This is a genomic window from Granulicella sibirica (genome assembly GCF_004115155.1).
Classification (GTDB): domain Bacteria; phylum Acidobacteriota; class Terriglobia; order Terriglobales; family Acidobacteriaceae; genus Edaphobacter; species Edaphobacter sibiricus.
Map to the genome: position 1 here is coordinate 1 of NZ_RDSM01000002.1, position 115,343 is coordinate 115,343.

The 115,343-nt window shown below is 58.7% G+C and carries 96 protein-coding genes, 3 tRNA genes, 1 pseudogene and 1 riboswitch (1 of these 101 running past the window's edge); of the genes and pseudogenes, 46 read left to right on the top strand and 54 right to left on the bottom strand.

Features of this window, described 5'->3' with window-relative positions; translation table 11 throughout:
* Window positions 1-927: 927 nt before the first annotated feature.
* Complete coding sequence (locus GRAN_RS10865; protein ID WP_128913094.1) at window positions 928-1,308, top strand: response regulator; 381 nt, start codon at window positions 928-930, stop codon at window positions 1,306-1,308.
* A gap of 833 nt (window positions 1,309-2,141) precedes the next feature.
* On the opposite strand, the gene GRAN_RS10870 is transcribed toward GRAN_RS10865, so the two are convergent.
* The gene (locus GRAN_RS10870; RefSeq protein WP_128913095.1) at window positions 2,142-2,774 is read right to left on the bottom strand and encodes a TetR/AcrR family transcriptional regulator; all 633 of its coding nucleotides are present in this window, start codon (window positions 2,772-2,774) and stop codon (window positions 2,142-2,144) included.
* Between the two features lie 92 nt (window positions 2,775-2,866).
* On the opposite strand from GRAN_RS10870, the gene GRAN_RS10875 reads away from it, so the two are divergent.
* The 3 genes from GRAN_RS10875 (at window position 2,867) to GRAN_RS10885 (ending at window position 6,248) form a co-directional block, all read left to right on the top strand.
* Window positions 2,867-4,225, top strand: a complete 1,359-nt coding sequence (locus GRAN_RS10875; protein WP_128913096.1) for a carotenoid oxygenase family protein — start codon at window positions 2,867-2,869, stop codon at window positions 4,223-4,225.
* 238 nt (window positions 4,226-4,463) lie between these two features.
* A complete protein-coding gene (locus GRAN_RS10880; protein ID WP_128913097.1) occupies window positions 4,464-5,372 on the top strand; it encodes an alpha/beta hydrolase in 909 nt (302 codons plus the stop codon).
* 216 nt (window positions 5,373-5,588) lie between these two features.
* Window positions 5,589-6,248, top strand: a complete 660-nt coding sequence (locus GRAN_RS10885) for a transposase (RefSeq protein WP_161570932.1) — start codon at window positions 5,589-5,591, stop codon at window positions 6,246-6,248.
* 250 nt (window positions 6,249-6,498) lie between these two features.
* On the opposite strand, the gene GRAN_RS10890 is transcribed toward GRAN_RS10885, so the two are convergent.
* The 9 genes from GRAN_RS10890 to GRAN_RS10930 all read right to left on the bottom strand — a co-directional run bounded on the left by GRAN_RS10890 (window position 6,499) and on the right by GRAN_RS10930 (window position 17,797).
* On the bottom strand, window positions 6,499-7,767 hold the full coding sequence (locus GRAN_RS10890) for a carbohydrate porin (RefSeq protein WP_161570933.1): 1,269 nt from the start codon (window positions 7,765-7,767) through the stop codon (window positions 6,499-6,501).
* A 192-nt stretch (window positions 7,768-7,959) separates the two neighbouring features.
* A complete protein-coding gene (locus GRAN_RS10895; protein WP_128913100.1) occupies window positions 7,960-8,268 on the bottom strand; it encodes a hypothetical protein in 309 nt (102 codons plus the stop codon).
* Window positions 8,269-8,389: 121 nt separating this feature from the next.
* Window positions 8,390-9,892, bottom strand: a complete 1,503-nt coding sequence (locus GRAN_RS10900) for a GMC family oxidoreductase (protein WP_128913101.1) — start codon at window positions 9,890-9,892, stop codon at window positions 8,390-8,392.
* Window positions 9,893-10,505: 613 nt separating this feature from the next.
* Window positions 10,506-11,045 (bottom strand): cupin domain-containing protein, encoded by a 540-nt coding sequence (locus GRAN_RS10905; RefSeq protein ID WP_128913102.1) that lies wholly within the window; start codon window positions 11,043-11,045, stop codon window positions 10,506-10,508.
* 128 nt (window positions 11,046-11,173) lie between these two features.
* A complete protein-coding gene (locus tag GRAN_RS10910) occupies window positions 11,174-12,088 on the bottom strand; it encodes an alpha/beta fold hydrolase (protein ID WP_128913103.1) in 915 nt (304 codons plus the stop codon).
* Between the two features lie 11 nt (window positions 12,089-12,099).
* Window positions 12,100-12,720, bottom strand: coding sequence for an isochorismatase family protein (locus tag GRAN_RS10915; RefSeq protein ID WP_206662753.1), 621 nt, complete (start codon window positions 12,718-12,720; stop codon window positions 12,100-12,102).
* A gap of 751 nt (window positions 12,721-13,471) precedes the next feature.
* Window positions 13,472-14,083 carry a response regulator transcription factor gene (locus GRAN_RS10920; protein ID WP_241654500.1) on the bottom strand — a complete coding sequence of 204 codons (612 nt, stop codon included), beginning with the start codon at window positions 14,081-14,083 and terminating at the stop codon, window positions 13,472-13,474.
* A gap of 17 nt (window positions 14,084-14,100) precedes the next feature.
* Window positions 14,101-16,551 (bottom strand): PAS domain-containing protein, encoded by a 2,451-nt coding sequence (locus GRAN_RS10925; protein WP_128913105.1) that lies wholly within the window; start codon window positions 16,549-16,551, stop codon window positions 14,101-14,103.
* 382 nt (window positions 16,552-16,933) lie between these two features.
* The gene (locus GRAN_RS10930) at window positions 16,934-17,797 is read right to left on the bottom strand and encodes an SDR family oxidoreductase (protein WP_128913106.1); all 864 of its coding nucleotides are present in this window, start codon (window positions 17,795-17,797) and stop codon (window positions 16,934-16,936) included.
* A gap of 212 nt (window positions 17,798-18,009) precedes the next feature.
* Between GRAN_RS10930 and GRAN_RS10935 the strand changes: the two genes are divergently transcribed.
* Window positions 18,010-18,936, top strand: coding sequence for a LysR family transcriptional regulator (locus tag GRAN_RS10935; RefSeq protein ID WP_128913107.1), 927 nt, complete (start codon window positions 18,010-18,012; stop codon window positions 18,934-18,936).
* Window positions 18,937-19,243: 307 nt separating this feature from the next.
* Here the strand turns inward: GRAN_RS10935 and GRAN_RS10940 are convergent, their stop codons facing one another.
* Window positions 19,244-19,585 (bottom strand): YciI family protein, encoded by a 342-nt coding sequence (locus GRAN_RS10940; RefSeq protein WP_128913108.1) that lies wholly within the window; start codon window positions 19,583-19,585, stop codon window positions 19,244-19,246.
* Between the two features lie 2 nt (window positions 19,586-19,587).
* On the bottom strand, window positions 19,588-20,139 hold the full coding sequence (locus GRAN_RS10945; protein ID WP_128913109.1) for a MarR family winged helix-turn-helix transcriptional regulator: 552 nt from the start codon (window positions 20,137-20,139) through the stop codon (window positions 19,588-19,590).
* A gap of 145 nt (window positions 20,140-20,284) precedes the next feature.
* Between GRAN_RS10945 and GRAN_RS10950 the strand changes: the two genes are divergently transcribed.
* The gene (locus GRAN_RS10950; RefSeq protein ID WP_128913110.1) at window positions 20,285-20,926 is read left to right on the top strand and encodes an NAD(P)-dependent oxidoreductase; all 642 of its coding nucleotides are present in this window, start codon (window positions 20,285-20,287) and stop codon (window positions 20,924-20,926) included.
* A gap of 79 nt (window positions 20,927-21,005) precedes the next feature.
* Window positions 21,006-21,770 (top strand): SDR family NAD(P)-dependent oxidoreductase, encoded by a 765-nt coding sequence (locus tag GRAN_RS10955; RefSeq protein ID WP_128913111.1) that lies wholly within the window; start codon window positions 21,006-21,008, stop codon window positions 21,768-21,770.
* A gap of 246 nt (window positions 21,771-22,016) precedes the next feature.
* On the opposite strand, the gene GRAN_RS26650 is transcribed toward GRAN_RS10955, so the two are convergent.
* From GRAN_RS26650 to GRAN_RS11015, 12 genes are all read right to left on the bottom strand, one after another.
* Window positions 22,017-22,265, bottom strand: a complete 249-nt coding sequence (locus GRAN_RS26650) for a helix-turn-helix domain-containing protein (protein ID WP_277751223.1) — start codon at window positions 22,263-22,265, stop codon at window positions 22,017-22,019.
* 138 nt (window positions 22,266-22,403) lie between these two features.
* Entirely contained in the window at window positions 22,404-23,855 is a 1,452-nt protein-coding gene (locus tag GRAN_RS10965) for a DHA2 family efflux MFS transporter permease subunit (RefSeq protein WP_241654502.1), read from the bottom strand.
* Entirely contained in the window at window positions 23,839-24,183 is a 345-nt protein-coding gene (locus tag GRAN_RS10970) for a hypothetical protein (RefSeq protein ID WP_128913113.1), read from the bottom strand. Before GRAN_RS10970 ends, GRAN_RS10965 begins: the two co-directional genes overlap by 17 nt.
* A 36-nt stretch (window positions 24,184-24,219) precedes the next feature.
* On the bottom strand, window positions 24,220-24,672 hold the full coding sequence (locus GRAN_RS27020; protein WP_128913114.1) for a MarR family winged helix-turn-helix transcriptional regulator: 453 nt from the start codon (window positions 24,670-24,672) through the stop codon (window positions 24,220-24,222).
* Between the two features lie 480 nt (window positions 24,673-25,152).
* Window positions 25,153-26,088, bottom strand: coding sequence for a LysR family transcriptional regulator (locus GRAN_RS10980; RefSeq protein WP_128913115.1), 936 nt, complete (start codon window positions 26,086-26,088; stop codon window positions 25,153-25,155).
* 446 nt (window positions 26,089-26,534) lie between these two features.
* On the bottom strand, window positions 26,535-27,731 hold the full coding sequence (locus GRAN_RS10985) for a tyrosine-type recombinase/integrase (RefSeq protein ID WP_241654503.1): 1,197 nt from the start codon (window positions 27,729-27,731) through the stop codon (window positions 26,535-26,537).
* A 102-nt stretch (window positions 27,732-27,833) separates the two neighbouring features.
* Window positions 27,834-27,908 (bottom strand) — tRNA-Cys (locus GRAN_RS10990).
* 103 nt (window positions 27,909-28,011) lie between these two features.
* A tRNA-Gly gene (locus tag GRAN_RS10995) sits at window positions 28,012-28,086 on the bottom strand.
* A gap of 75 nt (window positions 28,087-28,161) precedes the next feature.
* Window positions 28,162-30,135, bottom strand: a complete 1,974-nt coding sequence (locus GRAN_RS11000; protein ID WP_128913116.1) for a hypothetical protein — start codon at window positions 30,133-30,135, stop codon at window positions 28,162-28,164.
* 57 nt (window positions 30,136-30,192) lie between these two features.
* Window positions 30,193-30,486 carry a helix-turn-helix domain-containing protein gene (locus GRAN_RS11005; RefSeq protein ID WP_128913117.1) on the bottom strand — a complete coding sequence of 98 codons (294 nt, stop codon included), beginning with the start codon at window positions 30,484-30,486 and terminating at the stop codon, window positions 30,193-30,195.
* Window positions 30,483-31,127 (bottom strand): CvpA family protein, encoded by a 645-nt coding sequence (locus tag GRAN_RS11010; protein ID WP_128913118.1) that lies wholly within the window; start codon window positions 31,125-31,127, stop codon window positions 30,483-30,485. The genes GRAN_RS11005 and GRAN_RS11010 overlap by 4 nt, the downstream gene beginning before the upstream one ends.
* Window positions 31,127-32,062 (bottom strand): phosphoribosylaminoimidazolesuccinocarboxamide synthase, encoded by a 936-nt coding sequence (locus tag GRAN_RS11015; protein WP_128913119.1) that lies wholly within the window; start codon window positions 32,060-32,062, stop codon window positions 31,127-31,129. The genes GRAN_RS11010 and GRAN_RS11015 overlap by 1 nt, the downstream gene beginning before the upstream one ends.
* 181 nt (window positions 32,063-32,243) lie before the next feature.
* Here GRAN_RS11015 and GRAN_RS11020 point away from each other — a divergent pair, with 181 nt between their 5' ends.
* Window positions 32,244-33,080 (top strand): helix-turn-helix transcriptional regulator, encoded by an 837-nt coding sequence (locus tag GRAN_RS11020; protein ID WP_128913120.1) that lies wholly within the window; start codon window positions 32,244-32,246, stop codon window positions 33,078-33,080.
* 16 nt (window positions 33,081-33,096) lie between these two features.
* Here the strand turns inward: GRAN_RS11020 and GRAN_RS11025 are convergent, their stop codons facing one another.
* Window positions 33,097-33,843, bottom strand: coding sequence for a hypothetical protein (locus tag GRAN_RS11025; protein ID WP_128913121.1), 747 nt, complete (start codon window positions 33,841-33,843; stop codon window positions 33,097-33,099).
* Between the two features lie 487 nt (window positions 33,844-34,330).
* On the opposite strand from GRAN_RS11025, the gene GRAN_RS11030 reads away from it, so the two are divergent.
* From GRAN_RS11030 to GRAN_RS11055, 6 genes are all read left to right on the top strand, one after another.
* The gene (locus GRAN_RS11030; RefSeq protein WP_338323427.1) at window positions 34,331-35,218 is read left to right on the top strand and encodes an SDR family oxidoreductase; all 888 of its coding nucleotides are present in this window, start codon (window positions 34,331-34,333) and stop codon (window positions 35,216-35,218) included.
* Window positions 35,219-35,925: 707 nt separating this feature from the next.
* Complete coding sequence (locus tag GRAN_RS11035; RefSeq protein WP_128913122.1) at window positions 35,926-36,492, top strand: hypothetical protein; 567 nt, start codon at window positions 35,926-35,928, stop codon at window positions 36,490-36,492.
* A 610-nt stretch (window positions 36,493-37,102) separates the two neighbouring features.
* Window positions 37,103-37,480 (top strand): hypothetical protein, encoded by a 378-nt coding sequence (locus GRAN_RS11040; RefSeq protein WP_128913123.1) that lies wholly within the window; start codon window positions 37,103-37,105, stop codon window positions 37,478-37,480.
* 87 nt (window positions 37,481-37,567) lie between these two features.
* Window positions 37,568-40,303: a TonB-dependent receptor gene (locus GRAN_RS11045; protein WP_128913124.1), complete on the top strand. Its 2,736-nt coding sequence runs from the start codon at window positions 37,568-37,570 to the stop codon at window positions 40,301-40,303.
* A gap of 54 nt (window positions 40,304-40,357) precedes the next feature.
* Window positions 40,358-40,603 (top strand): hypothetical protein, encoded by a 246-nt coding sequence (locus GRAN_RS11050; RefSeq protein ID WP_128913125.1) that lies wholly within the window; start codon window positions 40,358-40,360, stop codon window positions 40,601-40,603.
* A gap of 33 nt (window positions 40,604-40,636) precedes the next feature.
* Window positions 40,637-41,071 (top strand): MerC domain-containing protein, encoded by a 435-nt coding sequence (locus tag GRAN_RS11055; protein WP_241654504.1) that lies wholly within the window; start codon window positions 40,637-40,639, stop codon window positions 41,069-41,071.
* A gap of 37 nt (window positions 41,072-41,108) precedes the next feature.
* On the opposite strand, the gene GRAN_RS11060 is transcribed toward GRAN_RS11055, so the two are convergent.
* A complete protein-coding gene (locus GRAN_RS11060) occupies window positions 41,109-41,345 on the bottom strand; it encodes a hypothetical protein (RefSeq protein WP_128913127.1) in 237 nt (78 codons plus the stop codon).
* Between the two features lie 351 nt (window positions 41,346-41,696).
* Here GRAN_RS11060 and GRAN_RS11065 point away from each other — a divergent pair, with 351 nt between their 5' ends.
* Together GRAN_RS11065 and GRAN_RS26655 are read left to right on the top strand one after the other, a co-directional pair.
* Window positions 41,697-42,914 carry a sigma-54-dependent transcriptional regulator gene (locus GRAN_RS11065; protein ID WP_161570934.1) on the top strand — a complete coding sequence of 406 codons (1,218 nt, stop codon included), beginning with the start codon at window positions 41,697-41,699 and terminating at the stop codon, window positions 42,912-42,914.
* A 231-nt stretch (window positions 42,915-43,145) separates the two neighbouring features.
* A complete protein-coding gene (locus GRAN_RS26655; protein ID WP_277751210.1) occupies window positions 43,146-43,274 on the top strand; it encodes a hypothetical protein in 129 nt (42 codons plus the stop codon).
* 177 nt (window positions 43,275-43,451) lie between these two features.
* Here GRAN_RS26655 and GRAN_RS11070 read toward each other — a convergent pair whose 3' ends face one another.
* The 4 genes from GRAN_RS11070 to GRAN_RS11085 form a co-directional block, all read right to left on the bottom strand.
* A complete protein-coding gene (locus GRAN_RS11070; RefSeq protein ID WP_128913129.1) occupies window positions 43,452-45,602 on the bottom strand; it encodes an HlyD family efflux transporter periplasmic adaptor subunit in 2,151 nt (716 codons plus the stop codon).
* Window positions 45,599-46,411 (bottom strand): efflux RND transporter periplasmic adaptor subunit, encoded by an 813-nt coding sequence (locus GRAN_RS11075; protein ID WP_161570935.1) that lies wholly within the window; start codon window positions 46,409-46,411, stop codon window positions 45,599-45,601. The genes GRAN_RS11070 and GRAN_RS11075 overlap by 4 nt, the downstream gene beginning before the upstream one ends.
* A 137-nt stretch (window positions 46,412-46,548) precedes the next feature.
* Entirely contained in the window at window positions 46,549-47,898 is a 1,350-nt protein-coding gene (locus GRAN_RS11080; protein WP_161570936.1) for an efflux RND transporter periplasmic adaptor subunit, read from the bottom strand.
* Between the two features lie 37 nt (window positions 47,899-47,935).
* Window positions 47,936-48,433, bottom strand: a complete 498-nt coding sequence (locus GRAN_RS11085; protein ID WP_161570937.1) for a GAF domain-containing protein — start codon at window positions 48,431-48,433, stop codon at window positions 47,936-47,938.
* 435 nt (window positions 48,434-48,868) lie between these two features.
* On the opposite strand from GRAN_RS11085, the gene GRAN_RS11090 reads away from it, so the two are divergent.
* The gene (locus tag GRAN_RS11090) at window positions 48,869-51,193 is read left to right on the top strand and encodes a winged helix-turn-helix domain-containing protein (protein ID WP_161570938.1); all 2,325 of its coding nucleotides are present in this window, start codon (window positions 48,869-48,871) and stop codon (window positions 51,191-51,193) included.
* Between the two features lie 82 nt (window positions 51,194-51,275).
* On the opposite strand, the gene GRAN_RS11095 is transcribed toward GRAN_RS11090, so the two are convergent.
* The 5 genes from GRAN_RS11095 to mutS all read right to left on the bottom strand — a co-directional run bounded on the left by GRAN_RS11095 (window position 51,276) and on the right by mutS (window position 61,016).
* Window positions 51,276-54,170 carry a CHAT domain-containing protein gene (locus GRAN_RS11095; protein ID WP_128913134.1) on the bottom strand — a complete coding sequence of 965 codons (2,895 nt, stop codon included), beginning with the start codon at window positions 54,168-54,170 and terminating at the stop codon, window positions 51,276-51,278.
* A gap of 930 nt (window positions 54,171-55,100) precedes the next feature.
* Window positions 55,101-55,174, bottom strand: a tRNA-Gln gene (locus tag GRAN_RS11100).
* Between the two features lie 442 nt (window positions 55,175-55,616).
* Window positions 55,617-57,170 carry an ABC transporter substrate-binding protein gene (locus GRAN_RS11105; RefSeq protein WP_241654505.1) on the bottom strand — a complete coding sequence of 518 codons (1,554 nt, stop codon included), beginning with the start codon at window positions 57,168-57,170 and terminating at the stop codon, window positions 55,617-55,619.
* Window positions 57,160-58,368 carry an anhydro-N-acetylmuramic acid kinase gene (locus tag GRAN_RS11110; RefSeq protein ID WP_338323428.1) on the bottom strand — a complete coding sequence of 403 codons (1,209 nt, stop codon included), beginning with the start codon at window positions 58,366-58,368 and terminating at the stop codon, window positions 57,160-57,162. Before GRAN_RS11110 ends, GRAN_RS11105 begins: the two co-directional genes overlap by 11 nt.
* A 2-nt stretch (window positions 58,369-58,370) precedes the next feature.
* On the bottom strand, window positions 58,371-61,016 hold the full coding sequence (gene mutS / locus GRAN_RS11115) for a DNA mismatch repair protein MutS (RefSeq protein WP_128914137.1): 2,646 nt from the start codon (window positions 61,014-61,016) through the stop codon (window positions 58,371-58,373).
* 242 nt (window positions 61,017-61,258) lie between these two features.
* Here mutS and ccsA point away from each other — a divergent pair, with 242 nt between their 5' ends.
* Both ccsA and hemA read left to right on the top strand, forming a co-directional pair.
* Window positions 61,259-62,041 carry a cytochrome c biogenesis protein CcsA gene (gene ccsA, locus GRAN_RS11120; protein ID WP_338323429.1) on the top strand — a complete coding sequence of 261 codons (783 nt, stop codon included), beginning with the start codon at window positions 61,259-61,261 and terminating at the stop codon, window positions 62,039-62,041.
* On the top strand, window positions 62,038-63,303 hold the full coding sequence (gene hemA, locus GRAN_RS11125) for a glutamyl-tRNA reductase (RefSeq protein ID WP_128913136.1): 1,266 nt from the start codon (window positions 62,038-62,040) through the stop codon (window positions 63,301-63,303). The genes ccsA and hemA overlap by 4 nt, the downstream gene beginning before the upstream one ends.
* Window positions 63,304-63,305: 2 nt before the next feature.
* On the opposite strand, the gene GRAN_RS11130 is transcribed toward hemA, so the two are convergent.
* From GRAN_RS11130 to GRAN_RS11140, 3 genes are all read right to left on the bottom strand, one after another.
* Window positions 63,306-64,064 (bottom strand): carbonic anhydrase, encoded by a 759-nt coding sequence (locus GRAN_RS11130; protein ID WP_128913137.1) that lies wholly within the window; start codon window positions 64,062-64,064, stop codon window positions 63,306-63,308.
* A gap of 163 nt (window positions 64,065-64,227) precedes the next feature.
* Window positions 64,228-65,193 carry a ferritin-like domain-containing protein gene (locus GRAN_RS11135; RefSeq protein WP_128913138.1) on the bottom strand — a complete coding sequence of 322 codons (966 nt, stop codon included), beginning with the start codon at window positions 65,191-65,193 and terminating at the stop codon, window positions 64,228-64,230.
* A 13-nt stretch (window positions 65,194-65,206) separates the two neighbouring features.
* Window positions 65,207-66,124, bottom strand: coding sequence for a ferritin-like domain-containing protein (locus GRAN_RS11140; RefSeq protein WP_206662754.1), 918 nt, complete (start codon window positions 66,122-66,124; stop codon window positions 65,207-65,209).
* A gap of 344 nt (window positions 66,125-66,468) precedes the next feature.
* On the opposite strand from GRAN_RS11140, the gene hemC reads away from it, so the two are divergent.
* Entirely contained in the window at window positions 66,469-67,413 is a 945-nt protein-coding gene (hemC, locus tag GRAN_RS11145; RefSeq protein ID WP_128913140.1) for a hydroxymethylbilane synthase, read from the top strand.
* An 8-nt stretch (window positions 67,414-67,421) separates the two neighbouring features.
* On the opposite strand, the gene GRAN_RS11150 is transcribed toward hemC, so the two are convergent.
* Entirely contained in the window at window positions 67,422-67,982 is a 561-nt protein-coding gene (locus tag GRAN_RS11150; RefSeq protein WP_338323430.1) for a DUF4188 domain-containing protein, read from the bottom strand.
* A complete protein-coding gene (locus tag GRAN_RS11155) occupies window positions 67,937-68,476 on the bottom strand; it encodes a molybdopterin-binding protein (RefSeq protein ID WP_161570939.1) in 540 nt (179 codons plus the stop codon). Before GRAN_RS11155 ends, GRAN_RS11150 begins: the two co-directional genes overlap by 46 nt.
* A 46-nt stretch (window positions 68,477-68,522) precedes the next feature.
* On the opposite strand from GRAN_RS11155, the gene nuoI reads away from it, so the two are divergent.
* From nuoI to GRAN_RS11170, 3 genes are all read left to right on the top strand, one after another.
* Window positions 68,523-69,029, top strand: a complete 507-nt coding sequence (gene nuoI, locus GRAN_RS11160; protein WP_128913143.1) for an NADH-quinone oxidoreductase subunit NuoI — start codon at window positions 68,523-68,525, stop codon at window positions 69,027-69,029.
* Window positions 69,030-69,169: 140 nt separating this feature from the next.
* Entirely contained in the window at window positions 69,170-69,658 is a 489-nt protein-coding gene (locus GRAN_RS11165) for an HD domain-containing protein (RefSeq protein WP_241654765.1), read from the top strand.
* Between the two features lie 206 nt (window positions 69,659-69,864).
* Window positions 69,865-70,254 (top strand): hypothetical protein, encoded by a 390-nt coding sequence (locus tag GRAN_RS11170; protein WP_128913144.1) that lies wholly within the window; start codon window positions 69,865-69,867, stop codon window positions 70,252-70,254.
* A gap of 16 nt (window positions 70,255-70,270) precedes the next feature.
* Here the strand turns inward: GRAN_RS11170 and GRAN_RS26660 are convergent, their stop codons facing one another.
* The gene (locus GRAN_RS26660; RefSeq protein ID WP_277751211.1) at window positions 70,271-70,402 is read right to left on the bottom strand and encodes a hypothetical protein; all 132 of its coding nucleotides are present in this window, start codon (window positions 70,400-70,402) and stop codon (window positions 70,271-70,273) included.
* Window positions 70,403-70,480: 78 nt separating this feature from the next.
* Between GRAN_RS26660 and GRAN_RS11175 the strand changes: the two genes are divergently transcribed.
* From GRAN_RS11175 to GRAN_RS11190, 4 genes are all read left to right on the top strand, one after another.
* Window positions 70,481-70,942, top strand: a complete 462-nt coding sequence (locus GRAN_RS11175; protein ID WP_128913145.1) for a DUF5872 domain-containing protein — start codon at window positions 70,481-70,483, stop codon at window positions 70,940-70,942.
* 121 nt (window positions 70,943-71,063) lie between these two features.
* Window positions 71,064-71,167, top strand: a riboswitch (SAM riboswitch).
* A 105-nt stretch (window positions 71,168-71,272) separates the two neighbouring features.
* Window positions 71,273-72,568, top strand: a complete 1,296-nt coding sequence (gene thrC / locus GRAN_RS11180) for a threonine synthase (RefSeq protein ID WP_128913146.1) — start codon at window positions 71,273-71,275, stop codon at window positions 72,566-72,568.
* Window positions 72,558-72,836: a MoaD/ThiS family protein gene (locus tag GRAN_RS11185; protein ID WP_128913147.1), complete on the top strand. Its 279-nt coding sequence runs from the start codon at window positions 72,558-72,560 to the stop codon at window positions 72,834-72,836. Before thrC ends, GRAN_RS11185 begins: the two co-directional genes overlap by 11 nt.
* A 127-nt stretch (window positions 72,837-72,963) precedes the next feature.
* On the top strand, window positions 72,964-73,113 hold the full coding sequence (locus GRAN_RS11190; RefSeq protein WP_128913148.1) for a lmo0937 family membrane protein: 150 nt from the start codon (window positions 72,964-72,966) through the stop codon (window positions 73,111-73,113).
* 72 nt (window positions 73,114-73,185) lie between these two features.
* On the opposite strand, the gene lon is transcribed toward GRAN_RS11190, so the two are convergent.
* The 7 genes and pseudogenes from lon to msrB form a co-directional block, all read right to left on the bottom strand.
* Entirely contained in the window at window positions 73,186-75,609 is a 2,424-nt protein-coding gene (gene lon / locus GRAN_RS11195; protein WP_128913149.1) for an endopeptidase La, read from the bottom strand.
* Between the two features lie 207 nt (window positions 75,610-75,816).
* Complete coding sequence (gene clpX, locus GRAN_RS11200; protein WP_128913150.1) at window positions 75,817-77,103, bottom strand: ATP-dependent Clp protease ATP-binding subunit ClpX; 1,287 nt, start codon at window positions 77,101-77,103, stop codon at window positions 75,817-75,819.
* A 165-nt stretch (window positions 77,104-77,268) separates the two neighbouring features.
* Window positions 77,269-77,862 (bottom strand): annotated as a pseudogene (gene clpP, locus GRAN_RS11205) (ATP-dependent Clp endopeptidase proteolytic subunit ClpP); the annotation flags it as partial.
* A 61-nt stretch (window positions 77,863-77,923) separates the two neighbouring features.
* A complete protein-coding gene (gene tig / locus GRAN_RS11210; protein WP_241654507.1) occupies window positions 77,924-79,396 on the bottom strand; it encodes a trigger factor in 1,473 nt (490 codons plus the stop codon).
* Between the two features lie 222 nt (window positions 79,397-79,618).
* Window positions 79,619-80,911: an aldose epimerase family protein gene (locus GRAN_RS11215; protein WP_128913152.1), complete on the bottom strand. Its 1,293-nt coding sequence runs from the start codon at window positions 80,909-80,911 to the stop codon at window positions 79,619-79,621.
* A 199-nt stretch (window positions 80,912-81,110) separates the two neighbouring features.
* Window positions 81,111-82,193 (bottom strand): Rieske 2Fe-2S domain-containing protein, encoded by a 1,083-nt coding sequence (locus GRAN_RS11220; protein WP_128913153.1) that lies wholly within the window; start codon window positions 82,191-82,193, stop codon window positions 81,111-81,113.
* A gap of 45 nt (window positions 82,194-82,238) precedes the next feature.
* Entirely contained in the window at window positions 82,239-82,856 is a 618-nt protein-coding gene (msrB, locus tag GRAN_RS11225) for a peptide-methionine (R)-S-oxide reductase MsrB (RefSeq protein ID WP_128913154.1), read from the bottom strand.
* 168 nt (window positions 82,857-83,024) lie between these two features.
* On the opposite strand from msrB, the gene dgt reads away from it, so the two are divergent.
* Window positions 83,025-84,131 (top strand): dGTP triphosphohydrolase, encoded by a 1,107-nt coding sequence (gene dgt / locus GRAN_RS11230; protein WP_241654508.1) that lies wholly within the window; start codon window positions 83,025-83,027, stop codon window positions 84,129-84,131.
* 128 nt (window positions 84,132-84,259) lie between these two features.
* Entirely contained in the window at window positions 84,260-85,219 is a 960-nt protein-coding gene (locus tag GRAN_RS11235; protein WP_128913156.1) for a VWA domain-containing protein, read from the top strand.
* Between the two features lie 401 nt (window positions 85,220-85,620).
* On the opposite strand, the gene GRAN_RS11240 is transcribed toward GRAN_RS11235, so the two are convergent.
* On the bottom strand, window positions 85,621-86,475 hold the full coding sequence (locus GRAN_RS11240; protein ID WP_241654509.1) for a cupin domain-containing protein: 855 nt from the start codon (window positions 86,473-86,475) through the stop codon (window positions 85,621-85,623).
* Between the two features lie 145 nt (window positions 86,476-86,620).
* Between GRAN_RS11240 and GRAN_RS11245 the strand changes: the two genes are divergently transcribed.
* The 3 genes from GRAN_RS11245 (at window position 86,621) to GRAN_RS11255 (ending at window position 90,201) form a co-directional block, all read left to right on the top strand.
* A complete protein-coding gene (locus GRAN_RS11245; protein WP_128913157.1) occupies window positions 86,621-87,874 on the top strand; it encodes a dipeptidase in 1,254 nt (417 codons plus the stop codon).
* Window positions 87,875-87,947: 73 nt separating this feature from the next.
* Window positions 87,948-89,717 carry a hypothetical protein gene (locus tag GRAN_RS11250; RefSeq protein WP_128913158.1) on the top strand — a complete coding sequence of 590 codons (1,770 nt, stop codon included), beginning with the start codon at window positions 87,948-87,950 and terminating at the stop codon, window positions 89,715-89,717.
* A gap of 1 nt (window position 89,718) precedes the next feature.
* The gene (locus tag GRAN_RS11255) at window positions 89,719-90,201 is read left to right on the top strand and encodes a protein-disulfide reductase DsbD domain-containing protein (RefSeq protein ID WP_128913159.1); all 483 of its coding nucleotides are present in this window, start codon (window positions 89,719-89,721) and stop codon (window positions 90,199-90,201) included.
* Here the strand turns inward: GRAN_RS11255 and GRAN_RS11260 are convergent.
* The 3 genes from GRAN_RS11260 to GRAN_RS11270 all read right to left on the bottom strand — a co-directional run bounded on the left by GRAN_RS11260 (window position 90,198) and on the right by GRAN_RS11270 (window position 92,794).
* Complete coding sequence (locus GRAN_RS11260; RefSeq protein WP_128913160.1) at window positions 90,198-90,437, bottom strand: hypothetical protein; 240 nt, start codon at window positions 90,435-90,437, stop codon at window positions 90,198-90,200. The genes GRAN_RS11255 and GRAN_RS11260 overlap by 4 nt on opposite strands.
* A 101-nt stretch (window positions 90,438-90,538) precedes the next feature.
* Window positions 90,539-91,303, bottom strand: a complete 765-nt coding sequence (locus GRAN_RS11265; RefSeq protein ID WP_128913161.1) for an ABC transporter ATP-binding protein — start codon at window positions 91,301-91,303, stop codon at window positions 90,539-90,541.
* A 102-nt stretch (window positions 91,304-91,405) separates the two neighbouring features.
* Window positions 91,406-92,794 (bottom strand): efflux RND transporter periplasmic adaptor subunit, encoded by a 1,389-nt coding sequence (locus GRAN_RS11270; RefSeq protein WP_128913162.1) that lies wholly within the window; start codon window positions 92,792-92,794, stop codon window positions 91,406-91,408.
* Between the two features lie 293 nt (window positions 92,795-93,087).
* On the opposite strand from GRAN_RS11270, the gene GRAN_RS11275 reads away from it, so the two are divergent.
* The gene (locus GRAN_RS11275) at window positions 93,088-94,842 is read left to right on the top strand and encodes a GWxTD domain-containing protein (protein ID WP_128913163.1); all 1,755 of its coding nucleotides are present in this window, start codon (window positions 93,088-93,090) and stop codon (window positions 94,840-94,842) included.
* A gap of 208 nt (window positions 94,843-95,050) precedes the next feature.
* On the top strand, window positions 95,051-96,718 hold the full coding sequence (locus GRAN_RS11280; protein ID WP_161570940.1) for a carboxypeptidase-like regulatory domain-containing protein: 1,668 nt from the start codon (window positions 95,051-95,053) through the stop codon (window positions 96,716-96,718).
* Between the two features lie 461 nt (window positions 96,719-97,179).
* Here the strand turns inward: GRAN_RS11280 and GRAN_RS11285 are convergent, their stop codons facing one another.
* Window positions 97,180-98,322 carry a lactonase family protein gene (locus GRAN_RS11285; RefSeq protein WP_128913165.1) on the bottom strand — a complete coding sequence of 381 codons (1,143 nt, stop codon included), beginning with the start codon at window positions 98,320-98,322 and terminating at the stop codon, window positions 97,180-97,182.
* A gap of 264 nt (window positions 98,323-98,586) precedes the next feature.
* Window positions 98,587-99,744, bottom strand: a complete 1,158-nt coding sequence (locus GRAN_RS11290) for a lactonase family protein (protein WP_128913166.1) — start codon at window positions 99,742-99,744, stop codon at window positions 98,587-98,589.
* Between the two features lie 187 nt (window positions 99,745-99,931).
* Between GRAN_RS11290 and GRAN_RS11295 the strand changes: the two genes are divergently transcribed.
* The 12 genes from GRAN_RS11295 to GRAN_RS11350 all read left to right on the top strand — a co-directional run.
* Window positions 99,932-100,972 carry a S1/P1 nuclease gene (locus GRAN_RS11295; protein WP_128913167.1) on the top strand — a complete coding sequence of 347 codons (1,041 nt, stop codon included), beginning with the start codon at window positions 99,932-99,934 and terminating at the stop codon, window positions 100,970-100,972.
* Window positions 100,973-101,025: 53 nt separating this feature from the next.
* The gene (locus GRAN_RS11300; protein WP_128913168.1) at window positions 101,026-101,919 is read left to right on the top strand and encodes a magnesium transporter CorA family protein; all 894 of its coding nucleotides are present in this window, start codon (window positions 101,026-101,028) and stop codon (window positions 101,917-101,919) included.
* Window positions 101,920-102,075: 156 nt separating this feature from the next.
* Complete coding sequence (locus tag GRAN_RS11305; RefSeq protein ID WP_128913169.1) at window positions 102,076-103,374, top strand: MFS transporter; 1,299 nt, start codon at window positions 102,076-102,078, stop codon at window positions 103,372-103,374.
* Between the two features lie 50 nt (window positions 103,375-103,424).
* Window positions 103,425-104,690 carry an ATP-binding protein gene (locus GRAN_RS11310; protein WP_241654510.1) on the top strand — a complete coding sequence of 422 codons (1,266 nt, stop codon included), beginning with the start codon at window positions 103,425-103,427 and terminating at the stop codon, window positions 104,688-104,690.
* 67 nt (window positions 104,691-104,757) lie between these two features.
* The gene (locus GRAN_RS11315; protein WP_128913170.1) at window positions 104,758-105,381 is read left to right on the top strand and encodes a response regulator; all 624 of its coding nucleotides are present in this window, start codon (window positions 104,758-104,760) and stop codon (window positions 105,379-105,381) included.
* A 216-nt stretch (window positions 105,382-105,597) separates the two neighbouring features.
* Entirely contained in the window at window positions 105,598-108,879 is a 3,282-nt protein-coding gene (locus GRAN_RS11320) for a TonB-dependent receptor (protein ID WP_128913171.1), read from the top strand.
* Between the two features lie 108 nt (window positions 108,880-108,987).
* Window positions 108,988-109,770 carry an RraA family protein gene (locus GRAN_RS11325; RefSeq protein ID WP_206662755.1) on the top strand — a complete coding sequence of 261 codons (783 nt, stop codon included), beginning with the start codon at window positions 108,988-108,990 and terminating at the stop codon, window positions 109,768-109,770.
* A gap of 173 nt (window positions 109,771-109,943) precedes the next feature.
* Entirely contained in the window at window positions 109,944-111,239 is a 1,296-nt protein-coding gene (locus GRAN_RS11330) for a selenocysteine synthase (RefSeq protein WP_128913172.1), read from the top strand.
* Between the two features lie 23 nt (window positions 111,240-111,262).
* The gene (locus tag GRAN_RS11335) at window positions 111,263-111,775 is read left to right on the top strand and encodes a RidA family protein (protein ID WP_128913173.1); all 513 of its coding nucleotides are present in this window, start codon (window positions 111,263-111,265) and stop codon (window positions 111,773-111,775) included.
* 69 nt (window positions 111,776-111,844) lie between these two features.
* Entirely contained in the window at window positions 111,845-113,455 is a 1,611-nt protein-coding gene (locus GRAN_RS11340) for a PLP-dependent transferase (RefSeq protein WP_128913174.1), read from the top strand.
* A 172-nt stretch (window positions 113,456-113,627) separates the two neighbouring features.
* Window positions 113,628-114,947 carry an amidohydrolase/deacetylase family metallohydrolase gene (locus GRAN_RS11345; RefSeq protein ID WP_241654511.1) on the top strand — a complete coding sequence of 440 codons (1,320 nt, stop codon included), beginning with the start codon at window positions 113,628-113,630 and terminating at the stop codon, window positions 114,945-114,947.
* A gap of 119 nt (window positions 114,948-115,066) precedes the next feature.
* Window positions 115,067-115,343, top strand: partial view of a DUF3299 domain-containing protein gene (locus GRAN_RS11350; protein WP_128913176.1) — the 5' portion only. It continues 161 nt past the right edge of the window; 277 of the gene's 438 nt are visible here — the first part of the coding sequence; it begins with the start codon at window positions 115,067-115,069; its stop codon lies beyond the right edge, outside the window.

Here is a 115,343-nt window from a genome sequence, read left to right on the forward strand (position 1 = left end):
CTTGAATGCCGCTGTGTGGTTCCGACGGGGACGTCTGCTCATTCCATCTCCTCTTTCAGGCCATCTTAGGCCACTTCAGACGAGATCCTCCACCTAAGCCCTTGTTCAGTTTCCCCGAGCCACCTCTTATCACACACTCTGGCTATCATCTTGAGGTTGAACGGGTTTGCCGCGGAGTCATTTCATTTTGCTAGCGCGGCTTTGGACGCATCGATCTCACCACCGCCCGACCTGTTGGTTTTCGACGTTTTGATGCCAGGGATGACTGGAGTTGAGTGGGCTATCAAGGTGAAGACTTTGCTTCCTCCTTGCAAGGTGCTCCTGTTCTCGGCGGAGGCTCGCACAGAAACGTTGATGAGTCGCGAACAGCAGGAAGAACGCAGTTTGTTCTGTTTGCAAAACCGATACATCCTCTGCAACTTCTTGGCGCCATCCGCGACTTGTGTCCCGAACCGCTTGATCTCTCAGATGATCATCTTCGCGGGGTCGTGGGTCGTCCCTAGACTTAGGAGTGGAGATAAGCCCGCTCCAATGATCCGTCCTCAACGTTTAGAATTCCGGCTTGACAAAAGCCTGCTCTGCGGATCTTCGCCGGCATGTAGGGTGATATGCCATACACGCGATTCGAACGTTTTTGGGTTAACCATGATCCCGACGGCCTGGACAAAATCGATACGGGGTTCTGCGGTGGGTACCCAAACGCGGGAGACAAAGTTTTGAAATACCTAGGGTTCGTCTCGAATGGAGACGAACACCAGAGAAGTGATCAGTCAGGCGGTCATGGCTGCCCTTTAGGAAATGTACTGCATTGCAGATACGGTGTGCACCCGCACTGTGACGCGCTCCATTGGAAGATGGGACCGTCAGATTGAGCTTTTAACGAGACGATTCACTTAGCCCAGTTTAGGGCTTAAGCTTGAGAGGCTGATGAACGTGAGAGCGCAGCGAGAGGTACAGGTCGCAATCGTCGATGATGATTCTCGCATTAGGGAGTCCCTTAGTAATCTTGTGGAAGCTGCTGGATATATTTGCGCCGTGTTTCAGTCCGCTGAGGCTTTCTTACTATCGCCGGCTTTGGTCAGAGCCAGATGTTTAATTACCGATGTTCGTATGCCGAATATGGATGGCATCGAGTTGCAACGCCGGCTCAAAAAGCAACGACTTGATCTCCCTGTCATTTTCATAACTGCGCACGAGGATGACATCGCAGAGAAGCGGGCTCTGGCCGAAGGCGCGGTATGCTTTTTGCACAAGCCCTTTAGTTCTTCAGAACTGCTGAAATGCATCGGACGTGTCTTAGTGAACTAGCTTCCGCGAGAACCAGTTCAGGATTTAACGAATCAGGTCGGCAACCATTGTCAGTGCGAAATGTGAGGGGCAGCTTCGACATGCATACAGCGTTTTTCGATGACCAGAAGAATCCTAGCCGATTTCAGCTCAGCACAGCATAAGAAAACTCGATGGAAACGTTGAGCAGCACAACCGAAGTTTGTGTCGGGAGAGTGTTCCCGCGCACGGATAGATCGATTGCGACTGCTTGGAGTTTCCAGAACGCAGACCGCCGCAAGCCGTCTGTTTATTAATTTCGCCGTGGTTGATGCCCGCCATCTCAACAACACCAACGATAACTCAAGCGAAGGATGCTTGCATGTGGCTCGGGTTGCTCCTCATTTCCTCTCTAGACGACTCATCTGCCTACGAGTACGGGCGTCTGACCCCATCTCACCACCGTCAAGAGAGCCTCAGTCCAATATAAATCGAACAAAGTGCGGAGGCTCTTGCAGACAAGACCTCCCGCTGACCGCGTGGAACGGCCCTCTCAGTCAGCCATCGACGAGTGCAAACAACGTGGGAAGGCTGCATCACATTTCCTGTGCCGATGTCATCACGAGAGAAGGTGCCCGGCACATTTCCCCCTTGAGAGATCGACGGGCTCCATGACCTAACACCGCGGAGCAGGGCCGATGCGCTTACAATCGCAACGTGTTTCGAGCATGTGACGCCTTTGCGCGCATTGAGCTACGAATGGCGGGACAGGAACATGGAGAGTAGTCGAGGTCAGTTTGCCTAGCGGAACTTTGCCGAACCAGAAGTCTCGTAGACGTGAAGGATCTTGCTCGATAAAGCTAATCGAGTGTCATTCACTTCCGCATCATTGATTTCAACATATGACGAATGACCTGTCCTGACGTGAGATGGCCGGCGAGCGGACCAGACGTGATCTGTTCGGCATCAAGCATCGCCAACCCATGCAGCGTAGACCATATCCAGACGGCGTTGACTTGTGCACCCTCCGCTCCTATGCAACGACGAACTCGATGAAGCAATAAGCTGAATGCGTCGTTCCCCACCTTGCTAAGTTCAGTTCCCGCCGAATCCCTCGAAAGGCGCGATGCGAACATCAGGCGGTATAGACCGCGATTTCTTTGAGCGAAGCTTAAGTATTCGTCACAGGCCTTCGTAAAGTCCCGGCGTGCGCTTATCCCCGAGGCAGGTGCAAGTTCGGCGCAAAACTCCTGAAATCCCTGCGTCGCCACAGCCCTCAGCAGATCTTCTCGATCGGCAAAGTGCCGATAAGGTGCAGGCTGAGACACACCCAGGTGAGACGCTAACCCCTTCAGGGATATGTCTTCATGCGCAGTCGTTTCTAGCGCTTCACGGGCGGCAGCGATGAGGGAAGCACGTAGGTCACCATGGTGATAGGCCCTCGTGGCGCCCTTCGCTCCTGCAGCGCGAGCAGTTTTGCCCAGTATTTGCGGTGACTCGCGGTTCATGATTGGTATTTTCCTGCCTCGGCGCACAGCGCGTTTATGTAATGTAGCATTACATATGTGATTGAAAATCACATACTCGAAAGGCGCAATCAATGCCGGAACTCGACCTTGCAAGCATTCATCTTCCGCACACCAATCCTTATCTCATGGGAAACTTCGCCCCGGTCCTGACGGAAACCACTGCCTTCGACTTGCCTGTAGAGGGTGAGATTCCACGCGAACTGGAGGGTCGACTTCTTCGGATCGGGCCGAATCCTACGGGAACGCCAGACGAACAGACGCACCACTGGTTTATGGGCTCAGGGATGGCACACGGACTTCGTCTGCGTGGAGGGAAGGCGGAGTGGTATCGCAACCGCTTTGTGGTGGACGACATCACCGCATCGTCCCTCGGACGGCCTCCCCTGCCAGGCCCACGAAACGGCAGATACAAGAATGTCGTAAACACAAATATCTTGGACATTGCTGGGCGCACCTACGCCACCGTTGAAGCGGGCGGCCTACCGGTCGAACTTACGTACACTCTCGAGAGTGCCGCCCGATCTGATTTCCGCGGTAGTCTCCAGCATGGCTTCGTAGCTCATCCGAAGCTGGATCCCAAGACTGGAGAGCTTCACGCGATCACTTATGAGCCCGGGCTTAGCAACCTGAGCTATATTGTCGTGGGTAAGGATGGCCTCAGTCGTTCGGTCGCCGAGATTGCCGTGCCAAACAACCCAATGGTTCACGATATGGGTTTCACTGCGACCAAGGTGATTGTGTTGGATCTCCCCGTAACCTTCAACAAGGCAGAGGTCGGCCGCAGTTTTCCTTATACATGGAACGCCCAGTCGCCAGCACGAGTGGGCATACTGCCGCGAAGCGGGAATGTTGCCGAGCTGCGCTGGTTCGAGGCTCCCGCATGCTTCGTCTTCCACATCATGAATGCCTTTGATCGAGACAACACGGTCGTCTTGGACGTGGTACGCCACTCCCACACGTTCGATCAGGACCGGCGCGGCCCCAGTGAGGCTGTACCGCGCCTTGCGCGCTGGACGATTGATCTCGCCACCGGTTCTCTTCAGGAGTCAATACTTGAAGAGCGTGGTTGTGAGTTCCCTCGCTTTAACGACGCATACGCTGGCCAGGCTTACAAGTACGGTTACACCGCTTCGATGGAGGGATTACGCTTCGGTCCGGCCTACAAACATGATGTGAGCACCGGTCGCACGGAAGTGCATGACTATGGCCCAAGTTGTGTAACGCTTGAGCCGGTTTTTGTTCCAAAGCAAGCAGCATCCGCGGAGGACGACGGCTGGATCATATCCTTCGTGTACGATGCTGCGCGCGACGCATCCGATGTCGTCATCGTGGATGCGCAAGCATTCTCCGAGGCACCAGTCGCTAGGATCCGCTTGCCGGTGCGTGTCCCGTTTGGGTTTCATGGGAATTGGGTCCCTGATCCCGTCTAGCTATCGCCGGTAGCTATCTGCGGCTCGGTGTGGAGAACGTCGAATCGTATCGGCTGAGTTTGCGTCGCGCCTCATGCCGGAAGCGGCCAGCGACAGTGATCTGCGAAAGGCGGCCCGAGGAGTTCCAACCATTGCCTTCGCGAAGCCACCATCTAGTTTAAGGCATCACATTTCTTGATTGACATAGTGTCTTCAGAATCCCCAATGCGAACGGTATCCGAGATTCAAGGGACAAATAATGAAAAAGACGATCGAATTTCCGACTTTTGACGGTCTGTACATCCTTCGCGGAACGGCTTATCTCCCAGACGGCGCGACAGGACCTGTTCCAGCAATCATCGCTTCAAGCGGGTTGGGCGACAGTGCAGAACGCCTTGAACCGGTCGCCGAGGCCTTCGCTCAACAAGGATTTGGTGTTCTGACATATGACCACCGCAATTGCGGAATCAGTGACGGAATGCCCCGGCTGGAGATCGATCCGATAGCCCAGGCCCGTGACATGAAGATGGCCATCACTTTCGCCCAATCATTCGAGCATTTTGAATCGAAGCGTCTGGGACTTTGGGGAACCAGCTTTAGCGGTAGTCATGTATTGGCCGTCGCGGCCTATGACAAACGAATCAAGGCAGTCGTCTCCCAAGTCCCATGGATCTCGGGCGTCGAGGTGGTGCTTCGCACTGGCGGGCTTCCGCTCATGGAAGCCTTTCAACAGGTCATTGATAGCGAATGGAGCAAGGTCTTGGCTGGGGAACCGTCGCCAACAGTAGTCCTCGGCCGCACTAAGGACGACCCTTCGACCGAATTTTCGCTCTTCCGAGATGATGATGCAATGAACTACTTCGCCAACGGGCCAATGGGCACGCCTGCCAGTTGGGTTAACGGACTCACGCTTCGTTCGCTCGCTTATTTTCTCGATCACGACATCCTTGCTCATGCTAAGCGAATTAGCCCGACGCCACTGATGATGATCCTGGCTTCGGAGGACAAAACAATGCCCGTTGAGCCGGCCTACGACTTTTTTCAAGCGGCGCTTGAGCCCAAGGAAGTCGTAGCCATACCCGGTGGGCATTACGACATTTACATGCCAGACCGTACCTTCACCCAGGCTACGGAAGCCGCTGTTAGGTGGTTCAAGAGCCATCTCTAGTACAGGCTAGTATGTCGGACTGATCGGAAGAAATCCTAGCTCGGTGTCCGGACAGACTCGTGCTTCTTTCATCAGTTGTCTGAACTCGACGTAGCAGTCCAGTATTGTTAGGCGACCCGGCGATACTCGCCCACGAGATAAGCACCTTCTTGCTCGTTCGCAGCCTGTTATTGGCATATCACTGACCACTATGCAATTTGCTTCTGATCTCATAACATGCCGCAGGCGCTTTGGGGCACGCGGGTGTCGGCCTCGACGGTGACCGATCTGAACCAGAAGATCTACAAGCAGATCGAGCAGTGGTGCCAGCAACCGCTGGTGGGCGATTTCCCCTATGTTTTTCCTGGATGGTCTGTGGCTGAAGCGCAGCTGGGGCGGCGAGGTGAAAAACGCCTCGGTGCTGATGGCGATTGGCGTTGCGCAGAGCGGCTATCAGCAGATCCTGGCGGTGAGCGAAGGCGCAAGGAAGACGAGGCGAGTTGGACGGAATTCCTGCGCGGCTTGAAGGGCCGCGGGCTGAAGGGCGTCGAGCTCTTGGTGTCGGACAAGTGCCTCGGGCTGGTCGAGAACGTCGTCGACTTCTATCCCGAGGCGAAGTGGCAACGCTGCGTGATCCACTTCTACCGCAACGTCTGGACGGCGGTGCCAACCGGCAAGGTCAAGCAAGTGGCGACGATGCTGAAGGCCATCCATGCCCAGGAAGATGCCGAAGCGGCGAAGCAGAGGGCTTGCCTGGTCGTTGAAAAGCTGCGGGCGATGAAGTTGGCCAGGGCGGCCGAGATCGTCGAGAACGGCATCGCCGAGACGCTGAGTTACTATTCCATGCCGCCGAACACTGGCGCTGTCTGCGAACCAACAACCCGTTGGAACGGCTGATACGCGAGAACCGGCGATGAACTCGAGTCGTCGGAGCCTTTCCCGACGGCAACTCCGCGCTCATGCTGGGCGCCGCTCAACTCCGGCATGTGGCCTCGACTCGATGGGGAAACAAACGCTATCTTGAAATGGACCGGCTCGCCGAGGCCGTCGCCATCGCCAGATCGTTTGCTCTTGTCCCCCATGGGGGACAAGAGCGAGTTGTTCGGGCGCTCTTGATTACTCACCTAGTACGAAGCGTTTTATAGCTTTAGTGATCGAACACCACTCTCAGACCAAGGACGGGAGCATCAGAAACGCGGCGATCTCCACTGGGTTTCCAGACATATTGAAAGTCGGGCCATAGGCTGAACCATCGCGAAAAGACGATCTTGTAAGAAACCTCGAGATTCGTCTGTGACGCTCTACCAGGTAGATGTTGCGCCTGCAGATCACGGTTCCAGTCGCGGCTGAAATGCGCATAGACGATGCCGATAGCAGCAATATCTGAGGGTCTACGCGGCGTGAGCCCGACGAATCGAAACCCATCAGCCGTTTCAAAGTCGCTCCTGTTTAACACTCGAGGAGCCGCGGCTAGACTTACTTGGGCGTCAACGCCACGATGGCTATATGAGCTATCTGGCTTTCGGGCTCGCCACAGCGCATAGCCCGCGTTTGCAAATAGGGCATCGTTCCCATGCGTCAAAGCATGAGAGCCGAAACGCTGAAAATAACCAAAGTTTGAAATCAACCCGAACTTGTAAACGCCGGGATGGGCCTTGGAAGGGTCGCTCGACTTCCAACCGATGGAGACTGCGGCGAGTGGGGCATTACGGAGGTCGAATCGTGTTCCGTTTTCGTCTCCTTCGAACATGTTGTGGGTCCCACTGAGGACGCCAACTTTGAGGAAGATGCTCTTGGTGGGATCGAGCAAGATCAGTAGGCCCGGCTTACCTGCAGGAGGTACAGGGAGATATAGCTCCGTGACGGTAGGCAAACCACTTGCGAGGGAGTTATTCACCCAGGTTTTGAACGCACTACCTTGGTCATCGAACCCGATCGCCTGGTTGCCAAATTCCGTCCCAGCTGCGATTTGGCCCCCGCGGATTGTAAGCTTTTTCTGTAAAAGAACCTGCTGCCAGTAATACTCGTTCACGCGGATGGTGTGCGTTCCGGCGATCGAGCTCGTTAGATCCCACGCCCCAATATATGTTGTCGCCAGATTTGATCCCGTTTGGAAAAGTCCGCTTGCGAACACCGAAGCGCCGGGAACTCCTGCAAGTCTCGTCAGATCTAGGCTGAGGGTCGCGGTCGTGCGACCAAATACAGTTCCCACTTGAGTCCGGCCACCTGACGGGTTTCCCTGAAAATCATACATATCTTGTAAGGAGAGCTTTATGCCATGCTTTTCAGCTCCAGCGCGCCAATGCGGCATGAACGCGCCTGGTATCTCGCTCCCATTGCCATCCTCCAGAGAAGGAGAAGAGCCGGCAGATGTTCTTCCACTTTGCGCTCGTCCGGCACAGACCACCACGCTCATGAGTATGGCTGCAATGATTGCTATCGATCGCGTGGCACTGTTTCGCAGTCGTGATGTGGTCATTGCAATTTGCCTCATCCTTGCACCTTCAGAATTTCGACGGACATCCGACGGGGAGTCACGAATCCGTCGGACTGGAATGTTGCGAGTTCGTCTCATCATGCGGTGCAGCACCAGCGATGTCTTTTCGAATCACAGGAGCGACTGGTGAACAATGACGCCTTCCCACTCCGCCGGATGGTCTAGGAGATCTTCGAGAGGTTGCCGCAACTCCTCCGCAAGCTGATATTCGAGATGCAGAGAGAGTGGCCCACCTCCTTGCGTATAACAAGGCCAGCGGCTCTTAGGTAACGCGATCGAGCTGTAATCGCCTTCTTTGAGGCTGTTGGACTTGCGCTTCACATCGCTCAGCCGAACGGGACGCTCCCGAACTGGGCAGAGTATTTGAAGTGTCCACTTAACTTCAAGGAGGAGCGTAACTCCAGCTACCCGACTCTGCATATCCAGCTCGCTCTGACCCCGTGCCTCAGCCGGGGCTGCTTTCTGAGTGAGTCTTTGACTCATCCGTGTTCGGCTCACGCATAGCTTGTCCTCCTTATCTAGTTCGCGTTCAGCGCCGTCCCTAATCAAATCGCAAACCGCTCGCAATGCGCTCCGCCAGCATAATCACTGTCAGGTTGATCGGAGGTGAGACTATCTCTGGAAACGATGAGGCGTCTGCGACAAAAATCCCAGATAGACCATGTATCTCCCCCTTAGAATCTGTAACCGACACGTTCGGATCAGCACCCATTGGTGCTGTCGAAGTGGCGTGAAAGTAGATACCGCCGCTTGCATTGATGGCGGAATCCATGTCGTCATCGCTTTGCACGAGAGCGCCGGGCGCTACCTCCTGTTCGATCCAGTCTGCGAGCGGTCTAGTCTCCGCAATTCGTCTGGCGATGCGAATGATCTCTCGCTGCCGTTCGCGGTCACTTGGGTCAGCGAGAAGGTTGTAATCAATCCATGGAGTCACCAAGGGATCAGGACTTTTCAAGCGAAGTAAGCCTGTTGATCTTGGAAGGACCACTGAAGCCCAAATGCGAAGTATGTGAATAGGGGTACCAGTGTGATCAACGTCGGGCTGAAAATAAGCAGTGAGTTGCAAGTCAAGCTCATCCCCCGTAGCATCTTTCGATTTAGTCCACAGTGCGACACTGCCGTTCGGGGGATCGACCTTCGCATCAGGTTTCAACTTGTAGCCCAACGCGAACATCGGCTGCTCCTGCAATCGCGAGCCGACTGGAAGGTCGGCCACAACCTTGATCCCCAGTGTGCTGAGGTGCTCTTTCGGGCCTACCCCCGAGCGAAGGAGAATTGCTGGCGTTCCGAAGACGCCAGCGCACAGAACGATGCAACCCGCCTTGATAGTTTCTCCCCCTACCAGCACCACCTCGGAAGCTCGATTCTTCTCAAAGAACAATCGATCTACCTGGGCCATGCCCCGAATCGTGAGGTTTGTTCGGGCGCGCACATCTTCCTTGAGATAAGTCATTCCAGCGTTGAATCGAACGTCATTCTCCATGTTCCGCGGTTCGAGACCAACACCCTCTTGATCAGAACCATTGAAATCATCGATCCATTTGTACCCGGCTTGTATCGCCGTATCGACGAATGCACGTGAGACTGGATTGACCTTGTCGAGTTGCGGCTGCCTTATCGGCCACGGACCGCTCCGTCCATGCCACATGTCATCGCCGGAGGGAGTATTCTCAAGAGTCTTGTAGGTCTGTAGAGCATTCTCCCAAGTCCACTCAGTGAGACCATGCTCCTGCCATCGGCTAAAGTCGCTCGGTCGGGCCCGTCGAGAGATTGCACCATTGATCGCGGAGCCCCCACCCAAAAGCTTGCCTGCAAGTGCTGCAATCGTGTGTGGCCGCCCGGGAGCGCTCTGGTAGCCCCAGATAAATCGCGGTTCCGAAGTGAGCCCATTCATGTTGGTGAGCGGCTCGGGATAGGTATTCGGGAAGTAAGCCTCACCTGCCTCCAGCAGCAATACGCTACGCTGGCTTTCCTCGCTCAATCGACTTGCGAGAACACAACCGGCAGAACCCCCGCCAATGACGATCACGTCAAAACTATTCATGCCATCCTCACATTTTCAAAATACAAACTTCATGCGGCCATCTCCTACCCGGTGCGTTTAGCTTTTGGGGTAGCCACGATCGCAAGTAGAAAAGCAATCACTACGAAAAAGGTGGGAGTCCAGTAGTTCCTTAGCCATGCATCGCGTGACATCTGCTAATCAGCCGGAACACCTTTCGACTTCCACCGCCCAATCTGCTGGTTAAACGGCACCTCGAAGATGACTGTGACGAGCATTACCACCAGCGAAGCGAAGCATGACCCAATCATCAGGTTCTCGCACGTTGGGCTAGCAATCGCGCGCCTGAGCCAGACGACGCGAGAATGGCCAGAAATACGAATGGCATGACCTTCCGGAACAGTTTGTCATCCATATTCTGGCGGGCTGTCCAGGCGTCACCTCCTAGCTCTTGAGCGGCACTTTGCTCCAGCGCGACTGCCAGCATCATGCCGGCCAACAACCCCCTGGAGAAGACCGCACCTCCTCCGGCGAATTTGCGCGGAAGCCGTGAGAATCATTTGTAAACCTCGAGCGTTGCTGTTCCAAAGGTGCCTTGCCGCAGCCCTTCAAGTTCCGGCCGGCAATCATCTTGCCGGCGGGAACTCGACATTGGTTAGGCTTCCTTCAAGAGTTCCGTTCGATACCTCGGAGCAAGGGTATGCGCCTTCTCGATGAACTGTTGCTGTTGTTCCTTATCAAGCTTCGGGGGAGCTGTCGTGCGAGTGGCCACGGGGACTCCAACCTGCTGGAAGAAATTCTCCTGGCCGGCCGGAGAGCAGATGCACAGGAGGCGAACGGGCTTCGAAGAAATATTATGAAATTGATGCGGGGCGTTGGAAGGAATGTTTACGGTATCTCCGGCCCTCACGATCGACTTCTTTCCGCGGAACGTCGCCTGCATTTCTCCTTCCAGAAGGATGAAGGTTTCTTCGAAGTCATGACGATGGGGACCGGGTCCACCGTCTGGAGGAATATGCATATCGATCACGCAGAAGCGGCCATTGGTTTCGTCACCGGACACGGTGATGGTGTACGTGTCACCCACAAGACCGATATGCTGAAGAGTCTGGTCGGTGTCAGGCTTTGCAATGGTGAGAGTGCGCTGTAGATCATCGGGGGGAAGCGGGGGATACTGCGATGTTGATTCGGACATGCTTGTTCTCCTTGATGGAACTTGGTTACTTTTCTGTGCAACTGAAACGCGAGGGCCGCTTGAACAAATTCCAGCACCGACAAGCGCAGCCAACCTAAGCGCAGAGCGGCGCGTGATATGTGCCATGACTACTTCACCTTCGCCGCAAACTCTTGAAAGAGCTTTACCATCTGCACAGGCTCTTCTTCCGGAACGAAGTGTCCACAAGAGGAAATTGTCTTTCCGGTAACGTCGCTGGCGACAGCTTCCACCATCTCTGCCACTTTTGTTCCAAGGCCCTTCTCTCCTCCAATAGCAAGTATCGGGATCTTTACCTTGTCCTTCTTCAGCGGCGTGGTCTGTTCGATTGTCGTGAAAGCAGCACGATAGATGCCCATAGACCCGAGCACACCTTCGGCCCCGCTGAACGTGCGGAGCGTCTCGCGAATAGACTCCTCGGTAATGGAATTTTTATCCACCGTGGCCCGTTCATAAAACCACGAAAGAAAAGCGCGCTCGTTGCCAACAATCAGACGTTCGGGCACACCCGGCGCTAGCGGCAAGAGCCACCACCACATCGATCCTTTTGCCGCAGCCTCCGGTGTATAGACGATCACCTTTGTTAGGAACTCTTCAAGCATGGTGGGAACCTCCATATAGACGAGACCGGCGACTTCTGTGGGCTGATCGGCAGCCCACAGAAGAGCGGGCAGCGCCCCCATATCGTGAGCGATCAGAAACAACTTTCGACCGTTCCCAAATTCCAGTTCTTTTGCCAGGGCACGAAACTCTTCTCCTAGGGCACGAGCGTCGTAGCCCGACGTTCCCGGCGGCTTATCGGAGTCCCCATACCCACGCATATCGGGCGCCAGCACCGCGTAACCGGCCTCTGCCAGCAACGGCATTACCTTGTACCAGCTATGCGCAGTCCCGAGAAAACCGTGCCATAGCAGAACGGGAATGCCATGAGGATTGCCACCGACCCAATAGTGCAGACGCGTTCCATTCACGATCGCGGTTTCGCGGCGAAACCCGGCTACTTTATTTACGTTTTGGTCTGTCATATTAAGGTCTCCTAGGTCATGGGCTGCATCATGGGAGCAGTGGTTACCAACAGCTTGATGAGCTCACTACCCGCGGGCGAGGCCCAATCCTGCACCAACTCCGCGATGGCCGTATTGGTCGTAGTGAGCACGACGCCCGCGTGCTGCATGCGTTGTCTTGCCAATTCTTCCTGCACAGGCCAGGAAGAACCCGATGCATCGAGAATGGCCTGAACACTATAACCAAGCTGCACTACGCTGATACTCGGGAAAATGAGGCAGATATCCGTTGTCACGCCACCCATGATGAGGTTCTTTCGCCCTGTCGCCTCAACCGCCGCGCTGAAGTTCGGATCTGCCCAGGCGTTTACGATACCCGCTCGCTTTACACGATTCTTGTAGGCGTCCGGTGCAGCTTTCTGCAGGGCTGGGGCGACCGGACCCTGCGTCTTGTCTTCTTGGCTTGAAGTCAGCACAATTGGCATCTTCAAGGTCGTTGCTGCATTCGCGAGCATCACGGCGTTCCTCAGCGAAACATCTGAGCTCGTGGATCGAATGAGTTGCAACGTACCGACCTGGTAGTCTACCAAGACGAGTGCGGTGTTTTCGGCCGTGAACTGGCCTCGCATTCGAAACTGTGGGTTCTTGAACATTTCATTCTCCTTTCTATGGATCGAAGAGATAGCAATGCACCTTGAATATTCGTGCTCAGTCTTTGACGACGCGTTGGTACGGTATCAAAGGGTTTAGCTCTGCAGATTCTTCCATTCAGCCGCTTCTTTCGTAGCGAACGCCTCATAGCTCGGGGGATCGTGCCTCAGAAGCTTGGTGATGCTTGCCACTTCCGTCCCGGTGGAAGCAAATCCCCTCTCGAAATAATCTTTGACTTCATGCCCATGAAGTGGTTTTGGGAATCATGTCCACACAGGGCGGCTCGATAAACGAGCCGCCCTTGGTCCTAGTCTGGCCCGACAAGATCAATCAATGAATCAAGAATCCATTTCTGTTCGTCGTAACGTGAAACACGTCGGCTTACATCGAGCGGCATCGACGGCATGAGTTCTCCTAGGGGATGGTCTGTGGCGAAATCGTCGGAGCGAAAGTGAGCTTCGATTCTTGAATTCTAGATGGGGGAAAGAGGGCTGCATATAACAGGTTTATTTACGTCCGAACCGAAGCTGGAGGCATCACCATTCGCAAAAACGTTATGCCTGTCAAGTACGAGGGGATAGTGGCCCGTGCAAGACAGTTCACTGATTGGGTAGTGGGAGCGGCGCTGCGCTCAATCCCCGACAATTGGAAGGTCAATATCTTGAGTTTGCTCTGAGAAGATCACGTTGGTCGAGCGCGAGGGAAGCGCTGCCCATGCGACGCAGGAAGAGACAATGGATGTATATCAGAGCACTAGCAATTGCGGTCTAGTGCGTGAATCCCCAGCCTATCCGCCATTCTAATTAGCTCGGCTAGTGATTGGGCACCCATCTTTCGCATCACCTGGCCGCGCTGAATCCCGATCGTGAACCCGCTGTTCCCTAATTCCGCTGCTGTATTCTTGTTCGCGAACCCTGATACCACGAAGGGAAGAACTTCGCGCTCACGCGGAGTCAACTTTGCGTACCGCTTGCGCAACTCCGATTGCTGAAATCTCGCTTCTCGCGCAGCGCGATCGCGCATGAGCGCCTCCTCTACTACCGGAAAGAGCGTGTCTTTCTTGACCGGCTTGAGGAGAAATTCAATCGCGCCGGACTTAATAGCCCTAACCGAGGTCGGAATGTCGCCATGACCTGTAATGAAGATAATGGGTGGACCATGACCTTCGCGGATTTGCTTCTGCACCGCAAGGCCGTTGATATCTGGTAATTCAAGATCAAGTATCAAACAGCTAGGACAATCGGGTTTGCTTGACTCTAGAAACTCAGTCGCTGTCGCAAAAGCAACCACACAGTAGCCGGCCGAAGTTAATAAACTGCAAAAAGCCTCACGCACCCTAAGGTCGTCGTCGACAATGAAGACCATGGGAGACTCTTGAGTTTTCATGATCGATCCCAGCGCCCTACGGGTAGAGTAAAGCGAAAAGACGCCCCCGGACTCTCACATGGCTCCATCCAAATCCGACCTCTGTGCGCTTCAATAATGGATTTGCAAATTGACAGACCCATCCCGATACCGTGATCCTTGGTAGTAAAGAAGCTTTCGAAAACGTCGTTTCCATCCTTCACCCCAATACCCTGGTCCCGGACTTCAATCAACAGCTCCTCATTGCTTTGTTGGCTCAGCCGCACGATAACTCTTCGTGGCAGCTCGTTGATTCCTTCCATGGCATCCATTGCGTTGATAAGCAAGTTGAGGATCACTTGTTGGATCTGCACTCGGTCGCCCCATACTACGGGCAGATTGCCTTGCCAGTCAGTCTGAACGGCTATCTGACGTTTTGAGAGTTCATTTTGGACTAGCCGAAGCACTTCGGAAATAATTTCGGTAAGGTTGAGCGGACTCGCCACCGGGGCCGATCTCCTGAACAGTTCTCTCACACGGGTCATGACATCACCCGCCCCATTAGCATCGCGGACAATCCTGCCGATGTCACGACGAGCATTCGGCAGGTTCAAGGTTCTTTCGTCCAACCAGTGCATCGAAGCTTCGGCGTTCGATAGGATTGCAGCGACTGGTTGACTGACTTCATGAACAATCGACGCAGCAAGCTCGCCGGCGGTCGCGACTCTCATCGCTCGTGCAAGACTCAAATGCAGTCGTTGTACCTCTTGCTCTCTGCGATGTGGTTCATTCATATCCACCAGCAATCCATACCAGCGGATGATTTTTCCCGATGAGTTTCGCAGGGGCCAACCACAACTCTGAAACCAACGATAAGCTCCATCCGGCTGCATGCGTTGAAATTCAGCTTGAAAGGGTTCTCCGGTGGCCACGGCATGATTCCATTGGTGGGTGACCTCGTCCACGAACTCCGGATGAATGCGGCTCAGCCAGCTCTGGGCCGCCAACTCACCGGCTTCATCAGCGGGACGGTAACTTAGGTAGTGTCCATTGATGGAATCGACGTACCCATCCGCCGCCGCGGACCATAGCCCAGGTATCGTCTTGACGGTAAGACGCAGCATTTCTTCGCTTTCACGGATTGCCTGTTCTCGAAGATGTTGCTCGTTGACGTCCATGGTCGTACCCACTATCTCAATAACGTCTCCCTTCGCGTTCATTACAGGGTGAGCGATCACCTGCATCTGTCTGATTTTGCCGTCCGGATCAACAATCCGAAAATACGATAAGAATTCTGCACGCACCCCGGCCGCGATTTCTTCCAACCCAACGTCTACCGATGAGAGATCTTCGGGATGGATCCTCCCAGCAATGAGTTCGAACGTGGGAGATGTAGTATCCGGGTCACACCCTAGAATTCGAAACATTTCTTTTGACCATGAAGGGAAGCAATTATTCTGTATATCCCATGTCCAGCTGCCACAGTGGGTCATGCGCTGTGCCTCATTCAAAAAGCTCTCGCTTTTCCTCGCCCGTTGTTCCTCACTTTTTAGGTCGTCGATATTTATACAGGCGCCGTACCACTTCTCAATCTCTCCTGATTCCCCTCGCAGAGGGACAGTGTATGTGCTGAACCACCGGTATTGCCCATCCCGGCCACGAAGACGCGCCTCATAATTGCCAGCCCTGCCCGCAGCTATGTCCGCTTGACTCTGTTCAGCGTTCTGAGCGGCATCTTCGGGGTGCAAGATAACCCTCCATCCATCCCCGCGAGCCTCGTCGGCGGTGAGGCCTGTATAGTCCAGCCAGTTTTGATTGTGGAAGTCTGCGACACCGTCGCAATCCCGCGTGATCACCAAAATTGGAATGGTGTTCAGGGCTGGCCGAATCCAGTCGTCGGACCGAGGAATTTTAGCATAGAGCTCGACATTGCATAGTGATTGTGCTCCTTGAGCAGCAATCAGATCGAGAACCGCCCTCCGAGCCGGTGTGAACACCTTCGCCTTGAGGTTGTGTTCGAGGAAGAGGATCCCTTCAACCTCGACATCTCGGATGAGAGGAAGACAAAGCATGCAGCGGACTGTAGAGGAACGGAGGTACTCGTCTTCTGAGAAGGGGTGGCCCTCCGCGCAGTCTCCGATGCTAACCGCCTGCTTTGTGTCGATTAACCGCCTGAACACTTGTAGAGGACCTGCTGATGGTGAGCAATCAGTCTGCAACAGACTGACTTCGACTTCACCGCAATCCAAAAGCGCGGACGCTTCAATACGCAAGTTTCCGTCGCGGAGACGCACGAGCAGGCCACGATCCGCACCTCCATGTCTGAATGCTGCCTTCATCAGCGCGCTGAGCAGATTGTCATTGACCGTCTCTGAAGAAAGCGTCCGCACAATCTCCAAGGCGGTACTTAGTTCGACGAAACTCTCTAAATCGGTGCTTGGCGCAGCGGAAGGAACATCCGAAGAAGAATCATTGAAAGAAGAAAGCATAGCCTAGACCCTCCCGATATGGATTTTCCGGACCAACTGCTGGAGCGTACGCAGACCCCTCGGCACGGTTTGCATAAGTGCGACTAAGCTGATGCCGAAGCCGACAGACCAAACGGAGTTTCGTCGGCATTGCCGGCAGTAAACGTCAGCGCGGACAAAGTCCCCCTGTCATGTAGTCATATCGACGTCAAAAGGCTCCACATCAAACTATCGAATTCGGGTCGAGTCTCCGGCCCAAACTTTAACTTCGGCTGAACCGCAAGCAACGCACGCATAGCAAGCATTGCAGCACGATCTGGCAAGTTTTCCTTATGGTGCTTGATCATCCTTCACTCCAAGTGCTTGCGTGGTCGCCAGTGCGGACTGCTGGACGGCAGGCAGATTAGGACTTCCATGCCTCAGCTGTTTCTGTGGCAAAATCTTCGTAGCTATGTGGTGTACGACCAAGCAACTTCGTCAGGCGGACGACCTCCGTTTCGGTTGAGGCGAAGCCGCGCTCGAAGTAGCCCTGAAACATCATGCGGAGGTCGTAGGCGCTCCAGCTTGGCATCCGGGCGCGCATCCCGCGCTCCCACTGATCGAAGTCGTGACCGGTGTACTTGATCTCTTTGCCCAGCAATTTGCTCCACAGGGCTGCATTGCCTGGACCGCTGATAGGAGTAGGCGCAACGATGTCGTAAGTTTGACCTTCATGTCCCTCTTCAGTCAGTGAAATCGCTGCTACTTCGGCAATGTCTCTCACATCTGCCGCAGCAATGCCGGCGGTGCCGAGCGGCATGGGATACACGCCGGCCTTCGTCAACGCATCCCTGAGGCCCAGATCGTTCTGGATGTAATAGGCCGGACGCAGGATGGTGTACGGCATTCCAAATTCATGGAGGGCACCCTCCACTGCGAGTTTGGACGCAAAGTGAGGCACATCGCGAAACTGATCAACCTTGAAAACAGACAGATAGGTGATGTGCTTCAGGCCGACCCGCTTTGCGATGCCATAAGCGATCAGCGCCTGCGTCAACTCGTCCGTAACGACGGCGTTCAGGAGAAAGAGCTTATCCACTCCGTCCATTGCCTTTTCGACGGATACTGGGTCGAGCAGGTCTCCGATGGCAACGTCTACACCAGCCTGGGCCTTGCTGGCCTCGGGCTCCTTGCGCGCAAGCACACGGACGGCCGCACCCCGCTTCAGCAGCTCTGAAACCACGTTGCCACCGACATTGCCGGTGCCTCCAATTGCCAGAATCCTCATCTTTACCCTCCCGTAGTGCCTCGTTTGCAGCGTATTAGTCGTAGACAATGAACATGCAGATTGCGAACATTGTCTTAGTAAAGGATGCCTCGACTTAGTGGAATCGATATCTACTCAACCGCAAAGCGATATTGCATGAATGCAATTTGGAGACCAGTAACTGTAAGGGGGAACTTCAAGATTAGAGGATCATTACAGACTAGAATTGCTTTATGGAAGTAGCCGATCTAAATGACATCCGCATCTTTGCTGTGGTCGGACAGGAAGGCACCTTGACTTCCGCCGCGGGGAAGCTCAAGCTGCCAACCTCGACGGTGAGCAGAGCCCTGACGCGCTTGGAGAAAAGCTTGGGCGTTTTGCTCATCCGTAGGAGCTCCCGAGGGCTTGTCCTTACCGATTTTGGCAGAGACTATCTGCAGGTATGCCGACGTGCCCTACGCACCCTGAATGAAGGCGGCGAGACTCTCGTTGCCACGCGTGAGAGGCCTGCTGGTCTATTGAAGATCGCGTGCCCAAGCACTATGGGGCGCTTTATTTTTGCTCCCTTGCTCAATGAATTTCTTGAACGGTACCCCGATCTAAGGGTTGAAATTGAGCCGTATGCTCCTGGAGGCGACCACGAATCGCGAGACGATGTTGACATTTTGTTCAAGGTGCGCGTGCCGCGTGACTCTATTCGGCGGCTACGCCCATACCCTGGAGTGAGGCGAGGACTTTTTGCGAGTGCAGGCTACATCAAGGCCTCCGGCACTCCAGCCCGACCCGAAGACCTTCTCTCGCATACGTGCATTGGGCATGGACCATGGAAGTTGAGTCGAGGTAATCAAACGATTAGTCCAAACATTCAGTTTCGAGTCGCCATTATGGACCCTATGGCGCTGATGGAACTCACCTTGAAACACTTCGGTATCGCAGTACTGCCGGTGTACATGGCAAAGTGGCCTGAAGCGGCCAACAATCTCGTTTCCGTTCTCCCACGCTGGAATTTGCCTTCACTCACGCTCTGCGCAATTTTTTCAGGTCAATCCCACTTGACTCCGAAGGTTCGGGTTATGCTTGACTTTTTGGGAGAGTACATTGGCACGGCTCGCGATCCGCGGCTGCATGGGTGTGACTCCAAAGGGATCTTCACGGATTGACAACTCGAAAAGATTACCGTTCAGCCGGAAGGCTGATGCTGTGACCTTCAGCATTAGTTGGTGGGTTTTCTTTAGCGCTAGTTGGCGGTCCAACGGGTATGTTAAGAGTCGACTGAGTTGCCGCACTAGTCGAATCTGAATCTCGACCCAGTGAGTGACACGGCCTGTTTCGCCAAATGAGAATGCATGGGCTGATTGCTTCCGGGAAGCTGACTACGAGACGCAGAATTATGCGACATCCAATGGTGTCATTGCTCATGCCGCGCCAACACTTTGACCGACCAGCCAGAGTTTCTATCGTTGCTGTTCAACCGAGCAAGGCTGACTGATTGGAGAGGTAAAGGGTGAGCGCGATCCGCCCCTCGTTGACGTTCCAGGTATGCAGCGAGTACGTCACTGCGCCGGACCGGATCAATGGATCCTGCTGGGCGAGCTCATCGGCGACCTCGCGTGAGGCGGCCTCGATGATCGTCAGACCGTTTAGTTCGCTCCCATCGGTCGGCCCCGACATGAACACGCGACCGTCCTTCTCGTTGCCGTGCATCCATTCCAAGTGCTCTGACAGGTGTTCGTGCAGCTTACCGCCGTCCTTCGTGTGCCGCAGCATGGCGTACAAGATCTTTGGGTTTTTTGTGGGCATTTCGGTCATTATCAGTCTCCTTTGGAGCGGGACAAAGTTCTTTTGCTTGAAGTGTTTGGTTGGACCCCTGGTGCTCTCGAGTCGAGATGACGGGAGAGCTTACTCTTGAGCAAGCCGTCTGGCGCGCCGTCTTGTCGCCGCCGTGAGACAAGTTCACCTTCGATGCGCTGCAACGTCGCGATCAGGTGATCGATCTTGGCCGGATCGGCCTCGATTCCTCCCAACAGCCGGTACCATTCTTCGCCGAGCCGCCGGCGGGTCTCGGTTGCAAGTGCAGTTGGATAGAGGCGTACCCGCCGAGCATCGTTCGGGTCAACCGTCCGATTTACAAAACCTCTTTCCTCAAGGCCGCGCAGCACCCTACTGAAATTGCTGGAAGTAAGAAGGGTGGCCTCAGAAGCAGCGCGCGCGGAAGTGCCGGGGTTGTGATTGATAAACCTCAAGACGCTGATCTCGATGGGCGTGCCTGTTGGGAACGTCTGATCGCCCGCAGATTGGATCAAGCGCGCGATCGCTAGGATCAGCTCCGCGAGATCAGAAAGGTGTGTAACGTCGTCGTCCACTCGAAATCCTCCCTTCTGAATATAGTTATCACATAATAGCTATCGTGTGATAGCTTTATGACTTCAGCACGGAACAAAGTGCTTCGTGAACCTGAACAACGACACCGGATTGGTATCGCAGAACGTTGCTCCAAGGAGGCAGACAATGAGGATTCTCGTCATCGGCGCGACCGGCGGCACAGGGAGAGAGATCGTTCTACAAGCGCTAGCTAATGGCTACCAAGTGAACGCATTGGCGCTCTCAGCCGCGGACGCTACGCCGCTACTCCCTGGAGCTGACATCATTCAAGGCGACGCCTTGGATGGCCAAGCCGTCGCAAAGGCACTGGCCGGGTGTGATAGCGTCATCAGCGCGTTGGGAACGAAACTTGCCCTGCTCCACAAAGAGACGCTTCTCTCGACCGCGACGCGCGTCCTGATCGGCGAGATGCACAAGAAGGCCATCAAGCGTCTGTTGTGCATCACCGGGATCGGCGCGGGGGACAGTCATGGTCATGGCGGCTTTCTGTACGACCACATCGCTCAGCCGCTGCTCCTTAGCTCAATTTACAAAGATAAAGATCGGCAAGAAGATGAGATTCGCAAGAGCGGTCTCGATTGGACAATCGTTAGACCCACCAACCTGACTGACGACCCCGCCACTGGCAACATACGCGCCCTCACGGATTTGACCGACTTCCATGGGGGCAGCATCGCGCGAGCGGATGTTGCCCACTTCCTCATCACCGAGCTTGAGGATCGACGCTGGGCTTGCCAATCGCCGGTAATTACGTCGGGAGTCGCGTGAGCGCAAGGCATCACGAACGCCCGACCACGTTTTCGAGTCGGCAGAACACGCAAGCGAATAGGTGAAGGCTAATACAGATATGAACTTTCTTAATAAAGTTGCAGTTGTGACAGGTGCGAGCCAAGGTATTGGAAAAGCCATAGCTACTCGACTCGCCAGCGATGGAGCAACGGTCGTCATCGACTATAGAGATCAGTCTGAGATGGCTGACGAATTGATCTCGGACCTGAAGGATAAAGGCTACAAAGCAAGCGCTTTTCAAGCCGACATGAGCAAAGGTGCAGACTGTGACGCACTCATCGAGCACGTGGTCAGTACCTTCGGAGTCATCGATATCTTGGTCAGCAATGCCGGAGTGGAGCATTTCGGCAAGTTGGAAGATATCACCCAGGAAGATTTCACCCGTGTGTTTTCCATTAACGTCGCCGGACAGCTTTTCGTGACTCAAGCCGCTTCCCGTCACATCCCGTCCGGCGGGCGAATAGTGCTGACTTCGTCGGTCAGTGCCCGCCGTTCCGTCTTGCACCATACGCTTTACGCCGCTAGCAAAGCTGCCGTTTCAGCAATGGTCCTTAATCTGGCGCCAGAGCTGGGCGAACGTGGAATCACCATCAACGCCGTTGCACCTGGGGGCACACAAACGAATATGGCAAAAGATGCGGGGAAGCTATATGTGCGGCCGGGACTGGAAGACCTGCCGTTTGACCGGTTGATGAAAGCCACGTCAGCGTTGCGACGTCTGGCACAGCCGGAAGAGATCGCCGCCGCTGTGGCGTTCCTCGCCTCTGATGAGGCGTCCTATATCACCGGCAGTACGCTTGCTGTCGATGGCGGAACGTATTGACACAAACAGCGGCCAGGTGAAGTCACCTGGTTTTTAAGTGGGCTTACCAGTCATCGTGTTACCTGAGGATTTTGCTCTCTGAGCTCACTCTGGAGCAAGAACGCTCGATGTTGTCTGCTGCATCGGTGTGCCTCATAAATTCTGACACACGCATCGCCTCACAATGTTCCTGGATTGGTGCCAAATCGCCAAAGTACCCACCGAGCACTGAAGCGAACGGCCGATACGCTTCAAATATTAGAAACGTCACGGTCGGGCAGAACGGAGAAGCGTCCGGTATACCGTCGGCCTAGAGATGGAGAATAACTCCGCCAAGTCGCTGATCGTGTACTGGCCAGTTCCATGCATGCGGCTCAACTCCTTCTGCTGTTTGTCTGACAGCTTAGGCTGTTTGCCCCGGAGTCTGCCTTTTGCGCGAGCGATCTGTGGACGGAGCGCCGGGTACAAGAAAAGGACATTCCTCTTTCGGGCGAGACGAAGCAGGGCGCATTCCACCTGGTTCAAGAGGGGAAGATCTCCTTCTTTGTATCTGCGTAAGAAATCCCCCCGCGGTGAAGATGCCAAACGTTAAGCCAAACCAAAGCGCTTGCGGCATCGCACTGAGAAATCCTCTGTGCCTCGCTTGCGTACCTCTCACTCAGAAACGCTCTCGAGAGCTCTCAGGGCGGTATCAGGAGCTTGCTCGTTTCTTCGCGCCGCCGAGTGGGGAAGTCTCATCGCGGCGGCGAACAAGAAGGCATGGAAAGCGCAGAGAAGAAGAAAAGCCGCTGTGAACGCTCCCTGCGCTGCGTGGCCGGTGTGGGCAGTACCTAATCTCCACCCTAGAAAGGTCGCACATACAGTCGTAAGAGTCGGGCCACCGATGCGCATGACGATGTTCAGAGTCGTCGTCGCCATTGGCAGGTCTTGCTTCTTTACCGAGGAGTACGCGGCAGAGATGGAAGGAACGCCAACACTGCTAAGACCGACGCCTCGGATGAAAAGTGCACATGCGAGAATCGCGATAGCAAGCCCGTGACACGCCATGTAGACAAAAGGCAAAGTGCCAACAAGCGCCAATAACGCCCCTCCAGCCGATACCTTACGGTTCCCGAACCGTTTCACCCATGTTCCTACAAATGGATAGCCGCACATCATGCCCAGACCAAGTGGAGCCAGCAGCAGACCAGTTGCGCTGGGAGAACGTCCCCCGACGCGGATGAGAAAGATAGGAATGAGCATCTGTCCGGCGAAAGAGGTGCCGTTCGCCATGAATTGAGTAATGGCAGCCGCCGAAAAAGCCTTGCCCTTGAACAAGCGCAGGTCAAGGAGAGCGCGATCTCCCTTTTTGGTTGCCCACTTGAGAAAACCGATGAACAAGACAATGGAGAAAGCGAGAAACAGAAAACCCGAGCGATCGAGAATGTGATCTGATCCGTAAAGAAACAGCACCAGACCAGGAGACAAAAGTGCGAGGCCGAGAAGGTCAAGATCGCGGGGCTTCGTCTCTGCACGATCGTTAGGCAGGAACAGGAAAGCAAGGAAAATCGCTAAGACGCCGATCGGAAGGTTTACCAGAAAAAGCCATCGCCAGGATGCGAATTGCAGGATCGCACCTGCGATCACTGGGCCCAGGATGGGCGCTATCAAGATGGGCATTGCCGCAAAGCCCATCACGCTAGCCATTCGTTTTCCGGCAGCGCGCGCCATCATCATTTGAGCCATCGGCGCCAACAGGCCTCCGCTCATACCCTGTAGAACGCGAAATCCAATCAACGAATTCGCGGACCAGGCAAGTCCACAGAACGCTGAAGAGATGGTGAACGCGGATAAGCACCAAAGATAAAGGGCCTTAGCTCCAAGGCGGTCAACCAGCCAGCCGCTCAGCGGCAGCATCAGCGCTAGTGCGAGAAGATAGCCGCTTGTGACCCATTGGATCGTCGAAAGGCTGCTGTGTAACGTAGCAGCAAGACTGGAAAGAGAAACGTTAACAACCGTCGCATCCAGTTGCGAGATAAAAGAACCGAGTACGGCGACCGAGCTTATCTTCCAGATCAAAGGATCAAGGAGATCCGATTCAGCAGAGTCGTCAGTGGGTGTCGGCACTGGAGTCCTCCGGAGAATTACCGCCATAGAAGTGGCCGAAATGGCGCGCGGCCTGCAAACCCATCAGGAGAAAACCGAATCCGAAGGCAGCCGCGTGGGTTGTGGAACGCAGCCTGAAGTCTCCCACGCGACAGATCAAGACATACGAAATGAGTAGATTGAGAAACCCCCACAGCATGTTTACGGTCGAAGAAGAGAGTCCCCTACCGGGCGGCTTGGCAAAGGGGCTTTGAAAGGGACGACCTGTCATTCCGCTCACGAAATGTGGAATCGTATTGCAGAGGAAGAAGCCACCAAAAAAATAAGAGATGTAATGCAACCATTCCATTGTTCAACCCGCCTTTTGTTGAGTAGATCCGCGAACTTAAAAATCGCCAACGCGGTTAAGCAATTCCACCGCGGAGGAGAGCGCTTCCTGTTCTCTGGGTGCGAGCTGTGCATGGAGGGCTCGAAGGAGCCAGTCCTCACGTGCCACGCGGCCGGTCTTGAGAGACTTCTGAAAGACGGGTGTCAGGGAGAAGATGGTTTGTCGTCCATCGGTTGGATCGGGCTCACCGCTCACAACTTTGAGCGTTTCCAAGCTGGCGACCGTTACACGCATCGATTGGTGACGAACGCTTTCGGCCTTCGCGAGGCCCGCAACCGTTGCGGGGCCATCTCGCTCCAAGCGATGAACGACTGATTTCTGAGCCGAGGTAAAGTCGCCTGGATGCGCCTGCTCCCGAAGACGTCGATTGAGTTTGCCAATCGAAACGCGGAGTTCACCCGCTAGTGCCGCTAGTCGTGATCCTTCTGAGGCTTTTGAGTCAGTAACCATAAGCACAGAATAACAGGTACACAGTATTACTGTACAGTTTTACTGTGTATTGGTTTATATTGAAGTTCTATGACGGAGGCAGAGAACAATGACTGGGTTGAAATCGATGGGTGAGGGTGGCCTATCGTATCGACGGGAAAGTGGGAACGTCTCGGATACGTCGCTCAGGCGATCGCGTTCCTGCTGCATGATGACTTCATTTCAGAGAAAACATTGATTTGCAACGGCGGGCTGCGCTTTTCGGCTTAAGCGGGTCTATGCTGCCCGCCTTGGAGGCGTGACCTTGAAAAGCAAGAATGAAGGTCCTTTATCACCCCACCTTATCCACGTCCACGTCTGCCTCAAATGCGGGCGTGCATCGCGGCGGGAAGATCCGGATGGGACGCCTGATGTTGCCGGTGTTTTTCATTGTTCACAATGTGAACATGAAGGTCCCTTGAACGAGGCGGTGATTGAAGAGACAGACGAGCGTCTCCGCCGCTAGACGGCCAATGGAAGCCTCTGCTGGTCGCCGTCGCTCTTCCGTTCGAACTTCCTCTTAGCTGATCTCACGTACTCGCTGGTCAAACGAGTTCGGTCGTCCGCGCGAGTAATGAGCGTTGTTTTCACCGTAAGGGTTGGTTCATCCAGAGGGCGCATCGTTAATCCGTTTCGTGCGACCCGCCAAGCGCCAGTGCGAGTCAAGAATGCTACTCCTTCATGCTTGACCACAAGGTGCGCTGCCTCTTCTGCTGTCGTGAAATATTGAATTTCGCGAGGCGCAATTCCGAGCTCTTTGGCCCGAGAGAGGATCGAATCATGCATCGTAGGATGGACATGTTTTCCAAATAGCACCCACACTCGATCATCAAAGTCGTCCAAATATGCGGCTCGCTTTCGCGCGATGGCGTCCTCCGCTTGCATAAGGGCGAATAAGTGATGACTTTCAAGTTCTAAGAAATTCAGCCGTGAGTTTTCTTCTCCCGCCGCGACGATGGCAATGTCTAATTCGCCCGAACTGACTTGGCGCATCAGTTCTTGCGAGAAATGACTGTGAGTATGAACACGCATGGTTGGAAAGAGTGGAAGCCGGACAGAAAGCATCGTCGAAATGATGTACGGGTCAATGTATGGAGAGCTTCCAAAGTTGACGACGACCTCCGCTCCTTTGGCCGCCGCGCGAGTCAAATGTACGGCGCGTTCCAAATGAAACACCGCGAGTTTCGCGTGTTCAATGAAGACCAGGCCAGGTTCTGTGACCTCAACTCCTTGGCTGCTTCGCACAAATACTTTGACGCCCAGTTGCGACTCCAGATCCTGTATCTGCTTGGTGAGCCCAGGTTGGGTCAGATGGAGGCGGGAAGCGGCACGAGAGAAGTTCAACTCATCGGCTAACACGATGGCGGATTGAAGGAGACGAAAATCAATCTGACTCATGGGCCCAAAACTCCGGACAAGACCTGTGGAACCCCTGCCTCCTAACTAAGATGTGACTGACTTTCTTCTGGGTTGGCCGAAGCACTATTCCGCCGAGTAATAGTTCCCGCACAACTTTTCATTGGACGGGAATCGAAAGAGTACACATGCTTAGGCATAGCGTTCGGGAGCGACGTATGAGCCTAGATTATCCGCCACGTAAACCGCCGCAGTCGGAGCGGCCGCACTCCGTTGCCCTCGAAAGGCATTACTCCGTAGGAGAGGTCTCGGAGATGTGGCATCTCAGTGAGAAAGTTATCAAAAAGATATTTGAAGGCGAAGACGGAGTGCTCTGGTGGGGACACGGTGAAACCCGTCATAAGCGACCGTATGTAACGCTCAGAATCCCCGAAAGCGTTTTGATTCGAGTCCATCATCGGAGACGTACTGCCGCCTCCTAGCGTGTTCTAAGCTCTAGTCTCGACCAGTGCTGGGCCGCTAGCCCAGGTCGCCATTACGAGATCATCCAATCGATCTTGTCTCGCCTTCACCCACTTCGCGTAATACTTCTCAGTCGTCTTGATCGACGTGTGTCCGAGTAATTTCGACACCTCTTCCAGTGGGACTCCTCTCTCAAGCAACGACACTGCGAACGTATCCCGAAGCTGGTGAGGATGGCCCTCCAGTTGTCCTGCTGCCCTGAAGATCTGCCTGAGATCGTGCTGCCAGTTGGTGACCGCCGTCTGAAGCTTTCCGGTCCCGGTGTTCCAGAAAATGTGTTTTGGATGGCGATTGAGTTTCATTGCGGAGATGACCTCGGAAGCGACCTGTGGCGGAAGTGCTACAGAGACATCAGTCCCTGTTTTCTGCCGGTCTGTTACGACCCTGTATATTCTCTTTTTTGAATCAAAGAGGAGTTCGTCCCTCTCCAGTCTCACCGTGTCCCCCACTGCGAGTCCACTGAACCGCATGAGCTGAACGAAAGCGTGAACCCTTTGAGCTTTTGGAGCGGGGAATTCATCGGGAATGACTTCAAGGAGACGACTATATTGCTCTGGAGCGAGAGGCATGGTGGGAGGTTCATCGACTTTAATCGGGGAGAGGCTAGGTACCCGGTCGATCAGACGTGCTTCGTAGCAATACCGCAGAAATCCTCGGAGTCGTTCCTGGACCTTCGCGCGGGTGGTTGATGACGGGTAGGTATCACTCCACTCGGCGCGGAACTCCGTGAGTGTATCCAAGGCAATTTCATGGGGAAAGCGTTTTGAACGCTGAGCCATAAAATTGGCGAACCGTTCCAGCTCCCGCTCGTATTTCTTGAGGACTCCGCCCCCTAGACCCTGCGATCGCTTGTCAAGGACGTATAGCTGCACGGCCCGTTCGATTGTGACCGCAGCCTTTGCCTCTACCGAGACCGACTGGATAGGCTTTGTTGGGTCTGCGGCCTCATACTGGGCCTCAATCTTCCGGCGAGCGTCCTCAGCAAGTTTCCAAATTCTGGTACGTGCTGCTTGTCGATGTTGTCGTCCAGCATAGGTCCAGCGGAGGTGCTTGTGGCACCGGCAGTTCTTATAGAACTCATCCGCTTTACGAGGGCACTCGTTCGTATGGCGGACGAAGATCGTTATGGAGGGCACGGCCGAAATTTGAACGGGTTGTGTCATCGGAGCGGGGTCTTCGGATCGAATCTCCGAAGAGGTTAGCACACGAATAGCACAAAACTAAAACTGATAAAGTCAAGCCGTTTATTTTCAATGAGATAAATTTGGAGGCGCGGGTCGGGATCGAACCGACGCATAAAGGTTTTGCAGACCTCTCCCTTACCACTTGGGTACCGCGCCTCGTATCAACGTGTCAGACTGCGTTCAACTCAGGAGCACGTCCGAGCAAGACGTCACGCCGACTCTGAATTGTATGGAGAGTGTATCGCAGATGAGGTTGATTTGGAGCGGGAGACCGGGGTCGAACCGGCGACATCTTCCTTGGCAAGGAAGCACTCTACCACTGAGCTACTCCCGCTCGCACAAGATTGAGTATACCGGGCTTCGGGGTTTTGGGTCAACGAACCGCACGCCTCTGCAGAGGATAAGCGGATCAGTCTTCGCGCGAAGACGGCGGCACATTGACCGCGATGCGAGGCCCGGCGAGATTGCTTGCACGATGCCGGACGACGTGAGGCGTGATCAGCAGAACGAGCTCGCTCGAGTCCGTGGTCACGTTCTGCTCGGTCGGAACCTGGAAGCCGGGGAGCTCCGTGAGACCAGGCAGGCCGGTGACAGCCGAGGACTCGCTCTTGCTGACGGTGCTCACCAGGAGGGCGGTTTCGCCTTCGTTGACCGTTACATCCGAGGTCAGGGTTCGGCTCGCGAGGACTGGTATGGCGTTCAACGCGCTTCCGGTGAGCGCTTCGAGCTTGAGATCAAGGTGCATGCTCACGCGGCCGGATTTCTGCACGTTCGGCGTGGCTTTCAGCGTGAGGCCGAGGTCTTCGTAGGAGACCTGGGGAATCGTCAGCGCGCTGCTTGTGCCGAGGTACTGCGACAGCAGGCTCGACGCGCTCTGGCCGTTCACGCTCACGCCGGAGAGTGCCGCGGTCGAAGGTGTGCTGTAGGTTGACGTCGTGATCGGGTAGCGCATCCCCGACCGAAACGTCGCGGTCTGACGATCGCCTACGCGCGCCTGCACATCTTCAAGAGCGCGCGAATCACTAGAATTCAGCGCAAGGTTGAACGTGAGGGTCGAGGATGAGGTGATTCCGGTGGTCGTGAACTCGTTGCTGACCGCGCCGGTCGTCGGATCGATCGTTCCACCCAGGATGCCGATCGTGCTGCTCAACAGCGTGCTCGAGACCAGTCCGGAGGCGATCAGCTTGAATGCCTGGGCAACGATGCTGTCGGTAGCACTGATGAGCCCCTGTGAGATTGCCTCGTTCACCAGCGTCTGGTTCGCCGAGACGAGCTGCTGGGCGGCGGCCGAGACGTTATAGGCACCGAACTGCGGCGGCTGGCCACCGATGTCGTGGGTGCGAGAGGTGTCGATCGAGTAGAGCTTCATCTCGACGATGACCTCGGAGCCGCCGTCGAGAAGATCGGCAAGCGTGATGTTGATCGCCTTTACCGTGTCTGTGGGCGCCCGCAGGACGAGGCTGCCCTGGGTCTGCTGCAGGGTCAGTTGCTTCACGTCGAAGAGGTTGCGGATGACGTTGCCGAGGTCATTCATCTGTTCCACGGTCTGGCCGGGGACGAAGATGGTCTCCTCGACCTGGCGTTCGAACTTCTGGTGGTTTTCCGCCGTGTCCTTGGCGATGAGGACAGTCTTTGCATCGAGCGGGACGGCAAACACGTGGCTCATGGAAAAGAGTATGGGCACGGCCTGGGAGTATGTGGTGTCGTCAAGATCGAAGCGAAGATTCTGGTGCCCGGCGGACTCGTCGAAGTCGGTCTTGATGCCGAAGGCCTGCATGACCTGACGGATCGCATCCTGCCGATCCCCCTTGATATGGAAAGACTTGGTCGTGGTGTCCGGCTTGAGGACGACGGCGTCCGTGAATCCGACGCCCGGTATGATCCTCGGCTCGATATCGAGCATGGAATGACGCGGCTCGGGTGTTCCCGGCACAGGATGCTGGGCGATGACGCTGTTCTGCGGATCGAGGATGCGAGCCTCGGCCAGGAACTTCTCCGCATCGGCATTCCTGCCACGTTCTCGTGCATCTGCGGCGTTGTGTACGAGGTCGGTGAGGTGGTGCTCGCGCGCGACGGCGAGAGAGAGGGCGTAGTCCTTGTTTGCGGGATCGAGAGCGACGGCGCGGGCGAAATGCTTCTCGGCAACTGCCGACTCGTTGTGCTCGAGGGCACGCGCCCCGGCGATGTAGGCGTCGGCGGCCGAGCGATTCTGCGGCTCCGGCAGGGGTGGAGCCGTGACGGGAGTGCCCGCGGCTGTGGCCGAAGGGGCTGCGGGTTGCTGGGCGCGGCTGTCGCCAGGAAAAAGCCCCATCGCCGCTACCGCGATGGCCAGGGAAGCGCGCCGGGCTTTGCGGGACGATCGGCGGTGGGAGGGGAGGGTCATCGCGTGCAGGTTAGACGTCGAAGGGCAGGGAAGAGCGTCAGGCGATTGCCCAATCGGCTAGAGATTCGCAACCTTCCGGGGCGCAGTTCGTTCGCTGGGCATGCCACGTTCGCTCGCCACAGGCCGCTTCATCCCATTGCGGATCTGTGTGGAATCCATATCGAGCTCGGCAAGGGTACGGCTGAGAGTATTGCGATGCATACCCAGTTCTTCCGCGGCCTTGCACTGGTTTCCCTTGTGGTGAGCGAGGACCATCAGCAGATAGCGCTTCTTGAACTGGCGGACGGCCTCGGCATAGGAGACTCCGGAGCTGTGCATTTGCGTAATGAGTCCGTCGAGTTCGCGCTTCACAAGGATCCTTCTTTGCTGTCCGAGGCTGCTATGCGTTTCGAACGTACTGGGAGTGATGACACCGGTGTTTCATTGTCGCGCTGCGAGTGTGGCTTGATCCAGCCCGGGGCATTGTGCTTGAGTTCTTCGGCGCCGTGCAGGATCTTTCGTTGAAGGTCGTTCGGTACCACGAAGGATACCGCATGTGCTCCATCTAGGAAATAGGGGGCGAGACGAGAACGTGCAATCCACTCAGAACCCGGGAGAAATGCCGCAACGGCCATCATGACGGCGACTCCGAGAAGGCATCCTCGGGCAAATCCGAAGAGCGCGCCGAGCAGACGGTCGGGCAATCCAAGGCCGATGGCCTTCGCGGTTCGACTCACCAGACGGCCGACGAGCCCGACAAAAACCATGACCGCAATCGCAATGAGAAGAAAGGAGATGATCTCGGCTGCGGCTTTGGTGGCGATCCAGTGAGAGAGGCGCACGGCGAGATCGTGATAGTACCAACCGGCGAGTACGATGCCGGCGATCAGTCCGGCGAAGGAGAAGAGAACGCGGATGATGCCGCGCAAAAATGCCATGATCGTCGACCATGCGAGCAAGGCGACGAGGAACCAGTCGAAGGCGTTGAAGGTCTGCGGATTCGGAAGCTGCATCAGGCTTCGAGCGAGGTGCGACCGGTAAGGAGATGGAAGGCCTCTAGATACTTCGCACGCGTCTTTTCAACGACTTCACTCGGCAGCGAGGGAGCGGGCGCCTGCTTGTTCCAGCGGATGGACTCGAGGTAGTCGCGGACGTATTGCTTGTCATAGGAGGGCTGCGGGCCCCCGGGCTCGTAGGTTGCCGCAGGCCAGAAGCGGCTCGAATCCGGCGTCAGAACCTCGTCGCAGAGGGCAATCTGCGGCATTCCCTGGTCGTTGGGGTCCAGGCTGGGCAGGATGCCGAACTCGAATTTCGTATCGGCGAGGATTAGACCCTTCGACGCAGCGTGTTCGCTTGCACGCTTGAAGAGGTCGAGGGTGAGGTCGCGCAGGCGCCGTGCGATTTCGGCGCCTACGGTGCGTTCTACGGCCTTGTAGCTGATGTTTTCGTCGTGGCCGCCGGTGTTGATTTTGGCGGCGGGGGTGAAGATCGGCTCGGGGAGGCGGTCGGATTCGCGCAGGCCGGGGGGGAGGGGAATCCCACAAACCCCGCCAGTTTGCTGGTAATCCTTCCATCCGGACCCGGAGAGATAGGCGCGGGCGACGCACTCGACAGGGAACATCTGGGCGCGGCGCACGACCATGCTGCGGCCCTCGATGACCTCAGAAAACGGTTGTAAACGCTGGATAGCTTCCGGGCCAATGTACGGTTGAAGGTGATTCTGGACGGTATCCGACAGGTAGTCGAACCAGAAGGCGGAGATCTGGGTGAGGATGCGGCCCTTGTCGGGGATGCCGCTGCCGAGGACGTGGTCGAAGGCCGAGATGCGGTCGGTGGCGATGAAGAGGAGGTCCGAGTCTGGCTCGGGACCGAGCGAGTAGATGTCGCGAACCTTGCCGCGTGCGATCAGGGGGAGGGGCGAGAGGTCGGTCGTCAGGAGAGCTGGCATCTACAAAACGGTATCACTTTGGCCGTTGTGCGTCAGTGCCGACCTGTCTAGTCGGTTCGTGTACCCATCACGGCGAGACTGTCGGATTTGTACTAGCGGAAGCCTCCGCACAGGGCTTAGCCTTGACCGCATATGCCATCGGCGATTTCAGCCGCGTGGCAGGAGTGCATTCTAGGAGCCTATGCTCAACGTTCAAAGCGCCTCTCCGGAATCCGCCTTGCGGCCTTTCATCCGCGCGTATGTGCAGCGCGAGGCGCGCCTTGGCGTGCAGGAGCTGGTTGAGCCTGTGGTGGCGCGGCTTGGGGTCATGCTTGAGTTTGAGTTCGCGGGCTCCTATGAGGTGCGTAACTATGGGTCGGAGACGCTGGAAGATCCAAACGAAATCTCGGTCATCGGGCCCCAGGGCTGGCGGCGTTCCCGGCTGATTATCAGGGGACACATCGAATCGCTGGTCATCATGTTCCAACCCTGCGGCTTTCACGCACTCTTCGGCGTGCCCACCGCGCCGCTTTCGAACGCTGGAACGGAAGGGCACTCGCTTCTTGGCCCTTCGGTCTCTCAGCTTCACGAACGGCTTGGGAATTTGCGCACCTTTTCAGAGCGAGTGAACGCTCTGGACGCTTACTTCTCCCGCCAGGTCGCACGGGTGAACTTCGCGGACCCGGTATACCGGGCGCTTCACCTCCTTACAGTGACTGGCAGCGGCCTGAAGGTGGCGGATGTGGCGCGGCAGATGGGTGTGAATGTTCGTCAGCTTGAGCGAAGGTCGCTTGCGTACGCTGGAGTCTCCCCGAAGGCGCTGAGCCGGATCTCGAGGTTTAGTCATGCGCTCCGTCTGAGAGCGGAGAGATCCATGAGCTGGACTCAGATCGCACATGCGGCGCAGTATCACGACCATATGCACATGATTCGCGACTTCCGGGAACTGGCTGGCGAGGCTCCAACGTCCGCGATCCAGGAGATCGCGCCGGAGCATCTCATCCACTTCGCGAGGAACCGGCTATTCGACGGCAACTGAACTCTTGCCGGGGCGATCACAACAGCCAGCGATCCACGACGGAATGCCATACAGGCGCGTGAGAAGCAAGCACAGGGAATGGCGGCATGGTGAGGATGAGAAGTGGTACACCCCATCGATATGCCGGGTGAATAGACCTTCTAGTCAGGTAGTCGTAGAGTGGCCCGGCAAAATAAAAGCACAGGGCAAGCAAGAGCGCCAGCAGACTGATGCCTTGCATCAAACGCCCGAATGCCGGGAAGAAGAAGAGCTGCGTCGCCATGAGGATGAAGCGTTTGTGGCTCTCACTATCTCGTCGCAGGCGCAAACCGAGGAACAGGAACACGCCGAACAAAGCCATCTGACCGGCAGAGACGGCGAGGGAGCTGTATACATCGGGAAAGGGAAAAGACCGTCCCAGACGCGCCTGACGCAGAGCAACAGCGGATCCCATCACGACAACACCCGAGGCGAGCAGGCCGCCGGCAAGTCCAAGACTGCGATGCAGGTTCATCCGCCCATACATGGCGAGCAGGTTCTGGAGCAGGTAGAAGAGAATCCAGCCGGTGAAGACCGCGCCGTGAACATGAACCCAGAACGGAATCGAGGGGCTATGGAAATAGCTGATCGCATAATACGTCCTGCTGAACCCAGCAAAGACGCCTGCCGCAATCGCAAATGCCATCCCTGTATAGAAGCGGTGATCCCATTTGCGCCTGTGAGCTGTCAGGCCAACGCTGCGATCCCCGCGAGCGCCCCCCAGTAGTGCCGTGCTGCTTCCCATGTCTCCCCTCCAACAAGAACGTTTGGAAAGAGAGTAGGAGCAGCCGTCCGTCTCTCGATAGTACAAACGCGACAGAGAGGGATCGTTCGGGAGGTTGCGTTACACCCTTTGTGCGTCACTGCTCCGTTACAGCGTTGAGGACGCAATGCCCGTTGGAAAGGCGGGAGATGCCATCATTGGCGGCGCATGTCCTGCTCGCCGGATTACACACCGATCTCGTCGAGGAAATGATCGCGGAACGGCTGACGATTGAGCCAATCCGGAAGGCGCAAGCGGCGCACGTGAGAGCCGCGATCGACAGTGCCCGAGACGATCGAAGATGACCTTACAGGGGCCTATGCCCCATCAACCTCGCGGAATGCCTAAGCAGGTCTCCGGACGATCGAACCGAATATGCGGACTCCCAGCATAGTTCGTCTGGCGAGTGGATGCCATCTAGGTAAGCACACGGGTCGAGTGCGGCCCCCTCACGCTGCGAAGGAGATGGATGATGAAGGTATTTTTGACGGGCGCTACAGGGTTTATCGGAACGCGGATTATTCCGGAGTTGCTGGGTGCGGGACACACCGTGCTTGGGCTGACGAGGTCGGAAGAAGGCGCGAAGAAGTTACAGGCGGCAGGCGTTGAAGTGCATCACGGCAACATCGAGGACCTGGACAGTTTGCGGAAGGGTGCTGAGAAGGCTGATGGTGTGATTCATTGCGCGATGAACCATGACTTTTCGCAATTCGTAAAGAACTGCGAGGACGATAAAAACGCCATCCTTGCTATGGGCGACGTGCTGGTTGGATCGAAGCGTCCGTTCCTGGTGACGTCGGGCACGGGTGTGGGCAGCAATGGGCCCGGTAAGCTGGCGACGGAAGATCAATTTGATACACAGCATCCCAATCCGCGGATAGGTTCAGAGCTGGCAGGCGCCGCGGCGAGTGAGAAGGGTGTGAGCGTGTCGGTGATTCGCTTGCCGCAAGTGCATGACACGGTGAAGCAGGGATTGGTGACCTACACCATCGCGATTGCGCGCGAGAAGGGCTTCACGGCTTATCTCGGCGAGGGCAAGAATCGCTGGCCCGCGGCGCATGTGAACGATGTGGCGCGGCTCTATCGTTTGGCGCTCGAGAAGAACGTGGCGGGGAGCCGGTACAACGCGGTTGCGGAGGAAGGAATCACGGCGAAAGAGATCGCGGAGGTGACTGCGAAGGGCCTGAAGCAGGAGGTCAGGAGTCTCACCCCCGAAGAGGCGAAGGACTACTTCGGATGGATGGCGATGTTCGCAGGGATGGACCTGGCTGCCTCGAGCAAGATGACTCGGGAGCAGTTGGGGTGGACCCCGACGGGGCCCGGCTTGATTGCTGACCTGGAAGCGATGAAGTACTAAACACCATACGACTGGGCGCCGGCGGCTTGAAAGCTGCTGGCGCTTCGTTGCGTCTCGTAGTTCTCGCGTAAGTGAGTATGGATCATGAACCTTGGTACGCCCCAGGGATTTACGGACGTTGTGCATGAGAGGAACCGATGTGTCTCCCACACGATTCCACGCGCACGTTATGGATGCGCACTTCGCTTGGTTCCGTACTTTATGTACTGCAATAGTCCATTTCGGACAAACTGGCTTTCCCTCCCAGGGCCAGGCGAACCGATACAAGCGGTGGCTTGCGACTTCCCACGAGAGGGTGTCAAACCATTTATCGTTGCACCATGAGCCAGAAGCGCGACGTTCGTTCATGGGCGTGGTTGCTCTGCGGATTGCTGTTCTGGCTTGCGGTGAATCCGCCTCACTGCGATCTCTGCGACAGCGTATCGATTGTTTTCGCTTCGTCTCAGCATTCGACCGTCCAGCATCCCCATCCGGTGGCGCCGGATAGCTGCAACGGCATCTGCTCCTGCTGCGGGTTCCACGGCTTACCAGGTGTCCAACTAACCCTGATTCCATCGGACACCACCATTGCGAACGTTTCGCCAGAGCCGGCTCGAACCGCAATGGCACCACGGATGACCATCTTTCGACCGCCACGCATCGCCTCCTAGCCCAAAATCCTCCGCTTCGAGCGGAATAAATCAGCACAAAAAGGACTGGAGATTCCCATGCGTACACGCGTGTTCGCGCTCGTTGGGGCGCACATACTTCTGTTCCTCTGCCTCCACGTCCACGGGCAGATGGCTCATGACCGAAAGGAACAACCACCAACCGACGCGGCGACGAACGAAGAGGACGAGATCGCCATTCTCGAAATCGGGGCTTCGACGAACTGGAACCTCAAAGGCGGTGCTGCCACGTTCGCACCAAACCTTGCCGCCGAATGCACGCCCATCGAACATTGGCTGGAGCTGGAGGCCGGTGTCTCGCCGTTCTTCACCCGAAACTCGACGGAATGGGATACCGACTTTCTGTTCAAGAAGCCCTGGACGATTTCGAAGCGGGCGGAATTCATGGCGGGCGTCGGGCCGCAGTGGGCGCACCTCAGACAAAACGGGAGGACATCCGACACCTTTTCCGGAGAACTTGCCGGAGACTTCATGTTCTGGCCGTCGGGCCGGCACCGTTTTGGCTGGTATCTGGAGCCTGCGTATGACTACAGCTTCGCCGGGGGCCACCCGCAATCCATCGGGATGTCCGGTGGACTCCTGATTGGGATCCGCAGAAGGCGTTAGACTACGCTGCGTGACCCACCACGTTCTTACGTGTGCGAAAGGTCGATGCCATTGGTTATCTTATTGAGAACACATGTGCGACAAGTCGAGATGCCGCCACTTCCTGCCGAGGCATCGGGATACAGGGCAATTCATATCGAATAGGAAGCACGCGCTCACTTGACACGCCCGCTCATTCCAAGGAAGCTTGAGAAACCAGCATGCTGACCAGAGTTCTAGAACGAGTACCACGCAAGCACATTGTCCTGTGTTTGTTGCTCCTCGTTGCGGTTCTCGGTATGAGCATCATGGCAGCGGCTCATACCGATCAGAAGGCAGACGTTCACGAAGGCCAATGTGCCGTGTGTATGTCTTGTGCTCAGATGGTTTCGGTTTGCGCCGCGGTAGCTATCGGTTTGCTGCTGCTGGCAGAAACCGAGACTGAGGCTGCCGTCTCAGAGCATGAATCGCGACGGGTAGCGATCTGGATTCCTCCCGCTCAACGCGTTCGACCTCCTCCTTTCGCTTAGTTCGACTCTACGGGCAGATATAGTTTGCCGCGCATTCTCGCGCGGCGCTTCGACCTATCTGCATTCCGGTGTCGCTCTTCTAACGCGATTGGATTTTCCCCATGCTGAAAGGTGAGTCGGCCGTAAGGCGGCCCTCACATTGTCTCTTTGCTTTCGTGCACTTGGCTGCATTGCTCATGCTGTGGATGAGCGTTGCCCAGGCGACGCACCACCACGGGTCGTGGACCGGAGGTACGGAAGCTCATGCCTCGGATCATCGGCAATTTCTTCACATAATCCAGTCGAATGATTCCGAGCTGACTTGCCCGCTCTGCATGGCCGGGCATTCAACGTTACTGGCCTTTGCAGTGTTGACCGAACGTCTGCAGGTCGATCCTGAACCTCTCTCGATCTGTCTTGAATTCACAGAGCCTGCCCTCTTCTGGAGTTTTGACCTCTTCGGTCGCCCGCCGCCTTCTCTTGAATCCCTCGCTGTGTAAGTCGCAGACCGCAAGCATCCGTGCAGGATGACGGTCTTCCCCTTCTCGTTCCCCATTGAGGGACACAGGCACAATAGGAGATTCTTCATGAAGAGGCCGAACCCATTCCGGTTCATTCTCGCAGTGCTGCTCGTTGGCATGGTGGCAGCTTTTGCCGCTGGTGCCATGTATGGGCAGAGTACCTCAGGCAACGTTGCTGGCATCGTCAAAGACCCTTCGGGGGCGACGGTCGCAGATGCATTGGTCCGCTTGGAAAACATTGTCAGCGGCTACTCGCGTGAGACAAAGACGAACGCTCAGGGTGCCTACAGCTTCCCGAACCTTCCCTTCAACCCGTATCGGGTCATCGTGCGACGCGATGGATTCAATACGGCGAGCAGGAGTGTCGAGGTTTCAAACACGGTACCGGTTGCACTCTCCTTCACCCTGGCGATTGGAACCAGTACGGTCGTGACCGTCGAAGCCGGCCCGGAACTGGTTGAGAACGATCCGACCTTCCATGCCGATATCGACCGCTCCGTCATCGACCATCTGCCGATTGAAAGTCCTTCGAGCGCACTTAGTTCGATCGTCACACTTGCTTCTCCGGGCGTTGCGGCGGATTCGAACGGCCTGATGCATGGGCTGGGAGATCACGCCGAAAACTCGTTCAACATCGACGGGCAACCGATCACGGATCAACAGAGCAAGGTCTTCTCGAACCAGGTCCCGGCAGCCGCGGTGCAGTCGCTGGAAGTGATTGACGGCGCGCCTCCGGCCGAGTTCGGAGATAAGACCTCCCTGGTCGTCAAAGTAACGACACGCTCTGGGCAAGGAGTACACCAGCCAACAGGGGATGTGCGGCTCTCTTATGGAAGCTTCGGATCAAGCTACCTCTCGTTCGATACCGCAGTTGGCGGAGAAAACTGGGGCAATTTTCTGGCGGTGGACGGATTACAAAGCGGCCGGTTTCTGGATGGTTCGGAGTTCTCGGTTTTCCACGACAAGGGCAACGAGGAGAACTTCTTCGACCGTGTGGACTACAACTTCACCCGCAAGGACTCCATTCACTTCAACGCTCAGTACACGCACTCATGGTTTCAGACGCCGAACGACTATGAGAACGTCAACGTCGTCGATGGGAACGGTAACCCCGTTGGCAACACGGATCAACGGTCGAAGATTGGCACGATTAACTTCGCTCCTACCTACACGCACGTGATCAATGACAGTGGTGTCTTTAATCTTGGCTTCTATGTGCGGCGCGACGCGTACAACTACTATCCAAGCGCTAATCCGCTTGCGGATTTTGCTGTCGATCAGCAACAGGAGTCCGTCCAGCAGTTCCGTACTCTGACCAATGCCGGTGTGCATGCTGACGTTTCGTACGTTTTCGGCATGAACAACTTCAAGCTCGGAGCCCAGTATCAACAGACCTTCCTGCGCGAGAATGACTCGATCGGTATCGTCGATCCCACCATCACACCGGCTTGCGTGGACTCCTTCGGAAATCCCGCGAGTTGCACGGCACCCGGTGCCACCGGGAACCCGAGTGTGAATCCGGTTCTATTGCCCTACGACCTGACCCAGGGAGGACAGTTCTACCTATGGCAGGGTCGCGCGGACGTGAAGCAGACCGCGCTCTACGGCGAAGATCAGATCAAAGCGGGCAACTGGTTGTTCAATCTCGGGATGCGCGGCGACTTCTACAACGGTCTTACCAAGCAGTACCAAGCCGAGCCACGTGCCGGTATCTCCTACAACATCAAGCCGAGTGGAACCGTTCTTCGTGTCTCTTATGCTCGAACCCAGGAAACTCCGTTCAACGAGAATCTGGTTCTTTCGTCCAAGGGCTGCGCGGACACCGTGCTCTACAACATCTTCGCGACCCTCTCGGATGGCTCCTGCCAAACGTCCACTCCTCAGGCAACTCCGTTCAATCCCGGCTTCCGCAATGAGTTCCACGCTGGCTTTGGACAGGCGATCGGCAAACACCTTGCCTTCAACGGAGAGTACCTCTGGAAGTACACGCACAACGCGTATGACTTCAGCGTGCTGGGTACGACCCCCATCACATTTCCTATCGAATGGCACAGCTCGAAGATCCCGGGCTACGCGATCAGTGCTACGTTGACGGATTTGCATGGCTTCAACGCACGCTTCAACGCCTCTTCCGTCGCGGCCCGCTTCTTCAATCCGCAACTTGGCGGCGTTGGCGCGACCCCGGTCAGTACGAATTCGGCTAGTGGAAATGTGCCGTTCCGTATTGACCACGACGAGAAATTCAATCAAACAACGCACCTCGAATACCATGTGCCGTTTCACAAGAGCCTTTGGGTTGGATTCAACTGGCGGTACGACTCCGGTCTGGTGGCCGGCGCGGCGCCGTGCTACAACCCAAATGGGGCGAACACGGACTGCGATCCGGCTACTGCAATCACCTTGCCCAATGGTCAGCCGGGTATCGATCTTTCCGGGCTTTCGCCAGACCAGCAGTTTCAGGCTGGACTGACGTGCGACGGTGTGAAGGCCACGCCAACCTCTGGTTTCCAGGCTTGCGATGTTGCCGGCTTGAAATCGAAGCTGCTGACGATTCCTGCGCCCAACACCGAAGATGCGGATAAGAACCCGTCCCGCATTGCCCCTCGTCATGTCTTCGATATGGCGGTTGGCGACGACAACATCGTTCGCTTCGGGGAGCAAGGCCGTTATCGCTTCGGAGCTACGCTGACGGCTATTAACCTCGCCAACAAGTATGCCCTCTACAACTTCCTCTCTACCTTCTCGGGAACCCATTACCTGACTCCGAGGACAGTAACGGGGGAGATCGCGTTTCACTTCTAATGCCTTCCGGTGGCTGCGACCTCACAGAGAGGACGCAGCCACACAGGAGCGTGTGTGGAACAGCAGAACGGCTTTCACAAGCTATTGTTTCTTCGAAAGCGCAACCGCCGTGCGCTGTTGAGACAAGTGCGCCGCGAGGCGGGGCTTGGCCGTCTGCGGCGAGATAACGCACGGCTGCAGGTCAGATTTTCTCGCACAGACCGCGTTCTGCTTATCGCGCTGACTCTGCTCATGATTCTCGCCATGGCGATTGGCGCTTATTTGGGTCACAGCTTCAAGGACGTGATCCTCGACGACTGACGAGGGATTCTTGACGAACAGAAGGAGATTATTGTGAGTAGCGGAACGAATGCATCTTTCATCACGCCGGGATCCCGCTGGCCGGATGGCATTGGACAATGTGCTTCTGCCCTGTGCGTTGTCCATTGCCTGCTGACGCCGGTATTGCTGTCGATGTCGGCGGTCGCCGCCCATTTTCTGCCGTCGGAAGAATCCACGCACCGCTGCCTGGCGGTCGGGGTCGCGGCGATTGGTGCGCTTGCACTCGCGAACGGGTATCGCGTGCATGGCAGAAAACTGACGATTCTCATGATGTGCATCGGCCTGAGCTTAGTCGCCACGGGAGCCTTTTATGGGGATCTCCTCCCAGGACATTGGGTTGAGGTGGGGGTAACTTTAACAGGCAGCCTGTTCATGATCGCGTCCCACCGCATCAATCACACTTTCTGCAAAGACTGCGTCTGTGCAACGGCGAACGAGCACCCCTAGCGAGCATCCGAAATCACAATGACTTCCGCTCGAAGGGTCACTTCAGGTTCTGAGAGCGTGTTGCCAAAGCCGCGGCAGATGCGAAGCGAAAGGAAGCGATGACCGCATCCTCGTCGTGCAGGGGGTGACGGTCGCATGCATGCTTGTCGACTGCTCGCTCGCGTTGCACGTTGCTATCAAGGGCACGCTTCATCAACAAGCTGTTCGAAGGCTTCACGATCAATGCTTGATCGACAAACACAAGGCCGGACAGTGCCAACCGGAGGTAACGCAACAGAGCCGCCAACGCCCGCTAAACCTTTATCGTTTGCGCGAGGGCCCATCCACCCGAATGGCCGCGCCCATTTCGGTGGATGTTCGTCGGTTCTGACTCGTGTAGCATTTCGTCATGCTGAGGACGTCCGGCTTGCAGGCACGAGGTTCCAGGACACGAGACTTCGTACCGGTACACGGACCGACGTCGACAGAGGCCGCGGAGCTACCCGTCGCCTGTGTCATCACGGCAAATGCAGCTCTTCGCGATGAGGTCGCAGACGAACTCGGTCCGTGGGTTCGCGTTGTCCCCGGAGAGAGTCTCCGAGGGGTTGCTGGATGGACGCAAGAGGTAGGAGCTGCGGCCGTCCTCATGGATTTGGAACTCTGCGATCTAGACCCACGGATGGGCGTTGCTGTGGTCGAGCAATTGCGGCATCTGAGTGACAGGCTGGTGCTGATTGCCATAGGCAGCTCGCGCGTGCGCGGGGTCTCCACCCAATACGCCGCGCCAGGCGTCGACGCATACTTGCCGCGACCGTTGAATGTCTCCGAACTGCGCCAGACTCTCATTGAACTGTTGCGTACTCGTGGCCACAACTGGGACCAACCCGCGCAGCGAGAGGCGGCAGAGGACGGCGGGTTCCAGGACTTCATCGGGGCGAGTGAGCCGATGCGGCTCGTCTATGAGGCGATCCGGCAGGTGGCGAACAGCAATATTACCGTTCTTATCCGGGGAGAGAGTGGCACGGGAAAGGAACTCGTGGGGCGGGCGCTTGTCGCCCTGAGCCGACGAGCGAACAAACCTTTTATTCGGATCAACTGCGCGGCATTGCCTGAGAATCTGATCGAGTCGGAACTCTTCGGCAGTGAGAAGGGTGCCTTTACCGGGGCGACCGAGTCGCGGCCCGGACAGATCGAGCTGGCGGACCAGGGCACGCTCTTCCTCGACGAAATTGCGACGCTTGCCCTACCGCTGCAGACGAAGCTGTTGCGCGTTCTGGAAGATCGCCAGGTGCAGCGGCTCGGTGGACGAACGCTGCGCAAGATTGATTTTCGTCTGGTCTGCGCGACGCACGAGCCGCTCGAAGAGCTGGTCGCGCAAGGCCGGTTTCGCGAAGACCTCTTCTATCGCATTCATGTCGTGCCCATTCATCTGCCACCGTTGCGCGAGCGGGCCGATGACATCTCACGCCTTGCCGAATTCTTCCTCCGCGTTCACTGCGAAGCGAACGGAGTGCCGGTCAAGCGTCTGGCCGAAGCTGCCAGCCAGGTCTTTCGTGAGCATCGATGGCCGGGCAATGTGCGCGAATTGGAGAATCTAATTCAGAGACTGGTGATCACGGTTCGACCGGACGAGATCGGCGCAACCCACCTGCCGCCCGGCATGATGGCAGGTGGTTTGCCCGTGCGGAGGACTGAGCTGCTGCCGGAGTCTGGAACAGACTTCGATAACGAAATAGAAAGCCTGGAAATCTCGCTGCTAACAGAAGCTCTTCACAGGGCAAAGGGAAGCAAATCCACTGCCGCCCGATTGCTGCGGTTGGATGTGCAACGTCTCAAATATCTATGTCGAAAATACTCTTTGTAAAGCGGTGGCGTTATTTTTTCACCTGTGGGTGAAATTTTTTTATCTAGGCCATCACGGTGGAATAACGCTGCTCTGTCCCCTGTGCAAGCGGTTGTTCAGAAGTAAAAGCGCTTACATAATCTCAACATTCCAGGCAAGTTATCCGGTTATGTGTCGGTTAGATGGTTTGGCGCGCCAGTTGCTTTTCCAAAGATGTAGTCGCAGTTCAATCAATCATCCGAGGGTTCCACCATGGCAATCGCGAAGAAGTCCATCGTTTCAAGCTCGAAGTCCGCCGCTGTCTCCACCACCACACCCAGCGTCAAGCTGACGCCCGCCGTTGCGATGCAGATTGCTGCTCCGCGTCCTTCCTTTTTCTAAACATCTCGCATTACAAACTGCGTCGATTGCTCTGGCGATCGACGCAGTTCCCTCCGCTATGGGCAGCCTGCTTTGCGGTCTGCCCTGAGGCTCGTTGGAGCACGATCGTTGTACGACTCTTTCGTCCCGCCATCATCCCGAAGGAGCAAGCCTACTCAGAAGCTCATATTCGGGCCTTTACCAGACGTGAGCGCAGAAGAGGTTCGACCCCACGTTCCATGCCCGAGCGAAGAGACTGCGGCGAGCCCCGAAGAGAATAACGTCGCCAGACATGCCAAGCTCCAGCCGCCCGGTCGGATCATCGAGGCGGATGCGGGCGTAGTAATACGTTGGGGCCGCGACGCCCTTCAAGCCGGTATTCGTTGCGAGACCGGGTGGTAATGCGACGGCATCGCCCTCGAGGGCAGGCAGCCTGGCATGCAGTACACCAAATTGCCCCGGCTCGATCAAGGCAACCTCGGCGTTCGGCTGGATGCGATTGAGGGCCGCGGCGGGGATGAAGATACGTGCCACGCGCGAGCCGTATTCCGCCACGGTCAAGAGCGGCTCGCCTGAACCCACACTCCGATCCGTCAAGGCTGCAGGGTCCCGCGTGAGAATGACACCATCGGCTGGTGCGCGCACGAGAAGCGAGGCCTGCGTTCTGCCGGCCAGAGCTTCGGAGCGCAACGCGGCGTCGCGCCCGGAGGCTGCCGATCCCAGGCTGCTATGCGAAAGCTGCGCGTTGAAGGTTGCAAATCGCGCCGCGTCGCTTTGGGCAGTGGCAGAGGAACGCAGGGAATCGACTGTGACGCTCCTGACCTGCAAGAGCGGTTCTCCCATGCGAACCTCCTCGCCTTCATCCACGAAGACCGCGCTGACGGTGCCTTCTTCCGGGGCATGAAGCACCGAGGAGTGCTCCGGCTCGATGACGAACAAGCCGCTTTCGCGGTCGCGCCGAATGGGCAAAAGAACCAGCGCGAGCAGGATAAGAAGGGAAGCCGTCAGGGCCGGCGTCATCCGCCCTGTGCTTACGTGTTTCGACCAGACCCGTTTGAGCACCCCGCGCAGCGCGGCGAGGCGAGAATGAAAGACCTTGTAAGCCAGCAACACAGCGGGGATGAGGGCAAACTCGCCAAGCCAGTGCGATCCTATGTTGTAGGTCAGGCGGACTACGGTCGAAAGGAGTACGTAACTGTAAAGACCGGATAGGAATGCGTAAGCAACGAAAAAGGGCACATGCCCTCGAGCAACGACTGGAAGCTCCGCGTCCAGACCAAGCAGACCGCGCTGCACCCATCCGGAGAGAAATGCTGTCGAGCGCTCTTTCAGGTCGGGAATCCCAATCCACTCTGTCATCAGGTAGTAGCCATCGAACTTGGCCAACGGATTGAGATTGAGGACAATCGCAGCGACTCCAGTCATCAGGATGACCTCGTAGCAGAAATTGTGGCCCCATTGTCCGGGTTGCGTATTCAGCCAGACGATCATGGAACTTCCGCAAAAGATGAGCTCGATCCAGATGCCGGCAATGATCGCGTAGGAACGATGGCGTCTCGAGGAACACAACCAGATCTCGGTGATATCAACGAAGAATGCCGGGGTGAGATACAGCAGCAGGAAACCCATCTTGTGGACCTGGCCGCCGAAATGCTTGCAGGTGAGGCCGTGAGCCATCTCATGGAAGAAGCCGATGACAAAAAAGAGCAGCCAGAACTGTGCGAGCTCCGCGAAGCTCTTGCTGGTGAACGTGTAGAAGAGGACCAGGTCCGGGGCGAAAAAATCCCACCTCGTCACAAAGATGAATGCTTCTACGAAGAAAAGCAGCAGGGCAAGAAGAGTGAATCCCGAACTGTAGAGGAAGCTGCCGATCTTACCGTCGAGCCAGGTGAGGAAGCCGTCCGGGTCGATGACCGAGAAGCTGATCTGGGCTAGAGCGTTCTTTGTCGGGCGTCGGGAGAGGCGATTGCGCGGAGCATTCAGCACATCGTTCAGGGCAAAGGTCCGCTCTTGCGCGGATCGATACCAGAAATCGCTCTCCTCAAGACTTTCCGCAAGCGTCCGAACCTCCTCTACTGCGACGGTCAAGGAGGTCTGCTGGCTGAAGAGGTCCGCGACCTCATCGTACGTGCGGACGCCGTCGAACAACTGCAGCAGTGTCCACTGCACGGGCGGAAACCTGAAGAAGTTGCCACGGCCCCGATGGAAGACGCCGACGACCCGTTCCCCCCCAAGCATCTCCTCGCGCACCACCAACTCCGGGTCCAGGCATGGCGGACGGCTGATACGTAGTCTTTCCGGGGAAATATCAAGCATCGCGATATTACGCGCCGCCACCAGATTCATCATGGCGCTCTCGTCTTTGCGGCAGCGGAACTCCCGAGCGTCACCTGCATGGACATGCCCGGTTTCAGCAGGACAGACGCATGCGCGATGGAGCCAATCACCTGCACGCTGTCGCTGGCCGGATCGACGACCGGACTGACGCGGAGGATGCGCGCCGCCTGATGCAGGTCCGGATATCCGGGAGTTGTGAGATCGAGCGGAGCACCCACCGAGTATGCCGCCATGGCGGATTCCGGAACGGTAAACAGGATGCGCAGCGGAGCCTCTGCGGTCACCCAGAAGAGCACATCGCCCGTCTTCACCTCCTGTGCGAGCCTGAGGGACTGTCGACCTACGACCCCATCAAACGGCGCGACGATGTGGCACTGGTCCAGTTGCAGCTCCGCGTATTTCAGGTCAGCCTCCGCAGCCAGCGCATCGGCGCGATAGCGTGCAATCTCGGCCGTCACTTCCTCGAGCCTGAACCTGACGTGCTCCCATGCCTCTTGGCTTACGATGTTCACCGCCCGTAGCTCGTCGGAGCGGCGCAGGTCCGCGGCATCCATCTTCTCTTCAGCCTGCAATTCCAGCACCCTGGCCCGCACCGACGCCAACTTGGCATTTTGCGACTCGACAGTCGCCTGCAGCACGCGACTGTCGAGCGACGCCAGCAACTGCCCGCGCCTCACGTGGTCCCCAATCTCCACCGCGATGCCGGCGACGCGGCCATCGCGCTCCGCGGCAACATCCGATTGCTGCTCGGCGACCAGCGGTCCTGTCGTTTTGAATGGCGCCGCCTCGGTCACGCCGGCCTCCGTCACAGTAGAAGGCATCGGACGCTCCGGTAATGCGGACGTGGATATTACGGCCGCCGCCGCGACGGGGTGGGACTCACATCCACTCAGCAGCGCTGGCGCCAAGAAAGCGACTGCAAGGACTAAAGAGGAACGACGAGAAAGAAACATAGGCCTCACCAACCAAACCAATTCCACAACGTTTGCCAGATCCACAACGCGGGCCGCCGCAGCAGCACGTACCCTGCGGGCCGGTATCCAACCCATACCTTTGCCTGTCCCGTCATTCCCGCGCGCAGGACAGCATCGGGATTAGGCAGCGGAACCCGTGCGGCAAAGGTGCGTTCTCCATCGCCGGCCTGCGCCTGCGCACTGACGAGCCCGACGCGGCCGCGCCATAACCTCTGCGGATAGCTGTCGAGCTTGATGACCGCTCCTTCACCGGAGCGGAGTTGCGACACATTGGCTTGGGGAATGGCGATATCAACCACTGCCGCCGAGAGGTCGAGCACCTCGGCAAAGCTATCGCCCGCAGCAAGGTGCTTGCCGGCAGCATTCTCAATGGAGGGCGTCATGACGACGCCGGTGATGGGCGAGCGAAGCTGTGCGCTCTGTATGCGGTCGCGGGCGCGATCTGCTTCCGCTCGAAGATACTCCACCTGGGCACGATCCGCTCCGGCCTGCGCCGCGCCACGGGCGAGATCCGCCTGCATGGTCAGCATCGCATTATGGAAGCGGGCTTCGGCTGCGGCGAGATCGGTGCGCCACTGGAGGTCATTCATCGACGCGATCACCTGCCCTGCTTCGACGTGCTGTCCTTCTCGCGCGAAAACAGTGGTGATGTTGCCGTCGACGGGAGCGGCCAGCGTCACGATATGCTGCGCGCCGACCGTGGCCTCACCCGTCAATCGCATCGGCAGCGGACAGCAGGCAAGGAAAAGCGCTCCCGCGATTGCTCCAGCCGCAAAGCCGGTACGCCGATTTCTGCTGGTGCGCAGGAGCGCCCGCTTTCCCCTGACCAGAAATTCGAGCAGGCCGATCATTGGCAACTCGCGATAGCTGATGGCATGGCGGAGCGCGACGGTCGCCTGCCCACCGAGGATCTGGATGATCTCGGTATGTGCGAGGCTGAAAGACTCCGGGTCGGCACTTTCGTACAAAAGCAGCCCGACGCGCCCATCGTCATCTCGGAGCGGAAAGGCAAGAAGCCCGCGGTAACCGGTCGCTGTACAGTATGCGGCCACCATATCGGGAAGGTCTCCCTCAGCACCCCTTTCGTGCTGCCGAAAATGGAGAACCTCGGCTTTGTCGGAGAGCCAGCCGATGAGTTCGGAGAGTTCTTTGACCTTTGTATCCCCATACGGAAGGCTGGTCCGTCCCGACACTGCCTTCAACCGCAGCTTGCCGCGATGGTCCAGTGAGAGCGAGCACCGCTCGAAGGGCAAAACCCTCTGCTGGCTGTTGACGATAATCTGCGACACTCGATCGAGGCGCAGCGTTGACGTCATCTGCGTACTGACCTGCATCAACTCCTCGAGAACCTCGGCTTTTCGCCCGGCGACCCTATGACCAGCACGCCCCAGGACATCGCTGACGGTCTTTGGAGAGGGTGTGGAAGAGCTCTTCCTCTTCATGCCGGAAGGGTTCCCCGGAGATCGGATTTACCGCCTCCAGGACACCGATCTCGGCGTCGTCTTGAATGAGCGGCACAAGCATTGCCGTGAAGATCGGCGGACTACCTTCCCGATGACGTCCCTGCAGCCGTGGGTCGGCTGGATCGGTAATCCGTAAGGAAACGCCAGTCTCCGCCATATCAACCACGTACCCCGTGCCCGGCGCTTGCTGCATGCCGGTGCTCACGGAGGAGTCGACGCCGGCCGATGACACCACGGTCAAAACATCGTTGTCGAAGAGCCAGACATGTACAGCCTGGCACTCCAGCGTGAGTCTCACTTTCTCGGGAATTAGCTGCAAGAGTGCGTCGAGCTCAAGCGGAACGTGCAGGGAGGCTTCGAAGTTGTAAAGTAATGTCATCCGATGCAACGCGCGGCGCAACGCCAACGTTTCTTTTTCGCGTGATGCCTGATCAGCGATGCCTGCTTGTTCTTCCGGGACTTCCGCGTAGAGGAGCGGGGTGTCCCCATTTCGGCCATTGGCCCAGGAAGTGACAGAGTTGCCCATCATGTGGCAGTGTGACCCCAGTTCGTTTCGCTTGTCGACAGACCGCCCCAACCACAGGAGGTCTCTCTGAAAACACTTGGAGCGATCCTAGAGACATCCATCCGCAATGCCACCAAAATTCGGCCTAAAATCGACATAACCGTCTAAGCCATTTATTGCCAGTTATTTACCTTCGAATATGAGACTGACGGAGCACACTTTGAACTCTGAACACCTTCCATGGCTATGACGGTTAATTTGAAAAAGGTTCGCTTCGGGTCCTTTCAATTCGACCCACGGCGACAAGAGTTGCGGAAACACGGCTACAGGATTCGAATGTCCGCGTCACAGATTCGGCTATTGAACCTGTTCATAGAGCGTCCCGGCGACTTGATCAGCCGGGAAGACATCAGCGCGCGGCTCTGGGTCGACACCCGCAACATAGACGTCGCCACAGGTATCAACACGGCGATCAATCGCCTTCGAAGCCATCTTGATGATTCGCCGGAAGCGCCCGCCTACATCGAAACCGTCATCGGCCTCGGCTATCGATTCATCGCAGTCCTCGAAGACGATGCTGCACCGGAACCTGCTCCCCACAGCGTGGCGCCAGCAGGTGGCGATCTCTTGGTAGCGGGCTCTCACACCTTATTGATGGTGGCGGAACCTTCAGGAGGTGACAGCCTCGACCTTCGAATCCCGAAGAGCGAGATCGCCGAGGCCATGAGCCAGCAGACCGAAGTTTTCTTCCCGGCAAACGCGTCTGCCAAGGCTTTGCCTCTACCAGAGTGGATCGGTTCGGCGCCTGCAGTTACAAAGGCTTTCGCTCGAAGCCGCCAATGGAAGTTGATTCTCGCCGTGGCTGGCATTCTCTTGATTGGCGTTGCAGGCTGGGTTGCTTTCACGCGATTCACCACATGGCGGCCGATGGCGCAGTCACCTAGCGCGGACATTCCCTCCAGCAGGAACGGGGCTGGGCTGAATCCGGTCACATCGCAGGGAAAAGCCGACCCGGTTTCATCCGCCGCAGTATCGCCGGACGGAACAAGAGTGGCTTACGGCAATCATGCCGGCGTCCTGGTCCACAGCTTCGGAGGCAGCGATGAGTTGCTTGCCTCCCGGCCCGCTTTCGAGGTGAGCCGCATCTCGTGGTCTCCGGATAGCAAACAACTCCTTGTAAGTGGAACCGATGGATCGACAGGTCGGCATCAGGTCTGGCGCGTGCCACTGGTTGGAAGCTATCCCCGTCTCATGATCTCCGATGCCGATCTCGCGACGTTTTCGGCGGATGGTATTTCGATCGCTTACACTCGCGAGCACGACACGGAAGTTTGGGTCGCTGCTGCGGACGGCCGGAACCCACGCAAAGTGGAAAGCGATGCCACCGGAAGTTTTCCATACCTCCTCTGGGCATTCTCGGGAGACCATCTGCTCCTCGATCACATCCATGCCGCACCGCCATCTGGTCTCGGGCTGACGTCGACGACTGCTTCGCTGCCACCTCATGGCGAAGAGTTCTATGAATCGGTCGACTCGCAATCAGGAGCCCTGTTGGACCGGGAGGCGGATACCACCTTCCGCTCTGGCTACGTTCTCCGAGATGGGAGTGTCTACTTTGCCGTCGCTGATGCGGTGAGCCCAGTCGCCGGCCAGACACGCCTGATGAGGGTTCTGACCGATCCCAAGACGGGACGCTTCTTGGAGAAGCCAAAGGTTGCGGACAGCTTTGGAGGGTACGGCAGGAGCCTCTCGGCATCTGCCGACGGTAAGAGGCTCGCACTCGTGCTGCAGCGATCGTTTGTCGACACCTTTGTTGCAGACGTGCGCCGTCCCGGCCCAACGCTTTCAGGAGTCAGGGAGCTCTCGAACAAGAACGTCGAGAGTTATCCGCATGCTTGGACTCCAGACGGGTCAGCGGTACTGATGGAAGACGCATCGCTTGGCAGATGGGCCATCTTCGCTCACCCTCTCGACGGATCACCAGCCTATCTGATTGCCAAAACGGATGACTCGGCTGTCTTGCCGCAACTGACACCAGACTCACGCTGGGTCATGTTTCTTCAGTTCAGTCCAAACGCGCCAACCGCGAATGCCATCTTACGAGCTCCTGCGATCGGTGGCGTTGCGGAAATCGTCCCGACCACAGGGAAACTGGGAGATTTCAGTTGCTCCGTGCAGCCCGGTGGAACCTGCGTGGTCCGAGAGTCGCTAGGCAACTCGGAATTGGTGTACTACGCCCTGGACCCGCTGAAAGGCATGGGACAGGAACTCGCGCGCACACCATGGCACGCGATTCTGCTTGGTGACTGGGGTGTTTCTCCGGACGGATCCACGGTCGCAGTCGTCGATCACGATACGGTCCATCCAGGCGTAAAACTTCTTCGCTTGGGTACCTCTCCTTTGCAGGCCCGCGATATTCCCCTGGCGGGATTTGGCACACCTCTTGGAGCGGGGTGGGCTGCCGATGGCCGTTCGCTGTATGTGCAATGCAGGACAGATGATGGCTTCCAATTGCTCGACTTGGACCTGCGTGGAGCAGCAAAGGTCCTGCGCAAGAGTACGGTGCCTCTCTGGGCCATCCCCTCACGCGATGGCAAAAAAATTGCTTTCCCAGGTTACTCAACGAGCGACAACGTGTGGACTCAGGAACTCTCTCCCTAGTGCTCCGTCGCGGTAAGTAATGTTCTGTGCCGCGGATGCCCCGCTGGGCGTAACTCTCCGTGGCTGGCTTGTGAAACCGTTGCTATTGCCAGTTTCCGACGAGGACGAAGGGAGCCCAGAAGAAAGGGTGGGAGAAGTCGGGGCCGCTCTTCCCGTCAAGGAGATCGATCTGGGCCTGGCGGAGAGCTTCGACCTTCTGGACCTTGCCATGGCCGGCGACCCAGCGCTGGTAGAAGTCTGCCATGAGCGTGCTGGTGCTTGTGTCTCTGACATTCCAGAGGGAAGAGATGACGGATTTGGCACCCTTCTCCTGCGCGATGGTGGCGAGGCCATCGACCTCGCGACCATCCCTGGTCTTGCCGAAGAGGCCCGTGTCGCAGGCGGACAGAGTGAGGAGTTCGGTGTCACGCAGACCGAGCTTCTGGTTGTGGAGAAACTCGAATACGGTGAGGTGGTAGCCCTCTGTGGGCTGATCTTTGCCTGCGAGCAAGAGGTAGTCTGGGAGGCCGTCTTTGCCTGCGACGAAATGACTGGCGATATGTACCACGAGATGCCTGCTTCTGAGCTGGTCCTCGAAGGCGCGCTCGGTAAAGCTGGAGTTGATGAGGAGCGTACCCGGGATGATTCCGTTAGATCCCTTAACGGACGGGTCTTTGACGATCTGATTCAGTTCGTCGACAACGCCAGGCAGTGGATCGAGCTTACTGTCGTACTTGGCTGATATCCCCATGCCACTGATGTTGATGTGGGTCATGTCGGGTTTTTCTGTCATGTGGGGGAAGTCGATGGGGAGCATGCCGACGGACTGGTAGTTTTTGATGAGGTACTGTTTCCCATCGTAGAGCGCATTCATCGGGAGATAGCGAAGCTTGCCATCCAGAACCCAAACGAGAGTCTGAGCGTGGGCCTGCGCAAGCTCTCTCTGGATGGGTCCGATGAGGATATCGTAAAGCTCTTTGCCGAGCGAATGTGGGTCTAACTCGGGCTCCTGGAGAGCGGCGCGGAAGTCATCGACCCGCTTTTCAAGGTCTGTCCGGCCGATGGGGTAGGTACGAACGACACTGATCGACGCGGTGACCAGGATGATAGTGTAGGTCGTGTCGCCGACGATGGTGTAAAGCGCAACGGTGCGCGGCATGAGGGCGAGGTTCTGGGTAAGAGAAGTGACGTCACTTTTGACCGAGCCCACGAGTTTGTTGGCATTGGCTCCTGTCCCGAAGGCGACGTAGAGGCGCTTGTAGAGGGCCTCGGTGCCTTGATCCGCCTTACTAAGTTGAGCGGCGAGACGCTGATACTCCTGCTCCTGGTCTGGCGTGCGAGAGGCAAGACCCTTTAGGGTGGCAAAGCGTTCTGCAATGGTGACAATCTGGGCGGTGGCTTGTTCGTAGTCTTTCTGCGCCTGCTCCTCCGCGACGGTGGACGGCGTGGCATTCGCTGCGGCAGTCGATGGTGGCCGACTGTGATCGACTCCAGAGCGGGTGGGTGACCGCGGAGTCGGGGGAGGAGTTGGCGTTATCTCCGGTTGGGCTGATGAGGTTGTGGGTGGAAGTGAATCGGTGTAGCTCGCAAACTCCTGTTGCTTGAGCAGACCGAGCACCTGTTGGGCTTCGGACAGGCGGTTCTGCTGCGCGAGAAGCTGGGCGAGGTTGCGATAGTAGTCGGTGATTGGCATGAGGCCCGCATCGCGCCGGTCAAGGAAGCTGTTCTTGACCTCGTCGGTCATGGTGGTGATGTTCTGGCGGACCCGCTCGATGTCGTTCACGGCCTGCTTGCCGAAGAAGATGGCTAGTGTGGGTTGGGAAGTTCGAGTGACCACGCAGAGGCGAGCGAAGATGGCGGCTTCGAGCAGAGGTTGGGCCTTGGCGAGGGGGAGTGCCTGGCCGTAATACTGGATGGCCTTGTTGTTGTCGGTCCCCTGATAGAGCATTCCGAGTCCGGCGTCGACCTGTGCCTGCGCGGTACGATTGCCGGCGTCCCGGGCGATGACGAGACCCTCCTGATAAAACGCGGCGGCCTTCTCGCGATTGCCCAATGTCATGTTGACGAAACCCTCGTTGGCGAGTGCCGTGGCAACGTAGCCCTTGCGTCCGGTTCTGCGATAGATGGCGAGAGCGGCGTCGTACTGCTGGAGGGCGAGCTTGTAGTCTCCCTGACGGCTGTTGATGGTGGCGAGGTTGTTGAGGGCATTCGCTTCGCTGAATGGATTGTTGATCGCCTGCTCGATGGTGAGGGCAGCCTGGAAGGCCTGTTTGGCCTGATCGTCCTGGCCGAGGGCGACCTGGGCCGCGCCAAGATTGATCAGCGCGGTGCCTTCGGCGGCTTGGTTTTTGAGCTCGCGCGCCATGGCGAGGGCCTGGGTGAGAAGGGTGACGCCACCCTGAAGGTCTCCCTTCTCCGTGCGGAGGACACCGAGACTTTCGGTGTCGGCGGTCTGCTCCAACTTGTTGCCTGCGGCGATCGAAAGAGCGAGGCCCTGCTTGAGACTGTCTTCTGCCTTGTCGTAGTCGTACAGGAGGCTATAGACCCGGCCCAGGTTCCGGAGGGTCTTTGCCTGATTGACCTGGGCAGGTTTGCCCGATTGCGACTGCCAGATGGTGAGGGACTGCTGGAGGTTGGCGAGGGCATCGTTCGTCTGGCTGAGGTTGATCTGGGCCGTGGCGAGGTTGTTGAGGACAGCTGCCTGGGCGGCGGGATTGCCGGCATTGAGAGCAACGAGCGGACGGAGCCAGAAGATGACAGCATTCCAGTCCGACATCTTGCCGAAGAGATCGCCAAGCTCCAAGGCATGGATCGTCATGAACTTGATGTCGTGCCTTTTCTCCTCCATGCCGAGGTCAAAGACGAGCTTCTTTTCCTGCTTCTGCAGGTCGGCGGGCCAGTCTGGGCCGGGTTGCGGGGGCCCCTGGGCTGCTGCGAACGAAGAGGCGAGGGCGAAGGACAGTGCACAGCTAAGGGCCGATGAAATCAGACGGGACATCTTGCTTGCCTCGGTCTTCCGGATCTTTGGAGGGAGACAGGATAGCAGAGGGTTTTCTACCGTCGCTGCGTTGAGTATCGGACTCTCGAAGACGCTCGAACGAGACTCGACTGCGGCTCGACTTCCCGTGATCGACTTCAGTTATCATGAACGAGTTCAGAGCACAGTCATGCAGTTATTTTGAAAGAGCGAACCCATGTCTGAAGTCATACACTACCGCTGCGATATCTGCGGCACCGAGAGTTCGAATCCCGTTCATTGGTTCATGATCCAGTGCAATAGCGACGAGCTTAAGCTACTCAGGTGGAAGACCGAATCATCTGGACCAGGAGTTCACCACTATTGCGGAGAAGCACATGCCAGCATCTATATCAGTCGTTGGTTAGAGTCCGCTTGTGCTCCGGCGAGACAAGACTTCAACCGCCCCACTGCGACGTCCTGACATCATTCCGTCCTGGTCTAAGCGTGTGACGGAATGTGATTTATCCAGGCACCTTTGTCCGTGCGCGACTCCTGCAACCCGAAGGTTTTCCGCGGCCTGTAGTCAGCGGTTTTGCGGGTTTATCCCCTATTGATTGTGATGAGGGCCCTTCAATTTCTTCGCTTGTGCGCACAGATGCGCAGGCAATGAGTTTCGAGGCAAAGCGCGTGATAGCGTCCCCGTTGTAATAGTCCATCTCCGCGAGAAGTTCGGGCAGTTCCTTAGCGTCTACACAACGAGCACAATTTCCTGTCTTAGCTACGGCCGGAATGTTCTCGGCTTGAAATCCGCAGCGGGGTTCCACGAGGCGAGGTCACGAGCGAAGGCGAATCGAAAGATCTGGTATGTCATCTCACAGCCTAGTCTCGTGTAAGTAGTTGTAACGCAACAACATCCTCGCGTGCGAGGATGTCTGGAGAGGTGCGAGGAGGGATGGATCTTAAGAGTTTTGGTTGCCCCCCAGGGATTCGAACCCCGATTGATCGGTTCAGAGCCGACTGTCCTACCATTGAACGAGGGGGCAACACGGTGCTTCTGGCGTCGCGCAACCGCTCGCTGACTGCCTCATTGAGTGTACGTTCTGGGCGACGGCAGGTCAATGGAACTACAACCTTCGTCCGCTCCGTTGGCCCTGGTTGCAAAGGCGCACCCCATTGCGCGTCTGAAGTTTTGAGCGAAGAACGCTCTGTGGTCGGCTAAGAGAAGTGGGCCGAGTCTGTCACCAAGCATTCACAAACGGTCCAACATATTTCCAGGGGTTTCCCGGAAACAGAGCTACTATCGGTGTCATGGCGGACAAAGCAGTGACGCTGGTCTGTAGCCGCTGCAGCTGTGCGGACGTGAGAGTCTCTCGTCGCCGTTGGTACGAATACGTCTTCAGTACGTTCAACTACCTCCCATTCCGCTGCATGGCCTGCCACTCCCGTTTCTTCCAGCGCATGGACGAGTCGCGCTGATTTGCGTTCTCAGCGAATCCAGGAATCTCGCAGAAAATCAAACGTGCCGGACCCTCTAGGCCTGACACCCTCGATGCGGCGCGTATGGACGACCTCATTGGTGGGGTACCAGAGCGGGATGACGGGCATATCTTCGGCCACAATCCTTTGAATCTCGACGTAGGCCGCCCTGCGCTTCGCTTCGTCGGTCTCGGCCGAGGCCTGGGCTATAAGTGCGTCGACACGCGGGTTCGAGTAGTGTCCGCGGTTACCCCCCTTTGGCGGGAAACTTGCGGTGGCGTAGGCGTAGCGGAAGATGTCCGGGTCCTCGTTGCTTCCGATCCAGCGCAACGCGTACATCTGGAAGGCTCCCTTCGTGATATCGGCGTAGAAGGTGCCAAACTCGGCCGAGCGGATCGATAAGTCGATCCCGACCTCGCGCATCTGCTGCTGCAGCACGGCAGCGAGCAGGCGAGTGGTTTCATCGGTCGAGGTCTTCAGCGTGATGTGAAGTCGCATGCCGTCTGGGCCGGCAGGGAAGCCAGCTTCGTCCAGGAGACTCTTTGCCCGTTCGGGGTCATGCGTATACATGGGGATTTCGCTGGGTCCGGCGGCGGCCCAGTGTCCCTCAGGGAGAAGCGTATTCGCCGGGCGCGCTTTGCCGCGCCATAGTGCCTGGATGATCGCGGGCTTGTCGATCGCGAGCGCAATAGCCTGACGAACACGACGGTCCTTGAGGGAAGGGTCCAGGACATTCAGCGTCGTGTAAATAGCAACGGAACTTGGCGCGGCCTCAACCTCCAGGTTCGGTGCCTGCTCGAGAGCGTGCACCATGTCGAGCGTGACGACGTTGCTTTCGATGTCGGCTGAGCCGCGCTTGAGTTCGAGAGCGGTCGTGATGGCGTCCGGAACCACGGGGAAGCGCACATGTTCGATTCTCTGGCCGCCCGCCGGAGGGTCGGGCTCGGGGTGCCAGTAGCTGGGGTTGCGCTCGAGGACGACCTCCTTATCCTGGACCTGGCTGACGAAACGGAACGGGCCAGAGCCGATGGGGTGCAGGCCAAAGTCCTTTCCTGCGCCGCTTGGGACGACGCCGAAGAGGCCGTCGCTCATGTTGAACAGGAGGCCCGAGTCAGGGCGTCTGGTCTTGACGACGACAGTCAACCGGTCGGGCGTCTCGATATGGTCGACTGTGGCGAAGCTTCCGCTCTTCGACGAGGTGACCGTGCCGTTGAGCAGGCTGCGGATCGTCCACGCAACGTCCTCGGCTTCGAGCGGGCGGCCGTCGTGAAAGCGGACGCCGTCGCGCAGGTGGAACACCCAGGTAAGCGGGTCCGGGCGATCCCAGCTTGTGGCGAGCCAGGGCTGCAGGACGAAGTGCTCATCCTTGCGGACGAGCGCGTCGAAGATGAGGCCGCCGACCCGCTCGGATTGCGCGTCGGTCCCTTGGCGGAGATCGAGGTTGTTCGGGCTCGACTCGATAATCATGGTGACGGAGCCGGGTGGCTCCTTGTGGGGGCGGCAGCCTGCAAGGAGGAAGAGCAGAAGAAGGCACACACGCGAGCGCGCCCGTTCACGCTCCATAGGTCACCTTGCCGAGAACAACGCAGCGTGATGCTCCCGTGGCCGCTGGAACGTTTCCGGCGAGGCGGTTCCAGGTGAGCCACGCCAGGAGCGCGAACGCCACGCCTTCCTTGGCCTGCGCTGGAACTCCCAACTCCTCCATATCCCGCACCGTGACGCCGAGCGGCTCGAAGCGCTCGCGCAGGAGACGCATCAGGAACGCATTTCGTGCGCCCCCACCCGCGATGCAGAGGTCGATGCCTCGGGCAAGAGGCGCGCGCTGGCCGAGATGCGCCCAGACGAAGCGGCGGTAGGCGTCGGCGATGGAATCCGCGGTCAGCGCGGTCGCCGTGGCGATGATGTCTTGTTTCTTCAGCTTCGATCCGGCAGACACCTCGCACACCGCGAGGAAGCGTCCGACATAGGCTTCGCCGAACTCTTCACGTCCGCAGGACTTTGGCGGAGTCGCCGCGAAGTACGGGTCTTTCGCAAGGGCAGCGACAACCTCACTCAAGACCCGTCCACGTTGACCGGTGGCGCCATCGCTGTCGAACCGTTTGTGGAAAAGCCGTTCCATGCAGGCGTCGATCACCATGTTGGCCGGGCCGGTGTCGAAGGCCATGACAGCATCAGCACCCGCGCCTGCGGGGATCGCGGTGAGGTTCGCGATACCGCCGAGGTTGAGGAGGATGCGGCTGCGCGTCTTATGGGAGAAGAGCGTCACGTCGAGCTTGGGGACGAGAGGTGCTGCCTGTCCACCCGCGGCCAGGTCAGCCGGGCGGAAGTCGCTGACGACCGGCACGCGAAGCCGCTCGGCGATCACGGACGGCTCGCCGAGCTGCCACGTGGCTCGGACCGGCTCGCCCAGAAACTTCGCTGGCGTGCCCTGGTGGTAGATCGTCTGTCCATGGCATCCGATGAGTGCCAGCTTCACCCCTAGTTTTTTCGCCGTGGCCTCGACTGCATCCGCGTAGATAGACCCGAGCCTCCAGTGCAGACGGCTCATATTGGCAACGCTCATCGCTTCAGCGTTCATGGCGGCCAGAACGGCGCGGCGGACCTCAGGCTTGTAAGGGTACTCGGTAAACCCGATCAGCTTGATCTTCGGTCGGCCGTCGGCTGCGGACGAGATACGGCAGACAGCGACATCCACTCCGTCGGCAGAGGTTCCGCTCATGATGCCCGCCACGATCATCGCGCCGCTCTTCGCCTGGACCACGATTATCCCTTCAACTCGCGCTGGAGGTCGGCCAGCAGGTTGAGCGCCTCGCGCGGCGTCATCTCGTCGACGTCGATTTCGCCTAGGCGGTCGACGATCCTTTGCGAGAGAGGCGTAAACATCGTCATCTGCATGGATGCGGAAGCGGCCTCGCGGACCTGCTGCGTCTCGGCCCGTTCATGAACCTTCAGAACCTCGCGGGCGCGTCCGATCACAGCTTGCGGCAGACCGGCGAGCCGCGCGACCTCGATGCCGTAGCTCTTGCTTGCCGGGCCGGATTCGACAGTGTGCAGGAAGACGATGCCCGCGGCCGTCTCCTTCACCGTGACGCGCAGGTTTCGAAGCCGGGTAAGCTTCTCCGATAGCAACGTCAGCTCATGATAGTGAGTCGCAAACAGCGTCCGCGCACCAATCCGGTCGTGGAGGTATTCGACCGTCGCCCATGCCAGCGAAAGCCCATCGTAGGTCGCCGTGCCACGTCCCATCTCATCGAGCAGGACCAGCGAGCGGGAAGTTGCCGTGTTGAGAATGGCCGCCGTCTCGGTCATCTCGACCATGAAGGTGGAGCGGCCACGCGCCACATTGTCGCTTGCTCCGATGCGTGTGTAGATGCGATCGACGAGGCCAACCCGCATGCTCTCGGCCGGAACAAAGCATCCGCACTGCGCCATGATGACAAGCAGCGCAGCTTGCCGCAGATACGTACTTTTACCACCCATGTTGGGCCCGGTGATAAGCGCAATGGATGGGCCGCCCTCGGCATCGAGATGAACGGAGTTTGGCACGAACCGCCCCATGCCGCTCTCCTCCATGCGCCGTTCGACCACGGGATGACGCGCTCCGGTGAATTCAAGCACCCCACCCTCTTCGATCGTTGGCCGAACCCACCCGCGCAGCGCCGCGAGGTGGGCAAAGCAGGCAAGCAGATCGATCTCGGCGACACACCGTGCGGTCTCGCGCATGCGCGGCGCGGCGGCGAGTAACTGGCGTCGAAGCTCACCGAAGATGCGCCGCTCGATCTCCATCGACCGATCCTGCGCGGTAAGGATCTTCGACTCGTAGTCCTTCAACTCGGGCGTGGTGAAGCGTTCCGCGTTGACGAGCGTCTGCTTCCGTTCGTAGTCGGCCGGAACCGACTTGGCGTTGGCCTTCGTGACCTCAAGGTAGTAGCCAAAGACAGAGTTGAACCGAACCTTGAGCGAGCCGATGCCCGTGCGCTGGCGCTCGCGTTCCTCAATGGCGACGAGCGCCTGCCGCCCACTGCGGCTGAGTTCGCGAAGCTCGTCGAGTTCGGCGTCAACTCCTGCGCGGATGACGTTTCCGTCGGCGAAGCTGACCGGCGCATCCTCCGCAATGACGACGGCGACCATCTCGTGAAGATCGTCGAGGATGTCGACCTGTGTGGCAAGCTCCTGCCACCGTGCGCTTTTGAACTCGCGGACGGCTGCGACGACGCCGGGTAAAGCGGCCAGGGTCGCCGCCAGCGAGAGAACTTCGCGCGGCCCAGCCGAGTCCATGGCGACACGCCCGAGCAGACGCTCAAGGTCAAGAACGTTGTCCATCGAGCGCCGCAAGGTCTCACGCTGCCGGAGCTTTCCAGCCGCCTCGCCGACGGCGTCGAGCCGTGCGCCGATCTCGGCGAGGCCGCTCGCCGGCCGCAGCAGCGTAGCACGCAGAAGCCGTTTGCCCATCGGCGTGCAGCAGGCATCGAGCGTGTAGAAAAGGGTCGTCTGGGCGGTCTCGCCGGAGAAGAGCGGCTCGACGAGTTCGAGATTGCGCACGCTAACCGCGTCGAGTTCCAGGCAGGAAGACCGCTCGTAGAAGCGCACGCCGTCGATGTGCTCGAGCGCGCCCTGCTTGGTGGCGCGGAGGTAGTGCAGCATGGCTCCGGCAGCAACGGCGGCGGTCTCGTGCCCGGCGAGCCCGACGCCATCGAGCGAGTGCAGCTTGAATTGGTTCTGCAGCAGGGGAAGGGCGTAGTCGTTGGTGAACACCCAGTCGTCGAGCGCGGTCTTGGTGCGGATCGCTTCCAGGCTGCCGGAGCCCTCGTCCTCTTTCGGTTTCGCGGCACCATCGCGGAATGCGGGAAGAATGCCGGTCGGTCCAGCGCCCGCCATGCCAAGCCCGCCGCTGGCATAGAGAAGCTCAAGGGGCTTCACCCGTCCAAGCTCATCGACGGTCGCGGCCCAGGCACCCGGTCCTGTGAACTCGGTAGCCCGGAACTCGCCCGTGGAAAGATCCATCAGCGCCAGTCCAGCAGTCGCGCCCGCTCCCGTACCCCGCAGCGCAAGGCTCGCCAGCCAGCAGCTCTCCGACGCCGCAATTCCCGGGTCGACCGCCGTCCCGGGAGTGAACACCCGGGTGACCTCGCGCCGGACGAGGGTCTTCGTCAGCTTGGGATCCTCAATCTGCTCGCACAGCGCTACCTTGTAGCCCATCCGCAGCAGCTTCTGGATGTATCCCTCGGCCGCGTGGTAAGGGACGCCGCACATCGGCTGCTTCTTCTCCCGGTCACGCGCCGTCAGCGTAAGCTGCAACAGCCGCGCGACGAGGATGGCGTCGTCGTAGAAGAGCTCGTAGAAGTCGCCGATGCGGGCGAAGACGAGGCAGTCCGGGTGTTGCTGCTTGGCGGCGAAGATCTGCCGCATGGCCGGGGTCAGCCCCGCGATATCCGTCCCGGGAAAGCCGCCGATGAGGGCCGCCTCCGCTATCACCGCCGATGTCGTCTCGTCCGCCACGTGAAAGGCCAGAATACCGCACCGGGCAGAGGAGATCCCGGGCCGTAAAGCCGCAGCGGCTATACTGGAAGTTCCGTGCCTGGAGCATCCGCGTCACGTTCCGCCATTCCGGCACACTATCTCTCATGTCTCTGATCTGGCTTCGAGTCGCGGTGATCTTGTACGGCATAGCATCGCTCGCGGTGCTACCGGCTGCGCTCTACGACCGGCCACGCTGGAGGCATGTCGCGGTTCCGGCCACCGTGGCGGCGATCCTGTTCCACTTCGTCAGCTTCGCCGAGATGCTGAACGCCGCGCACCACATGCTTCCGGTGGATACTCACGAGACCCAGGCCCTACTCGCCCTCCTCCTCGCCCTGGCGTTTCTTTTGGTGTACTGGCGATACAAGACGGTCTCTCTCGGCGTCTTTGTCTTGCCGATCGTCGTGCTTCTCACGCTGGTTCCGGCGTTTCGTCCAAGCCAGGAGACGCTTCTTCTCGCGCATTCCAATTGGATCCTCCTGCACGTCGCCTTGCTGCTCGCCGGGTATGCGGCCCTCATTCTCTCGCTTCTCGCCTCTCTGCTCTACCTGATCCAGGAACGGCGGTTGAAGTCGAAGTCCACGGCTCCGAGTTGGCTTAGGCTTCCGCCGCTCGATACCATCGATCAGATAGCCCTGAAAACGCTTCTCTTCGGTCTGCCATGCATGACGGCCGGCCTGTTGATCGGATCGTGGGTGGCTGCGGTCACGGTGGGGCCGGCGTTCTTTCTCGATTACAAAGTGCTTCTTTCCTTCGCCATGTGGATCGCCTACGTCGGCATGATCCACATCCGGCGCATGTCCGGGCTCCGCGGACGCCGCGCGGTCTATCTCTCCTCCTTCGTATTCTTCGTCGTCGTCACGGTGTGGGCGGCGAACCAGTTCTCAGCCGTACACAGGTTTACAACGCCATGAGCCAACAGAATCTTGTCCTCCTCGGCGTGAACCACAACACGGCCCCCATCGAGGTCCGCGAACGCCTCGCCATTCCCGCAGGACGACTCGCCGACGCGACACGGACCCTTCTGCATCAGCCGGGTATCCGCGAGGGCCTCATCCTTTCGACCTGCAACCGCGTCGAGCTGGTGACGCTGCAGGAGAATGAAGCCTCGCACAAGGCCGATTTGCTGCGCTTCCTTGACGAGTACTTTTCCGTCCCCGCTGCGACCATTCAGCCGCATCTCTACGAGTTTCGCGAGCGGGAAGCGGTCCGCCATCTCTTCCGCGTCGCTAGTTCGCTTGATTCCATGGTCGTCGGAGAGCCGCAGATCCTTGGGCAGGTCAAGGAGTCGTACACGGTCGCCCGCGAAGTGGGAGCCGTCTCCGGAACGCTGGATGGACTGCTGCAGCGCGCCTTCACCGTCGCAAAGCGCGTCCGCACCGAGACTCAGATTGGCTCCTCCTCCGTTTCAATCGCCTCGGTGGCCGTCGATCTCGCTCGCAAGATCTTCGGATCTTTATCCGGAAAAACAATCCTGCTCGTGGGCGCAGGGAAGATGTCCGAACTCGCCGCCCGCCACCTCATCCAGCAGGGCGCCGCTTCGATCCTGGTTTCCAACCGGACCCCGGAGCGCGCCGAAAAGATCGCCGCAACGATCGCGGCTTCCATCACGGACAGGCACTGCGATACCGAAGTCCTGCCCTTTGAGGCGCTCTACACGCAGGCCCACCGAGCCGATATCGTCATCACCTCGACCGGATCGCCAGACAAGATCTTTACGCGCGCACATGGCCGCGCCTTCCTCGACCGCCGCCGCAATCGCCCCATGTTCTTCATCGACATCGCCGTCCCCCGCGACGTGGATCCCGAGATGAACAAGGTCGAGGGCTGCTTCGTCTACGACATCGACGACCTTCAGCAGACCGCTTCGGCGAACCTCGCCGATCGCAGCCGCGAAGCTGCCGCCGCTGAAACGATCGTTTCGGGCGAAGTCGAGCGCTACCAGAAACGCCTGCTTACGCTCGACGCCGTCCCCGCGATCAAGGCATTGCAACAGAGCGCCGAGACGATCCGGCAGAATGAGATTCTCCGCGCTCAGTCGAAGCTCGCGGGACTGTCACCTGACCAGCGCGAGGCAGTGGAAGCACTCACCCGGGCGCTGACGGCGAAGCTCCTGCATCCGCAGCTTACGGCTCTTCGCCAGGGCGTACCAGGCCGCGAGCGTCCCGAGGAATAGACCTACTTCGAAACCTGCACCGTTCTGCCATTCCAGGGCTGGAGAGGGCGCGCATTGTTTGGAAAGAGCTTCGCGAACGCCTGCTCCTCCGCGACGGAGATTTTGAGCGGCGACTTCATCACGAACCATCGCACGCCTTCCGTACAGGGGGGTGTCGTGAGCGAGCCCTCAAAGGTGTAATAGCCATGCGCCACCGGCAGCAACTGAGTCGGATCGAGCGTCGCGGCCACTGGCTTCACCTCGTTCTCGCTCTTCGGCAGGCTGTCCCACAGCTTCTGGATCACCGCATTGTTGTCGCCATCCGCAAGCAGCACCGCGACGACCGCGAGATGACCGTCCGCGTCCTTGTGCACCATGTGGATCACCATGTCGAAGTGCTTGCCTGCGATGGCCTCTTCGCTCGGGTGGTGGAAGTGGAACTGCACGAGTTCATAGCGGTGTCCGCTCGAAATCATCGAGCTCCCCGGTGGCACGATTACCTGCACGGTATGCCCGTTGTCGACGATCTTCCACTCCGCCGGGTGATAGTCGAAGGTAAGCTCCGGCAACGCCACACGCTTCGCGCCACGCAGGTCGATAGGCGACTCCATGTGTCCGAGGGCGCAGGCAGAGTTCGCCGGATCAAGCTGGCTCCAGTGTTCCGGGCCGTCCGCGCCGGCGTATCCCCAGTGTGCCGGGATGGGCTGCTGTGCAAGGACGGTAGACAACGGGAGGACGAAGAGAAGGGAGCAGGAGAGCAAGAGCTTGCGGCAGGTGCGCATGATGGAGGCTCCGAAAGCGACGTTGAGCCGCCCTGCCGTGGCAAGGGGATTCGGCTAAACGCCTGTATCGGCATAACCCCTGCTTGGCTACAGGCGAAGGTGCAAAAAACATGCCCCCGAGTAAGCCTCGGAGGCATGAACCAACCAGCGTATTGCAAATGATTTAGGAGATAGTTCCATTAAGCCCGGCCGGGAAGAATGCGCCGGTGTACTTGGTCGTGCCTCCCGTCGTCACACCGCCCGCTGTCACAATCGCAAGAACCTGCGTCGTGCTTCGCGTGAAGGCGAGAGAGTGATCGGTGGAGGCGTCGGCAATAGTCAACGCGGGATATGTGGCGGATGACCCGTTCAGCGCGACCATCGCCGTCGTGACGCCGATGTCGTCCACCGTCCCACCGCTCCCGTTTGCAAGTGTGGCGCGCGCGGTAGAGATAGCCTGGGTATACCCGGTGAGAACACCCGCGCCCGCATCCAGTTCGTTGATGGAAGTGCGGACCAGTCCGGCGTGATAGGCCTCCACGGCAAGGATGCCCGCGGCCGCCGGAAGCACGACAGTCTTATCCGAGATCAGCGCTGCTGCGCCCCCGTAGGCCGACACGCCCACGTCCTCGAAGATATAAGCCCCGATGAGGAAGTTTGCGTCGCTGGCGAACGGATCGAAAGCCGAGCCGAGCCCAGCCAGCGTCGCTAGTCCGTTGAAGGAGTTATACAGATCGATGTTGGGCATCGAGACGGCATTCTTCCCAAGTGCCGATTGCAGGAAGAGAACGTGCTTCCCCTCTTCGACCGCTGTCTCAAGCGCATAGTTCTTGATCAGGGTAGACGAGAAGGGAACTGCAGCGAAGCTGGGCTTGAGCGTGACCGTTCCAGCTGTACCGCCATTGACCGCGACCGGAATCGGCGACGGGAGATTGTCGATGGTGACACCGTTCGCGGCAAGGTTATAGAACTGCGCTTCGAGGTATTCGAGGTTAAGAGCGAAGTTCAGTATGTCGTTGTCGGTGACCGCGGCCGCTGCCTGCGCCTTGGGTGCGAATGCAAGACCCGCAAGCGCCACACCACCGATGGCAAGGAGTTGACGACGGCTCGAGATGATAGCGTCCAGTTGCTTTGTTTCTGTATTTGCCATGGAATGTCTGTCCTTAGGATGCCGTGGTGGTGATGACGCCGTTCATGCCGTTGGGGAAGAATCCGCCCTTGCTGACTCCCGCGCCGCCGCCCGTGCCGTACACGATGTGCAGCACCTGGCTGGTGTTGCGCGCGTAGGCAATTGCATTGCTGTTGGCGGCAACGATGCTGGTTTGCGAAAGGACCGTTTCATTGCCGCCACCGAGCGTGCTGCGCAACGCAATGATCTGGTTAGCGTAATTGAGGTAGGTGTTATCCCCTCCGATCGACGTAGCCACAATGCGCGAGCGAAGTTCGGCGGCATGGTAAGCCTCTACGGCCATGATGCTTGCCGCTGCTGTCAGCAAAGTGTTGCTGCTGAGCAGGGGAGCGGCTCCGTTGTAAGCCGTGACGCCTACGTCCTCGAAGATGAACGCGCCGATGAGGAAGTTCGTTGGGTTGAGAAACGGGTTGAACATGGGTCCGATGCCGGCGGCCGTAGCCAGGGCGTTGAATGAGTTTGTGAAGTCGAGGTTAGGTCGTCCGACGGGCGTTCCGCTGTTGCCCGAAATTGCCGCTCGGATAAAACGAACGTGGTTCAGCTCCGCCTGTGCGATCTCGTTGGCGTACGCTGCTTGTGCCGCGGTGAAGCCTGGAACAGCAGTTCCGCCAACAACGGTGCCGGAGCCGCCATCGGCGGAGGAGATACCGCTTCCGGTCGCTGCGCGGAGATAGAACTCGGCTTCCAGGTACTCGAGGTTCAGGGCGAAGTTCAGGACGTCGTTATCCGGCAGGTCGAGCGCCGGCGGCGTGGTTGGAGTTGTCGGCGATACGGCGGTACCAGAATCGCTATTGCAGCCAGTAACGATGGCCGCTGCGCCGAGAGCACCGGCGCCAGCAAGAAAGCTGCGTCGCGATGGCCCGGAGTGGAGAAGTTGCTCGATCTTGTTCACTTGAATCGACCTCCGAAATGAAACGGTTAAACGATCTACGAACGAGAAAGAAATCTACGAACGAGAAAGAAATCTGCGAACGAGAAAGAAAGAGCTACGTGCCTTGTCGAAGCCTGGGTAAGGCTTAACTTCTATTACGGCCTGACCGTACTTCTGGATTTGTGAAAATGCGAATCGTTTGTCAGCTTTCGTAGAAGACGAGGAAGAGACGGTTCCTGCGGGGCAACACCACGTAGGATGCGCGAAAAAGGGAAAGTGTAACCAACGTGAATCGAACCGGGCGCTCACTCGTCTTATGTGCGACTTAGCGCCGGATGCCGTCCCTGCCGTATCCTGCTTAAGACATGAAGCCCACACCTATTCGCATCGGCTCCCGAGGATCTCAGCTCGCCCTCTGGCAAGCCAACCACATTTCGTATGCCCTACGCGACGCAGGCTATCAGACCGAGATCGAGATCATCCGCACCACCGGCGACCGCATGCAGCAGCCCGGCTTTGTCCCACCCCCGGGGCTCGACGGCAAAGGCATCTTCATCAAGGAGATCGAAGAAGCGCTCGAAGATGGACGCATCGACCTCGCCGTTCACTCCCTCAAGGATCTGCCCACCCAACTCGAACCTCAGTTCGAAATAGCCGCTATCCCCAAGCGCGCGGACCCACGCGATGTCCTTGTCTGCGAGCAGTTCTGGGCGCTCCACACCCTGCCCGATAACGCCACCGTCGGCACCACGAGCCCACGCCGCCGCGCCCAGCTTCTCGCTCTCCGGCCCGACCTCAATTTCGTAGACGTTCGCGGCAACATCGACACCCGTTTGAAAAAGTTCGCTGACGGCAAGTGCGACGCTCTTGTCCTCGCAGCCGCCGGACTGGACCGCCTCAATCGCGCCGAGTGGGTTCACCAGCGCTTCGATCCCACCGAGGTCTGTCCTGCTCCCGGCCAGGGAGCCCTCGCACTCGAAACACGCTCCGGCTCAACCGAACGCGACCAGTACATCCGTCAGTCGATCTCCTTCTTCAACCATCCACACACTCGCTTCTCTGTCGAAGCCGAACGGTCTGTCCTCGACGTCCTCGGCGGAGGCTGCCAGCTCCCCGTAGGCGTTCTCTGCCAGCCAACCAGCGAAGGCTACAAGATGTACTCCCAGGTCGTCGCCCCCGACGGCGACACCATGATCCAGCTCGAAGCCGAATCCACCCACTCCGCCGACCCCATCGAGTTCGGCCAGCGCGTCGCGGCCCACCTGAAAGAACGTGGAGCCCTCGACCTGCTGGCGGCAACTGCCAACTAGGTTAGGCCCTAGCTATCCTCATCGGATGGGAGACCCATCCGGTCCTTCGCTCCCTGCCGTCGCCCGGTGGCCGCCACCTGTTTGCCGGCCTTCGCCAGACCCCAGAGCGGCATATTCGCATAAACACACTCGTATCGATTCGCCGCAACTTCGTACGTCTCGTGCCAGATCCCGACACTGCCGTCCGAACCGACGCTCCGATTAAACGCCGCCCACGCCGGTAGATGGTGCGCGTTCCGATCCTGTGCATAAGTATGAAGCTGTTCGAAGCTCCGCCAGTACTGCACCATGGCCACGCCACGCCACGTAAACATCGGCTCGGCATACAGGAATCCCATCTCGGGATGGGCGACCAGCTCTCGAATCATCGGTCCCATGGCCCTCGCGACCGGCATCCACTTTCCGAAAGCAAAGAAGCGGTTGATCCGAAAGCCGATGAGAAAAATGACAAAAGGCCCCTCTATCCGAGCTGACGCGCGTCCCGCGAATATCTTTGCCACGTTGTTCCCCAGTCCCGGTAGAGCTACTCCGCCTTCACCAGCGTCAGTGCCGTCAAATTCCTCACCCACCGCTGTGGCTTGCTGTCCTCCGAGCTGACCAGCTTGAAAGCCCCATCGTCGCCCAGCGCTTGCCCGCCCAGCTTCGTCGCCACGAGGACCTGCCCGGCATGCGCCGCCCCGTCGATCTCGATCCCCGAGTACAGCACCCAGTACTTGTCCGTCCCCGCCGCCTTCACATAGCTCCGCAGCAGCGCCTTCCCCAACGAGCCGTCCCCGGCCCCAGCCTTCGCGAGCACCTCCGTCAGCAAAACCCCGGAGTACGTCTCGTCCATGCTGTTGTGCGCGTTATGGACGGTCACCGTCTTCTGCGTCATCGCCTCCAGGTCCGCCGTGGTGAAGGTAACCGTCTTTCCCTCGACCGACACCATCAGTGCCGCGGAAGGCACAGCCTTGGCGTGGGCATGCTCCGCCATCGGAGCCCCGGCCTGCGCTCCGCCGCACACGGGAAACGCACCCAGACTGAAAACAAGAGCCACAAACGGGAGCGCCACGGCACGCGACATGTTCATGCCTTCAGCCTAACCCACACGTCGTCGTATACTCAAAACCATGTCCATGATCCGCGACGCTGCCGCCATCGCCAAGGGAATGTCCATCACCTTCAAGGAGATGTTCCAGCCCACCGAAGTTGAAAACTACCCCGACGGCAAAGGCCCCATGCGCGGCGCCATCTTTCAGGAGCGTTTTCGCGGCAAGCACCAGCTCCAGCGCGACGAAGATGGCCTCGAAAAATGCGTCGCCTGCTTCCTCTGCGCCGCGGCCTGTCCTTCGAACTGCATCTACATCGAAGCCGCCGAGAACACCGAAGAGGTCCGCATCTCTTCCGCCGAGCGCTACGCCAAGGTCTACAACATCGACTACAACCGCTGCATCTTCTGCGGTTACTGTGTCGAGGCCTGCCCCACCGACGCCATCACCCACGGCCATGGCTTCGAGCTCGCCTCGCTCAACGCGACCACCCTGGTCATGCGCAAGGAAGACCTTCTCGTCGGCATCCGCCCCGCGCTTCCGCTCGAGGGCCGCAACGAGCAGGATCTCGCGAACGTGCTCAGCTAAGACTCTTTAGCCAAAGTGAACGCACCCTCCCAGCCTTGGCGGGAAGCCCTTGAGCTCTACGTCCGGGAGAACGCGAAGCCGGCGAAAAGTACGGCCACCAGCCCCGCCTCTATGCACTCACCCAGGTCATCGGGACAGAACTGACCTACGACGATGACGTCGTCTACGCCGCGGCCTGGCTGCATGATATGGGCGTCTTCGTCGGCCACCGCCCGGAGGAGCAGGAAGCCCTCGAACGTTGGGACAGCGTCGCCTACGCGGTTGATCTCGCCCCCAGGGTCCTGATCTCCAACGGCTTTCCCTCCGCGAAGCTTGAAGCCGTCGTCGAGTGCATTCGGCACCACCAGCCCTCGACCGAGCCAAAGTCCCTCGAGAGCACCATCCTCCGCGACGCCGACATCCTCGAGCAGCTCGGAGCCATCGGCATCCTTCGCACCGTAGCCAAGGTCGGCCGCGACACCCGTTTCGTCACCTTTTCGGACGCCGTCGCCTCACTCCAGAAGGCGCTCGACCATCTGCCCCCTCTTCTTCGCCTTGCCTCCGCACGCCGCCTGGCCGAGGAGCGCATTCGCATCCTCCGCGAGTTCCTGCAGGCCGCAGCCACCGAGGGAAGCGGGCGTCTGCACTAGACAACGCCATCTTCCGTTCAAGACTTGTTATGTCGCATATGTAACATTGGATTCCGACAAAAAACAAAATACAAGTTCTGCAAACCCTTTTGTAAACTCTACGGGTACCCTCCGTTTTATTCCGATTCGCGGACGGTCGGGGTCTGTTTCGGCCTCAAACCGCCGCAGGCTGGTGTGCGAAAAATGTTGTCGCAGGAGCAAGGTCTTTGGTACCGGTAACCGGCAGCTCACAACCCGAACAGAAGCAGAGAATCCTCCACATCTGCCGGCGCGAGATGCTCCGGCCTCTTCGCGACCAGATCCTCCGCATCTCCGGCTTCGAGGTCGACTCCACCCTCAGCGCCACGGACGGTCTGTCAATCTTCATGACCAAGCCCTTCGACCTCGTCCTCATCGACGTTGAGGGAGAGGACGGCATCCCTGAAGCTGAGCACCTCTGTTCCGAGGTCAAGACCGCCAGGCACGAGCAACTCGTCGCCTTCGTTTGCAACTGGCGCGTCGCCATCCTCACCGACTGCCCCGACGAGATCCTCCGCACAGAGTTCGACCCCGCCTCGTTCGTCGAAGGCGTCCGCGACATCGTCGTCCGCCACTAGACATCAGCGCCTTTCCTCAGCCCAGCTGGTTGGGTGCCCCATCTTCGCCGATGGTCTCATCGTCGGCTAAGGTGGCAGCGTAAGCGGCCAGGTCGCGGTCCTTGCCCTGGATCGCTATTCCTGTTGCCTTCGCTTCTTTGGTTGTCATTCCCGAACGGAATCTGCGTCTCCTGTTGCCGTTCCTCCTTCCATTCCCTTCGCATCTCACTCGAACGAGGTGCAGGCGATGACCGCAAAGAAGGCCGCAGCAAAGAAAACCGCAGCAAAGAAACCTCCCGCAAAGAAGACCGCCGCCAACTACACCGACCCAGCCCTCCGCGAGAAGATCAAGCAGAAGCTCATGAAGGGCGATAAGGGCGGCAAACCCAATCAATGGAGCGCCCGCAAGGCTCAGCTCGTAGCCTCCGAGTACAAGGCCGAGGGCGGCGAGTACAAGCACGAACGCAGCGAGTCTCAGCAGCACCTCAAGGACTGGGGTGACGAGAAGTGGCACACCACCGACGGAAAGCCGGCCATCCAGGAGAAATCCACCAGCCGTTACCTCCCGGACAAAGCCTGGGACAAGCTCACTCCCGCCGAACAGAAGGCCACCGACGCAAAAAAGAAACGAGCGTCGAAGACCGGCAAGCAATTCGTCCCAAATACAGAAAAAGCGAAAAAAGCCCGTAAATCGGCCACAAAGAAATAGCATCGAAAACGATCGGGCGGAAACCGCACATATGGGTGCGATACCGCCTGTGGGTGAGCTTGCACCCGCGCCCGCATTGGTGCTACAAACGATCTATTCCAGTCTGCTTCGGCAGATTTGAATTTCATGCAGAGTGGTTGAGGGACGAGCCCTGAGACGCCACGACAACCGGACAGCTACTTGGTACCGGTGTCAACTCTCTCCTGGAAACGGGGAACATGAGATTCGGAGCACGCAGTTCCGCATTCAGGACTGCATCCGTTTTCTCCCCTCCCTGAAAACAAGAGAGCGCGTCGAGAGAACGGACCCTCCCCCGCTCAGGGAGATCAAATGGAGTATTCCTGTACCGCGTACGAGTTGAAGTGCAATGAGTGCGGCAAACGCTACGGCAACCGCCCTCTCTCCGGATGCCCCGACTGCCTCGCGCCCCTCGAAATCGCCTATGACCTCGACTCCGCTCGCGGCGAATTCACCCGCGAAGCGATTGAAGCCGGACCAGCAAATATCTGGCGCTACAAGCGTCTTCTACCCATCCCCGACGGCTTCCAGCCCGACCTGCCCGTAGGCTTCACCCCGCTCGTCCGCGCGAAGCGCCTCGGCAAGCGCATTGGTGCGTCGAACCTGTACATCAAGAACGACGCCGTCTGCTTCCCGACGCTCTCCTTCAAAGATCGCGTCGTCTCTGTAGCGCTCGCGAACGCGCAGAAGTTTGGCTTCACCACTGTCGGCTGCTCCTCGACCGGCAACCTCGCCAACTCCGTCGCCGCCCAGGCCGCCCGTCTCGGCATCAAGGCCAGCATCCTCGTCCCGGCAGACCTCGAGCCCGCCAAGATTCTCAATACCCTCGTCTACGGCGCTCGCCTCATTCGCATCGACGGCAACTACGACCACGTGAACCGCCTCTGCACCCTCATCGCTGACGAGTACAACTGGGGCCTCGTGAACGTCAATCTCCGTCCCTATTACGCCGAGGGAAGCAAGACGGTAGGCTTCGAGATCGCCGAGCAACTCGGCTGGCGCCTGCCCGACAACGTCGTAGTCCCCATGGCCGGCGGCTCCCTCATCCGCAAGATTCGCAAAGCATTCAAGGAGCTCATCTACCTCGGCCTCGTCGAGGACAAGCCCGTCAAGTTCTTCGGAGCCCAGGCCACCGGCTGCTCGCCGATCGCCGTCGCTGTCCGCGAGGGAGCCGATAACTTTATTCCGCAGAAGCCCAACACCATCGCCCGCTCACTCGCCATCGGCAACCCAGCCGACGGCCCCGCAGCCGCGAAGATGATCATCGCCGACGGAGGATGGGCCGAAGACGTCTCCGACGTCGAGCTCGTCTCCGGCATCCAGGAACTCGCCGAGACCGAGGGTATCTTCACCGAGACCGCCGGCGGCGTCACCACAGCCGTCACCGCGCGCCTCTACGCCCAGGGCCGCATCCACCCTGACGAAACCACCGTCGTCTGCATCACCGGCAACGGTCTCAAGACCACCGACGCGCTCGCCGGCCGGTACGAGGTCGCCCGCGCTATCCGCCCGCGTCTCGCCGACTTCGACGCATACCTCAAGGAGCTCGATGGAGTCTCCGAACCCGAACCAGAACTAGTAGCCGCAGGAGATGTCCGTGTCCTTTAAAGTCATGCTTCCGACCGCCTTCACCCGCCACACCGAGGGTCAGAAGCAGTTCGCCTCGACCGCCCCGAACCTCACCGGTCTCCTCACCGAGATCGACTCCACTTTCCCCGCCCTCGGAACCCAGATCAAGGACGACGAGGGCAAGCTCCGCCGTTTCATCAACGTCTACGTCAACGACGAAGACATCCGCTTCCTCGGCGGCGAGGGCTACGCCTTTCAGGATGGCGACGAAGTCATGCTCATCCCGTCGATCGCCGGCGGCTGCTAACGCACAGGTTACTGAAAGTAAACCAAAGTATTTTCATCGCAGTGCAACGAAACCTCTGTCCGATCCCTCTCAGTAGGAGTACTGGCTCGCGCACCGCGCGATATATCGGACTCAAAGAGGTTTCACCATGTTCCTGATTCTTGCAGTTGTCCTCGTCATCGCGTGGCTCGGTGGTTTCGTCATGTTCAAGAGCGCCGGCCTCCTCATTCATCTCCTGCTGATCTTCGCGGTGATCTCGGTCATCATGCACTTCATCTCGGGAAACCGCACCGCATAACCCTATCGCCAAACAGAGAAAAGGCCGAACCCATCTGGGCTCGGCCTTTCTGGTTACAGTAGGGAAGTGGTTTTACTGGTGGGCCGATGGCTGCGGGGTATGGGCGACCGGAATCACCGCCCCCTCCAGAGCCTCAGGAATCTCTTCCGCCAGCTCCGGCAGCTTGCCTTCAAGCGCGATCTGCAGTACTTGGTCCATCTCCTCGACGAAGTGCAGCTTCATCGTCGTCTTGATCAACTCCGGAAGATCGGCAAAATCCCGCCGATTCTCCTCGGGAAGAATCGCCTCGAAGATCCCAACCCGATGAGCCGCGAGTAGCTTCTCCTTGAGCCCGCCGATCGGCAGAACCTTACCGCGCAGCGTTATCTCTCCGGTCATGGCGATGTCGCGGCGAACCGGGATCTTGGTCAGCGCACTCGCAAGCCCAGTCGCAAGCGTAATGCCTGCGGACGGCCCATCCTTCGGAATCGCTCCCTCCGGAACGTGCACGTGGATATCGAGATGACGATAGAAATCGCGCTCGAGCCCAAGATGCCGCGCGCGCGAGCGAATGTAGCTCAGCGCAGCCTGCGCCGACTCCTGCATCACGTCGCCAAGCTGCCCGGTGGTGGTGAGCTTGCCCTTCCCATCGAGCACCTGAACCTCGGTCTGAAGAATCGTCCCTCCAACCTCCGTCCAGGCAAGCCCGGTCACAAGACCGATCTCGCTCTTCTCATGCACGACGGTGTCGCGGAACTTCGCCACGCCCAGAATCGACTCAAGGTTCTCAGCCGTGATCGTCTCGGCATGCTCGGCGCCGTTCTTCACGACGCGCCGAGCGACCTTCCGGCAGACATTCCCAATCTCCCGTTCGAGATTGCGAACACCAGCTTCACGCGTGTATCCGCGAATGATGCCCTTCAGCGCTCCATCCTCAAACGCAATCTGAGCCTCAGTGAGCCCATTGCCCTCACGCTGCTTCTTGACCAGGTACTGCCGCGCAATCTCGAGCTTCTCGACCTCGGTATATCCATGCAGCCGCAGAATCTCCATACGATCCTGCAGTGGCCCAGGAATCGTATGCAAGACGTTCGCCGTGGCCACAAATAAAACCTGCGACAGGTCGTACTCCACATCAAGATAGTGATCCTGGAACGACGTATTCTGCTCCGGGTCCAGCACTTCCAGCAGCGCGCTCGCCGGATCGCCCCGGAAGTCCGAAGCCATCTTGTCGATCTCGTCCAGCATGAACACCGGGTTCTTCGTCCCGGCCTTCTTCATCGACTGGATCACCTGCCCCGGCAGCGCCCCGATATAAGTCCGCCGATGCCCGCGAATCTCAGCCTCATCCCGCACCCCGCCCAGCGACATCCGCACGAACCGCCGTCCAGTAGCCTTGGCGATCGACATCCCAAGCGATGTCTTTCCGACACCCGGAGGTCCGACAAAGCACAAAATCGATCCCTTGGGATTCTTCACAAGCTGCCGAACCGCCAAAAACTCCAGAATGCGATCCTTGATCTTCTCCAGCCCATAGTGATCCTCGTTCAGGATCTGCTCGGCATGCTCGATCGACCGAATCTCCTTCGACCGCTTCTTCCACGGCACCGCGAGCAGCCAGTCAAGATAGTTCCGCGATACGGTCGATTCAGCCGACATCGGAGGCATCGCCTCCAGCTTTTTCAGCTCCTGCATCGACTTCTCGAGTACATCCTTCGGCATGCCCGCCGCTTCGATCTTCTTCTTCAGCTCATCGAACTCGGACTTCTCGCCCCGCCCAAGCTCCTTCTGGATCGCCTTGATCTTCTCGTTGAGGTAGTACTCTTTCTGCGCCTTCTCCATCTGCCGCTTCACCCGCGACTGGATGGTCCGATCCATATTCAGCTTCTCGATCGCGACATCGAGCACATCGGCGACCTTCGCCAGCCGCGTCTCCGGGTCGAAGACATCGAGCAGCTTCTGCTTCTCATCGATCGAAAGCTGCAAACTCGCGGCGATCGTATCGGCCAGCTTATGCGGCTCGTCGGTGCGCGCATTCGCCGCCGTCGTCTCGTGGTTCAACGACTGCTGCAGCTTCGAATACTGCTCAAAGAGCGTGTGCACCCGCTGCACCATCGCCTCAACCTGCGGTGTCAGCTCCAGGTGCGTATTTCCGGTCCGCAGCGTCGCAACGAAGAAACCATCGGTGTCATTTAGCTCCGTCGCCCGCGCCCGTTCCACGCCTTCGACAAGCACCTTGATATTGCCGTCCGGCATCTTCACGCTCTGGACGATGTTCCCGATCGTGCCCGTCTCGTAGATATCCCCCGCGCTCGGCTCGTCCACCGAGGCGTCGTGCTGCGTCGCCAGAAAGATCTTCCGATCCCCGGTCAACGCCTCCTCAAGAGCCCGTACACTCGACTCGCGTCCGACGACAAACGGCGTCATCATATGCGGAAAGATCACCATGTCCCGAATGGGCATCATGGGAAGTTTCCGTACGTCCCCGCTCAGAATTTCTTTCGATTGAGTAGTCATAGTTCTCCTGAGATTAGACGTTGAAGTCTCGGCAACGATGCAGCCTGCCCCGGGTCTTGTCAGTGATTGTAAAGCGTCGATGACTCGAATGCGGAGCAATCGCACGAAGCAGGTCGATCATGTCAAAACGGGTTCAAACGACACCTGCCAAAGAGAAAAGGCGCAAGTCCGAAGACCCGCGCCTCATTCTGCAAAACTCGAAACCGGTCAGCCGGCTTTTTCGAGAAGCGTCGGCAGCGTCAGGTTGTGCTGCTTCACCATCTCCGCCGTGATGACCACATCCTTGACCTTCTTGTTGCCCGGAATGTAGTACATCAGGTCGAGCATCAGCTCTTCGAGAATCATCCGCAGACCGCGCGCTCCCACCTTGCGCTGCAGCGCCTCACGCGCAACCTCACGAGCTGCATCGTCCGTGAACGTGACCTTCACGCCCTCGTAGTCGAACAGCTTCATGTACTGCTTCAGAATGGCGTTCTTCGGCTTGGTCAGAATCTCGATCAGCGCAACCTCGTCCAGTTCTTCCAGAATTCCCAGAACAGGCAGACGTCCGACGAACTCCGGAATCAGCCCGTACTTCAGCAGATCCTGCGGCTCAGCCTGGCGCAGCAACTCCGAATCCCGCTGCGCCCGGATCGGCGTAACATCGACATCCTTCGCATCCGGATTCGACAGCGCCCGGAACCCAAGCGCCTTCTTGCCAACCCGCCGTGCAATCACCTTTTCAAGCCCGACGAAAGCCCCGCCGCAGATGAAAAGAATGTTCGTCGTGTCGACGACGGTGAACTCCTGGTGTGGATGTTTGCGCCCGCCCTGCGGCGGAACGTTGGCAATCGTGCCTTCCAGAAGCTTCAGCAAAGCCTGCTGAACGCCCTCGCCCGAAACATCGCGCGTGATCGAAGGGTTCTCGTCCTTGCGGCCAATCTTGTCGATCTCGTCGATGTAGATGATGCCGCTCTGCGCGCGCGTTACGTCTCCGTCGGCGGCCTGCAGCAACTTCAAAATGATGTTCTCAACGTCTTCGCCCACATACCCGGCTTCCGTCAGCGTCGTCGCATCGACGATCGCGAACGGCACATCGAGCATCTTCGCCATGGTCTGCGCCAGCAGCGTCTTACCTGAACCGGTAGGCCCAACCAGGAGGATGTTCGACTTTGCAAGCTCGACATCGTTTCCACGCACCTTGTTCATCTGAATGCGCTTGTAATGGTTGTAGACGGCAACAGCGAGCTTCTTCTTCGTCTGATCCTGGCCAATCACGTACTCGTCGAGGAACGCCTTCACTTCCTGGGGCTTCGGAAGCTGCGCCGGAGCCGCGCCCGGAGTCGCTTCCGTACGGTCATCCTCAAGAATGGAGTTGCACACCGCGACGCACTCGTCGCAGATGTAGGCGCGCGGGTAATCCGAGGGGGACGAGATGAGCTTCGCGACCGCATCCTGAGACTTATGGCAGAAAGAACAACGTAGCGACTCGTCGGAACCCCGTGAGGTCTTCATAAATTACTGCGACTCCTGTCTTCTCGCGCAAACCGTCTAGCCTTGAGTTTACACCCGATTGACAGCAGGGGATGGCGCGGCATCCCCTCGGGTACTGAGCGAAAGTGGTACATCAACACGAAAGGCCCCGCAGCGCGGAGCCTTTCATGGCAGCAAGCAAAGTGTTTAGGTGCGGGGGCGATCGATAATGTCGTCGATGATCCCGTACTCGCGCGCCTGCGGTGCGGTCATGATGAAGTCGCGCTCCACGTCCCGCTCAATCTGCGCAAGCGGCTGGCCGGTGCTCTTGCTCATCAGTGTGTTGGTGATCTCACGGATCCGGAGGATCTCGCGAGCGTGGATGTCGATGTCGGTCGCCTGCCCGCTCAACCCGCCCATCGAAGGCTGGTGGATCAGGATGCGAGAGTTAGGCAGCGCAAACCGCTTGCCCTTCTTACCGGCCATCAGGAGAAATGCGCCCATGCTTGCAGCCTGCCCGATGCAGAAGGTCATCACGTCGTTCTTGATGTACTGCATCGTGTCGTAGATCGCGAGTCCGGCCGTAATTGATCCGCCCGGCGAGTTGATGTAAAGCTGGATGTCCTTCTCTGGATCCTCACCGCTCAGAAAGAGCATCTGCGCGATGATCACGTTCGCGACATTGTCATCGATGGGCGTGCCCATGAAGATGATGTTGTCCCGCAGCAGGCGGCTGTAGATGTCGTAGCTGCGTTCACCGCGACTCGTCTGCTCCACTACAAAAGGCATGTATCCCATTGCGCTCTCTTTCTTCTCTACGGCAAAAACGGTTTCCGATTCCTAACAGATGCTTGAGCGCAAGTTAGGAAGCGAGCTTCTCGTACAGGACACTACCTGTCTTCTCCCGGCGCATCTGCTCGCGCATGCGATCGATGCCACCGTCCTTCTGCATCCGCTCCCGCAGGCTCTCGAGCGGCTCGCGTCCCTGGATCGACATGATGAGCAACTCGCGATCGAGATCCTCATCCGTCACGGTCACTCCTTCGGTCTCGGCAATCTTGTCGAGAATCAACGAAGCCTTCACCTCGTTCACGGCCTGGTCGCGCTGTGCGGCGCGCAGACGGTTGAAGTCGAGCTTGCGCATCTCGTCCGACGTCATGCCCTGCTGGGCAAGCGCCCGGAGACCGCGATCCAGCCGCGCATCCACCTGCTGCTGCACGAACGACTCGGGAACAGGGAACTCATACTTGGAGATGAGCTCTTCGAGCATCTTCTCTTTGGCCGCGTTCTCGAGCGCGTCCTTCTTGCGGTCCGCGCTACGCTCGCGCAGCTTCGCTTCGAAGTCGTTCCAGTCCTCGTAGTTGCCGAGCTGCTTCGCGAACTCCGCATCGCGCTCGGGGAAGGTCTTCTTCTTGATCGCCTTCACCTTCACGTCGTAGGCAACGGTCTGACCAGCCAGGCGAGGTTCGCCGAAGTCAGCCGGGTAGCTGACCTCGAACTCCAGCTCCTGTCCAGGCGTCGCGCCACGAAGCGCATCGTTGAACGCGCCAAGCGTGTTCTTGCCGCCAACTTCGATCAGCACATCCTCGCCCGTAATGGGCTCGGTCGTCGAAGCGTTCTCGACGCCATCCTCGCCAACCGTCTGCGCGAGATCCTTCATCTTGCCGGTAAAGCCGATCTCCGCCCAGTCGCCATCGACCAGCGGACGATCCTCATCGACCGTCTCCACCGTCGCATGCGACTCGAGCGCACGCTCCAGCTCCGCCGTGTACTCTTCGTCGGTCAGCTCGACTGTCGGACGCTCCACAGCCACGGAGTCATAGCCAGTGATATCGACCTCGGGAAGAACCTCGAACGCAGCCTTGAAGGTGAGCGGCTGCCCGTCGAACAGGTTCATCTCGAGGATCTGCGGCTGCGACACCGGGTTCAGCGTCTGCTCTTCGATCGCCTGGCGGAAGCGCTGCGTGACCAGCCCTTCAAGGATCTCCTGCCGGATCTCCTTCATGAACTTCGAGCGGATCACCGACTCCGGAACCTTGCCGACCCGGAAGCCCGGGATGCGCGCAAGCTTCTGGTAGCGCTTCGTCACGGACTTGAAGCTCTTGGAAACCTCATCCGCCGGAACCTCGACCGAAATCTCGCGAACCAGCGCGGGATTCAGCGCCGGCCCATGGTTGTGTCCGGAGTGGTCATGGCCCTCATGATCATGATCGTGGCCCGCATGGTCGTGACCCTCATGCGTGTGCTCATCGTGTACCTGTGTCTCGTCTGCCATCTCGGTGTTCGGCGTAAGCTCAGCCGATTCCTTTACGTCCGTAGTCTCTGTCGGGGTCAATGCAGTGCCTTCCAGGGAATCTCATGTTCTGCCGCATCGCATCCCTCCCCGCCCAACCTCGGAGGAGGGTCCCCTCAATCTATTAAGGAAGGATCGCTCGACGGAGGCGCGGGAGGCGCCCACGGCAGGCGTCCCACTACCACTGTACGAGTCTTGGCTACAGGGGGTCAAACCGGGCGGAGGCCCGTCCGCCCGCTCATTCCCGGCCCGGACCCTGCCCGCCTAAATCTTCGGCGAGGAGGCCGCCGCGATCGGGAACAACTCCAGTCGAATCTTCCACTCCACGCTCTGGCCGGGTGCCACTTCCGCCATGCCCGTGTCTTCATGAGCTGGCCACCGGCCGAACGGATCGTCATAGTTCATCTGCGGCGAGATCGACACATAATCCGAGTTCGCCGGAGAAAACACGTGAACCGCCTTGATCGTCGGAGTCAGCGCCGTAATCCTCAGCCCGAACCGCGCCGCCGGGTCCCGCAGCTCGATCATCGGGTGCATGTCGAGCGGTGCCTTCAGGTGCAGGAACGTGTCGTTCAGATCTAGCGTCCCCAATTCCGCCCCGTTTCGGGTGTTGAAGTCGTATTTCGTCCCCGTCACGGGCTTCAACTCACCGTTCGGCATCCCACTCGTGCTGTCCCGGATGTCCGATCGAACGTCAGCGGGAATACGGAGCGTGGCCTTTTTCCGGTCGCCGCTCGGAATCAAAAACCGCGGAGACCACCCAATCCCCACGGGAACCACGCTATCTCCCACATTCTTCACGTCAACCGTCAACTCGATCCACCGGCTGCTCAAGAGTGCCGAAACCTTGGTCTCCGTCTTCGAGGGCCATCGTCCCCCAAAGTTGTCGGTCGCGTACGTCGCCGTCACCGACCCGCCATCCGGCATGGTATTCACACCGGCGTTATTCGAGGGCACGTTCAGCAGCATGCCGCCATAGGCTACCGGTACCGCACTTTCAACCGTATTCGCCGGCAGGCTGAAGACCTGGTTCCGGAGGTTGACCGTCGCGCTCTTTCCATCCATGGACGTCAGCCCAGCCAGCCGCCCCGCCCACGGCAGAAGAAACGTCCCGCCGTCCGTCAGGTTCGCCGCCCCGGCATAATCTTCATCCACACCCGTCATGGCGTGCACCGCCCCCGCCACGTCCGTCGCCGCGAGCAGGTTAACCTCACCCTTTTCCGGCAGATATGCCGAGATCTGCAGCACATCCATACCGCGCCCCGGCAGCAGCGTCGCCGACAGGAACTCCGGAAACAACCCACCCGGAACCGGCGACCGCGAAAGAACCACGGGATCCTGTCCCCCCGGACGCGGCGGCGACGCCTCCTGCTCTTCCGGCGTCGACAGATGCTCTTCTAACTTGTGAAGATGACCCTTGCCGCTCTCGAAATAAGCAACCGACGCGCCGACCACGAGCAGGCCAACGAGAATCCCCGTCACCATGCCGGATCGCATCAGGTTCTGTTTCCCGAAGCTCCCGAGTTTCCCTTCCAGGTTGCTCAGGAAGAGCTTCAAATACATTCTGCTAAGTCTGGGATCTTCCAATAGAGCCGCCGCGATGGATTACCGTACGCCACATTCTATCGGAAAGAACCCTAAGCCCGGCTGAAGGTCGCGGGCAACCCACTCGGAGAGACAAGCCAATTCGATAGAACAAGATAAGGGCACTACGCTCAACTAAAGCTTCCGGATCTGGAAAGGGTCCGCTCACGTGCTACGAGGTATAAGTTCTTCCCAGTCCCAGCGCCGCCAATCCCTTTCGGTACGTAATGGAGCTCCGATCCGCCGGAAAGTGAGCCTCCGCATGCAGGTCGAGCGGCAGATCCTCCGGATACTGCTGCTCCACAATCGCGATGTCCTCCGCGAACACCTGGTAGTTGAAGTCCAGCGTCGCCTGCACCGGCGAGTCCTTGTCGAAGTTCCGGCAGATCGGCACAAACAGCTTCGTCTTCCGCGCCGACACCGGCGAAGCCAAGTTCAAAATATGTAGCTTCCCCCCACCCGGAAACGTCACCGTCAGCTTCGCCGTGAACGGCAGAAACACCTCGAACCTCCGGTGCCACATAAACCCCGGCGGATTCAAATGCTTGAACTCATGCGAGTAGTTGCTCACCGTGCTGATATAGTCCGCCACAAACCCGTCAGCCTTCTTCGTGACCACGTAGTCCGGCACCACCGCGTTGTCCGACTCCCCAAAGCTCTCCACATGCACGAACGCAAAGTGGCTGACATCCAGGAAGCCCTCCACCTGCCGCCCCGCCGCCGCGTTGATCGACACTGCCTCCGGCAGCACCTGGACATAGTCCTTGTCGAACCACTCCTCCAACTCCGGAAGCGGCCTCTCTCCCTCATCGACCAGCCGAACCCACACCAGCCCATATCGTTCCTGCGCCGAAAACATATGCAGCCGCAGCCGTGGCGAGATCGCCCCATTCGGATGTGCCGGGATGCAAACACATCGCCCATCCGGCGCATATCGCAGCCCATGGTACCGGCAGATAATCTCGTTGCCCTCGACGAACCCCATGCTCAGCGGAACCCCGCGATGAAAGCAGATGTCCTTCGCCGCCGTGATGGTCCCGTCCGTCAACCGGTACAGAACCACCCGCTCGTCCAGCAGCTTGGCCGCGTACGGCTTGTCCGTAATCTCATGCGAGAACGCAACCGGGTACCAGAAAGGTGCGAGCGCCCGCCAGTCCGCCTCAGGAAACGTGCACTCCCGGGGCAGCGGAACCGCGTTGAGAGCTGCCGGTGCCGTCAACTCAGAGCTCGGGACAAAGGATGTCAGGGGTTCCATGACCCATTATGGTCTGGGACGAAGAAATCCATCAACCAAAACCGCTTAGGCAAGTTTGACGAAGTGCATCGCGGCCGAGTTCATGCAGTACCGCAGCCCTGTCGGACGCGGACCATCATCGAACACATGCCCAAGATGCGCGTCGCACTCCCGGCAGGAGATCTCCGTCCGCGCCATGCCGAGGCTCCGGTCCGTCGTCTCGACGACGTTCTCCTTGGCGATCGGCTGCCAGAAGCTCGGCCATCCCGTTCCGGATTCGAACTTCGTCTCGGAACTGAACAACGCGTTATCGCAGCACACGCACCGGAAGATCCCCCGCGCATGCAGGTCCCACGTGTCACCGCTGTACGGACGCTCGGTTCCAGCATTCCGCGTCACGTCGAACGAGATCGGCGAAAGCTGCTTCTGCCAATCCGCGTCCGGCTTCACGACATGCGGAACGACGGCCTTCCCCGTAGGCTTGCCGTCTGCGCCGAAGTTGACGATCGTCACCGTCGCCGGTCCGTCGCCTCTGCGGTCATGCGCCGACGCCACTCCCGGAAGGCGCGCCGACCAGAGCGCGACCGCGCCAAGAACCCCGGCGGTCGTAAACAGGAACGCCCTTCGCGTCGAACCTGTAGTGTGGCTTCCACCATTTGCATCGAAATCGTTCCGGTTCATCATCGGGTTGCTCCTAATTCTTTTAACGCTCCACCGGATGAGACAGATTTCCTTCCCTTAGGTTACAGATCGGGAACCGTCACTGGAGGATATTTCCGCTATCCCGTACGATGGACCCTGATGACCGATGGCGATCTACGTGCATGCAAAGTCACTGAAGGTAGCGGAAACGTGCTTCTCGAGCGCGTCTACCCCGCGCCCGGGCACGCATCCCTCACCGCCTTCCAGCGTGACCGCGACCGCATCGTCCAGGCCCGGGCCTTCCGGCGCCTCGCCGGCAAGACCCAGGTCTTCACCTCCCGCGCCTCCGACCACTTCCGCTCTCGCCTCACCCACACCATCGAAGTCGCGCAGATCGCCCGCAACGTCGCCTCCGCGCTCGGTCTGAACGAAGACCTCGCCGAGACCCTCGCTCTCGTCCACGACATCGGCCATCCGCCGTTCGGCCACGCCGGCGAACGCGCCCTCGACGCCTGCCTCCAGCGCCACGGCCTCCGCTTCGACCACAACCTGCACGCCCTCCGCATCGTCGAGCACTTCGAGCAGCGCTACGCCGCGCATCGCGGCCTCAACCTCACCCTCGGCGTCCGCGAAGGCATCGTCAAGCACTCCCGAGACTACGACTCTGTCACACACCCTGAGCTCTCCTCCTACTTTCTTGACCAGAGCCCGCCCCTCGAAGCCCAGTTGATCGACCTCGCCGACGAGATCGCCTACCTCACCGCGGACCTCGACGACGGCGTCGAATCCGGCCTCCTCGAGATCAACCACATCCGCAGCCAGGTCAGCATCCTCGCCCGCTGCTACGAGGTGGTGGAGCGTGAGCACACCGGTGTCGAAGAGAAGTTCCTCTTCAATGAAGCCCTGCAGCTCATGCAGAACACCCTTATCGACGACCTCATCCGCACCACCCGCCAGGGAGCCGAGGCAATCGGGGCGAAGTCGCTCGCGGACATCCGCAACCACCCGCAGCGCCTCTCCGTCTTCTCCCCGCAAGCCGAAAGCGAGCGCCTGGAAGAAAAGCGCTACCTCTACAACACCCTCTACTCCTGCCCCGCTCTCACCCTCGAGCACGATAAGGCGGAAGAGGTCGTGACCAAGCTCTTTGACTTCTGGATGGAAAACCTGGAAGAGCTGCCGCAGGGCTACATCGACGAGGTCGAATCCGAAGGCCACGCCCGCGTCGTCGCCGACTACATCGCCGGCATGACCGACAGCTTCATCCTCCAGCAGTACGTCGGCGTCAAACGCATGGTCAAACCCGGCACCCGCCGCTAACCTTTGCCTTTGCCTTGCTTGTTGCCATTCCCGAAGGGAATCTGCGTCTGCCCATATTGACGGTCTAACGCCAAAGGCGTACGTTTAGCGGCGCGAGCCTATCTTCCGGTTAGAGGAGACACGAGCGCGTGACGAACCGTCTTTTCTTTTCTTGTCTGCTGACCCTTTCCGTAACCGGCTGGGCACAGACTGCCTCGCAGCCGCCTGCCTCGACTGACGAGCCGATCACCACGCTCAAGGTCGCGACCCGCGTCGTCGAGATCTCCGCAGTGGTCAAAAGCAAGGATGGCGAGCCTCGGGGAGGCATGACCAAGGACGACTTCGTCCTCAAGCAGGATGGCAGGGAAGAGCCCATCCACTATTTCTCGCAGGGCTCGGAGCTTCCTCTCACCCTTGCCCTCATGGTCGACACGAGCGGAAGCCAGCGCACATTCATCGGCGACGAATCCCTCGCCAGCGACGTCTTCTTCGAAACCATGCTTGGCCGCAGGGAAGACCGAGCGATGCTCGTGCAGTTCGACAACAGCATTCTCCAATTGAAGAGCCTGACGAGCTCCGCGAACGCCCTGCATCTCGCCCTCTCCGGCCTCAGCTCTCATGCCTCCGCCGTCGGCGGAACCCTGCTCAACGATGCAGTCTACATCGTCGCCAAGGAGGTCCTTGCCAGGGAGACCGGACGCAAGGCGATGGTGATTCTCACCGATGGCGGCGACAACGGAAGCCGTAAGACAGTCGAACAGGCGATCGAGCAGGCTCAGCGCGGCGACATCCAGATCTACTCCATCCTCTACAGCGCCAGGGACGTTGCCAACGGCTACGGTATCTCGCGCCCACCCGGAACTGACAACGGAAAAGCCATTCTGCAGAAGCTTTCCGAAAGCACAGGCGGTCGCGTCTTTACTGTCAGTCACTCGATAAGCCTGCGCGAGATCTTCGCTGAAATCGGCCAGGACCTGCGCTTGCAGTACGAGGTCGGCTACACCCCGCCACCAGACCTTCAGCCCAACAGCTATCACAAGCTGGAACTGCGAGCGAAGGACAAGAAACTAAGCGTCCAGGCCCGAAAAGGCTTTTTCGCCCAACCCTGAGGGCGGAGAGTTGCCGTTGCCCTTTGGTTGTCATTCCCGAAAGGGAGTCTGGGTTTTCTCTTGCCCTTGCGGTCACCGGCGAAGCCCATCTCACCCACCGATAAAAAGAAAATTCTTCAAATTCTGGGCCAAAAACGCATGTCAAGCCCCTAAACACCGTAACCCCAACAAAACAAAGCGAAAAGCCCCTGTCCTTTTAGTTACGGTTAATCTTCTACACTTAAATAAGTGGAAGCAGAGTCGTCCCCAGGGACAAAAAAGGCTCTCATCGACAGCTAAGTCTTTTCGTGTCTAATATTTAGCCGCAACTCCTTTGATATCTTATATTTGCAGGAGATGGAATCCTGTAAGTATATGACAGAAAAAGACTTACGCCCCGGCTATGGGGAGGGGGGTGGCCCTTAGGAACGTGCGAACTGCGACTCCATCGGAGCCTGGTAGCTCACCGCAAGATGCGGAGTCTCTACCCTCTGGTTCAGCCGATGCCGGGAAGTGAGACAGGCCTCCAGAACACCCGACGTCAGAAGCGTCCGCTGCACAGGATATGGCGCAGCCTTCGTAACGAACATCTGCTCGATCTTCGCCGCGAGGCACGCCGAGTACGTCTGGTTCGGATTCGGGGTCGTGAAGAACTGCGTCGAGACCGTGCCATGATCCGCGACGCGCACCGAGATGTTGAAGTCGCGAACCGCACCGTTGAGCATCAGCAGCGTCGCTCGCGTGCCGTCGTTGTACTCGATGCAGTAAGCAAAGGGATCCTTCACCAGTTGCGGCAGAATTCCCTCGACGGTCAGATCCTGCGGCCGTCCATCGAGCACGCTCAGCCCCAACGGCGTGTCACTGCGTGAAAGCGCCGAGCTGAGCAGGTCCTTCGACCAGCGGCCAGCGCTCGCCGCCGCCCAGACGTCGTCGCCTTCGAGCATCTGTGTGTTGCTGATCGGGTAGGTGCCGTGCTCGGCGACGACGACCACTCCATCGACGGCGAGCTTGCCTGTGCCTAGAGTCAGCGCGTCGGCGATCGTCGGGCAGATCTTCATGGTGGGATGGCGATCCGCGCGCTCCTGGAAGATGTCTCCCTCACCATGCTGATCGACGAAGAGTGAGACGACGTCCATCTCGGGGCGGTGATAAACGCCTTTCCATCCGTAGCCATCAAGGAGGCGGTCGACGACGTGCTGCGGATGCAGGTACTTCTTGTACGCTGTCGTGATGGCGGCGAGACGTGGCCGCTTTGGAGGTGTCCCGCTCAATGCCATGCAGAGCTCCTTCGATCTTGTATGGACTCTTTTGGACTGGATACTTCGCGGAATATAGCAAGATGCGCGTAGTGGCATACTCAGGTAAACATCGTGGCTGACTGGAGTTAGGACATATGGACTATAAGGACAAAGGGAAGATCGCATGCTGACACGACGCCGATTTCTCGGATATGCCGCACTGGCTCCAGCAGCGCTGCATCCCTCGCTGTGGGCCCAGGTTGCATCGCAGTCGACCACCGATCTTCCTGCGCCCGTGATCTCCGCGAAGGCACTGGCAATTCATAAGCGAGCGCTTGTATTTGACGGACACGTTCACGCGCTTGACCGAGAGTTCTACCACGGTGGCAGCATGGGCACACGCAGCCCCGTAGGCCAGTGGGACCTGGTTCGCGCGCGTGAGGGTGGAGTTGGCGCCTTCTTTCTCTCGGTCTTCATTCCCGAGGAGTACTACCCGAGCCGCTTCGAGACCAAGCAGGCCTTTCGGCGCGTGGACCATGCTCTGCGCCAACTGGAGATGAATCGCGACCAGGTTGAGCTTGCGCTGAATGCGGATGACATCGAACGCATTCGCGCCAAGGGGAAGCTTGCGGCGGTTCTCGATATCGAAGGAAGCTATGACCTCGATGGCGACCTGGGTGTCCTGCGCGATCTTTACCAGCTTGGCGTGCGGTCGGCCCAGCTGTCGGCGCATAACTGGGACCAGAACTATGCGGACGCGTGCTGCTCGCCACCGAAGTGGAATGGCTTGAATGAACATGGGCGCGACCTGATCCGCGAGATGAACCGGCTGGGGATGGTGATTAACGTGTCGCACTCGTCTGACCAGACGATTTCGCAGGCGATCGAGCTAAGTGATGTCCCGATCGTCTCCACGCATCATGGGCTCAGGGCCATCAATGATATTCCGCGCAACATGCCCGATAACCTGCTGAAGAAGCTGGCGGCCAAGGGTGGGGTCATGGGATTTCAGATCGGCAGCGAGTTTGCGTACCCGCGTGAGTATGCGTGGCTGACTGAGCATCGGCATAAAACGTTCTGGGATACGACGAGCATTCCGGATCGGGTGAAGGGGAAGACGATCTACGAGGTTGACGAGCTTGTTGCGCCGCAGTTTCCGATGCTTGGGGCGCAGGTTCCGGAGTCGGTTCAGATGGCGGTCGATGACTGGGTCGCGGTTGTCGACAGGGCGATTCAGCTTGTGGGCGAAGATCATATCTCGATCGGCTCAGACTTTGATGGTGGACCGACCCTTGCCAAGGGGATGCGGGATGTTCGTGACCTCCCGATGATCACCGACGCGATGCTACGACGCGGCTACTCGGAGGAGCGGATCGATAAGTTCTGGGGCGGCAACCTTCTGCGCGTTTTCAAGCAGATAACGCAAACACGCGGATGACTCGTCCGTGCGAGAGCGGAGAGCACGAATATACTGGGCGTGCCGGCTATCTCCTCCGCGACAAGGTTTTCCTATGTTCACGCGCTCTCGTTTCCGCACATCGGCCTTGCTTCTCGCTTGCGTTCTGACGATCCCTGCTCTCCGCGTTCAGGCACAGGAGGTGGGTTCCGCGCCGGTCAAGAAGCAGCTTCCTGCCGATGAGCGGGCTTACAAGGCAGCGCGATCGATCAACGATCCGGCACAGTGCCTGGCGGCCATGCGGGCGTTCGTGAAGGAGTATCCGAAGAGCAGCCGTATTGGCCGCGCACAGGATGCGATCTTTACTCTGCTCGTTGAGAACTTTCCGGAGAGGACATCCGAGATCGATGGGCAGCTCAAGTACCTGGTGAAGCACTCCGGAAAGGGAAGTGGGCATTTTCAGACGGAGACGGACCTCGCTTATCAGCTTGCGGAGGCCGGGACGTCGGGGGTTGAACTGCCGCGAGCGGAGAAGCTTGCGAAGGATGCCGTAAACCATCTGCAGGAGACGGCATTTTCACAGGAGATGCTGGCGTCTTACGTCAAGTTCAAGGTTCCGCCACCGAAGCAGCTTGAGATCCATGCCCAGTTCGCCAGGACGCGCGCTGAGGCGGTTGCTGTGCTGGCGGATGTGTATCTGCGCGAGAACAAGCAGCAGCAGGGTGCGGCACTCGTTGCCGAGGCCTATGCCTTGGATCCCATGGTCGATGATGTCAACACGGAGAGGGGGCGTCTGGCGCTGTTGAACCATGATGATGCGCTTGCGCTCGAGTCTTTCGAACGGGCGCAGCTTCTTGGGTCGATGAAGGCGCCCGACCGCGAGAAGATGATGCAGCTCTATCGGCAGGCGCATGGTGGAAACGATGCCAGTTTCACCGCCGACATGGATGCCCGCTATGCCGAGCTCTATCCGCCGGCATTTACTCCTGGCAAGGTTGCTGCTGTTCCCGGTGGACATACGGTGCTGCTTGAACTCTTTACCGGATCCGGCTGTCCGCCCTGTATTGGCGGAGATATTGCTGTCGAGGGCGTGCTTGAGGCTTATCCGCGCAGCGAGGTCGTTGCGCTTGCTTTCGATCAGCACATTCCGGAGCCCGATCCGCTGACGAATCCTGACTCGGTGGCGCGGGCGGAGGTGTATGACATCGCGCACACGCCGGAGTATGTGATCGATGGGAAGGTTCAGCCTATCTACGGAGCGAGGCGTGAGGGAAGCGAAGATCTCTATGGGAAGATCGCCAAGGCTGTGGATGCCGCGGCCCCGATCGTGACGGGAGTGGAGTTGAAGGTTTCTGCTGCGAAGGCTGATGGCGGGCTCATTCATGCGCAGGCGGTTGTCAGTGTGCCGAGCGGCAAAGAGCTTGAGAAGGTCCTTGCGGTGAAGGCTGGGCCTGAGGCGGTGAGTCCCGGGGAAAAGAAGCCGGCTGCGCCTGCTGTCGGTCCTGTCGAGCCGCGCCTTGTTGTGAACTTCGCTCTGGTTGAAGATGATGTGCGCTACAGTGGCGAGAATGGGATTCGCTTCCATCGCATGGTTGTGCGGGCTCTGGCCAAGCCTGCGGGTATGGGTTTTTCGGTTGATCCTGCGGCTACCGTTAGCCTTGACGCGTCCTTTGATCCAGCAGCCATCAGCCGTTCGCTTGTAACTTATCTTGAGGGATATGAGCAGAAGAACGACCGGTTCGGGAAGATCACCTTTCTGACGAAGGATATGACGATGCAGACTGAACATCTTGCGGTCGCCGCCTGGGTACAGGATTCGGTGACACATCGCGTTCTGCAGGCTGCGGTGATCCCGGTCAGCGCGGCACAGCAGGGAGCGCAGTGACATGAGGGCTTCGTGCGTTTTAGCGTGTGTCCTGGCTCTCGTCAGTGGATCTGCAGCCTTTGCGGCTCCGAAGGTGACGGTTCAGTGGCGCGTGAAGGCAGCTCCGACCAAGCCGGTCAAGGCGGGGGCGAAATTCACAGTGGTCATCACCGGACAGCCTGATCCCGGGTGGCATCTTTATGCGCTGGAAGAGCCGCAGGGTGGGCCTATCGCCACGGAGATTGCACTCACCGAGGGCGATCCGGCTGATCTCGTGCGCGTCGAAGAGGCGAAGCCGAAGGTCCTTCCGGATCCTAACTTCCAGCAACCCACGGGCTTTTTCGACAGCGCGGCTGACTTTACGCTGCATCTTCAGTCGGCACGGAATGCGTCGGCTGATGCGAGCGCGCTTCACATTCTTGTCCGCTATCAATCATGCACGGATCGCGTCTGCCTGCCTCCGCATACGGAGACGATGACGGTTCCGCTGACGATCGGCCGTTAACGCATACTTTCACCGCAAAGCGCGAGGCTATCTCGTTTCTGCTCCGCGTCCGCGAGCCACTTTTTCATCTCGCGAATCTCCTGCTGATAGAAGAGGGCTTCGAGTTTCTCGTGGTGAGGAGCGTTCGGACGGCTGGCGCGTATGGTTGCGGCGGCAAGGGACGCTTCTGATTCGGCGATTGCGGCACGGCAGTCTTCGATAGCCTGGTTGATTGTTTCTGGTCGTGGTGTCTTCATGTACGTGTGCTCCCTACAACAAAGAGCACAATACGCCCACGCGTATAGAACTATGGATTGCACTTTCGGGTATCAAGCTTGCCACATCCGTAGAGCCTATGTCAGGAACCTGAGACGCGGCTGGACGGGTGATCGCTGGCGACGGCTCCGTCGCGGATGGTGACGATGCGGTGGGCGAATTCGGCAATGTCGGGCTCATGGGTGACGAGGACGATGGTGTTTCCCTTGGCGTGGAGATCGTCGAAGAGGGCCATGATTTCGACAGAGGTCTTTGAGTCCAGGTTTCCAGTGGGCTCGTCGGCTAGGATGATCGACGGTGAATTGACGAGGGCGCGGGCGATGGCGACACGCTGGCGCTGACCACCGGAGAGCTCGTTCGGCTTGTGCATCATGCGGGTGCCGAGGTTGACCGACTCGAGGACAGCCTTGGCGCGGGCAGTGCGTTCAGCGGCTGGGGTGCCGTTATAGATGAGGGGAAGCTCGACGTTGTGGAGCGACGTTGCGCGAGCAAGCAGGTTGAAGGTCTGGAAGACGAAGCCGATCTCCTTGTTGCGGATACGAGCGAGCTCGTCGTCGTTGAGGCTGGAGACGTCGTGTCCGTTGAGCCAGTACTTGCCCTGCGTGGGAGAATCAAGGCAGCCGATGAGATTCATGAGGGTCGACTTGCCCGAGCCGGATGGGCCCATGATGGCGACGTACTCACTGTGGCGGATGCGGAGGTTTACGCCGCGAAGGGCGTTAACGGTCTGATCGCCCATGACGTAGGTCTTCCAGAGATTGCTGGTGACGATGACGTCTCCAGGATTTGGACCCTCGGCGTTGACGGCTGGTGCGGTGTCGGGGCTGACTGCGGTTTCGATGGCCATCCGGATCTCCGGTACTTGCTTCTGTTGCGTTGGTCGGGGAGTGATTGAGAGTTCAGTTGGGAATCGCTACCCGTTAGAGTCGTTCGGCCCGCGCTTCGGTTCCTATTGCGTGGTGACCGCTTCCGGTGTGTTGTCTCGTTTGACGACGCTGCCGCTCTTTAGAGCGCGGAGAACCTTGTAGCGGCCGGTGACGATCTCATCTCCTGGCTTGAGGCCGCTGAGGACTTCGATATCAGTGGCTCCGGTGATCCCAGTCGTGATGGGAACGAAGTTGACGCGGTTCTTACCCTTGGTTTCCTGGAGAACATAGACGCCCTGCACGAGTTTTGGCTTGGCGGTCGAAGCGCTCACGGAATTTGAGGGGGCCTTCCCGGAGTTGGCCGCGGCTGCCTTTTCGCCTTCGACATCGCGCTGGATAAGGGCCTGAATCGGGATGGTGAGAGCATCCGGCTTGTGGGCGGTGGTGATCTTGGCGGTAGTGGATAGGCCGGGACGGAGGTCGTCCTGGTTGGAGATACCGTCGAGGGTAACGACGACCTTGAAATCCTTGGCCTCTTCGGTTCCGGTGGTGGATTGGCTGGTTGCCACGCCGGTGGTGCGAAGAAGAGCCTGATCGCCGACCTGAGTGACATGTCCCTTGAAGGTGCGGCCGGGAAGGGCGTCCACTGTGACATCAGCGGTTTGGCCGAGCTCAACGTTGACGATGTCAGTTTCGTCAACCTTGACCTCAGCGGTGATGACGGACATGTCGGCGAGGGTCATGAGGGTGGAGCCCTCGGCGTTCTGGATGCCAACGACCATCGTCTCGCCTTCGCGGACGGGAACGTTCGTTACGAGGCCGTCGAAGGGCGCTCGGGAGATGGTCTTATCCAGCGCGTCGTAGTTGGCACGCTGGGAGGCGACGGCCTGATTGACGTGACCCCGGAGTGAGTCGGTCTGGGCCTTGGCCTGGGCCTCGGCCGCTTGGCGCTGCTGGAGCGTGGCTTCGGACATGTCGACGGCGGCTTTCTTGGCGTCGTAATCCTGCTTAGCGATGAGCTTATCTTCGTAGAGGGCTTTGGCGCGGTCGTAATCGAAGCGCTTCTGCTCGAGGTCGGCCTTGGCGGCGGCAGTGTTGGCCAGCGCAGTCTGCTCGGCGGCGATATTGGCGCTTACATCGGTCTGGGATGCGGCGATGGTCGCCTGCTGGGCGGAGACGGTGGCCTGAGGCTGGACACTTTCGACCGTGGCGAGAGTGGCTCCCTTGAGGACGTGGTCACCCTCCTTGACGTTGAGATGGGTAATGCGGCCGAAGGCGGTCGCGCCTATGTTGACGTAGGTCTTGGGTTTGATCTGGCCGGTGCCGCTGACGATGGAGAGAAGGTCACCGCGCGTGGCTTTGCCGGTGGCGACTTTGGTCACGTTCGCCTGATCGTGCAGAACCGTTCCAATGCCGATACCGACGAGAACCAGGACAACGACAACGAGGATAATGATCTTTTTGGCGTTCATAAGCCTTTTCTATAGCCAGACCTCCTACTTCGGCCTGACGGGTTGACCTGCTTGGCCTTTTCGATCCGGTATCAGGAGCAGGTACGCATGTGCTTTGCGAAGGGTTCCCACAGGCGCGAAATTTGTTCTTTCGCCTGCGGAGCGCTTTCTTTTCTTCGGGGAATCGGTCACACCAGCATACCGTTTTCGCCATCGTAGCAGGGTAGATTTACCGAGTCGATCACGCTTCTTGTCTTCGGGTTGTCTGCCCTCTACAATGAAAGTTGCTTTCTGGAGTTCCGCGGCCCTCACCTATGAAAATCTCTCTTCGTGACCATCTCTTCGCAATCGTTCTTCTTTCGGCAGTCGGCGTCGCAGGCAGTCCTGTGCGTGCCCAGGATGCCGCCGCGCCTCCCGCGGACGCGACGAAGACGGACGGAGGAGTGACGAAGGGTCCCGCAGTGGTGGAACATCCGGATCCGTTGAAGACACGAATCTCCGACAAGCAGCGGTTTGCACAACAGAAAAATCTGCGGAACGAGTTGAAGGGGCCCTACGCGAAGTGGGTGAACGAGGACGTTCGCTGGATCATCACGGACGAGGAGATGCAGGCGTTCAAGCATCTGAGCAACGACGAGGAACGCGACCAATTCATCGAGAATTTCTGGCTGAGGCGTAATCCGAACCCTGACTCTCCGGAGAACGAGTTTCGCGAACAGCACTATCAGCGGATCGCCTACGCGGATGAGCATTTTGCCGCGGGCAAGCCGGGCTGGCGTACGGACCGCGGGCACATCTATATTGCTTATGGAAAGGCCGACAGCATCGACTCGCACCCGAGTGGCGGCAACTACGAGCGTCCGATGGAAGAGGGCGGCGGCAATACATCCACGTTCCCATTCGAGGTTTGGCACTATCGCTACCTGGAGGGTATTGGCGACAACGTCGATATCGAGTTTGTCGACACGTGCATGTGCGGCGACTATCACATGACGATTGACCGCTCGGAGAAGGACGCGTTGAAGTACACACCGGGCGCGGGCCAGACGCTTTCCGAGCAGATGGGACAGTCGAAGAAGGCGGATCGCTTCTCGGGCGGTGGGCTCGAGCAGCTTGGCTCTGGACCGGGAACTTCGGGGAACCAGAGCAAGCAGTTTGATCGTCTCGACCGGTTTGCGAAGCTGATGGCTCCTCCGGCGATCAAGTTCAAGGATCTGGAAGCCTTTATGGGAACGGGCAAGATCCTCAATGGACCGCCGTTTCTGTTTGACGTTCGTACGGACTACGTCCGCGTGACGAACGAGACGGTGCTTGTGCCGCTGACCCTGCAGATTCAAAACCGGAACATCACGTTCAGCAACAAGGACGGCGTTGCGATGGGGACGGTGAATATCCTTGGGCGAGTTTCGAACCTGAACCACAAGGCGATCCAGACGTTCGAGGATACGGTCAATGTTCAGGTTCCGAGTGAGTTGCTGGCGCGGAAGCAGAATGACGTTTCGGTGTACTGGAAGTCGATTCCGCTTCGCCCGGGGCTATATAAGGTCGACATCGTGATCAAGGATGTTAACAACCCCGATCACATCGGAACCTGGCGCCGGAGTGTGAATGTTCCGAAGTTCGATGACGATCATCTTGCTTCATCTTCGCTGATTCTGGCTGGTTCGATGGAGAGGGTGCCTTCACGGGATATCGGTGCGGGCAACTTTGTCATTGGAGATACCAAGATCATTCCACGGGTTCCACCGGGGATCGCGCTTCCTGTGACGTTCCACCGCGCGCAGAGTCTTAACTTCTGGATGCAGGTCTATAACCTGGGGATCGATGAGAAGAGCAAGCAGAACGGCGCAACGCTCAACTATGAGATCACCGACATGGCCACGAACAAGTCGATCGTGACGAGCCAGGAGCTGACCAATAAGCTGAGCCCGAACGCCGACCAGTTGACGATCGAAAAAAGTATGCCGCTGGCGAGCCTGCAGCCGGGCAAGTATCAGGTAAGCATCAAGGTGGATGACGGGGTATCGAAGCAGGTGATTACCGAGTCGGCACCGTTTATTGTGGATTAGTATTGGTTGGGAGTATGACGAGGATACGGGAAGCTCGCGTGGATGGTAGATGCGATTGAGCACCCGCGGTATAGGAAACAGTCTCCATCGAGCAGCCCGACGCGGTCGCCGAGAGAGCTTCTGGAGAGGGCCGACGACCTGACGGGACGACCTTACGACTGTGTATAGATTCCGGGTAGAACTCGTTGTTGCGGCGCTCATGCTCGGAATGGCATCCGCAGGTTGGGCTGCGGCTCCAGATGCTACCGTTTCTGGCGTGGTGAGGGATACGCAGGGTGTGGCTCAGATGGGTGCTTTGGTGCAGATCCTGAGTGCCAATGCTGTGCTGGTGGGAACTGCGTATACGGATCTGGGTGGGCATTACCGGGTAGAGAACCTCATTCCGGGTAATTACCAGGTGAAAGCGACCGCGGCTCTGTTCTCGCCTGCGGTGCGGGCACATCTGCGGCTTCCGAGTGGTGCTCGCGCGGTTGTGGATCTGACGCTGAGTACGATGTTCCAGTCGTCTGCGTGGCTTCCAGCGGAGAGACGGCGCGCGGATGAGCCGAGCGACGACTGGCGCTGGACGCTGCGGTCGGCGGCGAATCGGCCAATTCTCCGTATGGTGGAAGACGGAGAGATGGTGGTCGTGTCGTCGAGCGCGACAGAGGCTTCGAAGCCTGTTCAGCATGCGACGGCTGCGGTGACGAGCGGAGACGGCGGGTTCGGACTGGGTGGAGTTCACCACAAGCTGTCGTTCGATACGGCATTCGAGGATGGATCGGACGTTGTCATTCGTGGGGATCTGGGAAGCGATCTGAGTTTGCCGGGACGTGCTCCGAGCGCGGACTTCGATGCTGGGTATGAGCGGAAGATCGGATTCGCGGGTGCAGCGAGAACCGTGATCAATATCCAGACTCATCCAGAGATGCAGAGCACGGGCGGAACGGCCGGAATGCAGTCGATTCGGCTGGCGAGCGCGGAGCGGACGAAGATCGGCGACCTGATCGACCTGGAGTACGGAAGCTCGCTTTCGGCGATCCAGGTTTCGGGTGTTGGTGTTGCGACGCAGCCGTTTCTGCGGGTCCTGGTTCATCCGCTTCCAGGATGGTCTGCTGGATATCGGATGGCGACAGCTCGAGAGCTGCAGTCGTATGAGGCGCTTGACTCGCTGCAGGGCGAAACTCCGGTTGCGTCGATGACTGGTGGAAAGCTGGCGATCGAGCGTGGAACTCACCAGGAGTTCACTGTCGCGCGGACCGATGGGCGAGGAATGGTTCAAGTTGCGATCTATCATGATGCGATTCAGCATGAAGGAATCGCGGGAACCGGGCTTCTCGCTCCCGATGATTTGCAGCGGCCTGGAGTTCAGGGACTTCTGATCGATACGACGACGAACAGCTTTCGCTTGTTGAGCAGCGCTTACGACGCTGGCGGCGTTCGACTTACCATTTCGGAGCCGCTGACGCAGGGTCTCGAGGCTGCGTTTACGGTGAGTACGGGAAGTGCGCTTTCGACCAGAGATTCGGGCGCTTCGACGCTGCAGCAGGCGAGCGAAGGACTTCGAGTGGAGAAGGGCGAGAGCGCGACGATCGCGCTCAAGGGACGAATTGCAAACACTGGCACGAAGGTTCGGGCAGCGTATCGCTGGCAACCTCGGAGCATGGTGACCGCGGTCGACGCCTATGCACCTTTCAGCGACCAGGCTTTTTTGAGCTTTTACCTCGCTCAGCCGCTGCGTTGCCACGGAGTGCTTCCCGCGGGGCTGAGCGCTGTGGTCGATGTGACCAACCTTCTGGAACAGGGCTATCAGCCCCTGCTTTCGAAGGATGGAAAGACGGTGTTTCTCGCGCAGTCGCCCCGGGTGATTCAGGCTGGACTTTCTTACACGTTTTAGGCGCTACCCCCCTCCCATAGCCCGCGTTCAAGTCTTTTGTTTTGCTCTATTTGCAGGTATGCTCGGCCTGTAAATATCTCATTGCAAGCAACTTACGGCTAAATATTAGTAAATAAACGACTTAGCCGGGCTCCCGATCAGTGGGATCCTTGCGGCGCTGTAGCTTTCTATTCGATTTTTTCCTCACTCCTTCTATTGTATGAGATCGACCGAAACTAAAAGGACACCGACTTTTCGCTTTGAAATGAATGAGTTAGGCCATTTGGGGGCTTGACAAGAATTTGCGGGTGCGCGGGAGGGAGCTTTATCGCGTTCTGTTCGGGCTTAGTGTGGGGACGGGCACCGCAGACGCAGATTCCCTTCGGGAATGACAACCAGCGAGACAAGGGCAACTGCGACGACAGCGGCAACGGCGGGGGGCCGGTACGACAAAACCGCACGGTAGCGACGGGGGACTTGGCCTATGCGCGGCGGAGTGGCATCGAGGCGATGCTTAGGGCCTGTTTTCCAGTCTGAATGTCGCGTATGCTTCCGCCTGTCTTCACGTCGAAGCAGAGAGTCGCGGATCGCGATACGGCGTACATCTGATCTCCGGCGAGGCTCATTTGAGTGGGCCGAGAGGTTGAGAAGATCGTTGCGTCGAGCGGCTTCAGCCTACCCGTGGCCCGGGAGAAGCGGAAGGTCGAAAGGGTGACGTGCCCGGTGCTGGTGACGACGTGGAAGCGGTCACCGCTGGGGCTGAAGGATATGGGGCCGAGCGTTTGGGATTCGATCGCCAGGTGATGGAGGGGCGTCTCCAGTTGGCCGGTCGTGGCGTCGATGGGGATGACCGTGAGGCCAGGGCGAAGGATGCTGGCGACGACCAGGAACTTGCCCGATGGGTGGATGGCGAGATGGGCGGGGCCGCTGCCGGGGTCGAAGGAGAGACGGCTGGCGATGGTGGGGATTCCTTCGCGGAAGGCGATGTGGTTGAGGCGGTCGGCTCCGAGATCGGTAGCGTAGGCAGCGCCGGATGGAGCGAAGACGGCGGAGTGGGGGCTTGCGCTGGCTTGCAGGGGATGAGGGCCCGATCCCGTCTGCTTCAGCGGATAGGGTGTTGGCTGGATGCGGCCGTCGCTTGCAAGGGAGAAGAAGTTGTAAGAGCCTCCGGAGGGCGAGGTTGCGAGAAGGGTGCATCCGTCCGGTGAGATGGCGAGGTGGGTTGGATTCGTGGCCGAGAGGGCGAGGGCCTCGTGGCTTAGCAGGGTGTGTTGGCCGTTCGCTTTGACGGCGTAGGCTGAGACGCTGCCTCGGGGGAGATTGTCGTGGATCCCGATCCCGTGGGCGACGTAGAGGATCGGCAGGGTGGGGTGGGTGATGAGGGCGCGGGGGGCTGTCGCGGGGATGGCGCGCCGCGGTGCCGGCCGCGAATTGCCGTCATCGACGACGAAGGTCTGGATGTTGTCCTGCTCGGACCCGACGAAGGTGAGGGTGGGGGCTGCTTTGGCCGGCCCTACTGGTCGCGCGACAGAGGCGGAGAGATGAGGGGCTAGTGCTGCCGCTGCGCCGGTGAGGCCGAGGTTGGATACGAAGTTACGGCGCGTCCAGGTGGGGTTCGGGCTCATGAGGCGGCTCCTCGGGGTGTTGTGGGTACGATTGTAGCTTTCGTTGCACAGATTGGAATATGGCTTATGGCCTAGGGTTCTTTGGGAACTGGCTGTTCGGCGGTTTGGGTCTCCCACCTTAGCCGACGGTGAGGCTGTCGGCGAAGATGGGGCACCCGGCGTCTGAGCTGGGTGATGAAGGCAAAGACAACTACAAACGCAGATTGCCTTCGGGAATGACAACCAAAAAGCAAGGGCAAAACTGGAGAAAGGAGCACCGAGGCTCTAGGTGGTGAAGACCAGGCATTGGGGGCTGCCGAGGGGGTAGGTGTGGAGGGGATTGGAGAGTTTGCCGGTGGCGGTGTCGCGGCCCATGACGACTACGGCTCCGGAGTCCTGGCAGGCTACGAGGAGGAATTTGCCGGAGGGGTCGAGGGTGACGTGGCGGGCGGTGACTCCGCCGTGGGCGATGACCTGGGCGAGAGTGATGTCTCCGGATTTGGGGTCGACCGTGAACATGGCTATGGTTTCGTCGCGGCGGTTGCCGGCGTAGACGAAACGGCCGTCGGGTGAGGTGAGGACCTCGGAGGCGAAGGCGGTGTTCCTGGGGAAGTCCGGGTTGAGGGTGGAGACGAAGTTGCCGATGGTGGTGAGGGTTCCGGCCTTGGCGTCCCAGAGGAGATGGTCGATGGTGGAGTCGAGTTCGTTGACACTGTAGACCCAACGGTTGTTGGGGTGGAAGGTCATGTGGCGTGGGCCGGACTTGTTGCGACCCTGCCAAAAGGGCTGGGTTGCGGGGGTGAGGACGGCGGTGTCGGGATCGATGGTGTAGATCCAGATGCGGTCGGAGCCGAGGTCGTTGACGAGGAGATGGCGGCCGTCGGGGGTCGGGGTGGACTCGTGGATGTGCGGCTTGGCGTGCTCGGGTGCGTCGTCGACGGGCGTGGTCTGGAAGTGGGAGACGGGCTCGGAGAGTGAGCCGTCGGGGAGAATTTTGTAGGAGGTGAGGCTGCCTCCGCCATAGTTGGCGACGAAGGCGCTCTTACCGTCGTGGTTGACGGAGATGTGGGTGGGGCCGCCTCCCCTGGAGGACTGGTCGTTGATGCGGGTAAGGGTGATGGCTCCCTTTGCATCGTGCTTGATGTCGTAGGCGAAGACCATGGACGCATGGGATTCGGCTACGGTGTAGACGTGCGGCGCCTTGGGGCTGAGGGCGAGCCAGGTGGGGCTGTCGGCTTCGGCGACGAGGGTGATCTCACCAACCTCACCAGTGGCGGGATTCCAGTCCGCAGCGTAGATGCCTTTGCTGGTGCTCTTTTGTCCCGTGCCGGTTCCGATGAGGAGACGCATAGAAGACTTGGATGCCGCAGCGTGGCCATAGATGGCATGCGGGAGGGCGGCTACGGCGGGGAGCGAGCGAAGGACGGTGCGGCGAGTCAGCATGTATTGAAGGTACCTCGTTTGCAGGCTTGATCAGGTGAGTCATTGTCGCTTGGGGAGTTGGGGGTGTCCATGGGCAATTGGCCTACAGCGAAGGCGGGTCCGCGGGATTCGCCGAGCAGAATCTTTACTGGAATTTCGATGGTGCCAGCCGTTGTGCGGCAGTAGAGTATTGCCACGGTGAACGTTCATGCGTGCAAGCTTTCGTAGATCCCTTCTCGCCTTCCTGCTGATCATGCTCGTCTCGTTACCGCGTCCAGCCCTCGCATGGGGGAATACGGGGCACGAAGCGATCGCCTACCTGGCCTGGCAGCAGATGACTCCCGCCACGAAGAAGCGGGTGATGGCCCTGCTGCAACAGGTTCCCCCGATTACGACGGCTACGGCCACCATCCCGGGGTACGCGATCTGGGTGAGCCAGCTTCCAACGGGCTTGACCGCCGACCAGAAGAATCGCTACCTCTTTATGCGGGCGGCGACCTGGGCTGACAGCCTCAAGCACGAAGGGCTCGTCGACTCCGACACACCACCTCCAGGCGTCACGGTCGATGTTCACCTTGGGTTCAGCGACCCGCAGAGCCACGGGTACTGGCACTTCATCGATACCGCTTTTTCCGATGATGGCGGCGCCGTTCCCGCGACGCCGGTTCCCAATGCCGTGACCCAGATCCTGGCGCTGCGCGAGTTCATCGCTTCCACGGAAGATGATCTTCTGAAGGCGTACGACCTCGCTTGGCTGGAGCATCTTGTCGGCGATATCCACCAGCCTCTGCACGCGTCTGTCCGGTATAACGCGGGGAGCGGCGACCTGGGGGGCAACGACGTCAAGATCAAGCTCACGGCTGCGCAGAAGCTCAAGTTCGAGTGTTCTCCCTCTACGTTCGCGCCGACGGAACTGCATGCCTTCTGGGATGACCTTCCCGGTTCCTGCTCGGCGCAGAACGGTTTGAAGCCCGGGGCGGCTTTCGCTGTGCGTCTGCCTCATCTGCTGACCAAGGGCGATGCCCGGCTTGCCGATACCGATCCCGCTTCGTGGGCGGCTGATTCCCTTGCTGTCGCGGAAAAGGACGCCTACGCGGCCCCTATCGGGACGGGGATCAAGCCGACCGACGGCACTTCGAGCTACGCGATTACTACTGCCTACTATGCGGGCTCCCTGGCGGATGCGAAGGACCGCGTGGCTCTTGCGGGAGCTCGCCTGGCGAAGCTGCTCAACGAGAACCTCAAGTAGGGCAGGGAAGAGGGAGTAGAAGGCGATACATGGGCTTGTGGTAGAAAGGGCCGATGCCCTGGTATGAGCTGAGTTCCGCGGATGATCCGAAGTTGAATGAGTTGGCGGAGAAGTACAAGCTGCATCCGCTGCACCTTGAGGATGCGCGGTCGAGCGATGAGCGGGTGAAGGTGGATCAGACGGCGACGTATACGTTCGCCGTGTTGAAGCCGGTGCGGTTGTCGCCGTCGGGTGAGGATGGGAAAGAGCCGGTTTCGTTCTCGACGATCGATCTTTTCGCGGGGGCGCATGAAGGGGAACCGTTCTTTATTACGATTGCCGATCCGACTTGTCCGACGACCGCGGAGGCGCTCGAGAGGGCTCGGCGGGAAGGGGCGGATGAGAAGCCGGCGCGGCTGCTTTACCTGATCGTGGATACGGTGGTGGATCTCTATTTTCCGGCGATCGACTTCTATGACGACCGGATCGATGAGCTTGAGGATAAGGTGGTCGCGGAGCCGGAGCCGAAGACCCTGCAGGATGTGTTTGCGATCAAGCGACAACTGATCGATCTGCGGCGGGTGCTTGTGGCTACGCGGGATGCGACGCTGCACCTGCAGCGGGATCCGCAGTCGATCATCGACGCGGACCACCAGCCGTTTGTGCGGGATGTGTATGACCACCTGGTTCGGCTGCTGGACGCGGTGGAGACGCAGCGGGACCTGGTGAACAATGCGCTGGATATCTATCTCTCGTCGGTGGCGAACCGGACGAACGAGGTGATGAAGGTGCTGACGGTGCTGGGCACGATCGCGCTGCCGGCGATTGCGATCAGCGGGATCTATGGGATGAATGTGAAGGGGCTGCCGTTCGAGGAGTCGGCGCATGGGTTTGCTTATGTCGCGGGGGTAACGGTGGCGTGTACGGTGGGGCTACTTGTGCTTCTGCGGAGCCGGAAGTGGTTCTAGATATTTTTTGGCCTTGCTTTGCCTTTGTGGAGACAAAATCGATTTCGTTGTTGGGACAAATGCCCTATGGCCTGGAAGCCAAGGGGCTGGGTGATGCAGTAGAGTGCAACAAAGCGCACTTATTGCAACACTATGTTGAAGAACAGGAGACGGCGCATGACCGTCGTTCGTCGTTCCCGGGTCCGGTTTTTTCTGGGCTTCTGGCTTTTTGTGCTGAGCGGAGTTGCTTTCCTCGACCGCACGAATATTTCGATTGCAGGGCTTCAGATCAGCCGTGACTACGGGCTTGGCAACCAGAGGCTTGGCTGGATCTTTTCGGCGTTCCTGATTGGGTATGCGGGATTTCAGCTTCCGGCGGGTGTGCTTGCGGCGAAGTTCGGGCCGCGGCGGGTGTTGACGCTCGGGGTGTTGTGGTGGGGCATCGCGACGGCGTTTACGGCGATTCTGCCGACGAATATTCCGCATGCGCTTATTTTGCTGATCGCGGTGCGGTTTGCACTGGGCGCGGGTGAAGCCGTGGTGTATCCGGCGGCGAACCAGTTCGTGGCGCGATGGGTTCCGCAGCAGGAGCGCGGGTTCTTCAATGGGTTGATCTTCGCGGGCGTAGGGGCGGGGAGCGGACTGACGCCTCCGTTGCTGACGTGGATCATCATTCAGCATGGATGGCGGGCGGCGTTCTGGTTCAGCGCGGTGATCGGGTTTGTGGCGGGCGCGGTGTGGTGGGTGTTCGCGCGGGATACCCCGGAGGACCATCCCGGAGTCTCGCGAGCGGAGTTGAACGAGATTCGCGCGGGGCTGACGCTGTACTCGGCTAACGCTTCAGCCGGGGCGCCTAAGGGGGCCAGCACTGAGATCTCGTGGAAGGCGATCTTCCGGAGAGTTGACCTTGCGGCTTTGATGGCAGGGTACTTCAGCTTCGGGTACATCGCGTGGGTGTTCTTTAGCTGGTTCTTTCTTTACATGGCACAGGTTCGCGGATTCAACATGAAGGAGAGCGCGCGGTATGCGATGCTGCCGTTTCTCTGCATGACGATCTTCAGCCTGGTTGGTGGAGCGCTGTCGGACAGGCTGACGAAGATGTATGGGCTGCGGGTGGGCCGGTGCTACCTGGCTTCAGTTTCGCTTGTGCTAACGGCAGTTTTTCTGGTGCTTGGGTCGCAGGTTCATAGCCCGCAGTGGGCGGGGATCATCCTGGCGGGCGGGGCGGGGACGCTGTATGTTTCATCGAGCTCGTTCTGGTCGGTGTCGGTGGACATCGCGGGGCGGAACTCGGGTGTGTTCTCCTCGCTGGTGAACATGGGCGGGCAGATTGGCGGGGCGATTACGGCTTCGCTGACGCCCTGGATCGCGCAGAGGTTCGGGTGGACGACGTCGTTCGCAGTGGCAGCTACGTTTGCGCTGATCGGAGCTCTGTGCTGGCTGGTGGTGCATCCGGAGCGGGCGCTCGAGGTTTAAGGCGCGTTTGTCCTTGCTAAAGGTGGTCGAAGTGTGATGCCTTAGAGGCAGTGTCCCGCATTGTCAGGGTTCTGCCGCTTCTTCTGCTGCTGGTGTGCAGCTTCGTCCCGTTGAGGATGACGGGTCAGATTGCGCCTCTGCCCTATACGAGTGTGCCGGCTGCTGCCGCGGATACGACCCCGCAAGTGCGGTCAGGCGAGACGCCGCAGGACGCGCCGAAGGCATTCATTCGGGGATGGTCTTTCGGTAGCGAGCTGGATCAATCGGCCATACGGCAGGGAGAGCAGGTGTCTCTTGACCCTGGGCATCCGGAGATCATTCTGTTCTTCGATGCGAGGGGGGCACCGGAGTTGCCGGTCGAATTTCGTTACCGGCTGGACGATTATGACGCGGACTGGACGGCGACGATGAGCCGGGTCGCGCACTATCGGAAGCTGACACCGGGGGACTACCGCTTCGAGGTGCAGGCGAGAACGCCGGGCCAGCCGTGGCCATCCGAGGTGGCTCTGCTGCTGGTGAAACAGAGGCCCTTCTTCTACCAGACGTGGTACTTCTACCTGATGCTTCTGTTCGGGCTGATCGCGCTGGCGGCGCAGTTGCTGAGCCAGAGGGACCAGTTGCTGAAGGGGCAGATGGGGATGGTGCTCGAGGAGCGGAACCGGATTGCGAGCGATTGCCACGATACGTTGATGGCTGGGTTCGCGGCGATCTCGTGGCAGCTCGAGGCGACGGCGAAACTGTTCAAGGATGGGGATGCCGCACTGACGCCGGCGGCGCAATCGTGCGAACTGGCGCGGAGCATGGTATCGCACTGCCAGGCGGAGGCGCGACGGATTATCTGGGATCTGCGGGACTCGGATGAGCTGACGAATATTCTCTCGCAGGCGCTTGGGAGAGCGATCGAGGCGCATCGTCTGCGGGACAGTGTGGAGACGACGTTCGACGTGGAAGGGAATGAGATTCCGATTGCGCCGGGGGCGGTGCACCACCTGGTGTGCATCGGGCAGGAGGCGGTGACGAATGCGATTCGGCATGCGGAGGCTTCGCGGATACGGATCAACCTGACGTATGAGAGCGATGCGCTGAGCCTTTCGATCCGGGATAACGGGAGGGGATTTCAGTTGTCCGATCCGGCGACGCGGGCTGGACACTTCGGAATCCCGGTGATGGAAGAGAGAGCACGCAAGCTGGGCGGATCGCTGAGGCTTGCGAGCTCAGCGGAGCTGGGTACGGAGGTCGCGGTGACGGTGAGTTTCCAGACGATCAACCTGCCACCGAATCAGCAGCACTACATTGTGCCGTGGATCGGCGTGTAGGTTGTTGTTCGATGAGACAGGGACGCGAATCTCCATGTAACAATGTGTTCATGGTGCAGCCATGTCGATGAAGCAGATACGTGTCCTCCTCATCGAGGATCACTTTCTTGCGCGCATGGCGCTGCAGTCAGTGCTTGCGGGACATGCACAGATACGCATCGTCGGTGAGGCTTCGGATGGAGAGCAGGGCATTGAGCTCTACCGAACGCTGAAGCCGGATGTGGTGGTGCTGGACCTCAGGCTTCCGCGTGTCAGCGGGTTCGATGTGATCTCGATTCTGCGGAAGGCTCCAACACCGGCGCGGATCGTGGTGCTTTCGAACTACCACGGGTCGGAGGACATCTACCGCGCGGTGCGCTCTGGAGCGATGGCGTACCTGACGAAGGATGCAAGCGGAGAAGAGCTGATCAACGCGATCCAGAACGTGGACCGCGACCTCCGCTATCTTCCGAGGATTGCGCTGGACAGGCTGGCGGAGCGCATGCCGGCGGTGGAACTGACTCCACGCGAGAGTGAAGTGCTGGTGTGCATCACGCAGGGGCGCTCGAACCGGGAGATCGCGGAGCAGCTACGGATTGCGGAAAAGACCGTACGGATTCACGTGTCGTCGGTTCTGGACAAGATGGGTGCCCGGGACCGCACGCAGGCGACTATCTACGCGCTGCAGCGTGGGTTAGTCCACTTTGACTGACCAGAAGACGTTCCCGATATAGGCTTTTTGACCTAGGCACATCTGTGGCGCTTGACTCATGACACGTCAGCGCTGACGTGTTCCTATGAGATCATTCTTGCCATACAAAGACTACTAGCTGATCACCCGGATTTTATTTTCCGGTGAAAAGGCATTTCAGAGCACCTGTTCTATTTATCCCGGCCCCCGAGCCGAGGTCATCAGGAGTCCACCGCTATGAAGAAGATCATCCTCTGTTGCCTCATGCTGTTGTCCGCATTCGCCGGGCACGCTCAGGTCGCGAACAACACATCGCTTGTCGGTACGGTTACAGATCCTTCCGGGGCCGTCGTTGCCGGGGCGAAGGTGATCGGTATCAATCGTGAGACGAAGGTTGAGTATCCTGCGACCACAAACGCGGAAGGATACTACTCGATTCCCTTCATCAACCCGGGCACATATGACGTGGTCGTCGACAAGGATGGCTTCCGCAAGGTGACTACCTCCGGCGTGGTCGTCACGCTGAACCTGTCGGTTCGTACCGACGTTGCGGTCACGGTCGGCTCGGCCACGGATACGGTGACGGTCTCGGCTGAGACGCCAGCGCTTTCGACTGACGATGCCGTCATCGGCGAGACGCTGAGCGCGAAGACGGTGGAGAATCTTCCCATGAACACGCGCCGCGTGATGGAACTCGCGGCGACCGCGTCGAACATCATCGTCGGACCGAAGACCTCCTACACGGGCGTTCCGCCGGGCGCGAACTTCATCGGCGCCGGTACGCGCGAAGTGACGAACTCGCTGACGCTCGACGGTATCACGATCATGAACTCGCTGATCTCCTCGTCGCCCGTCACGCCGAACCCCGATGCAGTTGCAGCGGTGCAGACGCAGAACGGAAACTACACTGCGCAGTATGGCGCGTACATGGGCGTCCACATCAACGTGGACACCAAGTCGGGTACGAACAAGCTGCACGGAACCGTGTATGACTACGTGCAGAACGATTTTTTCAATGCGAAGCCGTTTACGGCTCTCTCGACGTCGCGCACGCCAGTGCTTCGGTTTAACCAGTTCGGTGCCGAGGTGGGCGGACCGATCGTGATTCCGCACGTTTTCAACGGACGCGACAAGGCGTTCTTCATGGGGTCGTATGAGGGCACACGCCGCATCTCTCAAGCCAACTCGACCGGTCAGCTCATCACGGACTCCATGCGTACGGGTGATTTCTCGGCCCTCTGCACCTCCTTTGTAGGAGGCACCTGCGCTGCTGGTGCCGGTATCCAGTTGAAGAACCCGGCAACAGGCGTGAACTATGCGAACAACCAGGTGACGAACATCTCGCCGATCGCGACGGCATTGCTCGCCTACTATCCTCACCCCAACCTTGCAGGCGTGGGCACGAACTTCAACGAGAACATTGCGAGCGTCTTCAACAAGAATGCGACGCTCGATCGCGTCGATTACAACCTTGGAGAGAAGGTCCGGTTGTTTGCCCGCTACACGTATGAGAAGAGCAACGCGGTCAACGGCGCGATCGTTGCGACCTCGCAGAGCTTCTCTCCGACGACGGACTCAAATGCGGTCATCGGTTATACGCACATCATCAAGCCCAACCTGATTAACGATCTTCGGTTTGGCTACAACAAATTCACATCAAACCAGTTGAACTACTTCGCCCAGAATGGTCTTCTCGACGCAGGCACGAAGCTAGGCATCCCGGGCTTCGTCGCGGATACCGCGAACGGTAACCCGGGTATTCCGACGATCGCAATCAGCGGCGGGTATCAGGGTCTTGGAGCAGAAGGTACCAATTGGTTCCAGGATGACCGCACGCTTCATGGTTATGACCAGATCAGCTACACAAGGGGCAGGCATAACTTCATGGCGGGTGCCGACATCCGGCGCATGACGATCGGACGCGCCGCGACCAACCAGAACCGTGGTCAATTCAGCTTCACAGGAAACTACTCCGGAAATGCCGCCGCTGACTTCCTGACGGGTTACTCGCAGACGGTTATTACGCCGCTGTTCCAGATCAAGGCGTCGATCGCGGAGTGGCGCGATGGCTTCTTCGTGCAGGATAACTGGCAGGTTTCCCAAAAGCTCACGGTGCTGTATGGCGTGCGTTACGAACTGCCGACGGTGCCCTACAGCCTGAACGGCATCGGTCGCATTCTCAACAGCGACTACACCGCGCTGATCCCGACGAGTTCGGCGACCACCGGTGCGGCTTATACGCCGGTGAAGGGCTTCAAATTCAATGGGCCGAATCATGATCTTGTCTCCCCGCGCCTCGGCCTTGCCTATCGAGCGACCGACAAGATCGTCGTTCGCTCGGGCGGCGGCATCTACTACAACCCGAACCACCTGAACGCGTACACGCTCTCCTCGAGCAACTATCCCTTCGCTGCATCGACGACCTACAGCGGACCGACGAGCGGGATTGCCACGCAGAGCTTCAGCAATCCTTCCGGGGGTGGAAGCGGATCGGCTTCCGCGGTTGCCGGTACTCCGGGAAGCTACCAGACCGCGTTTACGGATAACTACTATCTGCCGACGCCGCGCCTGTACCAGTGGAACCTTGATACGGGCGTCGACCTGGGCCGTGGAAACGCGCTCGAGTTCCAGTATCTTGGTTCGCATTCGATCCACCTCGATCACTCCCTCTATCCGAACCAGCCGCTGCCGGGTGCCGGTTCGGTCAACCCGCGTCGCCCCTACCAGTTGTTCGGCCAAATTCGCCAGATTCAGAACGACGGCCTGGGAACTTACCACGGTCTCACCGTCGTCTATCGTCAGCGCACATGGCACGGTCTTGATATGAATCTTGGTTACACGTGGGCGCACACGCTGGACACGTCAAACGACGCGAACGGCGGGGGCACCCCGATGATCCAGTACAACCTGAAGGCGGACTATGGAAATGCCAACTGGGATATCCGGAACCGCTTCGTCGGTGCAGCGACCTATGCGATGCCGACGCTGGCCAGGTTCGGTCATCTCACGGACACGCTGGCTGGTGGATGGCATGCCAACACGATCGTGACGATCCAGGGCGGTCAGCCCTTCAACGTCGGGATCACCAACGACCAGGCGAACGTCGGCGGTATCGGTACTCAGCGTCCCAACTATGTTCACGCACCCGTCTTTACGTGTGGCAAGGCGCAGTACATTGCCAAGACTTCCTGCATCGACACCACGGCTTACTCGCTTCCGGCGCAGTACACCTTTGGCAACTCTCACCGCAACGATCAGCGTGGACCCGGAGCGGCAAACGTCAGCCTCTCGGTGTTCAAAGACTTCCCGGTCTTTGAGAGCGTAAAGATCCAGCTGCGCGGCGAAGCGTTCAACGTTTTCAACCACGCGAATCTTGCAAATCCCGGAAACGTCACGTTGCCCACGGCCACCAACGGCGTGTTCAACTTCACCGGTTCCACTTTCGGCGAGGTGACGGGAACGCAGAGCGGTCTCGGCGATCCCCGTATCCTGCAACTCGCGGGCAAGATCAACTTCTAACGAGTTGCATCACTGACAGCCGCCGAGGGTCGACTTCGGCGGCTGTTTTCTTTTGCGGATCATACGCGCTAGGATCGTAGTCATCTGATTGGGCTGGAGATGCTGCACATGTTGTTTGCTCGGACACAGGGGTTGGTTCGGAAGGGTTTGTATCTTGCCGCGGGGCTTGGCGTGCTTGCGACGACTGCACTCGGGGTTATGGTGTATGCCGATACTCCGATGACGGCGGCCGATTACGAGAAGGATCCGGTGAAGATGCTGGAGGCTTACCGGCATGTCGAGGCGGCTTCGGTGTCGGATGCGGAAGAGCAGATGCTGCATGAGAAGCACTACATGTCGCATGCGATGCAGCCTGTGTTTCCGACGAAGTTCGCGGGTACGGCGTTGACGGTCTTGCTGAAGAAGGAAGAGAACAAGGATCCGAACGCACTCGGCGGGATGCTGTCGGCGATCGATAGCGGTGGGCCCGGATCGGTGTACGTGATGAAGGTGGAGGATGGCGCGGATATTGCCGGCATGGGCGGGTTGATGGGGACGGCGATGTTCGCGCGTGGGTTTGCCGGCGCGGTTGTGGATGGGGGCGTAAGGGATCTGCCGCAGTTGAAGAGGATCGGGTTTCCGGTGTATTCGACGGGCGCGGTGCCCTCGACGTCGGTGTCGCATTACCGGTTCGGCGGGATGAATGTGCCGGTCGAGATGGCGGGCACGATGGTGAACGGGAACGACATTATCTGTGCCGATCAGGATGGTGTTGTCGTCGTGCCACGGGCGCGGGCGGCGGAGGTTCTGGTGCTTGCGCAGAAGCTGGATAACAGCGAGCACAGCATGTATCCGTACATCGAGAAGTTTCACTCGATCGTCGAGGCGGTGAAGCAGTTCGGGCGGATTTAGGGTCTCGCGTCGAGTGAGGTAGTTTAGTTGCTACAGCATTTGCCCTATGACAAATGTGTGAATCTGTCGTTGAATGGTTCCATCTGATTCCCCTCTTGCTTCTGCTGCGCTGATGCCTGCCTGATGAGCCTTCCCGGCTGGCTTTGGCGCTCAGAGGAGTCACGGAGCACTCCATGCAGACGCCCGAAGTTCGAGCCGGTCTTCTCTCTCGACGCCGCTTCTTTCAGTGGACCAGTTCGCTTGCCGCTACGGTTGGCCTTGCACCCGCGATGTCTTCGGCCAGGGCCCTTGCCGAGCCGACGTTGCCTGAAGGCGAGGACTACTACGACAAGCTGGGCGTGACGAAGATCATCAACGCCGCGGGGACGTACACGATGTTCACGGCGGCGTGCATGCCTCCGTCGGTGCTGGCCGCGGTGCAGAAGGCCGCGTTGCACCCGGTAAGGCTGCATGACCTGCAGCAGAAGTCGGGTGAGTACATCGCGAAGAAGCTGCAGTGCGAGGGCGCGATTGTGACCTCGGGTGCTTCGGGGGCGATCAGTCTCGCGACCGCGGCTTGTATGCAGCATGCGAATAACATCAGCCCGCTGGCGATGCCTCAGGCGATCGATGGCATGAAGAACCAGGTGATTGTGCAGAAGGCGCATCGGTATGGGTATGACCATGCGATGTTTCTGTGCGGAGCGCGCGTGACGGAGGTCGTCACGATGGACGACTACAAGCGTGCGTGCGACGCGGGCAATGCGATCATGACGAACTTCTTCAATGCTGCGGAGGAAGAAGACGGGCTGCCGGGGACGGCGCAGATCGGGCGCGAGGAGTGGCTGCGGGTGGCGCATGACCACGGGATTCCATGCCACATCGATGCGGCGGCGGATATGCCTCCGATTTCCAATCTTTGGAAGTACACGGGGATGGGCTTCGATCTTGTTGCCTTCTCGGGTGGCAAGGGAATGCGCGGGCCGCAGAACGCCGGGCTCCTGCTAGGTAAGAAAGAGTTGATCGATCTTGCGAACCAGAACAACAATCCGGGCGATGGTGTTGGGCGCGGGATGAAGGTGGCGAAGGAGCAGGTGGTCGGCATGGTGGCGGCGGTCGACTGGGTGCTTTCGCATACGGAAGAGTCGATGCAGGGCGACTACCAGAAGCGCGTCGATGTGATTGTGAAGCAGGTGAAAGATATTCCGTCGGTGAAGACGGAGACGGTGGTTCCGAAGATTGCGAATCATGTGCCGCACCTGCTGATCCGGTTCGACCCGGCGGCTACCGGCACGACGACGAAGGAGATCGTGGCGGCCCTGCGGGCGCAGACGCCTTCGATCGAGTTGAATCCGAACACCGGGCGTAAGCCCAACCAGGGGATTCCGTCGGATGCGAACACGCTTGTGGTTGGGGTGTGGATGCTGCAGCCGGGTGAGGATGAGATTGTGGGCAAGCATATTCGCGCTGCTCTTACCAAGAAAGCTTAGATAGAAACGAAGGGATGATGACGATGGAAAAGCAGACACGCAGGGGACTTTTGAAGAATGCCGCAGCGGCGGCGGTCGGCGCGACTGGCGCGGTTGCCATGATTCCGGAGGCGCAGGCACAGGCTCCGGCTATTGAGTGGAAGAAGAAGGCTGTGAAGCGTGCGCCGAGTGGAGATAAGGTGCTTGCGCCGACTCCGGGTGCGGCTCCGGATAAGCCACCACTGTTCAACGGCATTATCAGCTTCGGCAATCTCGTGTTTCTTGCAGGCGTTGGGGCACATTTTCAAGGCACGATTGAGGAGCATACGAAGCACGTACTTGATGAGTTGGAGGCAAACCTGAAGCTCGCGGGCTCTTCGATGGAGAAGGTGCTCAAGGTAAATGTGTATCTGAGCGATTTGAAGGACTACGCGGGCATGAACTCGGTGTACCAGGGACGCTGGGGGAGCGTGCCTCCGGTGCGGACGACGATCGCGGTCGCGGGCGGTGTTCCGGGTAACTCGCTGGTCGAGATCGACTGCATCGCTTCTATCTAGATCCTTCCCCTCACTCGTTGGATCGGCGCGCACGAGCAATCACGAATTACGAAAGAACAGGCGAATACTATGTCACTCTTCGGCAAGGCGCGCTGGTCCAGGCGAGACCTCCTCAAGCAGTCCGGTATCCTCTCGGCCGGGGCCGCAATGTCTCCTATGTCGGCTTCCGCGGCGGCGCTGATCGATCCGCCACAGGCTGCTTGGAAGCCCGCGTTCCCGGTGAGCGCGACGGAGAATCTGTACACGAAGATCGGGGTACGGCCGATCGTGAATGCGCGTGGAACGTATACGATCATCTCGGGCTCGCAGTCTCTTCCGCAGGTGAAGCAGGCGATGTACGAGGCGTCGCAGTACTATGTGCATCTTGATGAGCTGATGCCGGCGATCGGCGCGGAGATCGCGATGCATATGGGGGCGCCGATGGCGATCGTGACGACGGGTTGCGAGGCAGCGATTGCGCTGGCTACGGTGGCCTGCATCGTAGGCACGGATCCTGAGAAGTCGCAGGCGATGCCGTACAAGAAGACGAAGGATCAGGTCATCATTCCGAAGTACTCGCGGAACCAGTATGACTTCGGTGTGCGCATGTCGGGCCCTGAGATCGTCGAGGTGGAGACGGTGGAGGATCTTCGCTCGAAGATCAGTGAGCGCACGGCGATGATCTATCTGCTTTCGGGGCCTGAGGCGTTCACGAATCAGCTCTCGATCAAGGTCGTGTGCGCGATTGCGAAGGAGAAGAATGTTCCTGTGTTCGTGGATGCGGCGGCGGAAGAGCCGATCGTTCCGAATATCCACCTTGCGGCGGGTGCGACGTTTGTCGGTTACTCGGGCGGTAAGTGTATGCGGGGGCCGCAGGCGGCGGGCGTTCTGCTTGGACCGAAAGACTTGTGTGCGGCGGCGTTCTGGAATGCTGCTCCTCACCATAACTGGGGGCGTGCGCTCAAGGTCGGCAAGGAAGAGCAGATGGGCATGCTCGCTGCCGTGCGTGAGTGGTACAAGCGCGACCATGCGGCGGAGCAGAAGCAATGGCTGGAATGGGATACTTATATTGCGAATGCGGTGAAGGATATTCCGTCGGTGACGACGAAGATCAACATGCCGGACGACGATCTCTCGAACCGCGCCCCGACGCTCGACATTATGTGGGATGCGGCGAAGGTCGGGATCACGGGAACGGAGCTTGTTGCGATGCTCGACAAGGGAACGCCGAGGATCCTGATTGGCGGTGGCTCCGGACGGCGGCCGGACATGATGAACTCATCGCTCAACATCATGCCGTACATGATGATGCCCGGCGATTACAAGATTGTTGCGGCTGCTATTTCGAAGTACATGCGGAACCCCGGTAAGTTCGAGAATCCTCCTGTGTATACAGGAGCTACGGCGCAGCTTGCCGGTACGTGGAATGTGAAGATTAAGTACACACGCGGCGTAGGCGAACAGCAGTTCGTGCTGGAGCAGAATGGAGCTTCGGTGAAGGGGCAACACAAGGGCGAGATCTACGACGCGCCGCTCACGGGTAAGATCGATGCCGATCACGTCATGCTGCGAAGCTCAATGATCGGTGGCGGGGTTTATATCTCCTTCGTCTTTACGGGCGTTCTTTCTGGCAATACCTTGTCAGGCGATGTGCGGATGGGCGAGTATGGCGCCGCGACGTTTACGGCGACAAAGGCATAGTTTGACGGTCCGGAGGGTGTCTTCTCCGGATCCTTCTTTTTCGCGATTGCAGTCTCAGCATTCATCTTTGAGGGGTCACATCATGAAGGTCAGTCCGCTTTGCCGAGCCGTTTTCAGTTGTACCGTTCTTCTATCGACTGCCGCGTTTTCGCAGGGACGGAACCGGCCGCCGATGCCGCCGAATCCGCTTCCGTATGACCTGCTGCTGAAGGGCGGGCACCTGATCGATGACAAGAACCGTATCGACGCGATCAGCGACGTCGGGATCAAGGACGGGAAGGTTGCGGCTGTCGGCGCGGACCTGAAGACGTCGGATGCGCTAAAGACGATCGATGTGAAGGGGCTGTATGTATCGCCGGGGCTGATCGATCTACATACGCATGTGTATACGGGCACGGGCGAGCGTGGGTCGTATGCCGGAGATGAGTCGGTGTATCCGGATGGGTTCACGCTGCGCAACGGCGTGACGACGATCGTGGACGCCGGCAGCTCGGGGTGGAAGAACTTCGATGACTTCAAGGATAAGATCATCGATCGCTCGAAGACACGTGTGCTGGCCGAGTTGAACATCGTTGGTTCGGGTATGCGTGGAGGCAAGTACGAAGACAACCTTGACGACATGGATGGCAAGCTGACCGGCGATAAGGCGAAGCTGTTTCCGGGCGTGATCGTGGGCGTGAAGAGCGCGCACTTTACCGGGCCGGAGTGGAAGCCGTATGACCAAGCGGTGATCGCGGGGAATATTGCGAATATTCCGGTGATGATCGACTACGGTGCGAACCGGGTGGAGCGGCCGTTGATCCAGTTAGTGTCGTCGCACCTTCGGCCGGGCGATATCTATACGCACTGCTTCTCTGGGCTGCGCGGCGAGCAGGACCAGAAGACCGGCGGGCCTTCGGAGGCGCTTCTGATCATGCGGAAGCGCGGCATTTATTGCGACGTGGGGCATGGTGGCGGGTCGTTCGCGTGGACCGTGGCGGCTCCGATTTTGAAGGCGGGGTATAAGCCGGATTCGATCTCGACCGACCTCCATATCGGGTCGATGAACAACGGCATGAAAGACATCCTGAATGTCGCAGACAAGATGATGGTGATTGGCGAGACGACGCAGGAGGTGATCGCGCAGATGACATGGCATCCGGCGCGTGAGATCAAGCAGGAGCAGCTTGGGAACCTGTCGGTTGGGGCGATTGCCGATGTGGCTGTGCTGTCGATGGAGACCGGGAACTATGGCTTCGTCGACATGTACAACACGAAGATGATGGGAACCAAGAAGCTGGTGTGCGAACTGACGCTGAAGGATGGGAAGGTTGTGTATGACCTGAACGGGATCTCGGCGGATATGTGGGATGCGACGGAGCACTCCGCTGACCAGAGGCAGTCGCGGCGGTGGACTACGTTCAATGAGCGGCCGTTTGGGGCGACGCACGGACAGCGGTTTCCGGCGTCGGTGCCTGTGGGTTCCATTCCGGCCCCGACTACGCCGAAGTAGAGAGGTGGGTGGCCAGGATGCGGCGTCCGTAGGGATCGGACGCCGTTTCTGTATCGGGCGCATCTAAACAGGTGGTGGCAACGTCAGGGTATGCAGGCGATAGCTGCCTGGAGGGAACGATGAAGCGAGTGACGGCTGTTCTGGCTGGTGTGCTGTCGACCGGGATGTTGCTGGCCGCGCCTGTTCCTGTGGGTCCTCCGACCACGGTTGCGTGGAATACGCTTAAGACTCTGACGTCGCCAAAGGTGAGTTCTCCGGCTACCGCGTTGAACAATAAGGTGGTATCGGTTCCGGGGTTCATGGTGCCGCTCGAGGATGACGCGGACCAGGTGACGGAGTTTCTGCTGGTACCGTTTGCGGGGGCTTGTATCCATGTGCCGCCGCCTCCGCCGAACC

Coding starts and splice junctions, on each gene's coding strand:
- GRAN_RS10865 (WP_128913094.1), top strand. CDS start 928: ATGAACGTGAGAGCGCAGCGAGAGGTACAGGTCGCAATCGTCGATGAT.
- GRAN_RS10870 (WP_128913095.1), bottom strand. CDS start 2,774: ATGAACCGCGAGTCACCGCAAATACTGGGCAAAACTGCTCGCGCTGCA.
- GRAN_RS10875 (WP_128913096.1), top strand. CDS start 2,867: ATGCCGGAACTCGACCTTGCAAGCATTCATCTTCCGCACACCAATCCT.
- GRAN_RS10880 (WP_128913097.1), top strand. CDS start 4,464: ATGAAAAAGACGATCGAATTTCCGACTTTTGACGGTCTGTACATCCTT.
- GRAN_RS10885 (WP_161570932.1), top strand. CDS start 5,589: ATGCCGCAGGCGCTTTGGGGCACGCGGGTGTCGGCCTCGACGGTGACC.
- GRAN_RS10890 (WP_161570933.1), bottom strand. CDS start 7,767: ATGAGCGTGGTGGTCTGTGCCGGACGAGCGCAAAGTGGAAGAACATCT.
- GRAN_RS10895 (WP_128913100.1), bottom strand. CDS start 8,268: ATGCAGAGTCGGGTAGCTGGAGTTACGCTCCTCCTTGAAGTTAAGTGG.
- GRAN_RS10900 (WP_128913101.1), bottom strand. CDS start 9,892: ATGAATAGTTTTGACGTGATCGTCATTGGCGGGGGTTCTGCCGGTTGT.
- GRAN_RS10905 (WP_128913102.1), bottom strand. CDS start 11,045: ATGTCCGAATCAACATCGCAGTATCCCCCGCTTCCCCCCGATGATCTA.
- GRAN_RS10910 (WP_128913103.1), bottom strand. CDS start 12,088: ATGACAGACCAAAACGTAAATAAAGTAGCCGGGTTTCGCCGCGAAACC.
- GRAN_RS10915 (WP_206662753.1), bottom strand. CDS start 12,720: ATGTTCAAGAACCCACAGTTTCGAATGCGAGGCCAGTTCACGGCCGAA.
- GRAN_RS10920 (WP_241654500.1), bottom strand. CDS start 14,083: ATGGTCTTCATTGTCGACGACGACCTTAGGGTGCGTGAGGCTTTTTGC.
- GRAN_RS10925 (WP_128913105.1), bottom strand. CDS start 16,551: ATGCTTTCTTCTTTCAATGATTCTTCTTCGGATGTTCCTTCCGCTGCG.
- GRAN_RS10930 (WP_128913106.1), bottom strand. CDS start 17,797: ATGAGGATTCTGGCAATTGGAGGCACCGGCAATGTCGGTGGCAACGTG.
- GRAN_RS10935 (WP_128913107.1), top strand. CDS start 18,010: ATGGAAGTAGCCGATCTAAATGACATCCGCATCTTTGCTGTGGTCGGA.
- GRAN_RS10940 (WP_128913108.1), bottom strand. CDS start 19,585: ATGACCGAAATGCCCACAAAAAACCCAAAGATCTTGTACGCCATGCTG.
- GRAN_RS10950 (WP_128913110.1), top strand. CDS start 20,285: ATGAGGATTCTCGTCATCGGCGCGACCGGCGGCACAGGGAGAGAGATC.
- GRAN_RS10955 (WP_128913111.1), top strand. CDS start 21,006: ATGAACTTTCTTAATAAAGTTGCAGTTGTGACAGGTGCGAGCCAAGGT.
- GRAN_RS10970 (WP_128913113.1), bottom strand. CDS start 24,183: ATGGAATGGTTGCATTACATCTCTTATTTTTTTGGTGGCTTCTTCCTC.
- GRAN_RS27020 (WP_128913114.1), bottom strand. CDS start 24,672: ATGGTTACTGACTCAAAAGCCTCAGAAGGATCACGACTAGCGGCACTA.
- GRAN_RS10980 (WP_128913115.1), bottom strand. CDS start 26,088: ATGAGTCAGATTGATTTTCGTCTCCTTCAATCCGCCATCGTGTTAGCC.
- GRAN_RS10985 (WP_241654503.1), bottom strand. CDS start 27,731: ATGACACAACCCGTTCAAATTTCGGCCGTGCCCTCCATAACGATCTTC.
- GRAN_RS11000 (WP_128913116.1), bottom strand. CDS start 30,135: ATGACCCTCCCCTCCCACCGCCGATCGTCCCGCAAAGCCCGGCGCGCT.
- GRAN_RS11010 (WP_128913118.1), bottom strand. CDS start 31,127: ATGCAGCTTCCGAATCCGCAGACCTTCAACGCCTTCGACTGGTTCCTC.
- GRAN_RS11015 (WP_128913119.1), bottom strand. CDS start 32,062: ATGCCAGCTCTCCTGACGACCGACCTCTCGCCCCTCCCCCTGATCGCA.
- GRAN_RS11020 (WP_128913120.1), top strand. CDS start 32,244: ATGCTCAACGTTCAAAGCGCCTCTCCGGAATCCGCCTTGCGGCCTTTC.
- GRAN_RS11025 (WP_128913121.1), bottom strand. CDS start 33,843: ATGGGAAGCAGCACGGCACTACTGGGGGGCGCTCGCGGGGATCGCAGC.
- GRAN_RS11030 (WP_338323427.1), top strand. CDS start 34,331: ATGATGAAGGTATTTTTGACGGGCGCTACAGGGTTTATCGGAACGCGG.
- GRAN_RS11035 (WP_128913122.1), top strand. CDS start 35,926: ATGCGTACACGCGTGTTCGCGCTCGTTGGGGCGCACATACTTCTGTTC.
- GRAN_RS11040 (WP_128913123.1), top strand. CDS start 37,103: ATGCTGAAAGGTGAGTCGGCCGTAAGGCGGCCCTCACATTGTCTCTTT.
- GRAN_RS11045 (WP_128913124.1), top strand. CDS start 37,568: ATGAAGAGGCCGAACCCATTCCGGTTCATTCTCGCAGTGCTGCTCGTT.
- GRAN_RS11065 (WP_161570934.1), top strand. CDS start 41,697: ATGGATTTGGAACTCTGCGATCTAGACCCACGGATGGGCGTTGCTGTG.
- GRAN_RS26655 (WP_277751210.1), top strand. CDS start 43,146: ATGGCAATCGCGAAGAAGTCCATCGTTTCAAGCTCGAAGTCCGCCGCT.
- GRAN_RS11070 (WP_128913129.1), bottom strand. CDS start 45,602: ATGATGAATCTGGTGGCGGCGCGTAATATCGCGATGCTTGATATTTCC.
- GRAN_RS11075 (WP_161570935.1), bottom strand. CDS start 46,411: ATGCCTTCTACTGTGACGGAGGCCGGCGTGACCGAGGCGGCGCCATTC.
- GRAN_RS11080 (WP_161570936.1), bottom strand. CDS start 47,898: ATGCAGGTCAGTACGCAGATGACGTCAACGCTGCGCCTCGATCGAGTG.
- GRAN_RS11090 (WP_161570938.1), top strand. CDS start 48,869: ATGTCCGCGTCACAGATTCGGCTATTGAACCTGTTCATAGAGCGTCCC.
- GRAN_RS11095 (WP_128913134.1), bottom strand. CDS start 54,170: ATGTCCCGTCTGATTTCATCGGCCCTTAGCTGTGCACTGTCCTTCGCC.
- GRAN_RS11105 (WP_241654505.1), bottom strand. CDS start 57,170: ATGGAGCGTGAACGGGCGCGCTCGCGTGTGTGCCTTCTTCTGCTCTTC.
- mutS (WP_128914137.1), bottom strand. CDS start 61,016: ATGCGGCAGATCTTCGCCGCCAAGCAGCAACACCCGGACTGCCTCGTC.
- hemA (WP_128913136.1), top strand. CDS start 62,038: ATGAGCCAACAGAATCTTGTCCTCCTCGGCGTGAACCACAACACGGCC.
- GRAN_RS11130 (WP_128913137.1), bottom strand. CDS start 64,064: ATGCGCACCTGCCGCAAGCTCTTGCTCTCCTGCTCCCTTCTCTTCGTC.
- GRAN_RS11135 (WP_128913138.1), bottom strand. CDS start 65,193: ATGGCAAATACAGAAACAAAGCAACTGGACGCTATCATCTCGAGCCGT.
- hemC (WP_128913140.1), top strand. CDS start 66,469: ATGAAGCCCACACCTATTCGCATCGGCTCCCGAGGATCTCAGCTCGCC.
- GRAN_RS11155 (WP_161570939.1), bottom strand. CDS start 68,476: ATGTCGCGTGCCGTGGCGCTCCCGTTTGTGGCTCTTGTTTTCAGTCTG.
- nuoI (WP_128913143.1), top strand. CDS start 68,523: ATGTCCATGATCCGCGACGCTGCCGCCATCGCCAAGGGAATGTCCATC.
- GRAN_RS26660 (WP_277751211.1), bottom strand. CDS start 70,402: ATGACAACCAAAGAAGCGAAGGCAACAGGAATAGCGATCCAGGGCAAG.
- GRAN_RS11175 (WP_128913145.1), top strand. CDS start 70,481: ATGACCGCAAAGAAGGCCGCAGCAAAGAAAACCGCAGCAAAGAAACCT.
- thrC (WP_128913146.1), top strand. CDS start 71,273: ATGGAGTATTCCTGTACCGCGTACGAGTTGAAGTGCAATGAGTGCGGC.
- GRAN_RS11190 (WP_128913148.1), top strand. CDS start 72,964: ATGTTCCTGATTCTTGCAGTTGTCCTCGTCATCGCGTGGCTCGGTGGT.
- lon (WP_128913149.1), bottom strand. CDS start 75,609: ATGACTACTCAATCGAAAGAAATTCTGAGCGGGGACGTACGGAAACTT.
- clpX (WP_128913150.1), bottom strand. CDS start 77,103: ATGAAGACCTCACGGGGTTCCGACGAGTCGCTACGTTGTTCTTTCTGC.
- GRAN_RS11220 (WP_128913153.1), bottom strand. CDS start 82,193: ATGGAACCCCTGACATCCTTTGTCCCGAGCTCTGAGTTGACGGCACCG.
- msrB (WP_128913154.1), bottom strand. CDS start 82,856: ATGATGAACCGGAACGATTTCGATGCAAATGGTGGAAGCCACACTACA.
- GRAN_RS11240 (WP_241654509.1), bottom strand. CDS start 86,475: ATGGCATTGAGCGGGACACCTCCAAAGCGGCCACGTCTCGCCGCCATC.
- GRAN_RS11245 (WP_128913157.1), top strand. CDS start 86,621: ATGCTGACACGACGCCGATTTCTCGGATATGCCGCACTGGCTCCAGCA.
- GRAN_RS11250 (WP_128913158.1), top strand. CDS start 87,948: ATGTTCACGCGCTCTCGTTTCCGCACATCGGCCTTGCTTCTCGCTTGC.
- GRAN_RS11255 (WP_128913159.1), top strand. CDS start 89,719: ATGAGGGCTTCGTGCGTTTTAGCGTGTGTCCTGGCTCTCGTCAGTGGA.
- GRAN_RS11260 (WP_128913160.1), bottom strand. CDS start 90,437: ATGAAGACACCACGACCAGAAACAATCAACCAGGCTATCGAAGACTGC.
- GRAN_RS11265 (WP_128913161.1), bottom strand. CDS start 91,303: ATGGCCATCGAAACCGCAGTCAGCCCCGACACCGCACCAGCCGTCAAC.
- GRAN_RS11270 (WP_128913162.1), bottom strand. CDS start 92,794: ATGAACGCCAAAAAGATCATTATCCTCGTTGTCGTTGTCCTGGTTCTC.
- GRAN_RS11275 (WP_128913163.1), top strand. CDS start 93,088: ATGAAAATCTCTCTTCGTGACCATCTCTTCGCAATCGTTCTTCTTTCG.
- GRAN_RS11280 (WP_161570940.1), top strand. CDS start 95,051: ATGGCATCCGCAGGTTGGGCTGCGGCTCCAGATGCTACCGTTTCTGGC.
- GRAN_RS11285 (WP_128913165.1), bottom strand. CDS start 98,322: ATGAGCCCGAACCCCACCTGGACGCGCCGTAACTTCGTATCCAACCTC.
- GRAN_RS11290 (WP_128913166.1), bottom strand. CDS start 99,744: ATGCTGACTCGCCGCACCGTCCTTCGCTCGCTCCCCGCCGTAGCCGCC.
- GRAN_RS11295 (WP_128913167.1), top strand. CDS start 99,932: ATGCGTGCAAGCTTTCGTAGATCCCTTCTCGCCTTCCTGCTGATCATG.
- GRAN_RS11300 (WP_128913168.1), top strand. CDS start 101,026: ATGCCCTGGTATGAGCTGAGTTCCGCGGATGATCCGAAGTTGAATGAG.
- GRAN_RS11305 (WP_128913169.1), top strand. CDS start 102,076: ATGACCGTCGTTCGTCGTTCCCGGGTCCGGTTTTTTCTGGGCTTCTGG.
- GRAN_RS11315 (WP_128913170.1), top strand. CDS start 104,758: ATGAAGCAGATACGTGTCCTCCTCATCGAGGATCACTTTCTTGCGCGC.
- GRAN_RS11320 (WP_128913171.1), top strand. CDS start 105,598: ATGAAGAAGATCATCCTCTGTTGCCTCATGCTGTTGTCCGCATTCGCC.
- GRAN_RS11325 (WP_206662755.1), top strand. CDS start 108,988: ATGTTGTTTGCTCGGACACAGGGGTTGGTTCGGAAGGGTTTGTATCTT.
- GRAN_RS11330 (WP_128913172.1), top strand. CDS start 109,944: ATGCAGACGCCCGAAGTTCGAGCCGGTCTTCTCTCTCGACGCCGCTTC.
- GRAN_RS11335 (WP_128913173.1), top strand. CDS start 111,263: ATGGAAAAGCAGACACGCAGGGGACTTTTGAAGAATGCCGCAGCGGCG.
- GRAN_RS11340 (WP_128913174.1), top strand. CDS start 111,845: ATGTCACTCTTCGGCAAGGCGCGCTGGTCCAGGCGAGACCTCCTCAAG.
- GRAN_RS11345 (WP_241654511.1), top strand. CDS start 113,628: ATGCCGCCGAATCCGCTTCCGTATGACCTGCTGCTGAAGGGCGGGCAC.